Origin of the sequence: Pantoea sp. T14, from assembly GCF_036663535.1 — a bacterium.
Classification (GTDB): domain Bacteria; phylum Pseudomonadota; class Gammaproteobacteria; order Enterobacterales; family Enterobacteriaceae; genus Pantoea; species Pantoea phytostimulans.
This window is the reverse complement of sequence record NZ_JAWUEB010000025.1, coordinates 115343-230685: the sequence shown is the minus strand read 5'-3', so window position 1 is coordinate 230685 and position 115343 is coordinate 115343. Positions and strand designations below refer to the sequence as shown.

113 protein-coding genes, 2 pseudogenes and 1 riboswitch (2 of these 116 running past the window's edge) are annotated in these 115343 nt (G+C 49.2%); of the genes and pseudogenes, 53 read left to right on the top strand and 62 right to left on the bottom strand.

Annotated features, from left to right (window positions below):
• Nucleotides 1-193, bottom strand: the 5' portion of a protein-coding gene (locus tag SC127_RS13905) for a hypothetical protein (RefSeq protein WP_332626941.1). 77 nt of this gene lie to the left of the window's left edge; 193 of the gene's 270 nt are visible here — the first part of the coding sequence; the start codon lies at nucleotides 191-193; the stop codon falls past the left edge of the window.
• A gap of 324 nt (nucleotides 194-517) precedes the next feature.
• Between SC127_RS13905 and SC127_RS13900 the strand changes: the two genes are divergently transcribed.
• Complete coding sequence (locus SC127_RS13900; RefSeq protein ID WP_215848546.1) at nucleotides 518-1072, top strand: DsbA family protein; 555 nt, start codon at nucleotides 518-520, stop codon at nucleotides 1070-1072.
• Between the two features lie 75 nt (nucleotides 1073-1147).
• Complete coding sequence (locus SC127_RS13895) at nucleotides 1148-1561, top strand: ASCH domain-containing protein (protein WP_215848545.1); 414 nt, start codon at nucleotides 1148-1150, stop codon at nucleotides 1559-1561.
• Nucleotides 1562-1980: 419 nt separating this feature from the next.
• Here the strand turns inward: SC127_RS13895 and SC127_RS13890 are convergent, their stop codons facing one another.
• The 17 genes from SC127_RS13890 to SC127_RS13810 form a co-directional block, all read right to left on the bottom strand.
• Nucleotides 1981-2949, bottom strand: coding sequence for a HesA/MoeB/ThiF family protein (locus tag SC127_RS13890; RefSeq protein ID WP_332626940.1), 969 nt, complete (start codon nucleotides 2947-2949; stop codon nucleotides 1981-1983).
• Between the two features lie 9 nt (nucleotides 2950-2958).
• On the bottom strand, nucleotides 2959-3717 hold the full coding sequence (locus tag SC127_RS13885) for a thiazole synthase (protein ID WP_332626939.1): 759 nt from the start codon (nucleotides 3715-3717) through the stop codon (nucleotides 2959-2961).
• Between the two features lie 2 nt (nucleotides 3718-3719).
• Nucleotides 3720-3917 (bottom strand): sulfur carrier protein ThiS, encoded by a 198-nt coding sequence (gene thiS, locus SC127_RS13880; RefSeq protein ID WP_215848542.1) that lies wholly within the window; start codon nucleotides 3915-3917, stop codon nucleotides 3720-3722.
• Complete coding sequence (locus SC127_RS13875; RefSeq protein ID WP_332626938.1) at nucleotides 3917-4846, bottom strand: FAD-dependent oxidoreductase; 930 nt, start codon at nucleotides 4844-4846, stop codon at nucleotides 3917-3919. The genes thiS and SC127_RS13875 overlap by 1 nt, the downstream gene beginning before the upstream one ends.
• A 141-nt stretch (nucleotides 4847-4987) precedes the next feature.
• Nucleotides 4988-5107, bottom strand: a riboswitch (TPP riboswitch).
• A gap of 100 nt (nucleotides 5108-5207) precedes the next feature.
• Complete coding sequence (locus SC127_RS13870) at nucleotides 5208-5987, bottom strand: ABC transporter ATP-binding protein (protein WP_243079274.1); 780 nt, start codon at nucleotides 5985-5987, stop codon at nucleotides 5208-5210.
• Complete coding sequence (locus SC127_RS13865; RefSeq protein WP_243079275.1) at nucleotides 5984-6670, bottom strand: ABC transporter permease; 687 nt, start codon at nucleotides 6668-6670, stop codon at nucleotides 5984-5986. The genes SC127_RS13870 and SC127_RS13865 overlap by 4 nt, the downstream gene beginning before the upstream one ends.
• 9 nt (nucleotides 6671-6679) lie before the next feature.
• A complete protein-coding gene (locus SC127_RS13860) occupies nucleotides 6680-7405 on the bottom strand; it encodes an ABC transporter permease (RefSeq protein WP_332626937.1) in 726 nt (241 codons plus the stop codon).
• Between the two features lie 6 nt (nucleotides 7406-7411).
• Nucleotides 7412-8260 (bottom strand): transporter substrate-binding domain-containing protein, encoded by an 849-nt coding sequence (locus tag SC127_RS13855; protein ID WP_243079277.1) that lies wholly within the window; start codon nucleotides 8258-8260, stop codon nucleotides 7412-7414.
• A gap of 20 nt (nucleotides 8261-8280) precedes the next feature.
• Nucleotides 8281-9468, bottom strand: a complete 1188-nt coding sequence (locus SC127_RS13850; protein ID WP_243079278.1) for a M20 metallopeptidase family protein — start codon at nucleotides 9466-9468, stop codon at nucleotides 8281-8283.
• 340 nt (nucleotides 9469-9808) lie between these two features.
• Nucleotides 9809-10768: a fimbrial protein gene (locus SC127_RS13845; RefSeq protein WP_332626936.1), complete on the bottom strand. Its 960-nt coding sequence runs from the start codon at nucleotides 10766-10768 to the stop codon at nucleotides 9809-9811.
• Nucleotides 10769-10778: 10 nt separating this feature from the next.
• Nucleotides 10779-13325, bottom strand: coding sequence for a fimbria/pilus outer membrane usher protein (locus SC127_RS13840; protein ID WP_332626935.1), 2547 nt, complete (start codon nucleotides 13323-13325; stop codon nucleotides 10779-10781).
• A gap of 137 nt (nucleotides 13326-13462) precedes the next feature.
• Nucleotides 13463-14149, bottom strand: a complete 687-nt coding sequence (locus tag SC127_RS13835) for a fimbrial biogenesis chaperone (protein ID WP_332626934.1) — start codon at nucleotides 14147-14149, stop codon at nucleotides 13463-13465.
• 86 nt (nucleotides 14150-14235) lie between these two features.
• Nucleotides 14236-14757: a fimbrial protein gene (locus SC127_RS13830; RefSeq protein WP_332626933.1), complete on the bottom strand. Its 522-nt coding sequence runs from the start codon at nucleotides 14755-14757 to the stop codon at nucleotides 14236-14238.
• A 352-nt stretch (nucleotides 14758-15109) separates the two neighbouring features.
• The gene (locus tag SC127_RS13825; RefSeq protein WP_243079281.1) at nucleotides 15110-15715 is read right to left on the bottom strand and encodes a TetR/AcrR family transcriptional regulator; all 606 of its coding nucleotides are present in this window, start codon (nucleotides 15713-15715) and stop codon (nucleotides 15110-15112) included.
• A 99-nt stretch (nucleotides 15716-15814) separates the two neighbouring features.
• A complete protein-coding gene (locus tag SC127_RS13820) occupies nucleotides 15815-16723 on the bottom strand; it encodes an alpha/beta hydrolase (protein ID WP_332626932.1) in 909 nt (302 codons plus the stop codon).
• A gap of 94 nt (nucleotides 16724-16817) precedes the next feature.
• Entirely contained in the window at nucleotides 16818-17141 is a 324-nt protein-coding gene (locus tag SC127_RS13815) for an AzlD domain-containing protein (protein ID WP_215848530.1), read from the bottom strand.
• A complete protein-coding gene (locus tag SC127_RS13810) occupies nucleotides 17138-17803 on the bottom strand; it encodes an AzlC family ABC transporter permease (RefSeq protein ID WP_332626931.1) in 666 nt (221 codons plus the stop codon). The genes SC127_RS13815 and SC127_RS13810 overlap by 4 nt, the downstream gene beginning before the upstream one ends.
• 102 nt (nucleotides 17804-17905) lie before the next feature.
• Here SC127_RS13810 and SC127_RS13805 point away from each other — a divergent pair, with 102 nt between their 5' ends.
• Nucleotides 17906-18454, top strand: a complete 549-nt coding sequence (locus SC127_RS13805) for a helix-turn-helix domain-containing protein (protein WP_215848528.1) — start codon at nucleotides 17906-17908, stop codon at nucleotides 18452-18454.
• A gap of 276 nt (nucleotides 18455-18730) precedes the next feature.
• The gene (locus tag SC127_RS13800) at nucleotides 18731-19912 is read left to right on the top strand and encodes an NAD(P)/FAD-dependent oxidoreductase (RefSeq protein WP_332626930.1); all 1182 of its coding nucleotides are present in this window, start codon (nucleotides 18731-18733) and stop codon (nucleotides 19910-19912) included.
• 4 nt (nucleotides 19913-19916) lie between these two features.
• Here SC127_RS13800 and SC127_RS13795 read toward each other — a convergent pair whose 3' ends face one another.
• Nucleotides 19917-21287 (bottom strand): aldehyde dehydrogenase family protein, encoded by a 1371-nt coding sequence (locus tag SC127_RS13795; protein WP_332626929.1) that lies wholly within the window; start codon nucleotides 21285-21287, stop codon nucleotides 19917-19919.
• Between the two features lie 450 nt (nucleotides 21288-21737).
• Between SC127_RS13795 and SC127_RS13790 the strand changes: the two genes are divergently transcribed.
• The 4 genes from SC127_RS13790 to SC127_RS13775 all read left to right on the top strand — a co-directional run bounded on the left by SC127_RS13790 (nucleotide 21738) and on the right by SC127_RS13775 (nucleotide 29345).
• On the top strand, nucleotides 21738-22667 hold the full coding sequence (locus tag SC127_RS13790) for a RepB family plasmid replication initiator protein (RefSeq protein WP_215848526.1): 930 nt from the start codon (nucleotides 21738-21740) through the stop codon (nucleotides 22665-22667).
• 1781 nt (nucleotides 22668-24448) lie between these two features.
• On the top strand, nucleotides 24449-25648 hold the full coding sequence (locus tag SC127_RS13785) for an AAA family ATPase (RefSeq protein ID WP_215848524.1): 1200 nt from the start codon (nucleotides 24449-24451) through the stop codon (nucleotides 25646-25648).
• Nucleotides 25649-25655: 7 nt separating this feature from the next.
• Nucleotides 25656-26627, top strand: a complete 972-nt coding sequence (locus tag SC127_RS13780; protein WP_332626928.1) for a ParB family protein — start codon at nucleotides 25656-25658, stop codon at nucleotides 26625-26627.
• 669 nt (nucleotides 26628-27296) lie between these two features.
• Entirely contained in the window at nucleotides 27297-29345 is a 2049-nt protein-coding gene (locus tag SC127_RS13775) for an FUSC family protein (RefSeq protein ID WP_332626927.1), read from the top strand.
• A gap of 103 nt (nucleotides 29346-29448) precedes the next feature.
• On the opposite strand, the gene SC127_RS13770 is transcribed toward SC127_RS13775, so the two are convergent.
• Nucleotides 29449-29757, bottom strand: a complete 309-nt coding sequence (locus SC127_RS13770) for a hypothetical protein (RefSeq protein WP_332626926.1) — start codon at nucleotides 29755-29757, stop codon at nucleotides 29449-29451.
• Nucleotides 29754-30029: a hypothetical protein gene (locus tag SC127_RS13765; protein WP_332626925.1), complete on the bottom strand. Its 276-nt coding sequence runs from the start codon at nucleotides 30027-30029 to the stop codon at nucleotides 29754-29756. Before SC127_RS13765 ends, SC127_RS13770 begins: the two co-directional genes overlap by 4 nt.
• 470 nt (nucleotides 30030-30499) lie before the next feature.
• Between SC127_RS13765 and SC127_RS13760 the strand changes: the two genes are divergently transcribed.
• From SC127_RS13760 to SC127_RS13750, 3 genes are all read left to right on the top strand, one after another.
• Nucleotides 30500-31951 (top strand): sugar porter family MFS transporter, encoded by a 1452-nt coding sequence (locus tag SC127_RS13760; RefSeq protein ID WP_332626924.1) that lies wholly within the window; start codon nucleotides 30500-30502, stop codon nucleotides 31949-31951.
• Nucleotides 31952-32114: 163 nt separating this feature from the next.
• Nucleotides 32115-32282 carry a hypothetical protein gene (locus tag SC127_RS13755; protein WP_215848520.1) on the top strand — a complete coding sequence of 56 codons (168 nt, stop codon included), beginning with the start codon at nucleotides 32115-32117 and terminating at the stop codon, nucleotides 32280-32282.
• Between the two features lie 46 nt (nucleotides 32283-32328).
• Entirely contained in the window at nucleotides 32329-32676 is a 348-nt protein-coding gene (locus SC127_RS13750) for a hypothetical protein (RefSeq protein ID WP_215848519.1), read from the top strand.
• A 157-nt stretch (nucleotides 32677-32833) separates the two neighbouring features.
• Here SC127_RS13750 and SC127_RS13745 read toward each other — a convergent pair whose 3' ends face one another.
• The gene (locus SC127_RS13745) at nucleotides 32834-33697 is read right to left on the bottom strand and encodes an oxidoreductase (protein ID WP_332626923.1); all 864 of its coding nucleotides are present in this window, start codon (nucleotides 33695-33697) and stop codon (nucleotides 32834-32836) included.
• A gap of 95 nt (nucleotides 33698-33792) precedes the next feature.
• Here SC127_RS13745 and SC127_RS13740 point away from each other — a divergent pair, with 95 nt between their 5' ends.
• Nucleotides 33793-34707 carry a LysR family transcriptional regulator gene (locus SC127_RS13740; RefSeq protein ID WP_243079291.1) on the top strand — a complete coding sequence of 305 codons (915 nt, stop codon included), beginning with the start codon at nucleotides 33793-33795 and terminating at the stop codon, nucleotides 34705-34707.
• Here SC127_RS13740 and SC127_RS13735 read toward each other — a convergent pair.
• Both SC127_RS13735 and SC127_RS13730 read right to left on the bottom strand, forming a co-directional pair.
• On the bottom strand, nucleotides 34691-39316 hold the full coding sequence (locus tag SC127_RS13735; protein ID WP_332626922.1) for an ATP-dependent helicase: 4626 nt from the start codon (nucleotides 39314-39316) through the stop codon (nucleotides 34691-34693). The two genes, SC127_RS13740 and SC127_RS13735, sit on opposite strands and share 17 nt — an antisense overlap.
• Nucleotides 39317-39474: 158 nt before the next feature.
• Nucleotides 39475-40422 (bottom strand): LysR substrate-binding domain-containing protein, encoded by a 948-nt coding sequence (locus SC127_RS13730; protein WP_332626921.1) that lies wholly within the window; start codon nucleotides 40420-40422, stop codon nucleotides 39475-39477.
• Nucleotides 40423-40522: 100 nt separating this feature from the next.
• Here SC127_RS13730 and SC127_RS13725 point away from each other — a divergent pair, with 100 nt between their 5' ends.
• Genes SC127_RS13725 through SC127_RS13715 form a run of 3 tightly spaced genes read left to right on the top strand, consistent with a single transcriptional unit; the run spans nucleotide 40523 to nucleotide 41729 of the window.
• Nucleotides 40523-40828: a carboxymuconolactone decarboxylase family protein gene (locus SC127_RS13725; protein ID WP_215848516.1), complete on the top strand. Its 306-nt coding sequence runs from the start codon at nucleotides 40523-40525 to the stop codon at nucleotides 40826-40828.
• Nucleotides 40828-41217 carry a tautomerase family protein gene (locus SC127_RS13720; RefSeq protein ID WP_332626920.1) on the top strand — a complete coding sequence of 130 codons (390 nt, stop codon included), beginning with the start codon at nucleotides 40828-40830 and terminating at the stop codon, nucleotides 41215-41217. Before SC127_RS13725 ends, SC127_RS13720 begins: the two co-directional genes overlap by 1 nt.
• Entirely contained in the window at nucleotides 41214-41729 is a 516-nt protein-coding gene (locus tag SC127_RS13715; RefSeq protein ID WP_332626919.1) for a DUF4865 family protein, read from the top strand. The genes SC127_RS13720 and SC127_RS13715 overlap by 4 nt, the downstream gene beginning before the upstream one ends.
• 69 nt (nucleotides 41730-41798) lie before the next feature.
• Here the strand turns inward: SC127_RS13715 and SC127_RS13710 are convergent, their stop codons facing one another.
• From SC127_RS13710 to SC127_RS13700, 3 genes are all read right to left on the bottom strand, one after another.
• Nucleotides 41799-42125, bottom strand: a complete 327-nt coding sequence (locus tag SC127_RS13710; protein ID WP_243079295.1) for a hypothetical protein — start codon at nucleotides 42123-42125, stop codon at nucleotides 41799-41801.
• A gap of 126 nt (nucleotides 42126-42251) precedes the next feature.
• Nucleotides 42252-43142: a dihydrodipicolinate synthase family protein gene (locus SC127_RS13705; protein ID WP_332626918.1), complete on the bottom strand. Its 891-nt coding sequence runs from the start codon at nucleotides 43140-43142 to the stop codon at nucleotides 42252-42254.
• A gap of 13 nt (nucleotides 43143-43155) precedes the next feature.
• Nucleotides 43156-43851, bottom strand: a complete 696-nt coding sequence (locus SC127_RS13700; RefSeq protein ID WP_332626917.1) for a B3/B4 domain-containing protein — start codon at nucleotides 43849-43851, stop codon at nucleotides 43156-43158.
• A gap of 43 nt (nucleotides 43852-43894) precedes the next feature.
• Between SC127_RS13700 and SC127_RS13695 the strand changes: the two genes are divergently transcribed.
• The 8 genes and pseudogenes from SC127_RS13695 to SC127_RS13660 all read left to right on the top strand — a co-directional run bounded on the left by SC127_RS13695 (nucleotide 43895) and on the right by SC127_RS13660 (nucleotide 51177).
• Nucleotides 43895-44497, top strand: coding sequence for a helix-turn-helix domain-containing protein (locus tag SC127_RS13695; protein ID WP_332626916.1), 603 nt, complete (start codon nucleotides 43895-43897; stop codon nucleotides 44495-44497).
• Nucleotides 44498-44688: 191 nt separating this feature from the next.
• A complete protein-coding gene (locus tag SC127_RS13690) occupies nucleotides 44689-46806 on the top strand; it encodes a TonB-dependent receptor (RefSeq protein WP_243079299.1) in 2118 nt (705 codons plus the stop codon).
• Nucleotides 46807-46816: 10 nt separating this feature from the next.
• The gene (locus SC127_RS13685) at nucleotides 46817-47836 is read left to right on the top strand and encodes an ABC transporter substrate-binding protein (protein ID WP_243079300.1); all 1020 of its coding nucleotides are present in this window, start codon (nucleotides 46817-46819) and stop codon (nucleotides 47834-47836) included.
• Between the two features lie 34 nt (nucleotides 47837-47870).
• Nucleotides 47871-48101 (top strand): annotated as a pseudogene (locus tag SC127_RS13680) (aspartate/glutamate racemase family protein); the annotation flags it as partial.
• Between the two features lie 495 nt (nucleotides 48102-48596).
• Entirely contained in the window at nucleotides 48597-49070 is a 474-nt protein-coding gene (locus tag SC127_RS13675) for a MarR family winged helix-turn-helix transcriptional regulator (RefSeq protein WP_243079301.1), read from the top strand.
• A 370-nt stretch (nucleotides 49071-49440) separates the two neighbouring features.
• On the top strand, nucleotides 49441-49770 hold the full coding sequence (locus tag SC127_RS13670) for a DHCW motif cupin fold protein (protein WP_243079302.1): 330 nt from the start codon (nucleotides 49441-49443) through the stop codon (nucleotides 49768-49770).
• Between the two features lie 24 nt (nucleotides 49771-49794).
• Nucleotides 49795-50160: a LysR substrate-binding domain-containing protein gene (locus tag SC127_RS13665; protein WP_332626915.1), complete on the top strand. Its 366-nt coding sequence runs from the start codon at nucleotides 49795-49797 to the stop codon at nucleotides 50158-50160.
• A gap of 286 nt (nucleotides 50161-50446) precedes the next feature.
• Nucleotides 50447-51177: pseudogene (locus SC127_RS13660) on the top strand (YoaK family protein).
• Between the two features lie 711 nt (nucleotides 51178-51888).
• Here the strand turns inward: SC127_RS13660 and SC127_RS13655 are convergent.
• The 3 genes from SC127_RS13655 to SC127_RS13645 form a co-directional block, all read right to left on the bottom strand.
• On the bottom strand, nucleotides 51889-52053 hold the full coding sequence (locus tag SC127_RS13655) for a general stress protein (protein WP_215848509.1): 165 nt from the start codon (nucleotides 52051-52053) through the stop codon (nucleotides 51889-51891).
• Nucleotides 52054-52397: 344 nt separating this feature from the next.
• Entirely contained in the window at nucleotides 52398-52949 is a 552-nt protein-coding gene (locus SC127_RS13650) for a GNAT family N-acetyltransferase (protein ID WP_332626914.1), read from the bottom strand.
• A 56-nt stretch (nucleotides 52950-53005) separates the two neighbouring features.
• A complete protein-coding gene (locus SC127_RS13645) occupies nucleotides 53006-53797 on the bottom strand; it encodes an MBL fold metallo-hydrolase (protein WP_332626913.1) in 792 nt (263 codons plus the stop codon).
• 177 nt (nucleotides 53798-53974) lie between these two features.
• On the opposite strand from SC127_RS13645, the gene SC127_RS13640 reads away from it, so the two are divergent.
• On the top strand, nucleotides 53975-54451 hold the full coding sequence (locus tag SC127_RS13640; protein ID WP_215848506.1) for a GNAT family N-acetyltransferase: 477 nt from the start codon (nucleotides 53975-53977) through the stop codon (nucleotides 54449-54451).
• Between the two features lie 71 nt (nucleotides 54452-54522).
• On the opposite strand, the gene SC127_RS13635 is transcribed toward SC127_RS13640, so the two are convergent.
• From SC127_RS13635 to SC127_RS13625, 3 genes are all read right to left on the bottom strand, one after another.
• Entirely contained in the window at nucleotides 54523-55209 is a 687-nt protein-coding gene (locus tag SC127_RS13635) for a DJ-1/PfpI family protein (RefSeq protein ID WP_332626912.1), read from the bottom strand.
• 191 nt (nucleotides 55210-55400) lie between these two features.
• Nucleotides 55401-56141, bottom strand: a complete 741-nt coding sequence (locus tag SC127_RS13630; RefSeq protein ID WP_215848504.1) for a nitroreductase family protein — start codon at nucleotides 56139-56141, stop codon at nucleotides 55401-55403.
• A 112-nt stretch (nucleotides 56142-56253) separates the two neighbouring features.
• The gene (locus SC127_RS13625; protein ID WP_332626911.1) at nucleotides 56254-57471 is read right to left on the bottom strand and encodes a diguanylate phosphodiesterase; all 1218 of its coding nucleotides are present in this window, start codon (nucleotides 57469-57471) and stop codon (nucleotides 56254-56256) included.
• Between the two features lie 344 nt (nucleotides 57472-57815).
• On the opposite strand from SC127_RS13625, the gene SC127_RS13620 reads away from it, so the two are divergent.
• The gene (locus SC127_RS13620) at nucleotides 57816-58211 is read left to right on the top strand and encodes a VOC family protein (protein ID WP_215848503.1); all 396 of its coding nucleotides are present in this window, start codon (nucleotides 57816-57818) and stop codon (nucleotides 58209-58211) included.
• A 78-nt stretch (nucleotides 58212-58289) separates the two neighbouring features.
• On the opposite strand, the gene SC127_RS13615 is transcribed toward SC127_RS13620, so the two are convergent.
• Entirely contained in the window at nucleotides 58290-59015 is a 726-nt protein-coding gene (locus tag SC127_RS13615) for an SDR family oxidoreductase (RefSeq protein WP_215848502.1), read from the bottom strand.
• A gap of 96 nt (nucleotides 59016-59111) precedes the next feature.
• Here SC127_RS13615 and SC127_RS13610 point away from each other — a divergent pair, with 96 nt between their 5' ends.
• A complete protein-coding gene (locus tag SC127_RS13610) occupies nucleotides 59112-59996 on the top strand; it encodes a LysR family transcriptional regulator (RefSeq protein WP_332626910.1) in 885 nt (294 codons plus the stop codon).
• 97 nt (nucleotides 59997-60093) lie between these two features.
• On the opposite strand, the gene SC127_RS13605 is transcribed toward SC127_RS13610, so the two are convergent.
• The 5 genes from SC127_RS13605 to SC127_RS13585 all read right to left on the bottom strand — a co-directional run bounded on the left by SC127_RS13605 (nucleotide 60094) and on the right by SC127_RS13585 (nucleotide 65893).
• A complete protein-coding gene (locus SC127_RS13605) occupies nucleotides 60094-60489 on the bottom strand; it encodes a (R)-mandelonitrile lyase (protein WP_215848501.1) in 396 nt (131 codons plus the stop codon).
• 287 nt (nucleotides 60490-60776) lie between these two features.
• Nucleotides 60777-63908 carry an efflux RND transporter permease subunit gene (locus tag SC127_RS13600; protein WP_332626909.1) on the bottom strand — a complete coding sequence of 1044 codons (3132 nt, stop codon included), beginning with the start codon at nucleotides 63906-63908 and terminating at the stop codon, nucleotides 60777-60779.
• 23 nt (nucleotides 63909-63931) lie between these two features.
• The gene (locus tag SC127_RS13595) at nucleotides 63932-65092 is read right to left on the bottom strand and encodes an efflux RND transporter periplasmic adaptor subunit (protein ID WP_243079311.1); all 1161 of its coding nucleotides are present in this window, start codon (nucleotides 65090-65092) and stop codon (nucleotides 63932-63934) included.
• Between the two features lie 34 nt (nucleotides 65093-65126).
• Nucleotides 65127-65483 (bottom strand): helix-turn-helix domain-containing protein, encoded by a 357-nt coding sequence (locus tag SC127_RS13590; RefSeq protein WP_243079312.1) that lies wholly within the window; start codon nucleotides 65481-65483, stop codon nucleotides 65127-65129.
• 155 nt (nucleotides 65484-65638) lie between these two features.
• The gene (locus SC127_RS13585) at nucleotides 65639-65893 is read right to left on the bottom strand and encodes a YdgH/BhsA/McbA-like domain containing protein (RefSeq protein WP_215848499.1); all 255 of its coding nucleotides are present in this window, start codon (nucleotides 65891-65893) and stop codon (nucleotides 65639-65641) included.
• A gap of 276 nt (nucleotides 65894-66169) precedes the next feature.
• Here SC127_RS13585 and SC127_RS13580 point away from each other — a divergent pair, with 276 nt between their 5' ends.
• From SC127_RS13580 to SC127_RS13560, 5 genes are all read left to right on the top strand, one after another.
• On the top strand, nucleotides 66170-67063 hold the full coding sequence (locus SC127_RS13580) for a LysR family transcriptional regulator (protein ID WP_332626908.1): 894 nt from the start codon (nucleotides 66170-66172) through the stop codon (nucleotides 67061-67063).
• 266 nt (nucleotides 67064-67329) lie between these two features.
• The gene (locus SC127_RS13575; RefSeq protein WP_215848498.1) at nucleotides 67330-68559 is read left to right on the top strand and encodes an MFS transporter; all 1230 of its coding nucleotides are present in this window, start codon (nucleotides 67330-67332) and stop codon (nucleotides 68557-68559) included.
• Between the two features lie 23 nt (nucleotides 68560-68582).
• Nucleotides 68583-69647 (top strand): sugar phosphate isomerase/epimerase family protein, encoded by a 1065-nt coding sequence (locus tag SC127_RS13570; RefSeq protein ID WP_332626907.1) that lies wholly within the window; start codon nucleotides 68583-68585, stop codon nucleotides 69645-69647.
• Between the two features lies 1 nt (nucleotide 69648).
• Entirely contained in the window at nucleotides 69649-70794 is a 1146-nt protein-coding gene (locus SC127_RS13565) for a Gfo/Idh/MocA family protein (RefSeq protein ID WP_332626906.1), read from the top strand.
• A 90-nt stretch (nucleotides 70795-70884) separates the two neighbouring features.
• Nucleotides 70885-71865: a LacI family DNA-binding transcriptional regulator gene (locus SC127_RS13560; protein ID WP_215848495.1), complete on the top strand. Its 981-nt coding sequence runs from the start codon at nucleotides 70885-70887 to the stop codon at nucleotides 71863-71865.
• Between the two features lie 22 nt (nucleotides 71866-71887).
• Here SC127_RS13560 and SC127_RS13555 read toward each other — a convergent pair whose 3' ends face one another.
• A complete protein-coding gene (locus tag SC127_RS13555) occupies nucleotides 71888-72562 on the bottom strand; it encodes a TetR/AcrR family transcriptional regulator (RefSeq protein WP_332626905.1) in 675 nt (224 codons plus the stop codon).
• Nucleotides 72563-72651: 89 nt separating this feature from the next.
• Here SC127_RS13555 and SC127_RS13550 point away from each other — a divergent pair, with 89 nt between their 5' ends.
• Nucleotides 72652-74151: an MDR family MFS transporter gene (locus tag SC127_RS13550; RefSeq protein WP_332626904.1), complete on the top strand. Its 1500-nt coding sequence runs from the start codon at nucleotides 72652-72654 to the stop codon at nucleotides 74149-74151.
• Between the two features lie 59 nt (nucleotides 74152-74210).
• Here the strand turns inward: SC127_RS13550 and SC127_RS13545 are convergent, their stop codons facing one another.
• Entirely contained in the window at nucleotides 74211-75227 is a 1017-nt protein-coding gene (locus SC127_RS13545; RefSeq protein ID WP_332626903.1) for a LacI family DNA-binding transcriptional regulator, read from the bottom strand.
• A gap of 305 nt (nucleotides 75228-75532) precedes the next feature.
• Here SC127_RS13545 and SC127_RS13540 point away from each other — a divergent pair, with 305 nt between their 5' ends.
• Together SC127_RS13540 and SC127_RS13535 are read left to right on the top strand one after the other, a co-directional pair.
• The gene (locus tag SC127_RS13540; RefSeq protein ID WP_332626902.1) at nucleotides 75533-77686 is read left to right on the top strand and encodes a beta-glucosidase; all 2154 of its coding nucleotides are present in this window, start codon (nucleotides 75533-75535) and stop codon (nucleotides 77684-77686) included.
• Nucleotides 77687-77847: 161 nt separating this feature from the next.
• Nucleotides 77848-78051: a hypothetical protein gene (locus SC127_RS13535; protein ID WP_243079317.1), complete on the top strand. Its 204-nt coding sequence runs from the start codon at nucleotides 77848-77850 to the stop codon at nucleotides 78049-78051.
• A 350-nt stretch (nucleotides 78052-78401) separates the two neighbouring features.
• Here the strand turns inward: SC127_RS13535 and SC127_RS13530 are convergent, their stop codons facing one another.
• From SC127_RS13530 to SC127_RS13515, 4 genes are all read right to left on the bottom strand, one after another.
• Nucleotides 78402-78656 (bottom strand): biofilm/acid-resistance regulator YmgB/AriR, encoded by a 255-nt coding sequence (locus SC127_RS13530; protein ID WP_215848487.1) that lies wholly within the window; start codon nucleotides 78654-78656, stop codon nucleotides 78402-78404.
• Between the two features lie 163 nt (nucleotides 78657-78819).
• Complete coding sequence (locus SC127_RS13525) at nucleotides 78820-79113, bottom strand: hypothetical protein (protein ID WP_243079318.1); 294 nt, start codon at nucleotides 79111-79113, stop codon at nucleotides 78820-78822.
• 188 nt (nucleotides 79114-79301) lie between these two features.
• Nucleotides 79302-79547 carry a regulatory protein YcgZ gene (gene ycgZ / locus SC127_RS13520; protein WP_215848486.1) on the bottom strand — a complete coding sequence of 82 codons (246 nt, stop codon included), beginning with the start codon at nucleotides 79545-79547 and terminating at the stop codon, nucleotides 79302-79304.
• A gap of 263 nt (nucleotides 79548-79810) precedes the next feature.
• Nucleotides 79811-80119 (bottom strand): hypothetical protein, encoded by a 309-nt coding sequence (locus SC127_RS13515; RefSeq protein ID WP_332626901.1) that lies wholly within the window; start codon nucleotides 80117-80119, stop codon nucleotides 79811-79813.
• A gap of 526 nt (nucleotides 80120-80645) precedes the next feature.
• Here SC127_RS13515 and SC127_RS13510 point away from each other — a divergent pair.
• The 3 genes from SC127_RS13510 to SC127_RS13500 all read left to right on the top strand — a co-directional run bounded on the left by SC127_RS13510 (nucleotide 80646) and on the right by SC127_RS13500 (nucleotide 83542).
• Nucleotides 80646-81065 (top strand): translesion error-prone DNA polymerase V autoproteolytic subunit, encoded by a 420-nt coding sequence (locus SC127_RS13510; RefSeq protein WP_215848484.1) that lies wholly within the window; start codon nucleotides 80646-80648, stop codon nucleotides 81063-81065.
• 303 nt (nucleotides 81066-81368) lie between these two features.
• Nucleotides 81369-82628, top strand: coding sequence for a Gfo/Idh/MocA family protein (locus SC127_RS13505; protein WP_332626900.1), 1260 nt, complete (start codon nucleotides 81369-81371; stop codon nucleotides 82626-82628).
• A 335-nt stretch (nucleotides 82629-82963) separates the two neighbouring features.
• Nucleotides 82964-83542 (top strand): C40 family peptidase, encoded by a 579-nt coding sequence (locus tag SC127_RS13500; RefSeq protein ID WP_332626899.1) that lies wholly within the window; start codon nucleotides 82964-82966, stop codon nucleotides 83540-83542.
• Nucleotides 83543-83624: 82 nt separating this feature from the next.
• On the opposite strand, the gene SC127_RS13495 is transcribed toward SC127_RS13500, so the two are convergent.
• Nucleotides 83625-85055 carry a 6-phospho-beta-glucosidase gene (locus SC127_RS13495; protein WP_332626898.1) on the bottom strand — a complete coding sequence of 477 codons (1431 nt, stop codon included), beginning with the start codon at nucleotides 85053-85055 and terminating at the stop codon, nucleotides 83625-83627.
• A gap of 32 nt (nucleotides 85056-85087) precedes the next feature.
• The gene (gene ascF / locus SC127_RS13490; RefSeq protein WP_243079323.1) at nucleotides 85088-86536 is read right to left on the bottom strand and encodes a PTS cellobiose/arbutin/salicin transporter subunit IIBC; all 1449 of its coding nucleotides are present in this window, start codon (nucleotides 86534-86536) and stop codon (nucleotides 85088-85090) included.
• 314 nt (nucleotides 86537-86850) lie between these two features.
• Here ascF and SC127_RS13485 point away from each other — a divergent pair, with 314 nt between their 5' ends.
• Together SC127_RS13485 and umuC are read left to right on the top strand one after the other, a co-directional pair.
• A complete protein-coding gene (locus tag SC127_RS13485) occupies nucleotides 86851-87870 on the top strand; it encodes a LacI family DNA-binding transcriptional regulator (RefSeq protein WP_332627046.1) in 1020 nt (339 codons plus the stop codon).
• 465 nt (nucleotides 87871-88335) lie between these two features.
• On the top strand, nucleotides 88336-89598 hold the full coding sequence (umuC, locus tag SC127_RS13480) for a translesion error-prone DNA polymerase V subunit UmuC (protein ID WP_332626897.1): 1263 nt from the start codon (nucleotides 88336-88338) through the stop codon (nucleotides 89596-89598).
• An 89-nt stretch (nucleotides 89599-89687) separates the two neighbouring features.
• On the opposite strand, the gene SC127_RS13475 is transcribed toward umuC, so the two are convergent.
• From SC127_RS13475 to SC127_RS13455, 5 genes are all read right to left on the bottom strand, one after another.
• The gene (locus SC127_RS13475) at nucleotides 89688-90599 is read right to left on the bottom strand and encodes a LysR family transcriptional regulator (RefSeq protein ID WP_332626896.1); all 912 of its coding nucleotides are present in this window, start codon (nucleotides 90597-90599) and stop codon (nucleotides 89688-89690) included.
• A 226-nt stretch (nucleotides 90600-90825) separates the two neighbouring features.
• Nucleotides 90826-92097 (bottom strand): OprD family outer membrane porin, encoded by a 1272-nt coding sequence (locus SC127_RS13470; protein ID WP_332626895.1) that lies wholly within the window; start codon nucleotides 92095-92097, stop codon nucleotides 90826-90828.
• 242 nt (nucleotides 92098-92339) lie between these two features.
• On the bottom strand, nucleotides 92340-93059 hold the full coding sequence (locus tag SC127_RS13465) for a dienelactone hydrolase family protein (protein ID WP_332626894.1): 720 nt from the start codon (nucleotides 93057-93059) through the stop codon (nucleotides 92340-92342).
• 434 nt (nucleotides 93060-93493) lie between these two features.
• The gene (locus tag SC127_RS13460) at nucleotides 93494-93799 is read right to left on the bottom strand and encodes a DUF1471 domain-containing protein (protein WP_243079328.1); all 306 of its coding nucleotides are present in this window, start codon (nucleotides 93797-93799) and stop codon (nucleotides 93494-93496) included.
• 389 nt (nucleotides 93800-94188) lie between these two features.
• Entirely contained in the window at nucleotides 94189-94521 is a 333-nt protein-coding gene (locus SC127_RS13455) for a gamma-glutamylcyclotransferase family protein (RefSeq protein WP_243079329.1), read from the bottom strand.
• Between the two features lie 323 nt (nucleotides 94522-94844).
• Here SC127_RS13455 and SC127_RS13450 point away from each other — a divergent pair, with 323 nt between their 5' ends.
• From SC127_RS13450 to SC127_RS13440, 3 genes are all read left to right on the top strand, one after another.
• A complete protein-coding gene (locus SC127_RS13450; protein WP_332626893.1) occupies nucleotides 94845-95189 on the top strand; it encodes a beta-galactosidase in 345 nt (114 codons plus the stop codon).
• Between the two features lie 119 nt (nucleotides 95190-95308).
• Nucleotides 95309-95599: a helix-turn-helix domain-containing protein gene (locus tag SC127_RS13445; protein ID WP_332626892.1), complete on the top strand. Its 291-nt coding sequence runs from the start codon at nucleotides 95309-95311 to the stop codon at nucleotides 95597-95599.
• Nucleotides 95600-95887: 288 nt separating this feature from the next.
• On the top strand, nucleotides 95888-97093 hold the full coding sequence (locus SC127_RS13440; RefSeq protein ID WP_332626891.1) for a sugar transporter: 1206 nt from the start codon (nucleotides 95888-95890) through the stop codon (nucleotides 97091-97093).
• A gap of 337 nt (nucleotides 97094-97430) precedes the next feature.
• On the opposite strand, the gene SC127_RS13435 is transcribed toward SC127_RS13440, so the two are convergent.
• Complete coding sequence (locus SC127_RS13435) at nucleotides 97431-98186, bottom strand: DeoR/GlpR family DNA-binding transcription regulator (protein WP_243079333.1); 756 nt, start codon at nucleotides 98184-98186, stop codon at nucleotides 97431-97433.
• Between the two features lie 73 nt (nucleotides 98187-98259).
• A complete protein-coding gene (locus SC127_RS13430) occupies nucleotides 98260-99522 on the bottom strand; it encodes a DUF1479 domain-containing protein (RefSeq protein ID WP_243079334.1) in 1263 nt (420 codons plus the stop codon).
• A 255-nt stretch (nucleotides 99523-99777) separates the two neighbouring features.
• On the opposite strand from SC127_RS13430, the gene SC127_RS13425 reads away from it, so the two are divergent.
• Nucleotides 99778-100599: a Cof-type HAD-IIB family hydrolase gene (locus SC127_RS13425; RefSeq protein WP_215848476.1), complete on the top strand. Its 822-nt coding sequence runs from the start codon at nucleotides 99778-99780 to the stop codon at nucleotides 100597-100599.
• An 80-nt stretch (nucleotides 100600-100679) separates the two neighbouring features.
• On the opposite strand, the gene SC127_RS13420 is transcribed toward SC127_RS13425, so the two are convergent.
• The gene (locus SC127_RS13420) at nucleotides 100680-101564 is read right to left on the bottom strand and encodes an SDR family oxidoreductase (RefSeq protein WP_243079335.1); all 885 of its coding nucleotides are present in this window, start codon (nucleotides 101562-101564) and stop codon (nucleotides 100680-100682) included.
• A 100-nt stretch (nucleotides 101565-101664) separates the two neighbouring features.
• Here SC127_RS13420 and SC127_RS13415 point away from each other — a divergent pair, with 100 nt between their 5' ends.
• Nucleotides 101665-102492: a helix-turn-helix transcriptional regulator gene (locus SC127_RS13415; RefSeq protein ID WP_332626890.1), complete on the top strand. Its 828-nt coding sequence runs from the start codon at nucleotides 101665-101667 to the stop codon at nucleotides 102490-102492.
• On the opposite strand, the gene SC127_RS13410 is transcribed toward SC127_RS13415, so the two are convergent.
• A complete protein-coding gene (locus SC127_RS13410) occupies nucleotides 102489-102872 on the bottom strand; it encodes a winged helix-turn-helix transcriptional regulator (RefSeq protein ID WP_215848473.1) in 384 nt (127 codons plus the stop codon). The two genes, SC127_RS13415 and SC127_RS13410, sit on opposite strands and share 4 nt — an antisense overlap.
• Before the next feature lie 114 nt (nucleotides 102873-102986).
• On the opposite strand from SC127_RS13410, the gene SC127_RS13405 reads away from it, so the two are divergent.
• Nucleotides 102987-104036, top strand: a complete 1050-nt coding sequence (locus SC127_RS13405) for an NAD(P)-dependent alcohol dehydrogenase (protein WP_215848472.1) — start codon at nucleotides 102987-102989, stop codon at nucleotides 104034-104036.
• Between the two features lie 143 nt (nucleotides 104037-104179).
• Here SC127_RS13405 and SC127_RS13400 read toward each other — a convergent pair whose 3' ends face one another.
• The gene (locus SC127_RS13400) at nucleotides 104180-104935 is read right to left on the bottom strand and encodes an IclR family transcriptional regulator (protein WP_243079338.1); all 756 of its coding nucleotides are present in this window, start codon (nucleotides 104933-104935) and stop codon (nucleotides 104180-104182) included.
• Between the two features lie 142 nt (nucleotides 104936-105077).
• On the opposite strand from SC127_RS13400, the gene SC127_RS13395 reads away from it, so the two are divergent.
• Nucleotides 105078-106220 (top strand): MFS transporter, encoded by a 1143-nt coding sequence (locus tag SC127_RS13395; protein ID WP_332626889.1) that lies wholly within the window; start codon nucleotides 105078-105080, stop codon nucleotides 106218-106220.
• Between the two features lie 148 nt (nucleotides 106221-106368).
• On the opposite strand, the gene SC127_RS13390 is transcribed toward SC127_RS13395, so the two are convergent.
• Together SC127_RS13390 and SC127_RS13385 are read right to left on the bottom strand one after the other, a co-directional pair.
• Nucleotides 106369-106557: a hypothetical protein gene (locus SC127_RS13390; protein WP_243079340.1), complete on the bottom strand. Its 189-nt coding sequence runs from the start codon at nucleotides 106555-106557 to the stop codon at nucleotides 106369-106371.
• A gap of 86 nt (nucleotides 106558-106643) precedes the next feature.
• Entirely contained in the window at nucleotides 106644-106877 is a 234-nt protein-coding gene (locus SC127_RS13385; protein ID WP_243079341.1) for a DUF4060 family protein, read from the bottom strand.
• A 367-nt stretch (nucleotides 106878-107244) separates the two neighbouring features.
• On the opposite strand from SC127_RS13385, the gene SC127_RS13380 reads away from it, so the two are divergent.
• From SC127_RS13380 to SC127_RS13370, 3 genes are all read left to right on the top strand, one after another.
• The gene (locus SC127_RS13380; protein WP_215848469.1) at nucleotides 107245-107382 is read left to right on the top strand and encodes a hypothetical protein; all 138 of its coding nucleotides are present in this window, start codon (nucleotides 107245-107247) and stop codon (nucleotides 107380-107382) included.
• Between the two features lie 656 nt (nucleotides 107383-108038).
• Nucleotides 108039-108263, top strand: coding sequence for a hypothetical protein (locus SC127_RS13375; protein WP_215848468.1), 225 nt, complete (start codon nucleotides 108039-108041; stop codon nucleotides 108261-108263).
• A gap of 70 nt (nucleotides 108264-108333) precedes the next feature.
• Nucleotides 108334-108630, top strand: coding sequence for a hypothetical protein (locus SC127_RS13370; RefSeq protein ID WP_243079342.1), 297 nt, complete (start codon nucleotides 108334-108336; stop codon nucleotides 108628-108630).
• An 81-nt stretch (nucleotides 108631-108711) separates the two neighbouring features.
• Here SC127_RS13370 and SC127_RS13365 read toward each other — a convergent pair whose 3' ends face one another.
• The gene (locus tag SC127_RS13365) at nucleotides 108712-108915 is read right to left on the bottom strand and encodes a hypothetical protein (protein ID WP_215848466.1); all 204 of its coding nucleotides are present in this window, start codon (nucleotides 108913-108915) and stop codon (nucleotides 108712-108714) included.
• A 356-nt stretch (nucleotides 108916-109271) separates the two neighbouring features.
• Between SC127_RS13365 and SC127_RS13360 the strand changes: the two genes are divergently transcribed.
• On the top strand, nucleotides 109272-109901 hold the full coding sequence (locus SC127_RS13360; protein WP_332626888.1) for an aspartate/glutamate racemase family protein: 630 nt from the start codon (nucleotides 109272-109274) through the stop codon (nucleotides 109899-109901).
• Nucleotides 109902-109959: 58 nt separating this feature from the next.
• Here SC127_RS13360 and SC127_RS13355 read toward each other — a convergent pair whose 3' ends face one another.
• Nucleotides 109960-110649 (bottom strand): RipA family octameric membrane protein, encoded by a 690-nt coding sequence (locus SC127_RS13355; RefSeq protein ID WP_442955753.1) that lies wholly within the window; start codon nucleotides 110647-110649, stop codon nucleotides 109960-109962.
• A gap of 176 nt (nucleotides 110650-110825) precedes the next feature.
• Complete coding sequence (locus SC127_RS13350) at nucleotides 110826-111713, bottom strand: siderophore-interacting protein (RefSeq protein ID WP_243079344.1); 888 nt, start codon at nucleotides 111711-111713, stop codon at nucleotides 110826-110828.
• A 327-nt stretch (nucleotides 111714-112040) separates the two neighbouring features.
• On the opposite strand from SC127_RS13350, the gene SC127_RS13345 reads away from it, so the two are divergent.
• The 3 genes in view from SC127_RS13345 to SC127_RS13335 are tightly spaced (at most 33 nt apart) and all read left to right on the top strand, a layout consistent with a single transcriptional unit that may run on beyond the window.
• A complete protein-coding gene (locus tag SC127_RS13345; RefSeq protein ID WP_243079345.1) occupies nucleotides 112041-112607 on the top strand; it encodes a sorbitol dehydrogenase family protein in 567 nt (188 codons plus the stop codon).
• A 33-nt stretch (nucleotides 112608-112640) separates the two neighbouring features.
• On the top strand, nucleotides 112641-114299 hold the full coding sequence (locus SC127_RS13340; RefSeq protein WP_243079346.1) for a GMC family oxidoreductase: 1659 nt from the start codon (nucleotides 112641-112643) through the stop codon (nucleotides 114297-114299).
• A protein-coding gene (locus tag SC127_RS13335; RefSeq protein WP_332626887.1) for a cytochrome c crosses the window boundary here: on the top strand, nucleotides 114296-115343 show its 5' portion. 350 nt of this gene lie beyond the right edge of the window; 1048 of the gene's 1398 nt are visible here — the first part of the coding sequence; the start codon lies at nucleotides 114296-114298; its stop codon lies beyond the right edge, outside the window. Before SC127_RS13340 ends, SC127_RS13335 begins: the two co-directional genes overlap by 4 nt.

Below are 115343 nucleotides of genomic sequence, written 5' to 3'. Positions count from 1 at the left end.
CGGGTAATCGCATCAATATTTTGCTCGCCTGCCAGTAACACAGCACCATTGTTTCATCATCTTCGATCTCTGCCAGTTCACGCAGCTTGGCGCGCAATGACAACACGTTCAATGTTTGATGTTCATCTAGCATGTCAGCGATGGTCTGATTAATGATGTGATGGAGGGTTTTCCAGGACAGATCTGTGTGCAAAATTAACCTCTTTTAAGGCTTATTGGCTCCGGGCAAATGAACATAAAAATTCGCTGCAGAAAACCTGCAACGCAAAAGCAGAGAAGTATGGCAATAACTATAGACGCTTCTGGCTGCTGTCGCCGGGATGCAAAGGCATAAATTTAAAGCCGCTGAGTTTACCGATTTTTAACGCCTTTTGTCCTGTTTTAAACCTGACTTTTAGTCACGATAAAGCGAGCGCTAAAATTCTTGTAACAGATCTGCAGTAAACTTAACGGGCTGATACGACTAAGATTTGTTGATACGTCTGCTTTTCATCCTCCCTTAAATAAAGGAAAAATCATGAGCCAGAATGCCACACTCTCTGCCGATCCGCTGGTTTGGGGCCACGGCCCCCACATTTTTGAAGTGTTTCTGGAACCTACCTGCCCTTTCTCGGTCCGCGCTTTTAACAAATTTGACGCGCTGCTGAGCGAAGTGGGTGAGGAGAAAATGACACTGAAAATTCGCTTACAGTCACAGCCCTGGCATCTCTTTTCAGGCGTGATTGTGCGCTACATTCTGGCGGCCTCTTTTCAGGGTAAAGAAGCAGCAAAAGCAGTGATGAAAGCCGTTGCCGATCATCGGGAAGAATTTGAATTTACCGATCATTGTAGCGGTCCTAACATGGATGCTACGCCTCATCAGATTCTTGCTCGCCTGAAAGATTACAGCGGAATTGATGCGTATGAGGTATTCGCGCGCGCCGATCTGCAAACCGAGATCAAATGGCATTGCAAATATGCACGACAGAACGGCATCCATGTTTCACCCACTTTTATGATCAACGGCTTGGTGCAGCCCGATATCGGCAGCGGTGATGATATTACTGACTGGGCTAAACGCATCCTGGCTTAATCAATGCTGCCCATTATCACCAAGATTGTTGATAATGGGCGCATAATTCAACGCCCTAAACTTAAGGATTCAGCGATGGCATTGACGCTCGAACAATTAAAAATCAAATATCCCAACGCCCTTGCCTGGCCGTTTGGCGATTCAGCCGAATTGGCTAATCAGCTTGCTACATTAGTGATCGCCGGTAAAAAGGTCGCCAGCTGCGGCTCTTTGCAATCCTGGAACGCAGATGACCACAAACCGCAGCCTGGCAGCTACAGTATTATCCTCAACGGCAATAATCAGCCGGTCTGTGTTATTCGCACTACCGGCTTGTTCCTGACACGTTTTGATCGCGTAACGCCTGAAATGGCGATGCTGGAAGGCGAAGGCGATCTCAGCCTTGATCACTGGAAGCAAGAGCATCAGCGCTTTTTCCAAAACGAAGGCAGTTTTCATCCTGAGATGGAACTGGTATTTGAGACCTTTCAATTAACTGAAGTGGTATAAATTCACCGATCAGGATTGATAAAAGTACACGATGAGGTTTAGAAAATAAGTGTGATGTTATGCAAACTTTCACGTTACGCTAAACCTCATTAATTGACCCTTTTTATGTGTGATTCTGAGGCTTAGGCTAATGCCCTCCCTGAAAGCGGGTAGCAGCGCAGATTGAGCGCCATTCCAATAACCGTTAAGCGCCATGTTGGCTTGGTGAACAGCATCAATTTCAATGCACGATCTTCATTATCTGGCAGCCCGCTATTAGAACTCATCCGCGACCAACAGAACATCGCTACTCTTCGTATTGACAATGAACGGCAACAAAGCGGAGGGAGAGCTTTCCCTATTGGGAAAATAACATTCACGGCTAAATGCGTCTCTACTGATAAATGCAGGTCTTAATGCACGCATTACTCACGCAATGTTTAACATTGATTCGCTGCAATTATTGCTAATCGGCAATGCCCACGTTGCTCCAGTGCCTGCGCAGCCTTAGCCGCACGCATTCCGCTGGCACACACCAGTACAATGCGCTGTTCTTCAGGTGCCTGCCAGGCTGCAAGCTCATCAGGCAACAGACGCAGAACGTCGTCAGCGATGCTGGTTGGCGCTTCCATAACACTGCGCAGATCAATAATACAATCTTCAGGCGTAAGCAGTTGTAGGTCGATAAACGGCACGCCGGGATGCGCCGGCTCCTCCGCATCATCAAAGCGGAACTGCCTCACGTGCCACTCGACAAAATCGCACTTGATCATACAACCGAGGGGCGACGGCTTGAGTTGCAGCAAGATGCTGAGCGCCATTTGTGCCTGTAATGCACCAAGCGTTGCCACGGCTGGCCCCATTACGCCCGCGGTATTGCAGTTGGCGGATGCAGTAGGCAATTGAGGGAAAAGTGCCCGATAGCTCGGTGCATCTGCACAGAAGCTTCCGACATAACCTGTTCGGCCCAGTACCGAGGCGCAGACCAGCGGAATATGGCGCGGATAGCAGACGTCAGAGAGTTGATAGGTAATAGCGAAATTATCAGCCGCGTCGATCACAATATCGATGCCATCAAGCGCATGACTTATCATGCTGGCGCGCAGTGTGTGTGGATGTGCTTCTACAATCGATTCGGGATTGCGCTGCGCTAGCGCCCGCTGGGCGCATACTGCTTTTGAGTGACCCACATCTGCCATGCCAAACAGCGTTTGCCGGTGAAGATTATGCAGTTCAACCACGTCACCGTCGTAAAGCTTTATAAATCCTACGCCAGCGCCCACCAGCAGCGGCAGTAGCGTTGATCCCAAGCCACCCGCACCAACCACCAGCACGCGTGCGCTTGCCAGACGCTGCTGCCCGGCATCGCCTATTTCCGGCAGCATTGATTGCCGCTGATAACGACTCATCTTTTATCCTCAACTGAACTCGGCCAAACCGAAAATGGGTGTAGAAGCGGCTGCCATGTCGCGGCGTTCCATCATCCCTGCCTGCTGCGCTTCCAGGCCAGCATGGATTGCTGAGGCAAACGCACCCGCCATACGCACCGGATCGCGTGCTTTTGCCACAGCCGTATTGAGCAGGATCCCGTCAAAACCCATTTCCATCGCCTGTGCCGCCTGGCTCGGCGCGCCAATGCCGGCATCAATGATCAACGGAATGCCCTTGAACCAGTCACGCATAGAACGCAATCCTTCGATATTGCGTAATCCCTGACCGGAACCGATAGGCGCGCCCCAAGGCATCAATAATTCACAGCCCGCTTCCAGTAATTTTTCGCCAACAATAAGATCTTCCGTGGTGTAAGGGAAAACGTTGAAACCGTCGGCGCAAAGAATGCGTGCGGCTTCGACCAAAGCAAAAGGATCGGGTTGCAGCGTGTCGGCATGCCCAATGACCTCCAGTTTTATCCAGGATGTATTGAAGAGTTCGCGTGCCATTTGCGCGGTGGTTACCGCCTCTTTGACTGTGTGACAACCGGCAGTGTTAGGCAGAATTCGCGTGTTCAGCGACTTCAACAGTTCACGGAATGCACCACCTGCACTGCCCTCGCGGCGCAGGCTAACCGTAATAATTTCTGTGCCCGATGCGCTAATCGCTTGCGCTAGCACATCAGGCGACGGATAACCGGCGGTTCCCAGTAAAAATCGCGACTGGGGTTGGAAATCGTAAAACATACTTAACCTCCCTGCATCGGTGACAAAATTTCTAGCTGACAACCTGCGGTGATGTGCTGAGCGTCGTAGCGAGATCGCGGTACAAATTCACCGTCCACGGCGCTGGCGACGCAGCTGGCATCTATCTGCTGTTCTTGAAGCAGTTCTGCCAAGGTGTTGGCTTCCGTTTCGATCGGACGACCATTAAGTTGAATACGCATTACAAAACCTCCTGGGCCAGTTGCTGCATCAGTTTTTCAGCCATAATGGGTGCCAGCAAAAAACCATGCCGATACATACCGTTTAAGGAAAATATGCCGTGTTGGTAGCGAACCTCAGGCAGGTTATCGCGATAGGCGGGACGCAGACCGGTGCCGCTTTCAACAATGCGAGCTTCAGCCAGTGCCGGATGAAGGGTGTACGCCGCGCTAAGCAATTCCATCATGGCGCGCGCGCTGATTGGGCTGTCGTCATGACTTTCCACCATGGTGGCACCAAGCATAAAACGTCCTGCTGCTCGCGGCACCAGATAGCAAGGGAATCGAGGGTGTAACAGGCGAACCGGGCGCGAGAACTGAACTTCATCAGTTTGCAGGATCAGCATTTCACCGCGCACAGCGCGCAGTGCAGGCTGGTCTTCGGCAGCGTGGATGCCGCGACAATCAATGATTTTTCCGCTGGGTTCGCCGTTATGAAAAGAGACATTGGCCTGCAGCAATTTTGTGCACAGTTGCTGCATAGCATCACGTGGATTTAGGTGCGCTTCGCCTGAAAAGAACAAGCCGCGTGCGAAGCGATTTTCCAACGCAGGTTCGATTTCGCCCGGTGCAACCCATTGATGCTCCGACGTCATTTTTGCGAAGCGCGTCAGTTCCAGGCTATCACGCGGCGGCGCAATAACTAACGTGCCGTTATGTTCAACGCCATCAACACGTTTTGACCACCACGCAGCGGAATGCTGTCCCCAATCGATAACCGCTTGAGGTGCGCTTTCAGCTTCGCACCAAGGTGCCAGCATGCCGCCAGCCCAATGCGAAGCCGGAAGACAATCCTCTTTGCTGATCACTTCGACGGATTCACCCTGTTCGACCAGCAGCGTGGCGACACATAAACCTGACACACCGCTGCCTAAAACCGACCAGCGGCTCATGATGCGGAGGCTGCGAGTAAAGCAGTTACATTGGGAGAGTTCATCACATTGGCCTCGTCGTTTAACAGCGAAGACCCGTGATACATGAAAGGAAAAAAGGCGAGAGCAGTGCGGATCGGCCCTTGCGGCAAGGAGCTCAACGCACTGAGATCCAGGTCTTCCTACGCCAGTATCAACTGGGTCAGGTTCTAAGGGTCGCTAAGCCGCGCATTGCGCTATTAGCCTCTCAGTCTCTTCGGCGAGACTCCCCTGACGGGTTCTAGTTTTATTTTAAGGACGGGGATTCGTCAAGGGCACGTGAAGGAAATCCTGATTAAAAACGTCACTCATCCTTGAATGAACGTAATCAAATAAAAGAACGTTATCCCGCGTTGCGCTGGAAATGGCTGTTTACAAAGGCGCGACAACGTGGCGATACAGGGTCGAGGAATACCTGCTCCGGTGCGCCAGATTCCTCAACGATTCCTTGATGCAGAAACACCGCTTTGTTCGATACTTCGCGGGCGAAACCCATTTCATGGGTCACGATGATCATGGTGCGCCCCTCTTCCGCCAGGCTGCGGATTACGCGCAACACCTCTCCTACCAGTTCTGGATCGAGTGCTGAAGTCGGTTCATCAAACAGGATTGCTTTTGGTTGCTGCGCCAGCGCACGCGCAATCGCAACGCGCTGTTGTTGCCCACCCGAAAGTTGTGAAGGCCAGGCATCGCGCTTTGCATACAAGCCCACTTTGTGCAGCAACGCTTCGGCTTCTTCAATTGCCTCTTTGTGACTGCGCTTTTGCACATGCACCGGCGCTTCAATAATATTTTGCATCACGGTTTTATGCGGCCACAGATTAAAACTTTGAAACACAAAGCCAAGCTGCATACGCATCAGCTTGATGCGACGACGCTGCTCACGGCTGAGCTTTTCCTCCGTGTTATCGATAGAGACGATTTCATCGCCCACCGAAATCTCACCAGCCTGAGGCACTTCCAGGAAAGGAATGCAACGCAGCAAGGTACTTTTACCGGAGCCACTGGCGCCAATCAGCGAAATAACATCACCGTCGTGTGCCGTCAGGCTGATATCGTGCAGCACTTCATGGCCCGCGTAACTCTTTCTGAGATGACTCAGCATAATCGTGGGTTTGGTCATGACCGCGCTCCAAAATAGTAAGGTGATAAACGTCGTTCCAGCATTGAGACGCCTTTGCTAACCAGCATGGTGAGTAGCAGATAAATCACGGCGGCGCTCAGGAACACTTCCAGTGCGCGGAAAGTGGACGAAACAATGGAATCCGCAATACCGGTCATCTCCATCAGGCTGATAGTGCTGACCAGCGAAGTGGCTTTGATCATTGAGATGATCTCATTGCTGTAGGCCGGTAATGCCTGGCGAATGGCAATGGGTAGCGTGATGCGGGTGAAGATTTTATGCGACGACATGCCAGAAACTTTTGCCGCTTCCAGTGACTGAATGCTGACGGCACGCAAGCCGCCACGCAAGATTTCTGAGGTATACGCCGCATCGTTGAGGATCAGCGCCAGTAATCCGCACCAGTAAGGATCGCGCAGCAACGGCCAAAAAATACTTTCACGAATAGCGGGTAAGCTGCCCAAGCCGTAATAAACCATAAAGATTTGGATCAGCAGCGGTGTGCCGCGAAACAGCCAAACGTAGAAGCGGCAAACGTAACTGCCGATGTGCGTTTGACGCAGCAGATTAAGCAGCAGCGCCAGGATAGCGCCGCCGAGCAAGGATAGAACCGCCAAATTAATGGTCAGCGGCAATCCTTTGAGCAACGCCAGTAGCGTTTCCTGCAAGAAAGTGAAATCCACGTGGGCTCCTTAAAGATTCGCGCGCTGTTGGCCGCGCAGGGCAAATTTTTCCACGTAGCGGAAAACCAAGTCTGAACAGGTGGTGATTATCAGGTAAATCACGGCCCCTACGCTGTAGAAGAAGAAGGACATCTGCGTTGAGTTAGCGGCGGTGGAAACCTGATTCATGGTTTCGACCAAACCGGTTACCGACACCAATGCCGACTCTTTAATCACCGATTGCCACTGATTTCCCATGCCGGGAAGCGCGGTGCGCAGCGCCTGTGGCACGATCATTCTACGGAACATCATCAGGCGTCCCATGCCCGTCACTGTTGCGGCTTCCAGCGTGCCTTTTGGAATAGCGTAAAAGGCACCACGAAATACGCTGCTCTGATAAGCCCCGGAAATCAGTCCAATTGCAATTGCGCCTGCGATAAAACCATTAACGTCGAACGGCCCCTGAAAACCCAGCGCGGTGCCAACAGAAGAAACCACCTGACGTCCACCAAAGTAGAACAGGTAGATCACCAGCAACTCAGGTACACCACGAAATACTGTGATGTAGCCCGCTGCCAGCCGCTGTTGCCAGCGCGAACCGGCGATCTGCATCCAGCACAGTAAACTGCCTAAAATAGCGCCCAGAAACCAGGCGCACAGAGAAACAGTGACAGTAACCGTGGCGGCGTTAAGCAACACGCCGCCCCAACCTTCATCACCGAAGCCAAGTATTTGCCAATCAATATTCATAAACATAGGCAATTAGGCTTTTGGTGCGACGTCTTCGCCAAACCATTTAATGGAGAGTTTGCTCAGCGTGCCGTCTTTAATCATGGATAACAGCGCCTCATCCAATGCCGCTTTCAGCTCGGCATTGCCTTTACGCAAACCAATTGCTGAACCCGCTCCCAGCACGCCACCCGTAAAACCGTAGCCGCTGCTGCTGATAGCGTCGGTGTGTTTTTTCACAAACGCATTAAGATTGGTACGCGAGGCCATAACCGCATCAACACGGCCATTCATCAGGTCGGCGAAAGTTTCCGGGCCAGCTTGATAGGTACGAATTGTCGCAACGTCGCCCAGATACTTTTGTAAGAAATCAGCCTGAATTGTGGCGACCTGCACGGCAATGGTTTTGCCTTTGAAGGTGGCTTTCAAATCATCAATAGACTTTTTCATGCCAGCTTCATCGTCAGCGGCAACCACAGTACCGGTGCCCGGCAACGAAGCTAAAGGTGAGGTTTTTGCTGTGACAAAGCTGGAAATGCTAACGGTATATTCGTGGGTGAAATCGATCGCTTCGGCACGTTTAGGCGTAACAGTGACCGCATCAATGACGGCATCATATTTACCGTCAATCAGGCCGGGAATCATACCTGACCATTTTTGCGCAATAATTTCATATTTGAAACCCGCACGTTTTGCCAGCTCCGCCACCATATCGGGCTCATAACCAACAATTTTGCCGCTTGGCGTAGTTTGGTTAAACGGCGGATACGCGGCTTCAGTTGCAAATTTCAACGTGCCAAAATCTTTAGCATAAGTAAGCGCTGACGTACTCAGCAGAACCATTCCCAGGGAGACAGCAAACAAGCCTTTACGCATCATCATCTAAACCTCAATTTTTTATATTAGGAGAGCAAGTCAATCGCGAGGCGTGTTAACGCCTGCGTCCCGGCGGCAATACTGCGTTCGTCCGGTTGATAATCGGAGTTATGCAGATGATCGTCGCGTCCAGGCGTAGCAGAACCAATATGAATCTGGCATCCCGGAACGCGTTCAGTAAACAGTGAAAAATCTTCCGCGCCAAAGCTGGCGCTGGGTTTTGCGATGATCGGCTTATCAAATTGATGCGAGAGAATGGTTTCCAGCGTATCGATCAATGTGTCATCGTTCATTAATGGCGGAACGCCGCGCTGATAGTTGACCTCAATCCGCACGTTTTGCGCCAAAGCGACACCTTCGCACATCCGCTTGAACGATGCTTCCATATCAGCACGCACTTGTGGCGATTTGGTGCGGATGGTGCCCTGAAACAGGCAGCTGTCGGGAATAATATTATGCGTGGCGCCGCCCTGAATATGACCAATCGTCAGTACTGCGGAGTGCGCGGGGTCACGCTCGCGTGAAATGATGGTCTGCAGTTGGCTGATCAAATGCACGGTGGCGATGATGGGATCGCTGCCCATGTGTGGACGTGCCGCATGGGTGGAAACGCCATGAACCGTCACGTCAAACTCATCGCTGGATGCGGTGCTCGCACCGCGCGTTAACGCGATTTCACCGGCTGCCAGCTCTGGTTTATTGTGCAGCGTAATTGCCCAGTCAATGCCTTCGGCAGCACCATCGGCAATCATCGCTTCTGCACCGCTGTCAGGCGTCTCTTCTGCTGGCTGAAAAATCAGGCGTACCGTGCCTTTTAGCTGTTGACGATAGTGCGGCAAAATAGCGGCTACGCCGAGCAGCGTCGCGGTATGAATATCGTGACCACAGGCGTGCATTTTTCCGGGATAGGTGCTGCTGAACGGCAAACCCGTTTGTTCTTGAATCGGTAATGCGTCCATGTCGGCACGCAGCAGCACGACTTTGCCCGGCTCAGCGCCATGAATATCTACCATCACGCCGGTTCTGCCTACGCCGGTTTTGGGCTGCAAACCCAAAGCCAGTAATTGTTGCGTGACCAAATTGGCCGTGCGAACCGTATCAAAACCTAATTCGGGATGTGCATGAATATCACGACGAATCGCCACTAAATGGGATTCAAGTTCTTTTACTCTGGCGTTGATTTCCTCGGCCAGCAGCTTTTTATCTTCATTCATAGCAGGCTCGATAATAAGGTGTCAGCGTTGTTTTCCGCGGACAGGATAATATTTAAGGCGGTTATAAGCCGTTTTGTGAAATTTGCGACCGTTTATTTATTCACAGCACGTCAGATAAAGCAATGCAGAATCGAGCCGATTACAAGCTTAAAAATCAATGAGATAGGGTAAATGAATGGGGAATCGAAGAATAATGCGGCGGATAAACAATATTATTAATAATTAATCTCGCCGCATAAATTTAACTACTTATGTTACTGAACAATTAGGCTGGCTCAGGTTGTGAAAAAGTCGCCAGCAACGGGTTTGGATACGCGAGGTGGCGATACGTTGCGTGCCGTTAATTATATGTCATGGTAAACGTGGCAGAGGCGTTTGTCTTTCCGCCAGCGATGGAAGCAGCCGTCTGATAATAACGCGCGGTTAACGGTAGCAGTAAATTCCCTGTCATTGTCGCGGTGCCAAAGTTCAGCTCGGTACCGAGATCCACCGGCGTGCCGTCTTTAAGCAGCTGAATCCCTATGCCTGACGCCTGGTCCGTACCGGCGTTGAGAGCCAGTACGCCTGTCGGACCCGCGAGTTTTCCATCCAAAGTCATTTTTACCTGCGTGCCCGAAGCGCAGTTTACCCCGACAGTAAAGTCTTTGGGTTTCGCAACCGAGCCTACGCCGCTGAAATCCGCTTCCACAGCGTTATCCAACCTAACGTTAATGACCGTGTTATTAATGGAGCAGGCAACGGGAATGATATAGGTGTCGCTCCCCAGATAGGCCGTAGCATGAAACTCCGGGTAGGAAACAATTTCGTACTTTATGAGCGTTCCCGCTATCACCCGCCCGGCCCCGACGCTACCCGGCACAGTTTTGACCAGCTGTGCCACTACACCTTCTCCATCTAAATAAAAATTCTCGTTAGGGGACATATCATCCAAAGTAGGGAATTTTGTAGAAGGCTCCCCTATACGGAGGCCCACGCCCCGGATATTCGTGTTATAGACATTATTCCCGTAAGCACTGAGTGTGGGAAAGCTTAAGAGCGTCCCCTGTATGGCGTAGGCGCTATCGCATACAAACAAAGCCTGCGACCCGTGATAACCGTCCGTTCTGGCAACGGCAAGAACGGTACCCACCGGAGCGTCCGCCCGCACCATCACGCTGCCAAAGGTGAGCGGTTTGTTCTCAGGTGCGGATATCCCGGCTCCCCAATGACAGGCTGCCATTGCCGACTCAGACAGAATAAATAATGGGGATAGGATCAGACTGAGCAACAATGCTTTCGCTTTTTTATCAGATTTGGTCATGGGTAACTCCTTATTCGCAGAGCGCAGTGACGATTTTCACAGCGACGGTTTGTTTTGTTTGCGCAGGCAGGGTGAAGGCGGCCTGGCACTGCTGCGTTGCGCCACTGCCCCATGACACGTTTAACCTGCCGCTTAGCGGCACGCCGCTCAGATATACCTGGCCGCCATCTCCCACGATCCCACTGTTGCCAGCGTCGCCGTCAAGGGTCGCCATGGCGCCAAACGGGACCGGTCCTGCGCTGCGGTTAAGGTTGACCAGCACGCGGCTGCCGGTGCGGGTTTTAAAATCGGCCAGCACCAGCGCGCCCTTCGTCGGCACCACCGACGACGTGGCGGTATCGATGTCCATGTCTTCGCCGTACGTACCGGTATCAAGCGCAATGCGGTTATGGCGGTAGGTTGAGGCGTAAGGCACCACACTGTAGCCACGCCAGTCGGTTTTCACTCCGGTGTGGTTTTCAACCCTGACGCCGTCTGCGCCCGGCGCGCGGACCAGCACGGCCGTCTCACCGGTGGCCTGACCAAACGTGACGCCATACGGGTGCACCACCACCGAGCCCTGTGCACCATAGTTCACCTGACGGGCATTGCTGGCGTAGTTATAACCGGCGCTGACTTCGCCGTAGGTACCTTTATAGGTGCCGCTCAGGTCGCCACCATAGCCCTGACCGCGACGGTCATAGCGCTGCTGAACCCTATAGTTCAAGTTGTTATCTTCAAGCGCCGTGCCACTCAAGCCGGCATTGTGCGTGGTGCCGCCGCTCTTACTGCGGGTCAGGCCATAGCGTGCCCAGCTGCCCGCCATAAACCGGTCAAGCGGGATCTGCACGCTGAACGCCAGCTGGCGGTCTTCGCTGCCCAAGCCCGGCGTTCGAGACAGGGTATAGTTCAAGCCGTAGTTAACACCGCCATGGGTCAGATAATAGCCGGCTGAAATATTGCGCTCACTGCCGGTTTGCTGCCAGTAGTCCTGCTGCGAGGCAGAGATATAAACGCTGCCGTACTCTCTAAGCGACTGGTTAAGGTTGAGCATCGCCTGGCTGCGTTTGTTGTACCGTAAACGCCATACCTCATCCTGGCGGACGTCCACTTCGTTCGCTTCCTGCATGCTGAAGAAGCCTGACGTGGAGTAGCGATAACCTGCCAGCGTGAAGGTGGTGCCTGTCGCGGCAATATCTTTGGCGTATTGAAAGCGGAAAGACTGGCCGCGGTGCGTGGAGTCATCGCGTAATGTGGCCTGTGCCTGCGTTGCATCCATGGAGACAGAGCCCCAGTGACCAAAGCTGTGCCCCAGTCCCAGCGCTGCTGACTGATAGTTGCCAGACGCCTGCACCCCGCCGTACACCGTGCTGGACAGGGGCAGGCCATAAATTGCCGTTCCCTGTACAAAATTCGGCGTATTGCCGCTCAGGTAAGCGGTACGGTAGCGCCCCGCCGTCGCGGCATATTTCAACTGCCCTTCGCGCTGCATGATAGGCACCGCGGAGAAGGGCTGCAGAGAGATCCGCTCTGAACCGTCAGCTTCGCGGATAACCACTTCCAGATCCCCACTCGAAGCGGTCGGATACAGGTCAGTAATGGTGAACGCACCCGGCGCCACGTAAGTCTGATAAATCACGTAACCGTTCTGGCGCACTGTCACCTGCGCGTTAGACTGCGCAATGCCACGGATAACCGGAGCAAAACCGCGCAGGCTGTCGGGCAGCATATTGTTGTCAGACACCAGCTGCACGCCCCTAAACGGCACGCTGTCAAACACCTCGCCAGGCGTGGCGCTGTCGCCGAGGGTCAGCTGGCCTTTTAAGGGCTGCACGTCACGCTGTGCGTACGTACTGATACTCTGCCAGCTGGCTCTCTTCTGCCCGCTGCCTGCATAGGTGGAATAGTTACGCAGGCGCCAGGCACCGGCGTTAAAGCCGCTGCGCAAATTGAAGAAGTTACTGCGGCTGCGGCCCGTGCCGTAGTCAGTGTTGGCCCCGCTATAGCTGTAGTTCAGCCGGGCCGAGGTCAGCCCCTGATCCCACAACGCAGGGTTAACAGCGTTACGGGCCTCAATGTTAAGCGCCGCCTGCGGAATGCTCACGTCAAGGCGCTGCTGGCTGAAATCAAAGCGGCTGTCGGCGTCAGGGATAAGCTCACCCAGGTTGCTCAGCGCCTGGTCCTGACGCATCAGATTCAGCAACGGGAAGGCTTCATTTTTCACCCCCATCGCGCTTAATTCGGCGGGCGTGAATTCGGGCAGCAGCCTGCCCCCGTCGTCGACAAACGTGACGTCGCGGGTGCCGACCTGGTTGCCGTTGAGATAAACATCAACGAGATAGATTCCGGGCAACTGCCCGCCAGCGGTGGAAAACTGCCTGAGGTCACTTTCGGCCGCGCTGCTCTCTTTTAATTCCAGCGCAGCAGGGTCGAAATAGTCTGCAGCGGCAGCGGGTGAAGCCGCCAGACAGAGGCCGGATAAAATACCGGCAGCCACAAAACAGGCTACTGTCGAATAAGGCAACCCGCTGACCGCCTGAATTTCGTCCTGAAACGTATTGTTAATAGGGTGACGCATTGATTTTATTATTGATTTTTTTATCGTTGAGGTCATCTTTCATATTCCCGCTTGGTGATTTTCAGGCGCAGCCGCTCAGGCCCGGCAGAAAAATCAGCCGGGCGGAGTAAGGATTAGCTAAAAGGAGGGGTGGTTAATTACAGCTGACGCGTCTCGGCGCCGGTCACACCACCAAAGTCATTTATGGCTGTCCAGCTGACTGAACCGCCTCTGGCCTTCATTAACGGCAGTTCCAGGACGGATTTCGGGGCGATCATGCCCGGCGCTTTCAGTGGCGTGCCGCCCACGGTGATGCTGTTAAACGAGACGTAATAGGGCGTGGGATTCGTGATAACCAGCCTGTCACCGCGAACGGCAAACGCCAGCTTCTTATAGGCACTGCCGGCATTCTCTTTCAGCGCGGACGGACGGTAGAACAGTTTGATTTTGGTCTTGACGGAGATGAGTAAGCGGTTTGTGTCGGTGCTTTCAGACGCCGGAATAGACTTGATGTTTGCCCAGAACACTGACTCCCGGTCTTCCGGTAAGCTTCCGCCCGTGCGCACAATGCGGACAATGTTTTCTTTGCCCGCATCGAGGCGAAACAGCGGGGGCGTAATAATAAATGGGGGCTTGTCTGCCGTGGCTTCCGGATAGGTTTCCACCCATGACTGAATCAGGAAGGGTGCTGTTTTTTCAGGGTTCTTTACCGAAATGGAGGTCTCTTTTTTATCCGCATGATAAATAATGCGCGTCCCACCGATAATCACGCCCGCCTGGGCGGACTGCAGCGCGGCTAAACCAAGAAGACTCAAAAAACACAGGCCCGTTAATAAGCGAGACATCTTTTTTCCTTCACTTTTTTATCGTTAATCCGGCAAAAAATAACCCGCCACGAGCGGCAGGTTATTTACATCCGTGTTCCGGGGTATCAGTTATACAGCACGGTGAAGTCAGCAGCGGCGTTCGCCGAGCCTTCCGTCACGGTGGCAGCCGTTGACTGATACTTGGCGAAATAGGTCAGGGTGGTGTCGGCTGCGGTGCTCAGCGGATAGGTTTTAGACTTGGACGCCAGCGGAATAGCCGTGGTGCTGTCATCTTCGAACAGGGCAATGGCCACGTTTTTAGCGGTAGAGGCCGGGCTCAGCGCCAGCAGGTTGCTGTTTACAGGATCAGCCGGGCCGCCGAAGCTTACTGCGGCGGTGGTTGCCGCGGCCGGACAGGCGCTCAGCACCACGGTGATTTTGCCGCTACCTGAGGTAGAGCCGGCCGCGCCGAAGTCGCTGGTACCGACGTTACCGAGGGCAACGGTCTGGGCTTGAGACGCGGCGTCGATGGTACAGGAAGCCGACGTCACGCTGCCGGTGAAGTCGATAGTGCCGCTTGCTGCGTTTGCCGCAGAAGCGAAAGCGGCACCTGCCAGGATGGCCAGTGCGATAATGTTCTTGTTCATGGTGTTGCTCTCCATGCCCGACTGTGAGGAGTCCAGGCTGTTTAATGAGGTGTGCTAAGTGAATCAATCGCCGGCAGTGAAATGTCCGTTCGCTCAGCTGCCGGGCTGAAAACATGATGCAGGGTTTACCGGGAAACATTAATCAGCCCGGTCTTCTTGTCGCGTAGGAAACGGATGATACGTGGCAGGGATAATTTGCCGGGGGCCAGCGTGGTGAGTTCAGAAACGGCTCTCGTGAAGGGCCGGAAGGCCCGTCGGGCATGATGACTTACGTCGTCGTACTATGAAACACGCTATCGATTTTCTCCTGAATCGTTTTTAGGAGATGATCACGCCTTAATCAGCTAAAATTTTAGTTAAGGATCTTTAACGCCAACGGCACAATGCTTTCGTCAGGACGCGTTTGGGGAATTTTTCCGGCTACGCGCATGCCCAGCACAATGCACAGCATCAATGAAGCTGTGGCATCTGCATTCAACTCCGCGTTGATTGATCCATCCTGCTGACCTTGCTGAATTAAAAGCTGGATATTCTTTAAATTACGCATCAGTGCTTCGCTGACTGCGTCCGCGAGATCGTGATCAAGTGTTTGCAGTTCAACAGCACTACCTGCAACCAGACAACCGCGCTGCCCTTCTATATCTCGCACCGATTCAACATAAAAAACCAATAGCGCTTCCAGACGTGATAAACCTGTTTCGCACGTTGCCAGTCGGCTACGTAGATCGCTGTTGCGCAGCGACAGATAGCGGGAAAAGACTTGTGTAAACAGCTGATTTTTATCGCTGAAAGCTTTGTAGATGCTTCCAGTGGTAAGCTGCATCGCTTTACTGAGATCGCTCATGGATGTGGCATGAAAGCCTTTCTCACGGAACACCAGCATGGCGCTATCCAGCACCGCTTCCAACTGGAATTCACGAGGTCGCCCCCGATCTTTGAGAGTCGTTGGGTCACGCATCAATTTACCTTATTTAGGAAACAATCATTTCCCATAAGCTAATGGAAAACCATGATGATGTGAAGCCTGAGAGTAGCGACAATAAAGATCCTGCTCATCTCAATTTTGATTATTCGACATGATGCGCAGCGTATCGGTGAGGGAAGACGGTAATATTTGCCCGTGCGTTTGGCCCGGATAACGTGACAGATGCAAATCTCCACCTTTGTGTTCAAGTATCTGCATTAATTGGCCCTCTTCGTGCTTGAGATCACTCGAGTGGCCTTTACGTTGTTCGGTCACGCCATCACCTTCCATCAAATAAAGCGATTTGTGCTGCAAGCGCGCCGGATCACTCTCTTCAGCCAACGCGATAATGCGTTGGTTTGCCCAACCTAATGATGGCGCAGCAGCAAAGTAGTTGTGAAACCATGTTGTGTTGTAATAGGAATCAAGCACAAACAGGCCACCGAAGGAGTGTCCCCAAATGCCGCGTTTAAGAGGATTGCTGGGGGCTTGCTTTTCGACATACGGCACCATTTCATTTAAAAGAAGCTGACGAAACTCAGCGCTTCCGCCGCCCTTTCTGCCTCGCATCCGCTGATCTTGTTCAAGATTTTCGCCTGCCGGTGTATAGTCAAAACTGCGCGCGGCCACGTCAAAAGGGAGATTGGTGTCGTAGCCTACCGCTACCAGCACGGGCGGCGCTTCGCTGCTCATCTGTTTTAACATCGACTCCGTTAAGCGCGCCATTGCCGCGTTGCCATCTAGCATATACAGAACCGGATAACCTGCTGCGGGAGCGGCTTTTTTAGGAATGCCAATCCAGACTTTATAGCGACGCTCGCCATCAGCAGAGGTGAAGAAATGCGTCTGAAATTGATAATAAGTTGAACCCATGTCAGCGATGTTTTCGCCCAGCGGCTTGAGTTCAGGCCGGGCTAACAAAGATGTCGAAGGAAGTAATACCACCAGCGCTAACAGCAGAGTTGAGTAGATTGAGCGCAGAGAAAAGAATGCGTTAAACATGAGATCGAATGCCTGAAATTATTAACTATTATTTAACTTTCATGCATCCTGGCATAATTTTCCCCGCGACAAAATCCCGAGTTCAGTGTGGGAATTAGGGTACGCCAAAGTAACGTAATAGAGCCGTCATCACTGCAGCGCTGATAATAATCGTAATCAGCGGGGCTTTGCGCCAGGCGAGAAAAACGGCAAACAGAACGCCAAGTACGCGCGCCATTCCGGCAAAATGTTGTCCTTCGAATAGCGTGCTAGTGGCTGCAACGGCTAACAATAATACCGTTGCAGCATCAGCCAGCAGGCTTTGAGTACGCTCGGTTATGGCTAAGCGATTGCCCAACTTCACGCCCGCAAAACGGATTAAATACGTCCCAACCGCCAGCAATGCAATTCCGGCGATGATCAAGCCGTGCTGATTCATTTGTGTGATCTCCAGGCGAGCAAGCCCAATAACGAAAACAGTACCGGCATGCCTGCGGGAACAAATGGCGTGGCGGCAAGCGATAACACTGCCCCTACTGAAGCCGGAAGCCGGGTACGGCGTTGACGCAATGCCGGAAAGATCAACGCAATCAGAATGGTGGGAAATACGGCATCCAGGCCGATGGTGGAGATGTCAGGAATGAACTGACCAATGGCGGCTCCGGTCATTACGCTGATCGGCCAGATTAACCCAATACCTATGCCGCAGATCCAAAATGCTGCTCGCCGCTGTTCAGGCTGAGGCTGAGAAATACCAAATACTACGCTTTCATCATTCATAATATGGCAGCCGAGCAGACCACGAGAACCGCGTCCTACCAAATCTTTAACCGCGATGCCAAACGGTAAATGGCGTGCATTAACCAGAAGTCCTGCCGCTGCCGCCGTAAGAGGACTCCCGCCGCTTGCGACGATACCGATAAACAAAAACTCTGACGCTCCCGCCAGTACCAAGGTAGAGAGCGCAAGGGGAACCCAAAGCGGAAACCCATCGGCAGTTGCCAACGAGCCATAACTCAAGCCAACAATCCCATCAGCAATACAGACCAGGAAAATAGCTTTTACGACGCCTTTTCCCACTATCTCTTTTTGCGGCAACATAATAATTTCATCTCATAACGAACGATTTATCCATTATAATGAACCCGTGTAAATAGCATTACAAGACGAACGTTACGTTCGATTTATCAAACAGGAGTAAACGTGACGACGCCCATTAGCATCATTGCCAACGGTTTAATCCGCGAGCGTCAGCGTGCAGGCTTATCGCTGGCAGAAGTCGCTCGTCGAGCCGGAATTGCGAAATCTACACTTTCTCAACTGGAAGCAGGCAATGGTAATCCCAGCATTGAAACGTTATGGTCGCTTTGCGTAGCGTTGAATATTCCCTTCGCCCGCTTGATGGAACCTGAAGCGAATCGGATGCAGGTGATTCGCCGTGGCGAAGGGCCGACCGTGACGGCTGAACATGCAGATTATCAGGCCGTTTTATTAGCAACCTGCCCACCCGGTGCGCGACGCGATATCTATCTGCTGCATATCCAACCTGGTTCTGAACGCCAGTCTCAGCCACATCCACCGAATACGGTTGAGCATTTAATTCTGACGCAAGGGCGAGCTTTAGTCGGCCCCATTGATTCGCCGGTTGAACTGGAAGTGGGTGATTACATCAGCTATCCGGGTGATGAGGCACATATCTTCCGCGCGCTGGAGCCCGATACCTTAGCGGTACTGGTGATGGAACACATTTAAAACACAGAGCCACCTTGCGATGGCCTTTCAAATGCCGACGTCCTGACGTTTATTCACTCTTCAGGAATGGCGACGGCCGGATCGGCTTTCCGCCTGGTTTGACAAGACCAATGCCTGAAAGATCCAAGCGTTCGTGATTGAGCTGTGTGATCTTTGTTAGAGAGTTGGGTTGACGTGAATCCCGGCATCGTTGATCTTAATTTTCTCATTTCAGGGCTGCTGGCTTACATGCAGATGAGCCAGCCTTACTGTTTTCTTCTCGGGAGGTGTTCAACGATGCCACAGCGTATTGCTGTTATTGGTGCAGGCGTACTGGGATTATCCGTGGCGCGTTCACTGGCTATTCAAGGTGCTCAGGTTACGGTATTTGATAAAAGCTTACCCGGCAGTGGAACCAGCCAGATTAGCTATGCATGGGTAAACGCTAACGGCAAAAGTCCGCAAACCTATCACCATCTCAATGCCAGCGCGATTGACGAACACAAACGGCTACAACATGAAAGCGGCTTAAACGCGCCGTGGCTTCTCGAAACCGGAACCTGGGAGTGGGCAGCTGATGCTTTCACCCTTAAACAATTAGAATTGCGGGCAGAAAAGCTTGCCGCGCTGAAGTACCCTTTTCGCGTAGTGGATCGTCATAGCCTGTTGCAAGCTTTACCTGAAATACAACTCGATCCGCGCATTCAACAAGCCTGGCATTTCTCGTCTGAATGTTTGATCTATCCCAGTTTGTTCGTTGCACGGTTATTGGCTGATTTGCGCGAAAAAAACGTAGAGGTATGCGTCAACCGCGAAGTTATCACCCTGGATGAAACCGAAGAAAATGTAACGTTGACGCTGTCTGACGGCCAAGAATGGCAAGGTGATCACCTTGTTTTAGCTACCGGACGATGGTCATCGGAATTAATTGGGCAACTGGGACTTGAACTGGATATGACGGATGCGAATCGTGCGGATAAAACCGCCTGCAGCTTTCTCGCATACACTAATCCGCTCCCCATCCAACTCAATAGCAATATCATCACCCCAGAACTTAACGTGCGACCCGATGGGGGCGGCCGATTGATGCTTCAGGCTCTGGATTTGGACCACCACGCCGATCCTGCCCGGCCGGCTGATGTGAATGGCATGATTGGCGTTGAAATGTTGCGGCGTTTACGTCGTCTGTTTACCAATGCGCAAGGTGCCCGAATAGAGCGAATTGAAGTGGGTCAGCGCTCACGTCCTGCGGATGGCTTGCCTGCTCTGGGTTTTGTCACGTCAGCTCAACGTGTTTATCTGATGGCGACCCACAGCGGTATGACACTTGCACCGCTTTTAGGTCGTTTAGTGGCTGAAGAAATAATCGCCGGCGCTCGTTCAGATATGCTTACTGATTTCGCGCCGGACAGATTATTGCGTCCACGCAGTGAAAAAAAGGGATCGGCTGCGCCAGCTTATTTACCCGCAGCGCAGTAATCCGTTAGCGGCGATTTTTCCATACAGTCTGGATGTTGCAGAACTCATGCACGCCGAAATGCGACAGTTCACGACCGTATCCACTTTTCTTCACGCCACCAATTGTTACGCGAGGATCAGAGGCACCGTTGCCATTGATAAATACCGCGCCAACTTCCAAATGCTGCGTCATGTGATCGGCAATGTCATCATTGCTGGTCCAAACTGTTGCACTCAATCCAAACTCGCTGTCGTTAGCGATTTGTAAGGCATGCTCTGGATCGCGAGCCACCGCAATCGCAGCGACTGGCCCGAATAACTCCTGCTTGAAGGCTGTCATTTCCGTGGTGACGTCAGACAAGATGGTTGGCGCGTAATAGTTTCCCTGCCCTTCCAGCTTTGATCCCCCTAACACCAGACGAGCACCCTCACGGATCGTTGCCTGCACTTGCTCATTCAGTTCGTCACGTAAATCAGCACGCGCCATAGGACCCAAGAAAGTTTTTTCATCCAAAGGGTCGCCCAACGTTAATGCTTTTACGGCAGCGGTAAAGCGTGATTCAAATGCTTCAGCAATGGATGCTTCGACAATAAACCGTTTAGCCGCCATACAGACTTGTCCGGTATTCTGATATCGACCAATGACCGCCGATTTCACCGCTTCATCTAAGTCAGCATCCGCTAATACGATAAAAGGATCTGATCCACCCAGCTCAAGCACTGTTTTCTTTAATGCCGCGCCAGCTTGCGATGCAATTGCTGCACCTGCACGTACGCTGCCTGTTACAGCAACAGCGGCAATACGGTCGTCTTTAATTGCAGCCGATACGCCGTCGTTATCGACATTGATGAGATTGAAAGCGCCTTTTGGAAGATCGGTCGCATCAAACAGCTCAGACATCAACGTAGCGCTTCCCATGACGTTAGGTGCATGTTTTAGCATGTAGGTATTACCCGCTAACAACATGCTCACAGCGCCGCGTAGAACCTGCCAGAATGGGAAGTTCCATGGCATGACGGCAAGGATGACGCCGATTGGGCGAAATGTCTGCCACGCATCAGGAACCTGAGTAGGTTGATCGGCCAACATTGCTGGCCCATGTTCTGCATACCAGTCGCACAAATTGGCGCACTTAAGCACTTCTGCGCGCGCTTGTGTGATGGGTTTCCCCATTTCTAACGTTACGCTGCGTGCAAGCTCATTTTCACGTTGGCGAATTTGCTGACCCAATTGACGTAACACAGCAACGCGGGTTTCCATGCTGCTGTGTCGCCATTGAGAATAAGCCTGAGCGCTGGTATTTAATGCTTGCTCTAATTCAGCCGCATTTTGCATAGGGTAACGTGCAAGGATCTCACCGGTGGTGGGATTACGAGAGATAGCAAAATCAGTCATGGTGCCTCGTTATTTGTTTAATAGTGCATGACGATAACCATACGCCGCAGATGTGCTGATGAAAAATGAATAATAGAGAGCAAGTTGTTTATAAATCGTGAACCGAGGGAAATTTCTTTACGCTGATATTGGTCTGGAAAAGATCTTTATTTATCTGAGATAAAGCGGGATGAAAGGTTAGCATTTCCAACGTTATCCACTTATACAGTGAGTAGATCCTAAATAACGATCATAAAGAGATCCTATATAGATCCTAAGAGATCCCCGATCGTCGCAGGCCGCATGGGACAAGGGCTGAGAAGGTGATCGCGTTCACTGTAATCAGTAAAGTGTTCACTATAATCAGTACTTTATTCACTGTGCACAGTAGAATGTTCACTGTAAACAGTGCTAATGTTCACTGTAATCAGAAAGCGATCCCTTTCATCCACAGAATGAAGATCTCAGGCTATGGCAGATAAAGAGAGTGAAAACAAAGCGTTACTAGAACCTTTTCTGTCGGTAACCAAAAACAGTGGTGAAGTTATTCAACTTCATCCCAACAAGAATAATACCGTCCAACCCGTTGCTTTAATGCGACTTGGTTTGTTTGTTCCGACGCTGAAATCCACAGCGCGCGGCAAATCTGGTGCAATGGCCTCCACCGACGCGACTAAAGAGTTAAAAAATCTGTCATTGGTGAAAGCTGAAGGGTATGAAAAGATTACCATTACCGGCGCTCGACTGGATATGGATAACGATTTTAAAACCTGGGCCGGCATCATTCAGTCATTTTCACGCTATCCCACTAAAGGCGATACCGTAACGCTGCCATTTATTGATTTTGTTAAGATGTGTGGTATCCCCTCGGCTAACTCTTCAGCGGCTTTACGTAAGCGTCTTGATGCTTCTCTGCGTCGTATTGCGACCAATACTTTATCTTTCGAAGGTAACGGCAAGGCGTATCATACGCACCTTGTTCAATCAGCTTATTACGATCGTGAAAAAGATATCGTGAGGATTCAAGCGGATCCCAAGCTATTTGAGCTCTATAACTTCGACCACAAGGTTTTACTGCAACTTAGGGCAATCTCACGTCTTAAGCGTAAAGAGTCCGCCCAGGCGCTCTATACGTTTCTGGAGAGCCTGCCAACGAACCCGGCTCCCATTTCGCTTGCACGTTTGCGTATGCGCCTTAATTTAGGCTCAAAAACCACAACGCAAAATCATGTAGTACGTCGTGCAATGGAGCAGCTCAAAGAGATTGGCTACCTCGATTATTCTGAGGTTAAGCGTGGTCGTTCTGTGTTTTTTATTATCCATAGCAGAACACCAAAGCTTGATGGCATTAGCAATTTAGAAAGCATAGATGCACTTGATGACATCGAGTTCGAAGAGTAACCCTGCCCTTCACTGTAATCAGTAAAACCCGCGTGGCACTGTCACTTTTGTGCAAAAAGTGACAGTGCATCTTTCCGGTTCGTTTACTGTAATCAGTGATTCTCAATGTTCACTGTAATCAGTTACGTTCACTGTATTCAGTATTTTCATGATGCCTGCTTTTTTTACGTGCTCCTTCCTAAAGAATATTAACACTGTTAATTCAATGAATTACGAGTTAGCAAGTACCAGCATTGTTTATGATGAGATTCATGATGAGCACTGCAACCCGTTTACTACTGATTACAGTGAACAGCCGACGTGTTTAAAGGCACAGACTTACTCTTTCTGATTACAGTGAATGTTTCCTTGCAGACATTGCGCTGATTATAGTGAATGCAATCTACTTAACTTATTGAATATTAACTGTATTTAATAAAAATAAAGAAGCGAATTGGTATTTTAGCTGAATTAAGCTCGAGTGTTCACTGTATTCAGTGACAAAAGTGACAGGGTGAGCCGTTAACTGCTTATAGTGAATGTTTTAAGCGTTTTTTACTGATTACAGTGAACGTTGCCCCGATTTTTACTGATTACAGTGAATGTCTTGCCTAGCGTCTGTAAGTCAGCCATTCAGCTTTAATCACTCAACGCCTCAAAATAGAGGACGACAACAGCTGATTACAGTGAATCTTTGATGTGAGGTTTGATGCAGTATGTTGGCTGCTGAAAACGTAAAAGCGGACTTCTCGCGTTAACCGCCCTGTTATTCATACCCTGCGTTTTACTGAATACAGTGAATGTTAAACGGTGCCTGGTTCGAGAGCGCACGCAAAACCTGAAGATCTTTCTGTCACGCTTGTATCGACGATTCTGAATACAGTGAATATGTGGCGAAGAAATATCCTTCTGATCCTGTTTGACCCTATTCTACTGATTACAGTGAATGTTGAGATCGGTAAACCCGGTTTGGATCCTACTGATTATAGTGAATGCTTCAGGCTTTTACGGGCAGTTTTGCTGATTACAGTGAACGTTCATAGCTGTCCTCCAACAAAATTTACTGATTACAGTGAATGTTTATAACAAGCATGAGCGCTGTTTTTGCTGATTACAGTGAATGTTGGGCGGATTTTTGGTGGCTGTATGAGATTGGATGTTTCAATCAAAGCGTTGCTACTGATTATAGTGAATGTTTACTTCCCTCTCTTTTCTGCTTACGCGGGGTGATTCTTTACTGACGTTACGTCGCAAGCTCATGCTGTTAGTTCGTTAGTTCGTTAGTTCGTTAGTTCGTTAGTTCGTTAGTTCGTTAGTTCGTTAGTTCGTTAGTTCGTTAGTTCGGTGGTTTACTGACTACAGTGAACGATCCAATGTCTTTGCCCTCCCCTTTTGTTTAAAAATTCCTGGCGTGCTGATTACAGTGAACGTTTTAACTGATTACAGTGAATGTTTAGCTTTTACTCATTACAGTGAACACCTCAACTATCTTGTCGCGTACTTTTACTGAATACAGTGAATCTTTGTCTGTAAATGTCATCGAAACTTGCCTGGCGACGCTTAGTAGTCACATTTCAAACGCGTTTAAACCCACTAGTTAACTTCCACTGAATACAGTGGATGAGCATAACACGCTGTTTAAAAAGCGTTCAGGCCCATACTTTGGCAGTCATCGTATGACGTAAAACCACTATTTTACGTTAAAAGTGTCACCACTTAACATTTCTTCTTTTGTGATTATTAATTGCCTCATGAGCAGGATTTCGGTATAAAGTCACAAATCCTACATGTGTGGAACAAGTATGGCTAACGATGATAAGCAGGTCATGAAGGTCGCTCAGCGTTCAGAACGGATGCTGTTAAGCCTTACGGAACAAATTCAGGCACAAAAACAAGAGTTACACGAAAATACCTATTATCAGGTTTATGCAAAAGCGGCTCTTGCCAAGCTCCCTAAATTAACGCGTGCAAGTGTGGATTACGCGGTTAACGAAATGGAAGAGAGTGGTTATCAATTCGACAAACGTGCCGCCGGCTCCTCGGTAAAATATGCGATGTCGATTCAAAATATTATCGACATTTATCACCATCGTGGCGTTGCAAAGTATCGCGATCGTCATTCTGATGCTTACACTTTGTTTGTCGGTAATCTCAAAGGTGGCGTATCAAAAACAGTTTCTACTGTCTCTTTGGCACATGCTCTGCGCGCCCATCCTCATCTTCTGTTTGAAGACTTACGTATTCTTGTCATTGACCTCGATCCACAATCCTCGGCCACTATGTTTTTGAATCATGAACGTTCAGTAGGCTTGGTAGAAGCCACTGCTGCTCAGGCCATGCTGCAAAACGTAAGTCGAGATGAACTGGTTAATGAATTTATTGTTCCTTCAATAATTCCTGGCGTGCATGTATTGCCTGCGTCGATTGATGATGCATTCATCGCTTCTCGCTGGGATGAACTGTGTTCCGAACATTTGCCGGGACAGAACATCCATTCTGTTTTATACGATAACGTTATTGCTAAATTGACCAAGGATTACGACTTCATCTTTATAGACAGTGGTCCTCATCTGGATGCATTTCTTAAAAATGCCATTGCAGCCTCTGATTTGTTGATGACGCCGGTACCTCCTGCACAAGTTGATTTTCATTCGACACTTAAATACCTCACGCGTCTGCCGGAGCTGATTGGCATTATTGAAGAATCGGGTGCAACTTGTCGTCTCCAGGGAAACATCGGGTTTATGTCCAAGCTTTCTAACAAAGCTGACCACAAGCTTTGTCACAGCCTGGCAAAAGAGATTTTCGGCGGTGATATGTTAGATGCTGCCCTTCCCCGCCTCGATGGATTTGAGCGTTGTGGAGAATCTTTTGACACTGTTATCTCTGCTAATCCTTCAACGTATGTTGGAAGCAGTGAAGCATTAAAAAATGCCCGATCTGCGGCAGAGGATTTTGCTAAAGCCGTGTTTGACCGTATTGAATTTATCCGCCTGAACTGAGGTTTCTATGAGCGCAAAAAGAATCACTATTGGCCGAACCTTCAGCCAGACTCCTTTGGAAACAGAGGACACGTCAGAGACACATGCACAAACGTTTGTTCTTTCGACAGGAAAACGCGCATTGTTTCGTTCAGAGCGCATTCCTGCTAACGAAGTTGAAGATAAAACGTTTGTGGTAATGGAAACCAATGGGCGTGATCAGGCGGGATTAACACCTGACTCTTTGCGAGACATTATTCGCACAATTAAACTTCAGCAGTTCTTTCCTGCTATTGGCGTGATGCAAGGCGGGAAGATTGAGATCCTTGATGGATCTCGCCGTCGTGCAGCTGCAATACATTGCAGAACCGGTCTTGAGGTTTTAGTTACCGACGCCGAAATCACTGCTGATGAAGCCCGTAAGCTGGCACAGGATATTCAAACGGCTCGTGAACACAACCTGCGTGAAGTCGGTATGCGCTTATTGGCGTTAAAGGATGGCGGTCTTTCTCAAAAGGAAATTGCAGAAAATCAGGGTTTATCCCAGGCAAAAGTCACGCGTGCATTGCAGGCTGCCAGTGTGCCCTCCGATTTAATAGCACTTTTCCCAAACCATTCAGAACTGACTTATCCCGACTACAAAGCGTTGCTTCAAGCCGCAGATAAGTTGAATGAAACGGGTCAGTCTGTTGAGACGTTAATTGATAATATCTCAATGGAGATTGATGTTGTCTGTTCTCGTGAAGGCCTGGCAGAAGATGAAGTGAAAAATAATATCTTGCGATTGATTCGGAATGCCAGCCAGACATTAGTTAAAGAACCTGAAAAAGATAAAACGACATCAACAAGCTTGTGGCCATTTGCTGACAAAGATCGGTTCGCACGAAAAAAAACGCGTGGTCGAATGTTTAGCTACGAGTTTAACCGGCAGTCAAAAGATTTGCAGGAAGAGCTGGACAAAGTTATCTCTGAAACATTGAAAAAGTATTTAGCGAATTAAAAGGTGATTTTAAGTGAAAAGGCCTGAAGGGATTTCCTTCAGGCCTTTTCTGTATTAAGCGTTTAAGTTTATTTTCTTTATATCCCATTCAAAGGCAGTCCTTCACGTTAGCCCCAATTTCATCAGGAATTTCAGGCTGAAATCGCCAGTTTTATTGTCATTATTTCACTGTTATTAATAATAAATTCAATATCTTGCATAAGTTACCACAGTGAAATTTCGTCAACATTCTTTGGGGTGGTTTTTCATTGCAAAGCATAATGTCTACTAGTGCAATGTGGTAAACACGGCATAGGTTTAATCATGACCATCCGACTATTTTTGGCGATTTCAGCCTGAAATCGCCAAAAGTTTCGATAACTGGGCTACAGAGAAAAGAATTAAATGCACGATAGAATGAACCATTGAGACATCAATCCACCCTATCGCAATGATGTTTAACTGACAGAGAAACGTTAAGGCGAGCCCGGGCACTAAATTTGACTAATACGCTAGCCAGTAGGAATAAGTCTGCATCTAACCTACGAAAAACAGGCAGCAGGCAGGATAATCAATGAATATCCAACATACTTAGCACGGTAACGATTTGTATTAATAATTGAAATGAAACCTCAAGTTGCTTCTGTCAGGATACGGCGAAAAGATGCCTTGCAGAGGTGACAATCCCTTATGAAGTGGTTTTCGAAAAGTGCGGTTTTATTCTCAAGTAAAACCTGTCTGGCCGCATTTTTAGCGTTTTATGTCGCATTGGAATTGAATCTGGACAAACCGGCCTGGTCCTTAACAACCGTCTATGTTGCCTCACAACTCTATTCAGCCTCTACCGTATCGAAATCGATTTTTCGATTTTTGGGTACGTTGCTGGGTGGTCTCTTTATTCTGCTTATCTATCCTGCAACCGTGCTGGATCCCATGTTGTTTAGCTTCTGTATTTCTTTATGGGTGGCAACCTGTTTGTATCTTTCGCTGCATGATCGTACGCCGAAAAGTTACGTTTTCATGCTGGCCGGTTATAGTGCCGCCATCATGGGCTTCCCGGATGTTACGTCACCAGATGCTATTACCTACACAGTGATATCACGCATTGAAGAAATTACTGTCGCCATTGTCTGCAGCAGTTTGGTCCATCGACTCATTTTCCCTGTTTCAATGGGTAGCGTGCTTGAGCGAAGCGTAAAGGATTGGTATCAGAACGCCAAAAAGCTTTGTATCCAGATGGTCGTTACACAGCCACAAGAAAAATCGGTTGAGCGCGAAGCGATCCTGATTCAAATGGCTAACTATCCGCTTAATGTCGAAACCTTGATCACGCACTGTGTTTATGAAGGTAACGCAGCGCGTCGTTTAATTCGTTTGGTCAGCGTACAGTATCAACATTTGACCTATATGATCCCAACGCTGACCGCCATTGAAGCTCGCCTCAGTCAGCTTTCTGAACTGAATATTGCTTTTCCTGATTATATTGCTGACGCGTTTAGCCATTTTTTGATGTGGCTAAATGAAGAAGAAAACCCTGAAAAGACACATCTTTTAAAAGATGAATTTGAAACTGTTCAACGAAAGCTGAAAAGCGATTGGCAATATCAAAAATTAAGTAGTGAGGAGAGTATCTTACTCAATGGTTTGATTGAAAGGCTGGGTAACTTTGTCCGTATCGCTAATGCTTATCAGACTGTAGACGAGCGTGTAAACGAACTCACACCCGACGCCAAAGCAGGTAAAGTTGCTCGTAAACACAAACATGTCGACAAAGGTATGTTGCTGCTCTCTTCCTTTACCGCCTTTTTTGCGACTTTCGCTTCATGCCTGTTTTGGATTGGCAGCGGTTGGGTTGATGGCGCTACCGCACCTATGATGGCAGCGGTGCTTTGTTCATTTTTTGCTGCTATGGATAGCCCAATAGCGCCAATGAGGTTGTTTTTAAAAGGCGTTGTTTTCGCAATCGTCATCAGCATCCTTTACTGTTGTGTACTGATCCCAGAAGCGCTGACCTTTGAAGCCTTAGTCATTTGTCTCGCGCCGGGGTTAATCGCGCTTGGATTAGTGATTGCTAATCCTGCTACCAATCTGATTGGCTTAATCATCGCTACGCAAATTCCTGGATTTATTGGTATGAGCCACCACTTCAAGCCGGATTTACTCCTTGTAGTGAATGCCGCGCTTTCAACACTGGTAGGAATTGCATTTGCAGTGGTGATTACAGCAATAATTCGTAACAAACGGCCTTCGTGGACAGCAAAGCGTGCGGTGAGAAAAGGGGTGCTTGAGCTTTTACAATTTATATCGGCCATGAAGTTAGGTCACGCAACGATGCTAATGCGTCAGCAATTTGTAGCGCGCATGCTGGATAAGGTAAATATTATTCTGCCGCGTAAACGCCTTGATCCCGATCCACTATTAACTTCAGGCAGCAATTTGATCACTGAGGCTTGGCTCGGCGCTAACTGCTATGACTTCTTTGTAAAATATCGGGAAGTGATAAATGAGCAGAACATCACCCTTGACCCTTTTTTCCATGAACTTAGTCTGTTCCTAAAGCAGCGACTCAAATCTCTACAAATCCAACCACACGGTGAATTACTGCAAGAACTCAACCGTATGTTGCTAACATTAGAGAGGGCGTCGCACGCTGCGCCTCAGCTTTATCAACCCTTGTTTCATTTATTCAATGTACGACTGGCATTGTTTCCACAAGAACGGTGGCCAGTAGCGGCTTAGGTCACAACGGATAAAAATCAGTAATAAAAGAGCCCATCACGCGCGTAATGGGCTCTTTTTTTAATGCCCGTCTTTAACCGGGCAACAATATACGCTTTAGAAACTAGACGTAGCCCAGTAATAAAAACCACAAATAATTCAGTGGTAATAAAATTAGCGCACTGACGATTGCCACTAGCAGACATAACTTCACACCATCACGTACGGACACTTTTCTCAAAGCAATCGCGACAACAATCGGTGATGCCTGATAAGGCAATAATGGCGTGGCATAAGCAAAGACCTGGATCATGACCACTGTAGTCAGCGAAAAGCCGGAAGCATCAGCGAATTGTTGCGCTATCGGGGTAAACATCGCCGCAACGCCCTTGGCTGTGACGACAAAGTTCAGTGCGTTAGTCAGCACATTCAACGATATACCGATGGCAAGGGGGTAATAGCAAGTAAACCATGAGCAATGCTCTCACCTAAACCAGAGTCAACCACAACAGTGGTAACACCGAGAATGGCGGCGACATAAAGGAAGGTGCGAAAATTAACGCCGTTGGCAAACTCATTGCCATCAATGAAGCCCACTTTCGGCAGCAGACACATACAGGCAGCCGCTACGCCAATCCAGGCTGGCGAAATACCATGCCAGCCATCGGTGATCCAGAATAATAAAGTCAGAGCGGTGATAAACATTAAGCGCCATTCTGCTACCGTAAATGCAGACGTATCGGGGCGTGTGATCCGGTGAACAGGCTTCGCGGGAAACAGGTAAATAATAGCTGTTGTCAGCAATATGATAGTGACTGCGACAACGAAGGTCGTAAGTCACGTGCATCATTCCCATTACTTGAAAAGCAAGCCAAAGAGTAAGTGATAATGATTATCACTAACAAGTTAAGTGAGTAAGTGTTTTATCTTCTGCTATTTGCAATAACTTAAATGACTCAACGTAGTGATGAATAAACCACTTACTCTGACGCATTTTCAATAACTCTTATCTCTGTTTAGCTGGGAAAAAATAAACTTTCAGCAGACGTTCTGTCGAGCCACCGATTCGTTAAATACCGTCTACACTCTTTGACCTTAATGGTAAAAATGTTCCATTTTCATTCCGTATGAAATTTAACCATATGGATATTTAACTTTTTGATTACAGGGATTATATGAGTACGAAAACGCCGGTTTCTTCCGAAACGGATGAAACTACAACTGCTGATACCGTCCGTCAGCGCATTTTTTTAGTGGTACTTGTTGCTACTATGGGCGCGCTGGCTTTTGGCTATGACACGGGAATTATTTCAGGCGCACTGCCTTACATGACTTCACCTCCCGATCAAGGAGGATTAGGTCTCAACTCGTTCACTGAAGGTTTAGTGGCTTCGTCGCTGGTATTTGGCGCAGCCATTGGTTCTTTTCTGAGTGGTTTTTTCTCCGACCGCTTCGGGCGTCGTATTACGCTGCGCAGCCTCGCTGTTTTGTTCGTGCTGGGTTCACTGGGCACCGCGTTGGCTCCTAGCGTTCCAGTCATGGTCACGATGCGATTCTTGCTGGGTATTGCAGTCGGCGGTGGTTCATCAACGGTGCCGGTGTTTATTGCTGAGATTGCAGGGCCGAGATTACGCGCACCGCTGGTGAGTCGTAATGAGTTGATGATTGTGACGGGCCAGCTTATTGCTTACGTTGCCAGCACATTGCTCAGCTATTTACTGCACGATGAACACCTTTGGCGCTACATGCTAGCCATTGCGATGGTGCCAGGATTGCTGCTGTTTATCGGGACCTTCTTTGTTCCCGCTTCGCCACACTGGTTGGTAGCAGAAGGACGGCTGAAAGAAGCGAAAAAGATATTGAAGTATCTGCGTGAAACGCCGCGTGAAGTTCGCCACGAAATGGCGGAGATGAAGAGGCAAGCCAAAGCTGCGGAACATGGCCCAAGTGCGATGACACTCATTCGTGAGAAGTGGGTGATCAGATTAATGATTATTGGCGCGGGGCTAGGTTTCGTCATTCAGTTTACTGGCGTTAACGGCTTCATGTATTACACACCGATTATTTTGAAATCAACCGGCATGGGCACCAGTGCCTCTATTGCAGCTACTATCGGTAATGGTGTGGTCTCAGTGATAGCGTCGATTGCGGGTATCTGGGCAGTCAGCCGTTTTGCTCGTCGTAAAATGCTGATTACCGGCCTGAGTTTTGTTATTACTGCTCAGATCTTGTTAGGCGCTGTGTTGACATTTTTACCGTCGAATCTCACGCAAAGCTATCTCGCATTAGCCTGCATTTTAATGTTTCTATTCTTTATGCAGATGTTCGTTGCGCCGGTTTATTGGCTGCTCATGTCGGAATTATTCCCGATGCAGCTTCGCGGCGTATTAACGGGTGCAGCCGTATCACTTCAGTGGATCTTTAATGCTGTGGTTGCGTTTGGTTTCCCACCCGTAATGGAATACGCGGGCAGCACGACCTTCTTTATTTTTGCCGTGATCAATGTCGGCTCACTCTTCTTTGTCGTGTCGATGCTGCCAGAGACGCGCGGTAAAAGTCTGGAAGAGATCGAGGCACACATGAAAGAGAAGTTTGGCGAAAACAGTCAAACTGCTGACGCAAACTAACCCCCCTCTGGCAGGCTGTAATTCACGCAGCCTGCCTGCTCTTATCAAATAAAGTCCTGCAAATTTAAAGCGTAACGGAAGCCATCGATTATTCATCTACGCATGCGAGAGTTCAAAATGCTGTCTATGCTGATAAGCGTTAAGGATTTTTCAGGAGAAATCGATGAAGTTTTTCTATTTTATTTCGCTTATCGCTTCTGCCGGTTATCTATTGGCTTTCCTGCCTAAGTTAAGAACACAGCGTGAACCCGTAGCGTATTGGGGATGCTGGACATATCTTGCCGCAAACGCCATTTTTTGGGCGATATATGGCATACGCTACTATTTATAAGGTGAGGATGAGCAAATGCCTCCCCAGACCCCACTGGAGATAAAATATGTCAGAGAACAAACGCGATCTAATGCCCTATATGCTGATTTATTGCGAGCCGCGTCTGCTCATGCAGAATATTGATGGGCACGTAATAGATATCGGCAGTGCAAGCAAAGAGACGGGGGTGTTTCACTGGCAGCTTGATGGTAATGATGAAAAGGGTGATCAAGCTGAATCAGTTGAAGCGATGCTAAAAGATATTGAGCAGCATCTAAGCTTCTTGTTCGTTGATGGACAGTTTACAAGCTTACCGGACGTGAGTGCTGATTACAGTGAACAGCTTGAATCCGCGCCTTCGCGCCAAATACAGCTTCACGAGCTAAACGATAGCGATGAAGATTCAGTGCGTTAAAGCCGAACTCAATACAGCTTCAAGCCCAGCGCATACTGATAACCTCTTCATCACGCGTTTATCGCTCGCAAAGAGGTTCACCACAGAGAAAGAGCACTCGTCAGTCGTCCATTCCCGTTCTACCGAAGCCCGCAACCTGCGGGTTTCGCTGTTTTGGTCAACCTTTCCCCATTTCGTTTAGCTTTTCCATCGCCTCTGCGGGGAGTTCAAGGTGTCTGCTCGCCAGATTTTCCTGCAAATGCTGTGGCGATGACGTACCCGGTATCAATAAAATATTGGGCGATCGACGCAGCAACCACGCCAGCGCGATCTGCATCGTGGTGGCATTTAAATAGGCAGCAACCTGTTCCAGCTGTGATGATTGCAATGGTGAGAAGCCGCCTAATGGGAAAAACGGAACATAGGCGATACCTTGCTCAGCCAGACTATCGATCAGCGCATCGTCCTGACGATTCGCCAGGTTATACATATTTTGTACGCAGACAATCGGCGTCATTTTTTGCGCATCGGCAACCTGTTTTGCTGTGACGTTGCTCAGACCAATATGACGAATAAGCCCACGCGATTTCAGCGCCATCAATGCCTCCAGCTGGGGTTCAAGCGATCCCTCTTTAGGCTGGTGAACATCCAGCATACTTCGCAGATTAACCACCTCCATCGTCTCTAAGCCAAGGTGGCGTAAGTTATCTTCCACTGCACGCGTTAATGCATCAGGTGTGAATGCCGGCAGCCAACCGCCTTTGTTATCGCGTAGCGCGCCAACTTTAGTAACGATGCAAAGATCGTCAGGATAAGGATATAACGCCTTTTTGATCAGCTTATTGGTTTCATGCGGACCGTAAAAATCGCTGGTATCGATATGGTTCACACCGGCTGCAATTGCGTTTTGCAGTACTTCCGTGGCGCGCGCTTCATCTTTAACCGGGCCAAACACGCCGGGGCCAGCTAATTGCATTGCGCCATAACCTAAGCGATTAACGTCGCGGTCGCCTAGGCGATAAGTCAGTTTGGGTTGGGACATGGAAACCTCCTGATGGAATGTCGTTTAATTGTATCGGGAGAATGGCTGTGCAACTATTCGGGTAAATCAAGACATACTGTACGGAGTTACGCACAATGCCACTCGATATTGCACTGCTTCACGCTGTAGTTGAAGTCGCTAAGGCTGGTGGTTTTCGGGAAGCAGCACGTGTTACGGGCAGTAATGCGTCAAGACTTAGCGATGCAGTAAGACGTGCCGAACAGCAACTTGGCATTCGTTTGTTTCACCGCACAACACGCACAGTGGTGTTAACGGAAGCGGGCAGGGCGTTGATGGTGCGTTTATTGCCAGCAATGAGTGAAGTCGACGCGGCGCTTGATGCGCTCAATGATTACCGTAATACACCGGGCGGCACGCTACGGCTCAATGTCCCGGTAAGCGCTTCGCGTTTAGTTTTACCGGCTCTTGTGCCGGAATTCCTGCAACGCTTCCCGGATATCCAGCTTGAAATCATCGCTGAAAGTAACGTTCAGGATGTTTTCCGTGATGGTTGTGATGCCGGTATTCGTTATGAAGAACGGCTGGAACAGGATGTGGTGATAGTACCAATTGGCGCGCGTCGACAACGTTTTGCCGCCGCGGCTTCACCTGATTATCTGAATCGGCATGGGCGACCTCAGCATCCACGAGATTTAATACAGCATCGCTGCCTGCGCGGACGTTACGCCAGCGGTGTTATGCCAGACTGGGAATTTGAGCGTGATGGCGAAAGCCTTCGCGTTAAGGTCAGTGGCCCGCTGGTAGTCAGCGTGGGGGGTGCGGTGGATTTAGCGGTTGAAACAGCGATAGCAGGCGGTGGCATTCTCTATCTGTTTGAAGACTGGCTTAAGCCCGCATTGGAAAGCAATCAGCTGGAAGCCATTTTACAACCCTGGTGGTTGGAATTTTCAGGCCCTTATCTTTACTACAATGACCGTCGATTGATCCCGGCGCCACTGCAAGCTTTTATCAATTTTGTGCGCGAGAAGAACCTTAACCTTCCCAGCTGAACCCGTTTGGTACGCGGGAAAATCCTGCCGCACGCAATGCGGCTAATTGCGGGGAAAGGCCCGCGGGTTCGCCATCGACAGTTTCCAGCGTAAAACGAAGCTGTTTATCGCGTTTTAATGCGATTCCTAGCGCACTGATCGCGAGCGAAAGAGGCTGACTCTCTTTTGCAAAAGTTAACAGATCTTTCCCACCTTGCGGCAGGTAAAGCTGCAGTTCGCCACCCGCAATAACCACAAATGCACCGTTGCGCCGGGTGGGGCGTGTTCCGCTAGCGTGCATTGGCCAGTTTAGCGTTGCGCCAAAAGGATTCGCGGGATCCATTGCAGCCAGCGCGGCAGTAGCACGCTCGTTAGACGGCGTTTTCGCCAGCTCACGTAATCGCTCAATCGTGAGGTTGTCAGCAAATTGCGCGCCGCCTAAGCCCTCTACAAAGCGCCCCCGCAACAGTCGTCCGGCATCTTCAAATCCGCGTAAAACAGGCTGTAAGGCCGGGAATCCGCCGGGAATCTGTTCCGAAATCGCGCTACCACGTGTAATGACGCCATAGCGATCAAGCATATTTTCAACTAATGCCAGCGCCAGTGTCGTGGGTTGCAGCGTTTCTCTTTTTATCAATGACCAGCGCCCTGCGATTGTATTCGCGGGAGGGCTTCTTCGTTCTGGCGATTTCAGGCTGAAATTGTGCATACGCCGACTACGTAATGCGCGCGCAGGACGTGAACGCGACACAGAAGGTGAGCTGATAAGCGCGCGTACGGGAATCCAGGTATCGGTAGTGATATAGCCCATCCATGCCAGTTCCCACAGCGCTGCGTAAATCTGCTCTGGACCGACATGTTCATTCGTTTCCATCCGCAACAATATTTCGCGGCCAAACCATGCTCCCCCTTCAGACAGCATATGAACAATACTTTGTTGTAGCGGCGCGAGTTCTGGCTGCTGAACGGAAGCAGGCAGTGTTTCGGCAGCATACTCAGCCAGGTGCAGGGAAATCAGGCCATCGTTGTAACTCAGCGATTTATGGCCACACCAAATGACTTCCCCGTTAGCGAGCAGCTCGTCGAGCATTGCAGGCTGATAATCGCGAACGCGTGCACGCAGGATTTGCGATTCCCATAATGAAGCGGGTAGCGCAACGCCCGCAAGTTGCTCAATCACACGCGCGACACCGTTAACCCCTTCGTAAGCACCGTGAGAAAAAGCAGCGTGATCGGCACCAAACTGAGCGGCTGCTTGATTGATCAATCCATGACGTTCAAGCAGCATTGTGACCCAAGCTGAATGTGCGACCGGTTGCGTCGCTTCTCGGGCCGATCGCAACGATCGCAGACGCAGCCGTTTAAAAATCTCTTCTGCGACCCATTGCTGTGAGTCATCACGCTGCAGGCCAAAGTCACCTTTTCGTACTTTCGCCTGTTCAGACAAGCGCTCCAGTTCTTCGCCTACTACCGCAACACCCAAGCCAAAACGTTCTGCAATTTCGCGGGTGGTAAAGAGGGCGTGCGTTCGCGCATAGCGATTAATCAGATCGCGAAGTGGCTTTCGGAGCGGCTGGAGAAAAGCCACAGGAATGCCCGCAGGTAATGCCGTGCCGATTGCATCACGTAAGCGAGCGGCATCTTCTATCGCTGCCCAACGTGATCGATCAGCGATTATTACGTTGATAACACGCTGCGCCTCTTCGAGACTTTTAAGGGAGGCAGCGGCTTCATCAATATCTTCAGAGGCGAAGCGCGCCTCAATTTCAGCCAGTGATAACGGCCCCAATTCGCGTAACAGATCGGCGATACCTTCTTTTCCGCTGACTTTATATGCCTTAGCGGTACGTTGTAGTTCCTGTTCAACGCGTTCAATAACCGAAGAGGCAAGCAGTTCGCGCATATCTGCCTTGCCTAATAATTCTCCGAGCAAGTTACTGTCAAGCGAGAGTAATGAAGCATGACGTTCAGCTAAAGGCGCATCGCCTGCATACATGAACTCTGCAACATAACCAAACAGCAGCGGTGCGGCAAAAGGTGAGGGCGTGTCAGTGGTTACATCGACAAACCTGATCTTCCCGCGCTGCACTTTTTCCATGAGCTGATGCAGTGCGGCAAGATCATAAACGTCTTGTAAGCATTCCCGCGCAGTCTCGATAAGAATGGGAAAGTCATCGTGTTCACGAGCCACCTGCAGCAATTGACCTGCGCGCAGCCGTTGCTGCCAGAGTGGAGAACGTTTACCAGGATTACGTCTGGGCAATAGCAACGCGCGGGAAGCACATTCGCGAAAACGTGCCGCAAACAGTGCCGAACTGCCGACGCTTGTTGTGACTATGCGCTGCAAGAGGTCAGGTTCAAATACGAACAGCTCGACGCCAGGTACACGGCCTTCGCTGTCCGGGAAGCAGGCAATGATGCCGTCATCACTGGCAACCACAGAAGGATCAATGCCCATTTGACGCCGAATCCGTTCTGCAATCGCCAGCGCCCAAGGCGCATGTACGCGTTGTCCCCATGGCGAATGTAAAATAACGCGCCAGTCACCGCTTTCATCGCGGCAACGTTCAATAATTAATGTTTGATCAGTAGGCAATACGCCAGTGCTCTCGCGCTGTTCAGCGAGTAATGAAAGCGTATTGCGCACCGCATTTTCATTTAAACCCACAGCGCTGAGCGCCTTTTCAGCCTCCGCTGGGTGATGTAAAAGGGCGTTTTCCATCTGGCGTAAAAAAGTGCCAATCCTCTCCCCTAATACGGCGGAACGCCTCAAACCTTCCCCATGCCAGAACGGCAACCGTGCAGAGCGGCCCGGCGCGGGAACCACGACGACCTGATCGTGGGTGATCTGTTGAATACGCCACGACGTTGCCCCTAACGTGATGATGTCGTTAACCCGCGACTCGTAAACCATCTCTTCATCCAACTCACCCACGCGGCGTGATCCTGACTGCTCTTCGCCTTCGGGTAACACCACGCTGAACATACCGCGATCGGGAATGGTGCCGCCACTGGTGACCGCTAAGTGTTGCGCACCGGGTCGAGGAGATAATATGCCGCTTTCACGATCCCACACTAAGCGTGGGCGGAACTGCGCAAATTCGTCAGAAGGATATTTACCGGCCAACATATCAAGCGTGGCATCAAACACATTGCGTGGCAGAGTACGAAAAGGATCGGCTCTGCGCACCAAAGCAAACCACGCATCTATGTGAAGTGAATCCATTGCCACAGCTGCCAGCGTTTGTTGCGCCAGAATATCCAAAGGATTATTGGGCGGTTCGATAGGATCCAGCTGGCCTTCAAGCATCGCTTTTACGGTAACGGCGGCATCCACTACATCACGTCGGGTACGCGGAAAGATAATGCCAGAAGAGATTCCCCCAACTTGATGTCCGGCACGGCCAACGCGTTGTAGCGCACTAGCCACCGAGAAAGGCGCACCGACCTGAATCACTAAATCAACCGGTCCCATATCGATGCCAAGCTCAAGACTTGATGTTGCTACTACGCAGCGCAATTCTCCGGCCTTTAGCGCAGCTTCAATTTCGCTGCGCTGTTCTTTGGAAACTGAACCATGATGCGAACGGGCGATTAATGCCGTTGCGCCATCAGCACGCTTTTCTGTTCCACCCGCAAAGGAGTCGTAATGCTGAGGCGCTTGCAAAGGCGGCGGACTGTTAAGCTGAGAGGCATAGCGTTCATTCAGTCGTGCCGTTAACTTTTCAGCCAGACCGCGTGAATTAGCGAAAATCAGCGTCGACCGATGAGACATTACCTGTTCTAAAATTTGTGTTTCGATGTGTGGCCAAATGGATCGTGACGTTGACGTGGTTTCTGAAGGTTGCTCGGATCTGCCAGCGATATCTGTCATATCTTCAACGGGTACGACAATTTTCATCTCTAAGGTGCGTTCGGAAGCAGGATTAACGATGAGTGTCTCTTGTGCGCCACCAAGAAAGTGGGCTACGCGATCCTCCGGCTTAACCGTTGCCGACAATCCGATGCGTTGTGCCGGTGAGGGCAGCAATTGATCGAGGCGTTCCAGACTCAGCGCTAGCTGAGAACCGCGTTTCGAACCGGCTACCGCGTGCACTTCATCAATGATGACTGTGGTTACGCCGCGCAACGTGTTTCTGGCTTGCGAAGTCAGCATTAAAAACAGCGATTCCGGTGTCGTGATCAAAATGTCGGGCGGGCGACGCAGCAACTTTGCGCGATCGCCTGCTGGCGTATCGCCGGAACGCATACCGACATTAAGCAAGGTTTCGGGATCACCTAAAGCGCGACGTTCCGCATAAACGCCCTCCAGCGGCAAGCTTAAATTACGTCGTACATCTGCCGCCAACGCTTTAACAGGAGAAATGTACAAAATGCGCGTCGTTGTTTCCCGCACGCGCTTATCTTGCCCGGCACGCTCTTGAAACAATAGATCAATCGCTTTCATGAACGCTGCAAGTGTCTTGCCAGAACCGGTGGGCGCAATCACCAGACAATGTTTACCGGTTGCGATCGCCTTCCATGCTGCCTGTTGTACGGGCGTGGGTGCGGTAAAAGCGGCGGCGAACCATCTTTGTGTGGCGGGTGTAAAAGCATGAAGCGCATCGCTGGAAATGACAGATTTTGGCATGACATACACACATTTTGCGGCTGGTGGCTTTGAACCCCGAGTGCTTCATGAAAGTATCGAGGTCAGGTTAAGACGTTTAATTGTATGCATAAATGAGAAAAATGGAGCGGGATCGCGGTTGCGGCTTAATTCTTACGTGGCTCCGATTTTATTGTGCATCAACGTCGTTGCGCTTCGCCCGACCAGATTTGCATTCGGGCGAACGGATTACGCGAAAGTTCGTCCAACGTGGTAAACCGTTGTGCGGCATCCACCATCAGCTGTTGAAGCAACGTGAGCGCTTCATCATGGCGGTTTTCTGCGCGTAAAACCGTTATGCCCAATGAACCCGGCGCAGGCAAAAGATCAGTACCGATTGCTAAATTGGCCGGCAAACCGGCACGAGTACGCACTGTGATGCCTAAGCCCGCCTGTACAGCAGCCCATATTCCGCTCAGACTGTGGCTGGTAAAAACGATACGCCACGGAATACCCGCCCGATCAAGGCAGGAAGTGGCTCGCGAACGCATAACGCAGGGTGATTCAAATGCCACCAGCGGTAAAGGTTTGCCCCTTTTGAGCCACCCGGCAACATCTGCATCGGGATGGTGGATCCATTCGAGCGGACATTGCCCAATCAGCATGTTGTCATTTGTGAGTTCAGGCGGCTGCCAAATAAGTGCCATATCCAGACTTTTAGCGGTGAACGCATTGATTAGCATTTGATTTCTGTCGATTCGCGCCGTGATTTTCACGCCTGAATGCTGGCGACTGAAATGGCCCAATACACCAGGCATCACCGATTCACCAAAATCCTCCTGCATGCCAATGCGAATTTCGCCCTGCAGCAATTCACCTTTGACCGCACGAAGCGCTTCATCATTGAGCGTTAAAAGGCGGCGTGCATAGCCCAACAGTATTTCCCCGCTGGCGGTTAATTCGAGATGGCGACCTTTCTTTATTGTTAATGCGGTTCCGCATTGTTGCTCTAGCTTCTTTAATTGCGCGCTGACTGCTGAAGTTGAACGGCACAAGCGTTGAGCGGCAAGTGCAAAACTTCCTGCGTCGATGCCCGCAACAAAACTGCGCAGCGCCTCGGTATCAAGGCTGGAGGGAACTTTTTCCACAATTGTCCTTATAAGCGGGATCGTATGTGCTGATTAATTTGATATTCAGGATTATAGCCTTTCTCCACACTGGTTCCATCAATCATAAGGAGAAGAAAGAATGGCAATTTCATTAACCCGCGAAACGCTGGCGCAGGCGGCACCGAAACTCGCTGAACTGACTCAACACATACTGTTTGAGGATATCTGGACGCGCCCTGAACTTTCACCCCGTGAGCGTAGCTTGATTACCCTGGCGGCGCTGACCGTGCAGGGCCGAGATAAGCAGCTGAGTTGGCATATCGACTTTGCACGTCAAAACGGGTTATCAGAAGAAGAGATAACCGAGGTGTTTACCCATCTGGCTTTTTATGCGGGCTGGCCCGCAGCGGTTTCTGCCTTAAACACTTTTATGGAGAAAAGCTAATGCCATTTACCCGTATTACCGTGCGTGAAGGCATGAGTGAAGCCACTTTACAGCAGATATCAGACATTCTTCACCGCGCATTAACGCAGGAATTTTCGGTACCCGAGAAGGATCGATTTCAGGTGATTGAAGTGTTGGCGGCGCAACGGCGAATCTACGATGCGCATTATCTCAGCGGAACGCGAAATGATGATTTTATTCTTTTTCACATCGTCGCGGGTAAACCGCGCACCCGCGAACAAAAGCAGCGTTTTTATGCATTCCTCAGCGAGCAGCTGAAAGTCAGCCTTAAGATTCATCCTGACAACGTGATGGTGATTATCCAGTTTAATCGCGCCGAAGAGTGGAGTTTCAGCGGTGGAATAATGTATTGCCCGGAGGCGTTATGATCATCATGCACTATTGCTTCAGCTTACCCGCTGATTATGACATGACAATCATTGAGCAACGTATTGCGCTAAATGGCGCTCGGCTAATGGGCTTTCGAGGGCTTATTTTCAAAGCCTATTTGTTTGCGCGAAAACAAGACGCTGAGTTAGCCGTCTCTGAAAATCGTTACGCACCGCTTTACCTCTGGCAAGATGCCGAATCGATGCATCGCTTTATACAAAGTCCCGGATTTGCTGCGTTGGCCCGCGATTTTGGTTGGCCAAAGATTGAGACCTGGACAGCGCTGGAGGCACCGAAAGATCTCGCACTCATCAGCGCTTCGTCATTCGTCGCGATAAGCAAACAGGCTGTGCTTCCTCACAGCGATCTTTCGGTCATTAAACCGGCGGGGACAGTTTCAGGCTGGGATGTGAGCCGCTGGCAATTACTGAACGTTGATTTTTCATCCACTGCACCGTTAGCGGGTGAGGACAACTATCGCATCGGTTATGTGGCGGGTGAAAATATTTAAACGCCGCTGTCGCTGCGATAACCGATCCGATACAGCGTCTACGGGTATGGCCCGTTTCTCAGGGGCGAATTACTCATTGAGCAGACGCTGGCAGGTGATGTTGTCCTGTGCCGCGCGGGCTTGGTCTTGCGGAGATAAGGTCTGCCAGATTTTCACCACTTTTTTGCCTAAATCAGCATTGAAATGGATTTTTTGCAGTGCGTAATCTGAATTACTGCCTTCAATCACGCCAGACATATCGCTGAGGAACACTGTTTCATCCTCATGATTAATCGCGCAAAAAACAGAGACGTAATAGGCTTTATCTTCTGCGCTGTAATGCGGCATGAACCACCAGCCAATAAGCGCAATAACCAGCAAAGCGGGAACGATAATTTTTAATTTTGAGACGACCATGTATAACTGCACTCTCTAACGCGCATCCACTTGGAAAGGAGCAGGATGCTTCAAAAAGAGGGCATATCCTGCCACAAGCAACTCTGTTGGATAAGCCTTTTTTCGTTACGTTAGGGCGTCATTTAATTAAGACAACTGCACACTTTCAATCACATCGCTGATTTCCTTGCAGACATCGCCATGCAGTGTTTTGAGTGGTAAAGGTAAGCAGCCGTTTTCGGCAAGACCCAACATAGCCGCAGCGGAAGCCACAACGCGTAAACTGCCGTATTGGCGAAACAGCGCCCAAAGTGGCGCAAGTTTCGCACTTTGCTGCGCGGCTTCATCACCCTTACCTGTTATCGCCAAATGGGCAATTTTCATCGCAACGCGTGGAAAAAGCCCGCCAATAACCGAATACCAGATCTGGCAGCCTGCGCTGAGGCTTGGGGCGGCAAAAACATCACCGCTGATGCCGAGAGAAACATGCGTGGGTAACGCGTTTTTTAAATTCGTAATGCGATTGAGGTAATTTTCACTCTCGGGATAACCGCCCAATAATTTAATGGAAGCCACATTGGGAAGCCGTGCAAGATCGAGCAGGAGAGAGGGGCTGAAATCAAAATGGGTGGTGCCGGGACTTTCATAAATACACAACGGCACTGAAATCTCTCCTGCAACCGTTTCGTACAGGGAAAAGACTTCATCCAGCGTGAGTTTTTGGTAAGAAACAGGCGCTAAAAGCAGCGCAGAAGCCCCCATTTTTTGCGCATTTTCTGCAGCGATTAAAACGTCGCGCGTGCGCAACGCGCCAATGCTGGTCATTACCGGTATCCCGTTAGCCTCCTCAACGGCAAGCCTGAGCAAATGTGCTCGCTCTTTCAGCGTAAGATAGGCATAACTTCCCGTCGATCCTTGCACGCAAATAGAATCAACTTTTGCATCGACTAAACGCGTAATTATTTTAAGGTAAGCGTGCTCATCAATCTTTGATTCATTGAGAGGCGTGAGAGGAAACGCGCTCATACCGGTAAACATAGGTTGCTCCTGATTAGACGATATCGAATCCAATCAACTGTTTATTGATCAGCACACCGGGCATCATCTGTTCCAGTCCATGGATCAATTCATCGCCTGCGCGATGCAGGGCTTCAAGCGGCATGGCAGGCAAACTTTCTAAAATAAACCACATCTGCTGCGCATGTGCATCAAGCCGGGTTCTCACACCCTGACGCCAGTTCCAACGGCGACACGTTACACCTTTATCATCACACCAGATAACTTCACCCGCTTCAGGCGATTCAAATATGATCTCTCCTTCCTTTACGGTATCAAAACGTTCTGTTCCATCAGCTACCTTTAAGCGCGGTTGGCTCGTATAAGCAGTGAAATTTTCGCCGCCGACCGGTAGCGCGTATTTAATGCTGATCGCGTTGTAGAGATCCACAACCGGATCGAGAGCAGGCAGATTCCCATCGCGTGATACGCGTTTACGTAGCGCTTCGGCAGAGCAAGGTGTGCGCTTGGGTTTTGCACCAAACCGTTTAAACGCGTCTGCCCAGGCGGAAAGGTGGGCGTCTGCCCAAGGGAAATCATCGTTATTGGCTGCAAGACAAGCCTGCCGCAGCGCTTTTTCCGCCACCTCGGGATGGATGAGTGGGGCCGCTTGCACCACCACACTAAGCGCCCTAAAACCGGGTGCGATCTCAGAAATAGCCGGGTCGATTGACGGGGAAACGCTAAACATTGGATAATCTCTCAGTGACTAATTTATCTCATAGTAGTGACCAATGACCAAAAAAGTCAATATAACGACCGATGCGGGTTCGGATATGAACAGCGTTAATCAGGCTGTCTCCCTCAGCATCAAGAACTTTCGTAAAGGCCAAAAACTCTCGCTGGATGAGCTGTCGCGCCGTGCAGGCGTCAGCAAAGGTATGTTAGTTGAAATAGAAAAAGGCGCGGCAAATCCCAGTATCGCGATTCTCTGCAAAGTTGCGGCTGCCTTGGGTTTATCAGTGGCAGATCTGGTCAATGTAACGTATGCGCCCAATGCCTATTTAATTGAGAAAGAAGATATTCCAACCTTATGGTCTGGTGAAAAAGGTGGCTCCGCGCAGTTGCTGGCAGGCACAAGCGGGCCCGATATGATTGAGTTGTGGCGCTGGGAAATGTTCCCCGGCGAACGGTTTAGTTCAGCCGGTCATCCACCTGGCACGCTCGAATTGCTGCACGTTAAAGCGGGCATTTTACAGCTTGATTTAGGTGATGATGTGCTGAACATTCAGCATGGATGTTCTGCTGTTGCAAAAACAGACCAACCCCACGCCTATTCAAGTGCGAACCAGCAGCCGGTAACATTTTTTATGACAGTGGCTGAACTGCATAAGTAACGTCATCTCTCCTGCTATTCCTCATTTGAATGTATAGCGCGCTCACTAAGGCGCATTATTCGTTATGTATTTTTAAATATAGCGGTGCATGAAACCCTTTTAGCGTTATATAATAAATTTAATAACGAAATTAGTTACTTACCGTAATTACTTGATCGCTCTTTTTTTATCACCATTTGCATAAATACATAATGAAACCGCTAACTTTTTATACTTTGAGCACGCTCAGCCTGACAATATTCACCGCTCTGCATCATGCGCACGCCGAACAATCCGCTCCCGATGAGACGCTTGTTGTGAGCGCTGCCGCAGACAACACGCATTCCCCGATCAATAAAAAGGCGACATTAGGCAATCTTGGTCAACAAGAGGTACGTAATACGCCTTGGTCGGTTCAAACCGTGGCACCTGCATTAATGAAGCAACAACAGCTCAAAAGTGTCAGCGATCTCTATCGCTATATGCCATCCGTTCAGGGTGACGGCGCACGACCGCAAACACGGGGTATGCAGGGAAGTGTGGTGCAAAATAGTATGATCGATGGGCTGAATGTGGTTTCCACCACTGATTACGCCGCAGAGCAATTTGATCATCTTGAAGTGTTGAATGGGTTGGCCGGATCGCTTTATGGCCCGTCAAATCCTGCGGGATTATTTAATTTTGTTGCGAAACGCGGCACACATTTACCGCAACATTCGGTCACTGTTGGCGCAGGAACCGGCACCAGTCGGCTGCTTTCAGGGGATTTTAGCGGACCGTTGGATGATAACGATCGTCTGCGGTATCGTCTTAATATGCTGGATGATGAAGGCAACGGCTATGTAAGCGGAAGCAAAAAGCGGCGTCAGCTTTTTAGCCTGGCTGTTGACGCTAATCTTTCCGATCAAACCGTCTTAGAAACTAACTTCAGCTATTACCATTTTTATGACAAAGGCTTACCGGGAAAATTTGCTTTGGGTAACGGACTTTCGTTTCCTGCTGCGCCGGATCCAAAGCGCGCCGGTCTTGGGCAATACTATGCTGGCGATAATAATCATACGCTGACTGCCAGCGCACATCTGAAGCATGATTTTGATGGTAACTGGCAGGGCGAAATTGGCGTATTACGTCAAATCGCCGATCGCGAATCTACTGGGGTAACAAACACCTTTACCGATAACGCAGGTCATTACACCACCACAACCTCGTCGGCGACCGCCAGTCGTTTCACCATTAATAGCTATATGGCTAACCTTAATGGCGAAGTTGATACCGGCTGGCTGCACCATCAAATCTCAACAGGATTACGGGGATTCGTCTGGAAGAATATGAATCCCCTGAATGGCGCAACGCAGACGTTGGGAAGTGCTTCACTGGCTAATCCTGCCACCTTTGGCGAACCAGATTATCCCGACTTTACTCAGCGCTATCACTCTGCGACGGCAACGCAGCATGCTTTTTTGCTCAGTGATAACCTCGCTTTTAATCCTCAATGGAGCCTGTTGCTGGCGGGAAGTGAAAGCCTGTTGAGTTCTGCTAACTACGCTAAAACGGGTGCTCGCACCAGCGAGTCATCTGATAACGGATTCAGCGGTTCCGCCAGTGTGATGTTTAAACCTGTCGATCCGCTCACCTTGTATGTTTCTTATGCAGATAGCCTGCAGCAGGGCGATACCGCACCAAGTGGTGCCAACAATGCCGGTAACATTCTTGCGCCTTATCGCAGCAAGCAAATCGAAGCAGGCAGCAAATTGGCGCTGGGTGACGTGCTGTTAACGGCGGCGGTATTCCAAATCAAACGGCCTTTTGCTTATACCGGGCAAGACGGCAATTACGCTCAGGCGGGTGAACAGCGCAACCGCGGCATTGAGCTCATGGCCGATGGCGATGTGACGCAGAATGTTCATCTTTATGGCGGCATGACCTGGCTGGATCCTCGTTTGCTCAGTACTGCCAGCGAGGCGACGCAAAACAAGCAGATTGTCGGGCTGCCAAGGTATGCCGCAAGCGTGTTTGCAGCGTGGGATCTGCCGGTGCTTGTGGGTTCAGATATTCATGGCGGCATTCACTACGTAGGGCGACGCGCTACAGATAACGCGAATGAGAGTTGGGTGGGCAGTTACACCACGCTCGATGCAGGTGCGGCCTACCACACTCAACTCTTTAATACGGCCACCACTTTCCGTTTTGACATCACCAACCTGACCAATCGGCATTACTGGACCAATATTGTCCCGGGCGGTTTAAACGGTTATAGCGGAGCAGGTTACGCAAGTGCCCAGCTTGGAGAACCGCGCATGATGCAGGTTTCAATGCAGTTGGATTTTTGACAGGAAAATTATGTTTCACAAGACGTTGTTAACACTTGGCCTCACGCTATCCATGACGTTAGTAAGCACTAACGTTTTGAGTAAAACATTGAGCGATGATGCTGGAAATAAAGTTGAAGTAATGAAACCGGCCCAACGGATCGCCGATGCCTGGTATGCGCATCATTCACTGTTAATGACATTAGGTGCAGGCGATCGCATTGTCGCGACCGTGAATCATCCCAACGATCGTCCCTGGATGTTTACTGTTCAACCTTCGCTCAACCAGGCTCTTCAGGTGCATGGCAAAGATTTCTCTAGCGAAGCGCTGGTAGCCCGTCAAGTTGATGCGATTTTTGTTCCTGCTAATGATCCCCAGGCGGAGGGGTATCGGCAGGCTGGCATTGCCACGCTGATGATGAATTTCGATGATTTTGCGAGCATGAAGCGTTCTTTACTGACCACTGCTGAAGTGGTGGGCACTCAGCAAGCTATGCAGCGTGCGCAAGATTACAATCGTTATCTGGACCAGCAAATTGCGTTCATTAGTAAAAAGACGGCGGGGCTTAATGCTCATCAACGCCCGCGCGTGCTGCATATCCAATCCTTACATCCGTTAAAAGTGGATGGCCGTGATACGTTGATCGACACCTGGATAACACTCGCGGGTGGACAAAATGTCGCAGAGCAGATTAAAGGAAACATGAAAGAGGTGTCGCCAGAGGAGGTCATTCACTGGGATCCTGATGTGATCATCATTGGTCAGGGCGCAGGAAATTGGGCGAAGTCCGACTACGCATCGCTGTTTGCGAGTTTAAAAGCCGTGAAACAGCATCAGGTCTTGCAAAATCCAGCCGGTGTTTTTCCGTGGGATCGTTATGGCACCGAAGCGGCGCTGCAAATTCAGTGGGCAGCGAAGATACTGCATCCTGAGCTCTTTTCTGGCCTCAATCTTGTTCAAGCCACACAAACTTTCTATCAGCGATTCTATGATTACCCGCTGGATGAAAAAGGCGCCAAAAGGATCCTTGCTGCGCTGCCGCCAGAATAAGAACCGGCGCGGATTTCATTGTGCTAGTGCCGCTGACCGCACTTTGCTGCATGAGGTAATTTATCAGGAACTGTTCCTGGGCGTGATTGAACCAGGATCGCGCAGCCGACATCGCCAGATCATGCAACAGCTGGTGGAGCAGGGCGCATAAGCGATCATTCTGGGATGTACTGAAATCACCTTTTTGGTGGATGCAACCGACGCCAGCGTGCCACTTTTTGATACCACACGTGTTCATGCGCAGGATGCGGTGATTCAGGCTTTGATCTCAGCGGCCAAAAGCCACCCTATCCGGGCGGGCATTTCATTCCTTACTCATCCGTTTGTAACCGCTTCAGCTCTTGATGAGCCGGTGCAGCGCGAGCAACTGTTTTGCGGTTGTGGTCGCCCCCCACATACGATATCCCGCACGTTTTGAAACGGCTCACGTATCGCGCTGCGCTCATCGACGCAGGCAATGCTGCCTGGATCACATATGGAATTTACATGCGTGCCGCCGCAGGCATTCTTAGAGGCGAGGGCGGCAACGTCTTGTACACTTTAGGTGTTCCCTATAAATCGTTGCGTGTGCCCATTTTGAGATGATCAGATGCATTTGAACATCCACATGTTTCAGCGCGAAGCGAACCTGAACGCCAATTGCAGCGCCTGAGATGCTTATCCATGCGCATTATTTTGGAAACACGCTCCACCCTATAGTTTCGGTAAAAACTGTATAAGTTCGAACTGTAATTTACTGCTTTTGGAGTCACGTTAGTCAATGCCTAATAATCCTGACTTAATCCTCGCTGCTCCGCGATGGCCACACGGCGATACCTCATTAATGCATCTGGTGCGTCGCGCAGGGCAACACTCTTCGACGTGCTGGAACCAAAGCGTCGATACCGGCTTGTCAGCCTTGCAGTACGCTATCCTGGTTGTGCTGGCAGAAGAGACAACCTGCGATCAGCAGACGTTGGGACACCGCGCCGGTTTCGGTAAAGCGACCGGGACATATGTGATTGAACGCATGTCTAAAGGCGGGCTATTGAGCGTGGTGATTGATCCTGCTAATCGTCGTCGAAAGCTGGTTACAATGACTGAAGAGGGCAAAATGATGATGGAGCGGATGATCGAGCAGGCAAAAAATGCCGAGAAGTTGATGACCGCAGGGCTGGACGTGCAGGATATTGCTGACTTGAAACGCCTGCTGATTAAGTTAGGCGGGTTACAGGAGCCTGCTGAAAAGCAATAAAGATACCAAGGCCAGGTTAGTAAACGTCAGATTGACGTGGGATGTGTTCATTATTCATTGCAAGTAAGCACGCTATCACCCTCATTTGCCGGGCAGTTGCTCGCTTTTTAGAATGCAAAAAAAAGAGATTTAGAAGGTGCATATTGCTGGCACATTATAAGTCTGACCCTTCTCCAGCTGGAGATATCGATTTCAAACTGCTGCTTAACGCGCGCCTTGGTTAGGGAAAATTTAAGGGGCTTTTCTGTAAAGTCGATTCAGAACCTTTTTCTTAATAACTCGTGTAGTCTGAGGTGCTGATCGGATGAACGTTCATGCACGCCGTTCAAAAATCGATAAGCAGGTGCAGCTAACCAAATAAGGAACACGGATGAAAATTGAGAACCTGCCGTTTGGGACCACAAACTGGAATGAAATTGAAGCTGAGGTGCATCCGGGTGAAAAGGGCAGCGCCTTATGGCGAACCCAACGTTTTAATGATATTCGCGTGCGCATCGTGGAGTATTCGCCGGGTTATCTGGCCGATCACTGGTGTGTAAAAGGTCATATTCTTTTTTGCCTTGAGGGCGAACTACACACTGAACTGGAAGATGGCCGCACGTTTGTATTGACGCCAGGAACCAGTTATCAGGTTGCTGATAATGCTGAGGCGCACCGTTCATCTACGTCTGTTGGTGCCAGGCTGTTTATCGTGGATTAGCCGGTAAGTCGCGTACAGAAAAATTTGAGGGCACGTACAGCGCCTCTTTCACTGCAAGCCTTTACTGACCATGAACACCTGTGGGTTTCGTATCGTGGCGCAAGCCACAGCGCCATTGATCAACAACTGGCGCTGAAAGGCTTACAGCGGCGGGTGCGTTATGTCTCATCACACTTTTCTGCGCTACCGTTAATTCTTACACAGATGCCTGCCTTGGCCACCGTTCCTGATGGATTAGCGGCGGAATGGATACCCTTCGGTTTAGTGGGCAGTGACGTCGCGGTACAAAGCCCAGATATTCCGCTTTCTTTGCTATGGCACAAACGGCGCGACAACGATCCTGCCCTTCAGTGGCTTCTTGCACGACTCAGAGCGTTGATGGTGAATTAATGGCTAAGTGGGAAGCTGTTATTTGACACTTTATTTAGTTTCTAAACTTAGCCGCTACTTAAATAACTTTCTACACATAAACGCACGCGGATGAGAAAAGGGCGTAGAATATTTACACTTCTACAAGTAAGCTGAATGAAATTTAAAATAACTACTAAATCAAATAGTTAAAGAGTAAGAGTATTCTGTAATAGCAAGCACATTGCGCATAAGGTTGTATTCTTTATTATGCTTACAACACATTAGTTGTTTCCTTTTCATCGCAAAAATCTTATCGGGGAATAATGTGCTAATAAAAAAGAAGCGCGTAAGATCGCACACTGAAGATCGCTATTTGGCTTTGGTGCTGGCGACGACGGCGGGAATATTAAATGCAATGGCGCTCGGTGCCTTTGGTTTTTTTCCTTCACACATGACGGGGAACGCTTCACAAATTTCGTCTGAGGTCTCTACTTCAGATCTTCATAGCCTGCTTTTTTTAGCGGTACTGATAACTGCGTTTGTCATTGGTTGTACAACGGCACGCTTCGCTGTGTTTGCTGGGCAGCAGCGAAAAATGCGGACCATTTATTGCCTGATTATTCTTTTTGAAGGAATGGCATTAACTGCTGCCTCGGTTTTTGAAACCGTATTCTACTCGCCGAGTTATAACGGCGAAGTACTGGTGCTATTGGGGTTCTTGATGGGGTGCACAACTCAACCTCAACCCAACTTTCAAATGGCCGTGTACGTTCAACGCACGTTACCGGAACCTTAACCGATGCCGGGATTGCTTTTGGTTCCTATTTGACTTCATTTATTTCGCGAGAAGATGCCAGCAATCGTCGTTTTTATCAGAAGCAATTGCACACGCATTTGACGACGATATTTTCATTTTTGTCAGGTTGTATTGTCGGGCTGCTTTTATTCAAGTCGTTTGGCTTCAATGCCATGATTGTATTGGGTGTTTCTCTGATGATCATTGCTTCCAGCGCTATCGCAATAACGTTGCAAACGGCCGGCAAAAAGTTGTATTGATGTTGTATTGATAAAAAGGCTTTCTGACTATTTCAGAAAGCCTTTTTTGTTGAATGACTCAACGTAGATCAGGATCGCTTGCCAGCTCGAATTTGTTCCATCCAGAGTAATCCACGTTCAGTACCTCAAAATTAATCACTGTTTGCCAAAAAGGCGTCACCCACGCTCAGCTTCCATTGATTGGGTTAATATCAACACGGAGCATATCTTTTTTAATTAATAACGAAATGTAGCTGTCCGGTTTTCCTGCCTCAGCACTCTGGTTGCCGCCAAAGTGTGATCGATAAATATGACTTCACCATGACAGGGTGTAACTGCTCTTTAAACCATCTTTATTGATTGCTGCTAAAATTAATCGGAAATAGAGGAGAAGGAAATATTTTCTGGCGGAGGCGTAGCGTGCAGGGAAGAGAAAATCACAGACCAGAAGAGCCATTTTTAATAGAGAGATATTTAAGGTATTTGTGTAACAGGAGGTAATTGTGGACGATCAGAATGCGTGAATTTCTTTCAATAATGAATCATTCGTAGACAGGTTAGGCGCTGTACTCTCGTGAGAGGCGGCGATATTGATTATGTAAGTAGTCATGAGTATTCAATCAGTTAGCGGAGGGATTTATCTATTCAATAAAAAGTCATCTATTCTGTAAAACAAACAAAGAGTGAGGCAATCCTTTGCCTCTAATAATAAGCGAGATGATTCATGGCTTATTAACTGCGGCGGCTGGTTTGCCCGCCTTTCTTCCCTGCGTCGGACGCTTTTTCACGGTCATTTTTAAAATTGCCGCCGCTATGCTGTCCGCCTTTCTTACCGGCTGAGCTTGCTTTTTCACGGTCGTCTGCAAAGTTACCTGATCCGCCTCTGTGCTGAGTCATATTATGTTCTCCTCAAGAGTTTATATTGCATAACCGTATTAACTCGGTCATGCGCGTCGTACAGACTTAATAATAGACAAGCTTTAAAAGCCTGCAAGCGTAGCGCGAAAATTAATTTAAACTCTGCGTAACGATCGCATTTTTATACAGAGAGTTATTTTCATTGTGTTATTACTTTTTGTTTCTTTAAATGAAATTTTATATATTTCGTGAATGTTATCGTTTATTCCGTTCTACATTATTCAGCGTCTGCCTCACTGTTTTTCTTCAAAACAGTGAGGTGATGGTGTTGGTTGGTGCATATGCAATAAATCATTTTAAATCAACAATGTACACGCTTCAGATTACTTTTCGTGTTCAGCCAAATACTCTTCCCTTAGCAGCCCAAATATCCAGTCATCCTGCCACTTTCCGTCAAGATAATAGTTGCGCCGCAAAGTGCCTTCTTGGAGAAATCCTGCCTTTATTAAGGTTCTTTTTGATGCTTCATTGCCTGCCGTTACGGTGGCAACCAGCTTTCTGAAATCATGCTGCTTGAAAGAAAATTCAATCAGGGCCTGTAGAGATTCAATGCCATAGCCTTTTCCCTGAAACGCGGCGGAAAGGACAAAACCGACTTCAGCAATGCCTTCACCACGATCAATAAAACCTGTTGCGCCAACGGGCAAACCTGACGCTTTTTCATGCATCAACAGGCAAAGCCAATGATCACACCCTTTTTGCCACTCCGCTATTCGGCAATCAAAGGCATGTTTTCTAATCTCATCTTCACTGCGCGGGTCTGAAATATATTTCATCACCGACCTGTCCTGATTCAGCGCTAAAAAGAACGGCCAGTCATCAAGAGTAAGGCGGCGATAGAGCAATCTGTTTGAGCTGATGTCATCAGGGTGCATGCATTTTCCTTATGCCAGATATTTACGTGCTGCGTTAACGCTATCTTAAAGGCAGGTTACTGAAGACAGGCAATATATTTTTCACCTGAGCGCAGCACAATATCCTGTGCACTGTCGTGAATGTCTTGCCCTTCAAATGCTCCATAAAGTTGGTTGAAGTGGATGCCAGAAAGGCGGCGTGTCATTTCACTCACCACCGCTGCGGGCAGCGGAAGCATATTGGGGTAGCTCCACATAAACGAGACGGCATCTGCGCCGGGCGTGACCTGAACAATGTCGCCCGCAAGCAGAATACCATCGCCGCTGTTCCAGTGAAGCACGCAGCCGCCGGCAAAGTGTCCTCCCAGACGTAGGAGTTTTACAGAGGGCATCAGTTCCAGTTCATTGCCTTGCCAAAGACGTATGAAAGCACTGTTACGCATGATCCATTCACTGTCATTGGCGTGGAGGTAGATGGGGGCATTAAACGCCTCTGCCCACTCTTGCATGGTGGTGTAGTAATGAGGATGGGAAATGGCAATGGCGCTGATTCCGCCCAGCGAATCCACCAACGTTTTAGTGGCCTGATCAAGGTTCGCGATGCAATCCCACAACACATTTCCCTCTGGTGCTCTCAGTAAAAAAGCTCGCTGATTAATAGCGAAATTGGGCACAGTTTTAATACTCAATAAATTCTCTGCATGTGACTGCCATTTATTCGAATGACTCTCTTGCAGGGCTGATAACGGTACCCATTTTTGTCCGGTAGCGGGCACATACTGACGCTCATCATCACATATTTTGCAGCGTTCTATTTTCACTGCTTGCTCTTCATAAGATGTACCGCATGTCGCGCATACTTTGATCATTGAGACGCCCTCATCTATTTGCTGAGATTGATTATAGAAGTCAGAAACAGGTTGAGTGAATGTCGGAGAAAGAGGCGGTAATCCAGCGGCTCTTTCTCTGCGGTGGCATTTTGATTCGCTTTAATGGTTTACTGAGCCAACAGAATTCATGCGTAAACATCTTGAAAGGAAAGTGCTGTGAAAGTGAGGCGGGCATCCCCTAATGAAGCAGAAATTCTCTGGAAGATCAGAAATCTGGCCATTCGCCGTGGCTGCGCAGAAGTTTATGACGCTGCCATTGTAACGGCCTGGACGCCAGACGCTATGCCTGCCAGCTTCAGATCGGTGATTTCAGCCAATCCGTTTTTTGTGATAGATGGCGTCGAAGGTTCACCTGTGGCTACGGGTTTTCTTGACCTTGCGAGCAATAGCGTTGAGGCAATATTCACGCTTCCGCACTACGCCGGCAAAGGTCTGGCTAGCCTGATCATCAATGCGATCAAAGTTGAGGCGAGGAAGCGTCAAATATCGCATCTCACTCTTTCATCCACCCCCAATGCGGTCTCTTTTTATGAGCAGCACGGATTCGTTGCTGTGCAGGAAGGCCATTATTATTCCAGGCTGGCGCAAGCCCACTTAAAATGCACTGACATGGTCATCAATTTGTCGCGATGAAAAGCGCTGTTCTTTAAGATAACAACGCTTTAGCCGGGGGCTCCACAGCGGCAGCGCCTTAACCCTTTCGCTTAGCGGCCTAATAAGCGATCGCGCAGCGCTGCAGGTAATCGGGGATCGGAACAGCGCTCAAGGTTCGATTCTGTCATCCGTTGTTGCATAGAAGCCGCAACTTCAGCAGGCGCTGTTTCTGGTCGTCCCGCATTAAAGGGCGGTGCTGGCGCATATTCCAGACCCAACTGAATTCGTTGTGCCGTTTCCTCACCATAAATCTCAGCGATAACCACCAGCGCAAAATCAATTCCCGCTGTTACGCCGCCGCCAGTAATAACATTGCCATCCTTAACCACCCGCGCATCATCAGGAATTGCACCAAAACAGGCTAACTTTTCACGCCAGGCCCAATGGGTGGCAGCCCGCTTATTTTCCAGCAAACCCGCCGCGCCGAGAATCAATGCGCCGGTGCAGACCGAGGTAATATAGCGAGCCTGTTGAGCGAGACGCTGTATATGCGACATATAGTCGCTGTTCGCTATCGCCAGCAAACAGCCGCCGCCGCCGGGTACACACAGCAAATCGCAGGATTCAATCTGGCTCAGATCCTGCAGTTCACTGAACACCAGGTTATCAGCCTTAATCGGCTCGCCTCCCAGCGAGGCAGCAATGACTTCTGTCTCGGGTAGACGGCTAAAAAATTGATGAGGTCCGGTAAAGTCGAGTTGCGTGACGCCTTGATAGAGTGGAATAACAATTTTCATTATTTATGATCCCTTAATGGCTGAGTCGGCAGTAAAGCGCAATCCTGAATGCCATTAATACAACAATGTCGCTCAGCTGATAAAGGGGTGGCGTGATGCAAATTCGTGTTATGACGTTGAAAGAGGCAGGAAACGAGAGGGGGAAGGGCAATTCCCACCACGACAAAGCCGCGTAGTGGGAAAAGTGACGATTATTTATCGTTGCCAAAACCTTGTTTCAGCAGCGCGGATAAGACTTTCGGGAAGTAAATGTTCTGGTAGTAACCGCTGACGCTCTCGCTCCAGCTTTCGCCGTCGTTGCGTCCAATGTTCTGCCAGTGTGCAACCATTTCCTGATTGTAGTCTGAGATGTGCTGTTCTAAATCAGCAGATTGGTACGTTTCTTCATGACGGAAAGTGGCAACAGGCAGGCGCGGTTTCTGATGCGCTGGAACATCAACATGCCCAATCACGACACCCACCACCGGGAAAGTATGAGCCGGGAGTTTAAGCAGATCGATCATCGCTTCTGGATCACGGCGAATGCCGCCGATGGGCACAATGCCTAATCCTTCCGCGCGAGCCGCTGCCATAACCGCCCCTAACGCGATGCCGACGTCAGTGGCGCCTGAAACGATGCTTTCGATACTTTGCTGAGCAATTTGCTGTTTATCGATGGCGGCCATCGCCTGGCCAGACTTGTGCATATCTAACACAAAAGTAATAAAGACCGGCGCCTTGGCAATCCAGGGTTGGCCGCCTGCGATAGCGGCGATTTTTTCACGGGATTCCGCCTTGCGAGAGATAACCAGTGAAACCTGCTGTGAATTGACGGAAGTTGGCGCACGATAGGCAGATGCGACGATACGGTCCAGTGCAGCTTCATCAATGGATTGTTCGGTGAAGCTGCGTTCACTTTTATGGCTGGTAAAAATATCAAAAACGGGATTCATTTTTTTCTCCGGTTATAAACGGCGACAACTATACAATGTTGAAAGTTTGGCGTTTAACACCTTTTGCTTGATGTGCGTGTCCACTTATCACATGGCAGGGTAAACAGGTTGTTTATTCATCTTTGATTATCGGCCAGTTCACCGGCGAAACGCCATTAAGCTGTGGGCGAGCAAATAAAAAACCTTGGTAATAACGAATACCCGCTGCTTCAAGCCATAACCACTCTTCTAATTTCTCAATACCTTCCGCAATAACCGTAATTTCCAGTAACGTACAGCAGGTTATTATTGCCTGAACAATCGCTTGTTTCGGCCCGCTTTTATGAACATCACAGATAATATTGCGATCGATCTTAACTTTTTCAGGTTGAAATTTCGCCAGCAATGAAAGGCCGGCAAAACCCGCGCCGAAGTCATCAATGGCTAAGCCAATGCCAGCCGATCGTAATTGTTTGATAGCAAAATCAAATTCGTCAAAACGAGAGATGACCTCATCCTCCGTCACCTCTACTACGACTTGCTCAGGAACCAGTCCGCTGGCCTTGATCTCGCTGAGTAAAATATCTACCGCATTTTTTGTTGTCACTAAAGACATCGGTAAGAGATTCACTGAAATTGTCTGATCAACCATGCCTATTTTATTTGCCAGCGCAAAAGCAAAGCGTTTTGAGTCGAGATCAGCTTTATAAAGCGCATCTTTAGGCAGTGTAGAAAAATACTCAACCGGTGAACCGCCATCTGGACTGCGAATAAGCGCTTCGAAAGAAATAACTTTTTTATTAGCGACATCAACAATGGGTTGTAAGGCAAACTGGCAGTTCTGACCCGGCTGGAAATTGTCATATTCTCTGCGTGGCGTGACCGGAAGCTGAATAAGATCCCAGTTTTCTAGATGAGCCGTATTTATAAAGGGTTTTTTATTATCATCTTCAACAAAAGTGCGAATGAATTTCAGCACTCTGTCATCATACGTCAAATTAAAGCGGGACGTTCCTTTAGCGAGCACGGCTTGCAGTACCCGTTTTTTTTCATAATGGCGCAGGTCAAAAAGCTCCATGCCGAGGTGGCCAAAACGCCGGGCGGGTGCGTAGTCGCGCATCAACTCAACCAAATTGTTGTGCCGCTTGTCATGGCAGATACGTTCATAAACAGCGCTTACACTCGCATCAGGCCCTTCCAAAACCTGAAAAAAATGCGCGCCGTCAAACAGCAAAATGCCGGTAACGTGGATCTTCTCATTGTTGATTCTGGACTTTTCTATGGTGTGCGCTAACGCACCCAACGATACGCCTGCAGACAGATGGCTTCTGTAGATAAGTGTCGACAGCATAGTCGTTCTCGAGATCTCTATTTTTAGCTGGCATGAATAAGCAGGTGCACTTTAGAACGTGTCTGACGCATTTTCCATCCGGCGGTTTACTCTTTTTAAGCCAGGGTCATCTTTATTCCGTTTCGTTTAAAGCCTGCCTACGCAATACCCGCAGGATAAAAGCAAATTTTAAAGAAAGCGTAGCGTTAAAACCTGTTAGTAATTATTGGGTTAATTTTATACCGATCCAAAATGGCAACTCGACGAACGTTGGACCAGGATTTTAATTATCGACACAATTTTTTTAACCTTGATGGTTTATTGCGTAAAAATGATTTTCTAAACGGTGAAAAACAGGAGCCACAATGCTTAGCTATCTTTTTATCGGTGCCAATGATGTTGAACTTTCCGGGCAATTTTACGCCGCTGTTTTACTGCCACTGGGTTATGAAAAAGAGGTAGATGGTGAGCAGCTCATCTTTTCGCTGCCCGATATACCGGATCGACACAATGGTCCCGGCGCGGTGTTTATCAGCAAACCCTACAACGGCGGCAAAGCAGAACCCGGCAACGGCATGATGCCCGGGTTTCGTGTTAAAACGCGTCAGTTAGTTGATGAGATCTATGCAGCGGGTTTAATGGCAGGCGGAACGGATGAGGGTGATCCGGGCATTCGTGAGCGCTATAGCAGCAATTTCTATGTTGCCTATTTGCGCGATCCCGCCGGAAATAAACTGGCGATGTTCTGTAACGCCGAATAATGCGGGTAAAATCTTGGTGTATTTTTGCAGGCGTCAGGAAGAGAGCCACGCCCCGATGCCGCAACATCGGGGCGTGGATTAGTGTGGCGCGCGAGTAGGGCGAACGACGATCTCATTCACATCAACATCATCCGGTTGTTCAATCGCGTAACGCACCGCACGACCAATCGCATCGGGCTGCAGTGCTATTGCGCGGTAGCTTTTCATCACATCGGCGGCTGACGGGTCGGTGATGGTATTCGCCAATTCACTTTCTACCACGCCTGGATGAACGCAGGTCACACGTAGCTGGCTGTTTTCCTGGCGTAATCCATCGGAGAGGGCGCGCACTGCAAACTTTGTCGCACAATAGACGGCCGCCGTGGGCGACACCGCTAATGCACCAATGGAGGCAATATTAACGATATGCCCGCGTTGGTGCGTCAGCATTGTCGGCAATACCGCAGCAATTCCGTGCAGCACACCTTTAATGTTCACATCGATCATCTGGTCCCACTCGTCGACGTGAAGTGATGCCATCGGCGACAACGGCATGATGCCTGCGTTATTGATCATCACATCAATGCGTCCCCATTTTTCCAGCGCGACTTGAGCAAATTGTTGTACAGATTCACGTTGCGTGACGTCAAGCGACTGAACGGCAACGTCTGCGCCATTAAAACGCAGTTCTTCGGCCAATGTTTGCAGACGATCTACACGACGCGCGCCCAATAAGAGTGTTGCGCCAGCAGCAGCCAGTTCGCGGGCAATGCCTGCACCAATTCCACTTGATGCACCGGTTATTAAGATCACTTTGTTCATCATTCATCTCCTGTTTAGATATCGCTAGTGATCGTAAAGGCTCTCAGCTATAAAGATAAGCCACCTATTCCTTCATAGACTGGTAACAGGAACTAACCAATGCAGCTAGATAAAAATGCGCTGGATGTGTTTGTTACGGTAGCCGAAACGCGCAATTTCCGCGTTGCTGCTGAGCGGCTTGGCGTAACGCGCCCGGCAATCAGTCAGGCATTACGTCGACTGGAAGATCGGCTAAACATCTCATTGATGCGACGTACAACGCGCAGTATTAGCCTCACAGAAGCGGGCGAACGACTCTATGCCGACGTTGCACCCGCCATGCTGCAACTGAATCGCGCCGTTTCTGACATTACCGAGCTGGCGGGTGAACCGCGTGGACAGCTGCGTCTGGCGATCTCTTCCATTGCTGAGCGGATAATAGGCGGAGAATTACTGGCATCGTTTATTGAACGTTATCCGCAGGTTGAACTGGATATCACTGTCACTGACGACGAATTCGACATTGTGGCGCAAGGCTATGACGCTGGCGTGCGGCTGGGGGAAATCATTGCGCAGGATATGATCGCCGTGCCGGTTTCTTCCCGGCAACGGCAGGTTACTGTCGCGGCACCCTGTTATCTGGCGCGCTATGGCACGCCACAACATCCTAATGAATTGATTCAACATCGCTGTATTGGCTGGCGTAAAGGGCCGGGATTATCGCCTTATCGCTGGGAATTTGCTGAGAACGGGCGTGAATTTGACGTGGCGGTTAATCCGCAGCTCACCACCAATGATATGGGCGTCATGATTCGCACCGCCTGCGCGGGCGGCGGTATCACGTTTGGTATGGAAGAGACGTTCAGGTCTTATATCGATCGGGGCGAGCTGGTGACGTTACTGGATGCCTGGTTACCCACCTTTGCTGGTTTTTATCTTTATTTTCCCAGCAGAAAGAATCTGGCAGCCAAACTTCGCGCACTCATTGATCACGTGAAGATGTGAATGAGCGAAGGGGGCAAAGGTTTGATGAAAGTAAGTACACGCTAACTAAAAAAACTGCATTACACAGGCTTTTTTATTGCTGTCTAACAACAGCCGCTTATTTACGGTATTGCTCGTCGCTGACTTTTTCCATCCAGTCAACCGGGCTGCCGTTTACTGACTCAGCGATGGCAATGTGCGTCATTGCTGTTTCCGGCGTCGCACCGTGCCAGTGCTTAACATCTTCTGGAATCCAGACAATGTCGCCCTGATTCATGACGCGAATCTCTTCGCCTTCACATTGAATCCAGCCTTGGCCATGGATCACAATCAACGTTTGTCCAAGTGGATGTGTATGCCATGCAGTGCGCGCACCCGGCTCGAAAGTCACGGTAGCGCCGCCGACACGTGCGGGTTCGGTAGCCTGAAAAGGCGAATCAATGCGCACGGTACCGGTAAAATAGTCTTCAGGGCCTTTGCGTGATGGTTGGGATCCGTTGGCGATAATTTTCATCTGTTTCTCCTTAAAGCGGGAAATGTGGCGATGACGTTAACTGTAGCAAAATCGTTTTATGAAGATTAGAGGAGAAAACGAGAATGCATCTATGACTTATTTTCATTAATTTTCTAAGCGTATTGAGAATGAAAAGAGAGTTAAGAGCATTTTACAGAAGCCTCAGAAGAGTTAAGCAGAATAATCTCTATGGGAACACCTGCGCTTTAACGCGGGCTCATACACATCAAGCCGAAAAATAAGCCAGCCATCATCATGACTGGCTTTGATTACGCAAAACTCAGCGCTTATTCATCATCGTCGTCGTCATGTTGATTGCTGCCGAAGCGATTACGTACGACCACAAAGAATACCGGCACGAAATAGATCGCCAGCAGCGTAGCGGCTACCATGCCGCCAATTACGCCGGTGCCCACCGCATTTTGCGCACCCGATCCTGCACCTGAACTCAAGGCCAGCGGCAGCACCCCAAGAATAAAGGCCAGAGAGGTCATCAGAATGGGGCGTAAACGCATCCGCACCGCATCCAGCGTGGCTTCAATAATCGCTTTTCCCTCTTTCTCCATCTGATCTTTAGCAAATTCCACAATCAGAATGGCATTCTTGGCGGAAAGCCCAATGGTTGTCAGCAAGCCAACCACGAAGTAAACATCGTTGCTTAAGCCGCGCAGCAGCGTGGCGACTAAAGCACCCAAAACGCCCAATGGCACCACCAGCATCACCGAGAAAGGTATCGACCAACTTTCATAAAGCGCAGCAAGACAAAGGAAAACCACGATCAACGATAGCGCGTAGAGTGCGGGCGCTTGCTGACCGCTCATCCTTTCCTGATACGACATCCCGGTCCAGTCGTAACCGATGCCGGTTGGCAGTTGTTGCGCCAGCTGTTCCATCAGCGCCATCGCTTCACCAGAACTTTTGCCTGGCGCAGGTTGGCCTAGAATTTCCACAGCAGGCAAGCCGTTAAAGCGTTCCAGGCGCGGTGAGCCGTAGACCCAATTTGCCGTCGAGAAGCTGGCAAACGGGACCATCTTGCCGTTGCTGGCACGCACATACCAGTCGTTGAGGTCTTTTGGCATCATGCGATAAGGCGCGTCACTCATGACATAGACTTTTTTCACGCGTCCATTATCGACAAAGTCGTTAACGTAGCTGCCGCCCCATGCGCTGCTCAATGTCGTGTTGATGTCGGAAAGCGAAACGCCCAGCGCGGCGGCTTTTTCCTGATCAATGTCGATCTTATACTGCGGGTTGTCTTCCATACCGTTTGGGCGAACCGCGGTCAAGAGGTCAGGATGCTGACGCGCCAGCTCCAGCAACTTATTACGCGCTTCAGTGAGTTTTGCATGACCCAATCCCGCCTGATCGATCAGTTCGAAATCAAAGCCGGTGGCGTTACCCAACGCGATAATAGGCGGCAGATTAAACGCAACCACCTGACCATCAATGATTTTGCTGAATGCCTGTGCCGCACGGCTGACAATGCCATCAACTTTGTTTTCATCGCTGGGACGATCGGCCCAATCTTTTAAGCCGATAAAGGCAATACCGACGTTTTGCCCACGACCGGCAAAGCCAAAACCGTTCACAGTTAACACATTTTCGACATTGTTCTTTTCATTGTTGAGGTAGTAATCATTGACTTGATCCAGCACCGCCTGAGTTCGCTCCTGCGTCGCGCCAGCAGGCAAAATGGCCTGAGTCGCCAACACACCTTGGTCTTCAGAAGGTAAAAACGAAGTAGGTAAACGCATAAACAACATCGCCATACCCACCACTAACACGCCATAAATCAGTAAGTATCGACCTGTTCCCTGCAACATCCGCGCGACAGAATGAGTGTAATGATGTGCACTTTGATCGAACGTGTGGTTAAACCAACCGAAGAAGCCGCCATGCTGCCCGTGTGTTCCCGCTTTGATCGGTTTCAATAGGGTGACGCACAGCGCTGGCGTCAGGATCAGGGCAACCAGCACCGATAAAACCATGGCAGAAACGATGGTGATGGAGAACTGGCGATAAATCACGCCGGTGCTGCCACCAAAGAAAGCCATCGGCACAAATACGGCGGAAAGCACCATGGCAATGCCCACCAGTGCACCCTGAATTTGCCCCATCGATTTACGCGTGGCCGCTTTGGGTTTTAACCCTTCCTCGGCCATGACGCGTTCGACGTTCTCAACCACCACAATGGCATCGTCTACCAGTAAGCCGATAGCCAGCACCATGCCGAACATGGTTAAGGTATTAATCGAATAGCCAAAGGCGTTAAGGATGGCGAAAGTGCCCAGCAGCACCACCGGCACCGCAATGGTAGGAATCAGCGTGGCGCGGAAGTTTTGTAAAAACAGGTACATCACCAAAAACACCAGCACAATGGCTTCAATCAGGGTTTTCACCACTTCATGAATGGAAATGCTAATAAATGGCGTGGTGTCGTAGGGATAAACCACTTTCAAACCTTGCGGGAAGAAGGGTTTCAGCTCTTCAATTTTGGCGCGTATCGCATTAGCAGTATCCAGCGCATTAGCACCGCTGGCCAGCTGTATTCCCAATGCAGACGCGGGCTTGCCGTTGATTTTAACCACAAACTGGTAGTTTTCGCCGCCACGTTCAATACGCGCCACATCATGCAAACGCACCTGCGAACCATCGCTGTTCACTTTCAATAAAATATTGCCGAACTCTTCCGGTGACGTCAGACGCGTCTGCGCAATGATCGAGGCATTAAGCTGCTGGCCTTTTACGGGTGGCGCGCCGCCTAACTGGCCAGCTGCAACCTGCGCGTTTTGTGTCTCGATCATGTTAATGACATCAACCGGCGTCAGCTGGAAGTTGTTCAGCTTGTTGGGATCGAGCCAGATGCGCATCGCATATTGCGAACCGAACAGCGTGGTATCACCTACGCCGTTAATACGACTGAGCGGATCCTTTAAATTAGCCGCGACGTAGTCAGCAATATCTTCCATGCTCATGCGGCCGCTTTCATCGACAAATCCCGGCACAAGGAAGAATACGCTGGATGATTTACGCACCGTTATCCCTTGTTGCTGTACTTCCTGCGGCAACAGCGGCGTAGCGAGCTGTAATTTGTTCTGAACCTGCACCTGGGCAATATCCGCATCAGTGCCATTTTCAAAAGAGAGCGTCAATTGCAACGTCCCGGATGAATCGCTGGTGGAGGACATATACATCAAGCCATCCAGCCCGCTCATGTTTTGCTCTATCACCTGCGTCACGCTGTTTTGCAACGTGGTGGCATCTGCGCCAGGATAGGTGGCACGGATCTGCACCGCCGTTGGCGCAACATCAGGATATTGCTCAATCGGTAGCTTGAGGATCGAAATTGCCCCGGCCAGCATGACGATAATTGCCAGTACCCAGGCAAATATTGGCCGGTTAATAAAGAAATTAGACATCAATCAATGTTCTCAGTAGGCGTTTAAGAAGCAGGTTGTGAAGAGGGCGCCGTATCAACAGGTTTTACCTGCATGCCGGGTTGGGCACGCTGTACACCAGAAGTAATTACGCGTTCGCCGGGCGCTATTCCTCCGGCCACCAGCCAGTTATCACCCACCGTTTGCGACAGGTTCAATGTACGAACTTCCACTTTGTTATCAGACGTCACCACCATCGCTGTGGGATCACCATGTGGCGTGCGCGTCACGGCGCGCTGAGGGATCAATAACGCGTGTGGATTCACGCCTTCCTCCAGTCGCACACGCACAAACATGCCGGGAAGCAAATTGTGATGAGGGTTAGGCACAATCGCGCGTAGGGTAATGGAACCGGTGGTTTGATCGACCGTGACATCCGAGAAGGCCAGCGTGCCCGATTCAGGGTAGGTGCTGCCATCGGCCAGCAAGACGGTAACTCTGGCTTTGCCTGCTTGCTGTTGAAGCCTGCCGGAGGCCAACTCTTGTTGCAGCCGCAAAAAATCCTGGCTTGATTGCGTGACATCGACATAAAGCGGATCCAGTTGCTGCACGGTGGCGAGCGCATCGGCTTGACTTGCCTGCACTAACGCGCCTTCGGTTACTGACGAACGTCCTACGCGGCCGCTGATTGGCGAAGTGAGTGTGCTCCACGATAAGTTTATGCGGGCACTTTCAAGTGCAGCCTGCGCTGCTTCTACCGCGGCGCGGGTTTGCGCTGCCGTTGCCGCGGCCTGGTCGTAATCCTGGCGGCTGATATAGTGCGTTCCCAATAAAGGGCGATACCGATCCAGCGTCGCTTGCGCAATGCGGGCATTGGCTTTTGCTTCCGCTACCGCGGCTTTAGCATTGTTAAACGTGGCTTTGAAGGGGGCCGGATCAATTTGATACAGCACATCACCGGCATTAACGTCGCTGCCTTCAACAAAGGTGCGTTTGAGAATAATCCCAGCAACCTGCGGGCGCACTTCAGAGACGCGATACGCTGAGGTTCTGCCCGGTAAATCGGTGCTCATGGGTAAAGATTGAGGTTGTAACGTCATCACCTGAACTTCTGGAGCCTCAGACGATGAAGCCTTATTGTTCGCTGAATCATCACACCCTGTTAAATTTAAAATAAAAAGCGCACATAAAATCGCCAGAGGCTTTAACGCCACTTTATCAGGCATTTATTATCTCCCGGAGAGAGGATTGGTTTGATTATTAAACCCACACGTTCGCGTCAAAGTTGTGGGCGTTTAAACGGCGGAAGGTTGCAGGTGGGACATGATATTTTTTGGCAAACGTCCGCGTGAAAGATTGTTGTGAGTCGTAGCCATATTTGACTGATATATCGATAACGCTTTCGGAACCATCAATGAGATCATGAGCAGCCAGTTCCATTTTTTTATCGCGAATATAATGTCCGAGACTTTTATGGGTAATACGATGAAACATTCGCTGTAGATGCCATTTTGAATAACCTGCTCGTGCAGCCACGTCATCAATTTTCAAAGGCTGTTTTATGTTGTCATCAATCCATGTCACCAGGTCTTGAATGATAATGTCATGTCTGTCCATTTTCTTACTCTCAAGGAATTTTAAAGAAGCAGGGAAAAGGGCGAAATGGCGCAACAAGCCGATGACAACGTGCCATAAACAAGGGAAGTTAATAAATCAGACAATATTGTTATTTGAAGCGCTGGCTTGTTTTGACGTACTTTCGTCCTTGCGGATTAACGGTATATTTCAGCAACGCCATAAAGTTTATTTTCACCGCCTGCGGAGATGATCTTCATTGAAGAAGCCCCTTCAGCGGCGGCTTTATCGGAGAGTTTTTCAGTTAAGCGGTCGAGAGAATAAGCGCCTTGCGCGGAGACCACGCCAATTTTCTCTTTACCCGTAACGTCGTTGGTCACATTTACCGCCAGGGCGCTGTTGATTGTTAGCAGCGTGGCAAGCAAAAGCAACGTAGTTTTAATGGTGTTCATAATGACCTCGATGTATCAGGATGAATGAAAAGATATCGATAAAGCCAACTTCAACGAAATCGTATCATTAACAATCACACTAAATTAGAGCACTAAACACGATAGGCGTTATGAATGATGATCATCAATACTGCTCCAAAAAGTGAAGCGCCAAGGCGTCAAGCCCGCTATAACTCTGTCTACATCACATTGTGGCAAAGCAAAATTTAAAAATTATTGAGATTTGCGCATATATTCAGCTTATTCAGTGCATTTCCCCACCGACGAGAACCGACCATGTTAAAAGAAAATTTCAATGACCTTATTTACCTGGTCATGGTGGCGAAAGAGCGCAGTTTTACCCGCGCAGCAGCAAAGTTAGGGGTGTCGCAATCGGCGCTTAGCCACGCCATTCGCGCGTTAGAAGAGAGATTGAATACGCGGTTATTGACGCGCACTACACGCAGTGTTGCGCCGACTGAAGCGGGCGAACGGTTAATCGAAAACGTTGCTCCGCTGTTTGCTGACATCGAAAAAGAGCTGGTGAGTTTGTCGGATAATTTAGGCAAAACTTCCAGGAATATCCGTATTACGGCGGGTGAACATGCATTATCATCCACCTTGTGGCCGTTGCTTAAACCGTTTTTACAAACCTATCCTGACGTGAATATTGAATTTTCTGTAGATAATACCTTGACTGATATTGTCAGCGGACGATTCGATGCGGGCGTGAGATTAGGCGAGCAAGTTGAAAAAGATATGGTAGCGGTACGTATTGGTCCCGACTGGCGTATGTCGGTGGTGGCATCGCCCGCTTATTTTGCGCAATTTGGTAAACCCGAAACGCCTTATGAATTGCAAAATCACAACTGTATTAATATGCGTCTACCAACGCGCGGTGGAATTTACAGCTGGGAATTTAATAAGCAGGGCAAAGAAATTCGCGTAAAAGTAGAAGGTCAGCTCATTTTTAATAATCTGGCTTCCCGGATTGACGCGGCATTATCAGGAATGGGTGTGGCCTATGTGCCGGAAGACACTATTACCCATTTAGTCGATCGAGGGGATTTAGTGCGTGTGTTAGATGACTGGTGCGACCCTTTTACAGGTTATTACCTTTATTACCCCAGCCGGAAACAACATACCGCCGCGTTTGCCAAATTGATTGAAGCGGTACGTTATCAGGGATAACTGCCTCAGCATGTAAATACGTTTTGGCGTAATCCCAATGGATGACAGCGTGATGAGATTGCGCCAGGTTTACGCTGAACTGAACCCGCTGCGCATGTCTCTTTTCCTGCGGTTTTTTCGCTCTCTTCAGTAAGCGATAGCCGCCAACCAGAGCGAGAATTTCTGTGTGTATAAAATGTGATCAGCTCGTGAGAACCTTATTTTGTAATCGATTACTTTTTACGGGTCAGGAATGTAATCGATTACTTTAACCGCCGAGGTTCATCATGATCTCCACCACGCAAAACACTGAAAACATAGCTGTGCACCAGCGGATGCTGATTCCGCGTCTGTCGCTAATGATGTTTATGCAATTTTTTATCTGGGGAAGCTGGTCCGTTACGCTCGGGTTGGTGATGACGCAGCACAACATGTCATTGCTGATTGGGGATGCATTTTCGGCCGGGCCAATTGCGTCGATTCTGTCGCCGTTCGTGCTGGGCATGTTAGTTGATCGCTTCTTTCCGTCGCAAAAGGTGCTCGCCGTTATGCATCTGGCAGGTGCGGTGATCTTATGGTTTGTGCCTCAAGCGCTGATCGCTGAAAACGGCTCACTGCTGATCGCCTTACTCTTTGGTTATACGCTGTGCTACATGCCCACGCTGGCATTGACCAACAACATTGCGTTTCACAGCCTGGCAAACAGCGATAAAAGTTTTCCGGTTGTACGCGTTTTTGGCACCATTGGCTGGATCGTGGCGGGCATTTTTATCGGTGTCACGGGCATTTCAGCCAGCGTATCCATCTTCTCGGTGGCTGCGATTTGCTCGGTGATTCTGGCGGTTTACAGCCTGACATTGCCGCACACACCCGCGCCCGCCAAAGGCTTGCCGCTTAAGGTGCGCGACCTGTTTTGCGCCGATGCCTTCGCGCTGTTGAAAACCCGCCACTTCTTTGTGTTTGCGCTGTGCGCCACCTTGATCTCAATTCCTCTCGGCACCTATTACGCCTTTACCGCTTCATGGCTGGCAGATGCAGGTGTTGAAAACGTCAGCACCCTGATGTCGTTTGGTCAGATGTCTGAAATCTTCTTTATGCTGGTGATCCCGCTGCTGTTCCGCCGCCTTGGCGTCAAATACATGTTGCTGATTGGGATGTTTGCCTGGTTCGTGCGTTATGCGCTGTTTGCCATGGGCATGGGCGAAGAAGGTCGTCTGCTGATTTATCTTGGCATCCTGCTGCATGGCGTCTGCTACGACTTCTTCTTTGTGGTGGGCTTCATTTATACCGACCGCATCGCGGGTGACAAAGTGAAAGGTCAGGCTCAAAGCATGGTGGTGATGTTCACCTACGGTATTGGTATGTTGCTCGGTTCACAAATTTCCGGCGCGCTCTATAACAATTTGGTTGCGGGGCAAGTCTCTGCGCAAAACTGGGCACTGTTTTGGTGGATCCCTGCCGTTGCGGCAGCGGTAATCACCGTTATTTTCTTCTTCTCTTTTAAATATCGGGATTAAGAATTTTCAAACTGGAGGTGTACGTGAAAACGTTAAAAGGACCCGCTATTTTCTTATCACAATTTATTGGCCAGCAGGCGCCTTACAATTCACTGGACGGGTTGGCGCAGTGGGCTGCAGCGCTGGGTTATAAGGCGCTGCAAATTCCCTGCAATCACCCCTCTATTTTTGACCTGGAAAAAGCGGCGTCGAGCCAAACCTATTGTGATGAAGTCAGCGGATTGCTGGCACAGCACGGTTTGGTGATCAGCGAATTATCCACGCATCTGGAAGGGCAGTTGATTGCGGTTCATCCGGCTCACGATATTGCGTTTGACGGGTTCGCCCCGGCGGAAGTGCGCGGCAACAATGCGCGGCGCACCGAATGGGCCATTAAAACGGTAAAGCTGGCGGCAGCAGCGTCAGCTAATTTGGGCTTGCAGTCGCATGCGACCTTTTCTGGATCGCTGGCGTGGCCCTATTTATATCCCTGGCCACCGCATAATCCACAGTTACTCAGTGAAGCTTTCGCAGAGCTGGCGCGCCGCTGGGAACCAGTTTTAGACGAGTACGATCGTCACGGCGTAGATGTTTGTTATGAAATTCATCCCGGCGAAGATTTACATGACGGCGTGACGTTTGAACGCTTTCTGGCGCTGCTGAAGAATCATCCGCGCTGTAATATCCTGTTTGATCCCAGCCATTTGCATCTTCAACATATTGATTATTTACAGTTTATTGATATTTATCATTCGCGTATTAAAGCTTTTCACGTGAAGGACGCTGAATATGTGACTAATGGGCGCAGCGGTGTATATGGCGGTTATCAGCGCTGGATTGATCGTGCAGGGCGCTTTCGTTCACCGGGCGACGGACAGATTAATTTCAACGCCATTTTTAGCAAACTGGCGCAATACGACTACGACGGTTGGGCCGTGCTTGAATGGGAATGCTGCCTGAAAGATGCCGACACTGGCGCACGTGAAGGCGCTGAGTTTATCCGAAAACACATTATTCCCGTTGCCGGGCGCGCCTTTGATGATTTTGCCGCACAGGGCGATCAGCGCGAGAGTGTGCGTGCGCAACTGGGTTTGGATAAAGGGGCCTGAAATGATCAAAGTAGGCATTATTGGCACCGGTTTTATTGGCCCGGCGCACATTGAAGCGTTACGTCGCTTAGGAAACGTCGAGGTTGTGGCGATTTGTGATTCCAGTCAGCCTGCTGCGCTGAAGCACGCGGAGCAATTGAATGTGCCGCATGCGTACAGCGAGGTAAGCGCATTTCTCAATCATGCGGGATTAGAGGCGGTGCATAACTGCACGCCGAATCATTTGCATGCTGCAATTAATCGCCAGGTATTACGCGCCGGTAAGCATCTCTTCTCCGAAAAACCGTTGTGCATGACGGTGGATGAAGCGCATGAGCTGATTGACCTTGCAGAGCAAGCGGGCGTGGTGCATGGCGTCAGTTTTGTGTATCGCCAGTTTGCGCTGGTGCAACAGGCTGCCAGCATGATGCGCCACGGCGAGCTGGGCCGGCTATTTTCAGCGCAAGGCAGCTACTTGCAAGATTGGATGCTGGAGGAAACGGACTTCAACTGGCGTGTTGATGCAGCAAAGGGCGGCGCGTCACGTGCCGTAGCAGATATCGGTTCACACTGGTGCGACACGGTTCAGTTTGTCACGGGCAAAAAAATTGTCGAAGTGATGGCCGATCTCGCTATTGTCTGGCCGAAGCGCAAGGCCAGCGTCAATAGCGCATCAACCTTCAGCGGCAAGCAGGACGATGTGCAGTATCACACTCACGACGTCACCACCGAAGATATGGGGTTTGTGCTGTTTCGCTTTGAAGATGGCAGCAAAGGCAGCTTTAACGTGTCGCAGGTTTCGGCGGGACGAAAAAATCGTCTCAGTTTTGAGGTAAACGGCAGCGCGGCATCGCTGGCGTGGGACCAAGAAACGCCTCAGCAATTGTGGATCGGTCATCGTCATCAGGCTAATCAGCTTTTATCTGACGATCCTTCACTACTGAACGCTGATATTGCTGCACGTGCGCGTTTCCCCGGCGGGCACATTGAAGGTTGGCCTGATGCCTTCCGCAATATGATGCAGCAGTTTTATCTGGCCGTGGCGCAGAGCACACCACCCACGCGTGACAAGGCGACGTTCGCGACTTTTTATGATGGCGCGCAGGTGATGTCCGTGGTTGACGCCATTGTCAAAAGTCATCAACAGCAGCGCTGGGTTAAGGTTTAAGCCTTCAGGCATGGCGGTGCTAACTTATTGCTTAGCGGTAATTTATGGTAGCCTGCATGCCATCAATGTTGTTGCGGGATCTGTTGCTTCATGTCGATTCAAAAAATCGCCCAGCTGGCGGGCGTGTCAGTTGCCACCGTCTCTCGGGTGCTTAATAACAGTGATAGCGTGAAGGAAGCAAACCGCGCCAAAGTTTTACGGGCCATTAAAGAAAGCAACTACCAGCCTAATCTGCTGGCACGCCAACTGCGCACCGCGCGTAGCTCAATGATTTTGGTGATGGTGTCTGATATTTCTAATCCATTTTGCGCTGAAGTGGTGAAAGGGATCGAAGCCCAGGCCGAGAAAAAGGGTTATCGCATTCTGCTGTGTAATTCCGGCTCGGATATCGAACGTTCGCGATCCAGTTTGCAACTGCTGGCCGGCAAAATCGTTGATGGCATTATCACTATGGATGCGTTTAGCAAATTGCCGGAATTAGCGCATCTGATCGGCACTACACCCTGGGTTCAGTGCGCTGAATATGCTGACGCGGGCGCTATCTCCTGTGTCGGTATCAATGACAGAGAAGCGTCACAACAGGTTGTACGCTACCTGGCTCAGAACCGTCGTCAGCGCATCGCATTGATCAATCACGATCTCAGCTATAAATATGCTCAGCTGCGTCAGCAGGGTTATCAAACTGAACTCCAGCAGCATCAGCTCGAATGGCAGGCGATTGCCTATGCCAGCGCGTTGAGTTTTAGCGCCGGTAAACACGCCATGGAAACATTACTGGCGGCTGAGAAGCGGCCCGATGCGGTATTCGCGGTGTCGGATACGCTCGCGGCGGGTGCGATATCCGCCATTCAACAGGCCGGTTTACGCGTGCCGCAAGACATTGCCGTCGCCGGATTTGACGGCACCGAATTGGCAGAAATGGTTTCGCCACCGCTAACCACCATCGCACAACCTTCGCGTGATATTGGCCGTAAAGCGTTTTCACTGTTACTGCAAAAAATCGACGATCCTGAATCGCCCGCCGAGCGAGTGTTAATGGATTGGCAATTGATCGTGCGTGCCAGTACCTGATGCACGGCCTGATTTAAGCCGTTTATCGACCATTCAGAAAACCGTTTGAGATCATTGCGGTGGCATGTCGCAAAACATCTGCGCCGCTAAAACCGGTATGTGCGCCGGTTGTTCTGAGTTGCACCAACGGTACCAAAATCAGGCTTATCAGCGAACTCATTAACAGTGCCGGTTCAAGATCGGCATTGAGTTTGCCCTCTTGTTGCCATTTCTGAATGATAGCGACCGCTTTTTGCCGTTCGTTATCGCCATGTTTCGCCTTTAGTCGCTGACGAAAAACCGATTCTCCCGAGGCCATTTCTTGCATCCACAACGGTGCGAACCAGACATGCTTCTCTGCAGTTTCAATCATCTTCTCTAAAATCAACGTCAGGGCGGTGCGAGGATCGTCGGCATGTTGATCGAATATGGCAGCAATATCATGGCGAAGCGGCAAAAATCGCTCGGCAATAATGATATCCAGCAACGATTCTCGTGACTGAAAGTAGTAAGTCAGCATCGCGGCGCTGACTTCTGCTTTACGGGCAATGGCATTCAGCGACGTCTCGGCAATGCCTTTTTCTGCAAATAATGTCAGCGCGATAGTCAGTAAATGTTCGCGCTGCTCGGCATTGATGGCGCCACCGCGCGGACGTCCGGGACGACGCTCTTTCGCTTGCGCTGCCGTAGAGAGTGAACCTGTGTTTTTTGCGGACATTATTCGTGAACCATTGACGGGAGAAACATTATGGTCGATATTAAACGTGCATTTAATTAATTACAAGCGGTGAAGTTATGGAGTCAAAAATGCTGATTCATCAATCGGTTAAGCAGCAACCTCAAACACAGTCGGTCGGCTTGCTGATTGCGGCCCTGATGCTGGTGATGTTGCTGTCGGCGCTGGATCAAACCATTGTTTCAACAGCATTGCCCACCATTGTGGGTGAATTTGGCGGCCTCGATAAGCTGACATGGATCGTGACGGCTTATACGTTATCTTCAACCATTGCGGTGCCGCTTTACGGCAAGTTCGGCGATCTGTTTGGTCGCAAAAAGATGCTGCAAATCTCAATCGTGCTGTTTTTGATTGGCTCAATGTTGTGTGGGTTAGCGCAAAATATGACGCAGCTGATCTGGACGCGTGCATTACAAGGTTTGGGTGGTGGCGGATTAATGGTTGTCACTATGGCCGCAGTTGCCGACATCATTTCGCCCGCCGAGCGCGGACGTTATCAAGGCCTGTTTGGTGGTGTGTTCGGGTTAGCCACCATTTTGGGGCCGCTGATCGGCGGTTTTATGGTTGAGCATATGTCGTGGCGCTGGATTTTTTATATCAATCTCCCGCTCGGCCTGCTCTCTTTGATCATTATTGGCGTGGTGTTTAAATCGGCTAATAAACGCAATGAACATGAAATCGACATTCTCGGCGCGGTGTACCTGACCATGGCGCTGGTGGGCATTACGCTGTTTACCAGTGAGGGCGGCAGCGTTCATGCGTGGTCCGATCCTCAACTCTGGTGCATCCTGGCTTTTGGTCTCGTGGGCTTGATTGGCTTTATTTATGAAGAAAGGTTAGCCATTGAACCGATCTTGCCTCTCTCGCTGTTCCGCAACCGCAGCTTTTCACTGTGCAGCTTAATGGGATTTATCGTTGGCATGTCGCTGTTTGGCAGCGTCACCTTTTTGCCGCTCTATTTGCAAGTGGTGAAGGAGGCAACACCGACGCAGGCAGGATTGCAGTTGATTCCGTTGATGGGCGGATTATTGCTGACCTCAATTTTCAGCGGTCGTGTTATCAGTAAAACCGGGCGCTATCGCCTTTTCCCCATCATGGGCACCTTGTTGGCTTCCATCGGTTTAGGGCTGTTAACCACGATTACGCTGACCTCGCCGATTTGGCATCTCTATCTTTTCACTGGGCTGCTGGGAATGGGATTGGGAATGGTGATGCAGGTTTTGGTGCTGGTCGTGCAGAACACCGTGGAAGTCCGCATGTTGGGCGTGGCCACATCGGCGATAACGCTGTTTAGATCGATTGGTGGCTCGATTGGCGTGGCGCTATTTGGCGCAATCTTTACCCAGGTTTTGCAGTCGTCATTGATGCAACGCATCGCTGAAGGAACCGAACTGCCGCATGGGATGAACCCGGTTGCGATACATCATTTGCCTTCGGAAATTAAAGAAGCCTATCTGCAATCTTTTGGTCAAGGCATTCATGCTGCGTTCCTGTTGGGCGGTTGCATGATGTTATCCGCTTTTGCGTTATCGTGGTTTTTGAAAGAAGTACCGCTGAAAAAATCCGTCTAAACATTCTCCTTTTCTTACCGCACGACATCAGGCCACTAAGCCTGATGTCGTCTTCGCGATCAGGTCGTCATGTTGTAGCGCGTAATAATATTAATTTTAGAGTAGGGTGCTGCGCTTTCCGTTTTGGGGATAAAGCCGTGAAATTCCAGTAATGCCTTGAAAGCGTGTTGCGCATCCAGCTGCAAATTATGTTCAATCAACGCATCTATTTTGCCCGCCTGCATTAAGGCACGGTTTTCACGATCGAGGTCGTGACCAATAAAGGTGTTAATTAAAATCCGTTGCTCGTCAAACGCGCGCAGAATACCCGCATTGCCGCCGCCAACGGTATAAACTGCATCGGTTTCAGGATGAGATGTAAGAAAATCGGTTACTGATTGATAAGTTAAATGATCAAGCCCAAAACCGGCGGCGACAACGCTGACACGATGTTGTGGGGCAAATTGCTGCATGGCGGCAACAAATCCTTCTATACGCTCTTGTTCGCCAATAAATTCCTTACTGCCAGTGATCGCCATAATGTGTGACTTCTCAACCCGCAGCCATTTTGCCATCAGGAACGCAGCGGCCTTGCCCGCATCCACATTTTCCATGCCGATGTAGCGCAATCGTGCGCTGGACGGAATATCGGACATCACTGTTACCAGCGGGACTCGCTGTTTCATCAGGGCATCAATAGTTGGAATGAGTTGTTCTGAATTGGTGGCTTTTAAAATTACGCCGTGGCTGTGGACCGCGCATTTCTTCAATACTGTGTTGATCTCATCAATCGTCATGTTTTCGCTGCAATGAAAGCGCAGCTGAATTTTGAAAGATGAAAAACCGGCAATTTGGCTGCTAAAGGCTTCTCGCACCAGTTCGCGAAAGCGATCAGGCGTATGCATGATCACATCAAAATAAAGCGTTCTGCCTTTCGCGAGTCCCGCTTTTTGCAGCAGTTCTAAATCAGCAATAGCTTGCTGGATGCGATGTTGAGTTTGTGGATGCACTTTGCCGCGATTATGCAATGCGCGATCAATGGTGGCGAGACTCAGACCAGACTGCGCGGCGATCTGTTTCAGGGTAAATTTAGGCATAAATTGCAGGGCTTTTTTGAGGTTTATTTGAGGTTAGAGAATCGCAATGTAGCCTGTGCTTTCGTCAGGTGCAATCACTGTTCACGTCGCACAATTTATCTTGATCGATCCCAAAGCGGCATGTGACTTTAACGCTGCGTATTAACGCGTTTGTCTCCTTTTTCAACGAATTTTGACGCTGCGTACGTTGACCATTAATGCGCATCTGTTTGATTAAATTCCCTTTTTGAACCATGTTTTTAGGCAGCTGCCCATTTTTTACGGGTGATTTCTTAACGCTCAGGGGATCGCAGCAAGGAGAGACAATGAGATTCGATTGGCAAGAAGCTGGACTGACGGCGGACGAAAAAGCTGACAAAGTACTGAAAGCCATGACGGAAGAGGAGAAGTTCGCCTGGCTTTCGGGACCTATGGCGATCCCCTTAGATGATGAGACGCTACCAGACGGTGCGATTGGTTCAGCGGCTTACTACCCCGGCATTCCCCGCTTGGGCATTCCGGCCATGCAGCAAAGTGACGCCAGCCTTGGCATCACGGCGTTAGGCGACGTGCGACCGGGTGATAACGCGACCGCGCTGGCGTCGGGCTTGTTGCTCGCCGCTACGTTTAACCCTGAAATGGCGGAACGCACTGGCGAAATGGTGGGGCGTGAAGCTTTTGCTAAGGGTTTCAATGTGCAGTTGGCGGGTGGCGCCAATCTAATTCGCGAGCCGCGCGGCGGGCGCAACTTCGAATATCTTTCTGAAGATCCCGTGCTTACCGGTGTCATGGCTGGTCATTCGGTGCGCGGCATTCAGTCGCAGCATGTGGTTTCTACCGTCAAACATTTTGCTGTTAATCCTCAGGAAACCGGGCGCGTGGTGGTCAGCTCTAATCTGAGTGAATCCGCAATGCGTGAATCAGATTTGCTGGCTTTCGAGATTGCCAATGAGATCGGTCAACCCGGATCGGTGATGCCAGGTTACAACCTGGTGAATGGCGAATGGGCCACAGAGAACACCTTTTTGCTGAATGACGTGCTGAAAGGGGATTGGCATTATCCCGGCTGGGTGATGTCAGATTGGGGCGCCACGCATTCAGCCGCTAAAGCTGCGCTTGCTGGTCTGGATGTACAATCGGGTGCCAATCTCGATCAGCAGGTTTGGTTTGATCAGCCGCTTAAGGATGCTGTGACGGCAGGTGAGGTACCACAAAGCCGTATTGATGACATGGTGCGGGGCATCTTACGCAGCTTGTTTACCGTGGGTGCCATCGAACATCCGGCACAACCGCACGGCGATATTGATTATATGGCCCATCGTCTTATCGCCCAGCGCGAAGCTGAGCAGGGCATTGTGCTATTAAAAAATAGTCATCAAACGCTGCCGTTAAAACGGGGCGCGGCCAAACTGTTGGTGGTGGGGGCCCATGCCGATCATGGCGTATTGTCCGGAGGCGGTTCATCTGCGGTCACGCCGGTGGGCAGCTTGCGCTTACCGGGTGTGGATTTTATGGGCATCGAGACCGAGAAAGTGTTTCATCCCTCTTCGCCGTTTTGGGGGATTCGTGCAGAATCAGGCGCGGCAGAAGTCACTTATCTCAGCGGTGAAAATATTGCAGAAGCCACTGAACAGGCGCGCACAGCTGACGCAGTGATTGTCTTTGCGGAAGAGTGGCGATCGGAAGCGCTGGATGCGCAGGGCCTTTCGCTTAGCGATGAGCAGAACCTGTTGATTCAGGCGATTGCGGCGCAAAACCAGCAAACCATCGTGGTGCTGGAAACGGGCGGTCCAGTGACGATGCCGTGGTTAGATGCGGTAGCGGCGGTCGTTGCAGCCTGGTATCCCGGCTCGGGCGGGGGCGAAGCTATCGCCGGCGTTCTGTTTGGGCGGGTTAATCCATCAGGACGTTTACCGATTACGTTCCCAGCCTCAGAAGCACAACTGCCACATCCTGAGCAAATTGATCCTGAAAGCACCACTTCGCTGCCGGGGATGCCCGTTAAAGGCGGGATTATTCCTGTGGATTACGATGTAGAAGGTTCAGACGTCGGCTATCGCTGGTTTATGCGCACACAGCAAACACCGCTATTTCCCTTTGGTTACGGCCTTTCTTATACATCCTTTGATTATTCTGATCTCAGCGTCACGGCTGAAGGCTCAGACATTAACGTGACGCTGACTGTAACCAATAGCGGTCAGCGAACGGGTGCTGACGTGCTGCAAATCTATCTTCATCCAGTAGATCAACGTTATGTATCACGCCTGGCGGCCTTCCGGCGTGTGGAGCTACAGCCTGCGGAAAGCCGTCAGGTTCGCTTAACGCTTGAGCCGCGGGTGATCGCTTGCTGGGATGAAGATCAATCGCAATGGCTGATTGAGCAAGGACGTTATCAGGTTTTGTTGGGCAAAAACGCCTCAGAAACCGTTTTGAGTACGCATGTCGATTTGCCGGGCCGCACATTCGGTTATCAGGCGTAAAGGTTAGCAAGGCGGATGGGAAATCAACCTCTTAGTGAGGAGGCAGACAGCGATAATTTACGATGCGACGTAAGCACTGCTCATCTGATCAGTGCTTGCCGATTTTGTTTTTCTCGCGCCAAATTGTTAGGCTGTATATGCATACATCGGTTGGAGGTTGTGTGAACAACGATGAAGAGTATATTTCTGTAGATATACGCGCCATTGTGGGCGCGGCGGTGACTAAATTGATTGAAACGGGCCGACCTGTCCATTTCCACGAAATCACAGATGCCCTGTTTCGCATGAGCGAAGAGAGCGGCGATTCCAAAGTACAGGAACTCTGTAAGCAAGCGATTGGTTTTTTCGCTCGTAAAATGCACTGATCCTCGAACGTTTCTGTTTAAGAAATTTCCTGAAAACCATTCAAATATCCCTCTGGCTTCTCGCCTGAGGCGATTATCTGCCAGGCTAATCTTTGTATGCTGTTGTGAACGCAAAAGCGGGCTTTAAAGGGAGAAAGGCGATGAAATTACAGATAACGCTGGCAGTACTTGCGGCGCTGTCCTGTTGAGTGGTGGCAGCAAAAGGTGGGTTCGAAACAGCAAGCCATCAAGGTGTAAAACCTGATACTCATGGTGCTATCGAAACGGTAGAAAAATAGGCGAACTGTTACTGAAGGGATTCAAAAAAGTGCAGCCTGCGTTATCAGCCAAACCTTAACGCAGGCGTGTTATCAGATACCGGCGTCGTCTGGCGTGCGGCCAACAACGATTTCCAGCGTCTTACGCAATACATCCAGTTTAACCACGTCTGAGGTGCTTTCCAGTTCGGCAATAAGATACAGGATGATGGCTTTGTTAGTCACATACCCCTGATCGGTGACGATGTTTTTGATCACCGTACCCAACAGCTCAGTTTCTGAAGCCAACTGATCGCCTGCGCTACGAAAATACTCGATAATTGCTGAGTTTGAAGTGTCTTGTTGCATGGTCATATTTCTCTGAGGAAAATTTAAATAAACGCATTCCGGTGTAAACAGAAAGGAGTGTAGTACATGTTTGTCTTTTGCCCGGAGTCAGCTACAAACATTTCTTAATCTCCTGCCGCACCTGATTTTTTTTCCAGCTTTACCATGATGGAGTCACAAGGGTTCAGTGCTTTTTTGAACCTTCTGGTGGGCCTTCACTGTTAAATCGATGCGTTATATTTTCTCGATCAGGGAAATCGAGTTTGCTTCGCTTGCTGGCAGCAGCCATTCCTTTACGCACTTCAGTTACCGCGCCTTTGATAGCACGCACCATTTTTGCGTCTTCTGCAGCCGCAGCCATGACTTCAAGCTGCGCGATAAGCGCAGTACTCGAAACAGGGCTGTCTGACTTTAGCAATGTCAGCACTGCTTCGCCGATCACCACATCCGTCAGTTTTTCTTCATCACTTCTGTACATACTGGCTTCTCTGATTACGATTTTATGACCACTTTCAGGGCGTGATTGCGTCAACAGATGCCATGCGCCTGACATCTGTTGACCTTATCGGGTAAAGCGGCCCTCAGTCTTCCGGATAAAGTCCGATCAGAATTTTGCTAAAATAAAGCAAGTTAACTCTTTGAAACCCGGATATTGCTGCGGAACGATTATCCTTCACGTCCGAATAGCATGCCGATCAGTTCCTGGTAATGGTTCTCTTCTTCAGTGCTGGTAGCTTGATCAAGACGACGAAGCAGCTTGCCGCAAATCGCTTTACGGCTAAGCGTGTTACCGGCACGAAGGATTTCAACCACGATTGCGCCTAACGTCTCTTGCTGCGAAGGCAAGTTGGCTTGGTTGAAGTAACGGGCAATGTCGCTGGTTGTATCAGGTGCATGACCGTTCTGGCGCATGTTCAAGTCCTCAGTGGTTAAAAATATACCCTGTTTATTGAGCGGAAGTTATACATCTTTCAAAAACTTGTACAGGATTTTGGTTTTTTACTGGCGGGATTTTTGTGCAAAAAATGCTAAGCGTTATAAAACAGAGGGTTAGAGAGAGGTCTAAAAGCGGTTTTTACTCACCTGTTGCGCTGATTCTTGTCCAGGATTTTGTATAAGGGAAGAATAGCGTCTTTACGAAGGTGCCACAAGACGGTGGCACGTTCACGATAAACTTAGGCATCTTTATCGTTCTTATTCAGTTGAATGTCATTGGACGAATGATCGGCTGACTCTTCAACATTACGTTGCCCTACAAGCCATTCAATTTGCGCGGGCTTACGATTGCTCACACTCCTGAAATCCGTTAGCCAGACCTTTGCGTTTTCTATTTTTAACAAGCGCGATTCGTCGGCTTCCGTTCCCGCCATAACTTTTAATTGCTGAATCAACGATTCAACACTGACTTCCTGGCGGGCAAGGATGAGAGCAAATGCAGCTTCGCCAATAATGACATTCGCTTTTTCTTTATCAGAAAAAAACATAATTACCTCCGAAGCTATTTATTATTCTTTACCGTAACATTTCATTTTAGCAGAGTACAAATGCATTTTTGTTAATCTGTTTTCAGGAGTGATTATTTAATTAATAGGTATTATTAATCAACGTTACCGGTAGTCTCATGCTATGCGTTTGCATGGGGTTAATACGATGAAGGGAATGGTAGCGCTATTATTATTCATAAAATGCCTTTTAATCACTCAACATTTTTTACTGCTTCAGATTAAAAAATCTGCTTGATCGCAAAAAAAAGCATCAGCATTTCACGCTTAATAATTCACTTAACTCAAATTGAATTCTGTCTAAAAAATCTGTGCGATTACCTGCTGATATTTCATCCTTTTTGCTGCGTAAATGACCGCGTTTCAATCTTCACGGACTGCGCCAAAAAATTAAATTCCTTTCTCTGTCAGTCCCTTTACAAAAAAGCCCATGACTTAACTTGCCTGAATCCCCCGTTACCCATTACTGTAAATATATACAGTTATTTGATTTGAGGAGGAAAATGTTATGGAGTTCATTAAACCTGCGGAGATCCGCGCCGTTATGCAATTGCCGCTTTATATTGAGCGTGTACCTTGTGGCTTTCCCTCGCCCGCTCAGGATTATGTCGAGCAGCGACTGGATCTTAATGAGCTGCTGGTTCAGCGGCCCAGCGCCACCTATTTTATTCGCGTGAGCGGTGACTCCATGATTGAAGCCGGTATCAGTGACGGCGATATGTTGGTCGTCGACAGCGCCATGAAAGCCGAGCACGGAAATATTGTCGTCGCTGCAATAGAAGGCGAATTCACCGTAAAACGCCTCCAGCTGCGCCCCTTTATTCAACTTATCCCCATGAACAGTGCTTACTCACCCATTAATATCAACAGCGAAGAAGGGCTGGAGATTTTTGGTGTAGTAACGTTTGTGATTAAATCGACACACTAAATTAAAAGATAACAGATGATCGAATTGAAGAGGTTTTACCGCGTAGAACGGCTTTATTCCTCTTTATCTGTTATTTGAGTTCAATCAGATATACCGCATGGGAAAAAACAAAGCGCGCGGCATAACCACCCGTTACGCTTTGTTTTTCTGCGCTTTTCCTACCTTTCTAAAGCCCTCTCGCTGGCGAGAAGTGAAATATTTTCCTATCTTTTATAATCCATGAAATAAATATTTCGCTCAGCGCATTACTCCGCAGCCTTATTTCTGACGCGGTATACATCGTGCTATGCAAACGGAGGAAGCATGACCCATAAGCGCAAAGCCTCATACGCCCAGACAGGGCCGGGGACGCCCACTGGACAACCTTTACCGGTTCCAGCCCACTTTGGACAACCCGCAAAGATAGATGTAGGTAGCGTGGAGCATGAAAAAGTAAGCTTCGAGAACTGGAAAGGGCAAGCCGATCGTCCCGAGCCTGAACCGCCAGTGGTGCTGCCGCCGGAAAAACGTCTTGGCATTGCTATCGTTGGGCTTGGGCGTTTAACGCTGAATCAAATTTTGCCTGCTCTTCGCCAAAGCCAATATGCCCGCCCGGTAGCGTTGGTTTCTGGTCGACGTGACAAAGCGCAAGTGGTTGCGGCGCAATACGGTATCGATGCAGATGCTATTTATAGCTACGACGAAATGGCGCGCATGGCGGAGAACAAAGCCATTGATGCGGTCTATATCGTGACGCCAAATGGCCTGCATCGCGATCATGCGGTAGCTGCGGCGAAAGCGGGCAAGCATGTGCTGTGTGAAAAGCCGATGGCAAACACGTCTGAGGAGGCGCGTGAAATGATCGCCGCCTGTAATGAGGCGGGTGTCAAACTGATGATCGCTTATCGTTGCCAATATGACGTGTTCAATCTCGAAGCGGCGCGGCTGACGCAATCCGGTGAGCTGGGCCGACCACGCTTTATTCAGGCTATTACCACTCAGGTGCAAGGCCCGGGCGAGCAATGGCGTATGCGTGCCGCATTAGCAGGTGGCGGGGCATTACCAGATATCGGTTTATATTGCCTGAACGGTGTTCGTACCATGCTGGCCGAGGATCCCATTGAGGTCTATGCGCAAATCATTAATCCAGAGCAGGATGTGCGCTACCAGGAAGTCGAAGAGTCGGTCACTTTTACGCTGCGTTTTCCGTCGGGCGTTATTGCTCACTGTATCACCAGCTACGGTGCGCATGAATGCAAGGATATGAACATCCGGTTAGAGAAAGGTTGGGTGTCGTTGGAAAATGCTTATGCTTATCAAGGCCAGCGCTTGTATGTCGCGCAGCGGCGCGGTGATGCTGAGCAGGTAAATGAAATCCGGCTTTCGCCCCAAGATCAGTTCACGCTTGAAATTGATCACTTCGCTTGCGGCATATTGCACAATCGGCCTTTCCATTCGCCGGGCGAAGAGGGGTTGCAGGATCACCTGCTGATGGAAGCAATTTATCGTTCTGCACGGGAAGGATTGCCAGTGAGGATAGATTATCCTTCTGAACATTCGCCACTGGCTGTAACGCAACGTTAAATCAGACAGAAAGCCGGGCATACCCCTTAGACGCGGGTTATGTCAGGTTTTACTCGCTCATCCGCGAAGGGGTTCACGGGCTAATTAACGCTTATAGATACATGTCATTATTAATCAAGAAAATAATAACGCGGTTAAATCTATTCCCCATGCTTATAAAATTTTTTATGTAAAGTGTTTAATAAAGAGAGGCGTTAATAGATTTTACAATTGTAAATTTGCGTCAATGAAGTTAAGTGTGTGTAATTCAAGTAGATAGGTCATTTTTTCAATTAAACCGGTGCTGTATAAATCCACGCACAGTTAATGTGCTAAAACACCCGGTATCCGCCATCATGACGTTATCTAAAAGAGTCAAATTCTTATTCTGTCTGTCGTTTGTTACTTTGGCGGGGTGCTCATCTCATTCTGCTACTGGCCATAAAAATCTGCCTGCGGATACAACTGATACCTATAGCCGTTCTGATCAGCAACCTGATCTGATTCCCGTCGTCGCAGCACTGCATGACCAAATGCATTCCTGGCAAGGCACACCTTATCATTGGGGTGGAACCACGTTAACCGGGGTTGATTGCTCAGGTTTTGTCTGGCGAACGCTGAAAGACCGTTTCAATCTTCCCATGGATCGCGTGACGACCACCCAGCTTATTCAAATGGGAAAACGTGTCGATGCCGAGCATCTTCAACCGGGGGATTTAGTCTTTTTCCGCATTAACCATGAAATGCATGTTGGCTTCTATGACACTGACCACCAATTCTTACACGCCTCTTCCAGTAAAGGCGTTATGCGCTCTTCGCTCCACAATCCTTACTGGAAACGCGTTTTTTATCAGGCAAGGCGTTTACCAAAAGAATATAACGCTGAAATAACCTTTAATGCTGAACCGAACGCAGTCACCTTGGCGAAAAACTAATTGTGCTGTTTATTCTGGCGCGAAGACGTGACCTGAGATGCGTAAAAATTAACGTTTCTCAGGCCATTGTCCGAGAAAGGACTCAGTCTAAATCTTTGCCGTTACTGGCAATCACTTTTTTATACCACCAAAATGATTTTTTACGGGTGCGCAGCAACGTTCCGTTTCCGTGATCATCGCGATCAACGTGGACAAATCCGTAGCGTTTACTCATCTCTCCGGTTGATGCTGCAACCAAATCGATGCAACCCCACGTGGTATAACCCATTACCGGAATACCGTCGGCAATCGCGTCTGCCATGGCGCGAATGTGCTCGCGTAAATAGCTGATGCGATAGTCGTCAACGATCTCGCCATCGGCATTAAATTCATCACGCGCGCCAAGACCATTCTCCACCAGAAACAGCGGTTTTTGATAACGGTCATACATCATGTTCATGGTAATACGCAGGCCCAACGGATCGATTCCCCAGCCCCAGTCGCTGCGCTTGATATGCGGGTTGGTTAATGACTTCACCACATTGGCGGCGCTGCTGTTGTTCTCATTCATATCTGCCGACGCGCAGCGTGACGCGTAGTAGCTGAATGAAACAAAATCGACGGTATTTTTCAGGATTTCAGCATCTTCATCCGCCATGACAATCTTGACATCTTTTTCGCGGAACACCCGTGCGGAATAAGAGGGGTAAGCACCTCGAGCCTGCACATCAATAAAGAACAGATTTTCACGATCTTTTTCTAATGCTGCCCACACGTCTTCGGGTTTGCTTGACCAAGGGTAGAAATTCCCGCCTGCTAGCATGCAGCCAACCTGATTTTCAGGATTGATTTCATGCGCAATACGGGTTACTTGTGCGCTGGCCACCAGTTCATGATGCGCCGCCTGATATTTCACCTGCTCTGGATTTTCACCCTCTTCAAAAACCAAGCCTGCACCAGAAAAGGGACTGTGCAGCAGAATGTTAATCTCATTAAAGGTTAACCAGTATTTCACCAGGCCATCAAATGCTTCAAAGCAGGTACGTGCATAGCGCGCAAAAAAGTCGATCATTTTGCGATTACGCCATGAACCATATTCGGTGACCAAATGCATGGGAACGTCAAAATGGCACAGCGTCACCAGCGGTTCGATGCCATATTGACGGCAGGTTTCAAACAGATCGCGATAAAACGCAATACCTTGCGGATTAGGCGTTGACTCATCCCCATTGGGGTAAATGCGGCTCCAGGCAATTGAGGTGCGAAAAACGGTGAATCCCATCTCAGCCATTAAGGCAATATCGTCGTGATAGCGATGATAAAAATCGATCGCCTCATGGCTTGGATAGAACTCATCCTGATGCAGGGTAAATCGCTTTTCCAGACCCAGCTTGACCTTCATGCGGTTGGATCCATGTGGGATCATGTCTACTGTAGTCAGTCCTTTACCACCTTCAAGATAACCGCCTTCTGACTGATTAGCGGCTAATGCGCCACCCCATAAAAAACCTTCAGGAAATGTCGATTCAGACATAAAAAACCTCAGTATCTGGCAACGATCGCCAGTCAATTAGCATTAACAGTTTTAACGGTGTCAGCGGAAAGAGGACTCGCTGATGTCGGCGCTGCTTCACTTTCCGGGATGTCTTCAAACCCTAAAATGAGCGTGAGAATAAAGGAGAGCACCACGGAAAGCACCATCACGGCAGCGACCCAGACGATGCTCATAGGGTTGGAGGGATCGAAAAATTGTACGCTGGTAAACAGGCCGGGAGAGGCCATCGAATGGCTGGCGAGCCCACCAATACCAGCAACCGCGCCGCAAATAAATCCACTGATTAAGCAGGCGATCAAAGGGCGCTTTAAGCGCACCGCCACGCCATACAGCGCTGGCTCAGAAATCCCGGCAATAATCGCCGAAGCCGCTGCGGCCAAGGCAGTTTGACGCAATTCACGATTTTTAGTCCTGAAAGCGACCGCCAAAGATGAGCCACCAAGTGACAAATTGGCACCAATTTCAGAAGGCATAACCATGCCTTCTTTACCGGTCTCTGCGATGGTTTGAATGATGGTTGGGGTAAAAACACGATGCATGCCGGTCATCACCAACAATGGCCATATTGCACCCATAATAGCGACAGAAAGCCAGCCCAGATAACCGTGAACGGTGTAGACGATTGCCGAAATGCCGCTACCAATCCAGATGCCCAGCGGCCCGATGAAGACAATCGCAATCGGGGCAGCGATCAACACAATCAGCATGGGTTTGAGGAAGTTTTTGGTTACCGCCGGCGTGATGTGATCAACGCCTCTTTCAATGTGAGACAAAATCCAGGTCATCACCAGCGCGGGGATCACGGTGTAAGTATATTTCACTGCTGTCACTGGAATAGCGGCAAATTCGACAACCTGTCCTTGTGCCGCTTTCGCCATCAGGTCAACAAAATTGGGATGAACCAGCACGCCAGCAATCGCAATGGCCAGCGACATGTTGGTTTTGAATTTAAGCGCAGCAGAAGCAGCCACCATCACCGGCAAGAAGAAAAATGCGCCATCGCCAATAACATTCAAAATGATCAGCGTTGAGGAGCCTTTTTCAAAAACACCGGCCATATCCAGGATCATGGCCAGCAGTTTTACCATGGAGCCGCCGATAATGGCGGGGATCAACGGTGACATTGTTCCGACGAGTGCATCAAGAATGCCTGCGCCTATCCCTTTCAAGGTTATTTTACGGGGTGCGGTTGAAGACGGTGCGGCATTCGGCGTCCCCAGTTTTAATACTTCCTGATAAGCCTTCGACACGTTGTTGCCAATGATAACCTGGCACTGCGTGTCGTTGTGAACCACGCCCATGACGCCATCAATAGATTTCAGTGTCGGGCTGTTGATCAACGAGGGGTCTTTCACCACAAATCTCAGGCGAGTCATACAGTGCGTGACCGCCTCAATATTATTCAGGCCACCTAGCGCATCAACGATAGCGTGTGAGACCTCAGCGTAGTTCTTCGGCATAGGTTTTATCTCTGTAGAGAAATCGGTAAGTGTTCTGACCGGTGTGTTACATCAACGATGCCAATGTCATTTGAATAATTCAGCGCTTTTTCAGCCTGGGCATCGCTTATGAAACCTCTGTAGGAAACCGGTTTCATAAAATCATGAAGATGTTTATCGATATGAACAAGAGATAAAATTTGTGAATTTTTCATTATGTGACGATGATCAACCTGAAGGATCACCGGGGCATGCAGTACAAATTGGAAAATATTTCAAAACAAAGAGTGACTTAGGTAGACTGCCAAAAAGAGGGCGATTCAGACGGCGCAATGATGGCAACAATACTTGAAGTGGCTAAAAAAGCCGGTGTTTCAAAAGCGACAGTTTCCCGCGTTCTGTCTGGAAACGGCTACGTCAGTCAGGAAAAGCGTGAGCACGTGCTGCAGGCCATTGCGGAAACAGGCTATCGTCCTAATTTACTGGCGCGTAATCTTGCGATAAAAAGCACGCAAACTATCGGGCTGGTGGTCACTAACACCTTGTATAGCGGCAATATCTTCAGCGAGTTGATGCTTCACTCAGCCCGCATGATGGAAGAACAAGGCCGTCAACTGATACTCGCCGATGGCAAACATACGGCTGAAGATGAAAGGGCAGCAATTCAGTTTTTACTGGATCTTCGCTGCGACGGCATCATTATCTATCCGCGTTTTCTCTCTATTGCTGAGATGGATGAGATCATTTCGCTCCACAAACAGCCCATCCTGGTCATCAACCGGCGATTGAGACGCAACGACAGTTACTGCATTTTTTCTGATCAAAAATTAACCAGCGCGGCGGCGGTAAAACATCTCATTAAATTAGGCCATCGCGATATCGCGTTTATTACCGGCTCACTCGATTCCCCAACTGGAATGGAACGCCTTTCAGGTTATAAATCTGCACTGGCTGAACAGGATATTGAGATAAATAACGCGCATATTGTGGAAGGAAAATGGACGGCGCAAAGCGGCGTGGATGCGGTTGATATATTGCTTAAGCGAGGCCAGACATTTAGCGCGCTTGTTGCCAGCAATGATGAGATGGCCGTCGGGGCTCTAAAGAGGCTGGCTGAATGCCATATTTCGGTGCCTTCTGCTGTGTCGGTGATTGGCTTTGATGACATTCCACTGGCGCCCTACACGATTCCTTCCCTCTCTAGCATGAAAATGCCCGTCACTGAAATGATCAAAGAGACAATCAATCGCCTGCTTTCCATGTTGGATGGTGGAGAATTTGAACAACAAAAAGTGTTTACGGCCAGCCTGATCGCGCGTGATTCTATTACGACGGGTCCTTATTTCCATCCTTAGAAAATTGTCGATCAAATAGCGTCTGGCGGTAATCCACCTTTATTACGCGGTTGTCTATCCATCAAAGAAATCCCCTTTTATTCTGTTTTAGTGAAAGAGATTTGTTCATTATCTCGCCAGGCTCAACTCCTTTTTAATTAAAAAAGCCTGTCACCAAGCGTTATGCCTCAGAGTGGGCCCGGATGATGCCGCTTCCGCATAAAAGCACCCGAGATGTCATGCCGTTTAGCATGGTTTTGAAAAATTAGTCGAAAAAAGCATGAATAATGAGCAAGTTGTTCATTAAGGCCAGATTAGACTTGATCAATTCTCTGCATCAGCAATACTGTATGGATATACAGTTTATCGGTAACGCTACGATGAAAAGCTTGCTGAGTCATCAATTAATTAAAAACAGTCCGCTTTTTATCACGTCAGGTGATGTGTTCACGCTGATTTGCCGATGCTTTCATTCCCTGGGCTACTATGTTTGCATTAGTCGACGTTAATAATTTTTATACCTCATGTGAAACCGTATTCAGGCCCGACCTGCGGGGAAAGCCGGTTGTCGTGGTTTCAAATAACGATGGCTGCATTATTTCGCGTTCAGCGGAAGCGAAAAAAATGGGCATAAAAATGGGTGCGCCGTATTTCAAAATCAGAGATGAATTACTTCATCATAAGGTAAAAGTATTTAGCTCAAATTATGCCTTGTATGCTGATATGTCTCATCGTGTAATGAGCACGCTGGAAGAGATGGCACCCGCAGTAGAGTTTTATTCAATTGATGAAGCTTTTATGAGTATGGCGGGCATCCGTAATTGTCGCGTGCTGGAGGAATTTGGCTACGAGATTCAGCAGCGTATCTGGCGAGAGACACATTTGCGCGTGGGCATCGGCATTGCACCAACCAAAACCCTGGCGAAGCTGGCAAATTACGCGGCAAAGAAATGGACTAAAACCCGCGGCGTGCTTGACCTCTCCAATAGTGAACGACAGAAAAAATTGATGGCGCTGGTGCCGGTTGAAGAGGTGTGGGGCGTCGGACGACGTATCAGCAAAAAGCTCAACGCTATGGGCATTATTACCGCCAAAGATCTTTCCGAACAAAGTACCTGGATCATCAGAAAACACTTCAACGTGGTATTGGAGCGCACCGTGCGCGAATTACGCGGCGAGCCCTGTCTGGAACTGGACGAATATTCCCCCAGCAAGCAACAAATCATGTGCAGCCGCTCTTTTGGTTATCGCATCACTGAATATGAAGAAATGCATCAGGCGATTTGCACCTATGCTGAACGTGCCGCAGAAAAGTTACGTCAGCAAAGGCAGCACTGTCGTTTGATCAGCGTGTTTATTCGCACCAGTCCCCATGCGGAAGGCGAAGTGTTCTATACAAATCAGGTAAGCGGTAACCTGCCAATTCCTTCAAATGATACGCGCGATATTATTCGCGTCGCCGTTCGTGCACTTGATGCGATGTGGAAAGAGGGTCATCGCTACATGAAAGCGGGGGTTATTCTCAGCGACTTTTTCAGTCAGGGCGTTGCCCAGCTTAACCTTTTTGATGAATTCCAGCCGCAGGCCAACAGCGCAGCGTTGATGCAGGTTATGGATCAGATCAATGAAAAAGAGCGCGGCCGTATTGGGTTTGCTGGACAGGGAACAGTGAAGTCATGGGCGATGAAACGCGAAATGCTTTCTCCGGCGTACACCACCCGTTTCTCAGATTTGCCGGTGGCAAAGTAGTCAACGGAAAACGGGATTGTTTAAACGTATCCGCTTTCTTACACACACATTAATCATCGAAAAGAGGGGGTGTTTCTCTTTTAATGATATTACAGCGATGTGTCCCATGTTGGTTTTCCAGAGAATGCGGCAGCCAAAAAGTCTATTAATACCCGGGATTTATGCGCCAGATATTTGGCTGGAGGATAGACGGCGTAAAGCCCCATTGGCGGCGCTTCAAAAGCGGTGAGGACAGACTGAATCTCGCCTCTTTTAAGGGCTTCGCTCACGACGAAAGTGGGGAGACGAGAGATTCCCAGCCCGGCAATAGCTGCATTCAGACACACTTCAGCATTGGATAATTTCATTCTACCTTGTACTGGCTGCGTAGAGATGCCCTGATTTTCATCCCTGAATGGCCACTGATACGGATCGCGAAAGTTAGTATCTACAATGCAGTCATGCTCAATAAGTTGTTGCCAATGCATCGGTACTCCCCTGCGTGAAAGGTATTCTTGAGAGGCAACCAGAACAATGCGGATATCGCTGAGCTTTCTGGCGATCAGATTACTGTCTTCCAGATTGCCAATGCGTAATGCCAGATCAAAACCTTCATCAACCACATTCACTGCGCGATCGGCAAAATGAACATCCAGCTCAATATCAGGATACTGACGCGCAAATTCGATCAAAAGATGCGGTAATTTCAATGTTCCAAAAGTGACGGGGGCAGAAATTCGCAATGTACCTGAGGGCGAATTTGACGTATTACGCACGGAATCATTGAGTGCATCATAGTCGGCGATAAGCTGCCTAATTTGTTCATAATAGGCACGGCCCACTTCGGTGGGCGTCAAAGAACGGGTGCTGCGTCGGAGTAAATTCACGCCAAGTTCACGCTCAAGACGAGAAATAAGTTTTGATGCCTGTCCGTGGCTGGTATTCAAACGCTGGGCAGCGGCGGTAAAACTCCCTGTTTCCATGACGGCAATGAACATGCGATCACACTCAATTCTTTCCATATATCCTCATTGAACACGTTAAATCTCACTAACCTCACGGCTAACCGAAGCTGTAGTAAAACCGATCCTACATGCAACAGCCTTTCGCTCTAATTTAATCGGAAGGTTGATGGCGAGCAGAACAAACAATAACGTTTTTTCTGTGAGCATATTTCACTTCGCATTGAAAGGAGCAGTGGCTGAGTGCGTTGCCACTGCTTTAATGAGAAATTTACATCAAATCGGATTACAACAGTGAGAAAGGATACTCAACAAAGACACGAACTTCATTACCGCCGATATTGTAATCGGCTGCATCTGACGAAACGCGTAGAATCGAATAACGCAATTTCAGTTTTAAATCTTTAGCGAATCCATCCTGAACTTTGTATTGGATCTGGTTAAAGAATTCATGCTCATGTCCATTGCTGGATGCCGAGGTTTTGATATTGTCACCGCGGACATACGCTGCATCATAGCTCAACCCAGAAACACCTAATCCCGCCAGATCAACCGAGTAAGCGACCTGCCAGGATCGTTCATCTTCACCATTGAAATCTGACCAATAGGAGTTCGCCAGCCAAATGGTATTGCCGCCATCGCCAGTGCCGCCCTGATTGCGATACCCACCATAATGGTATCCCGTGCTGCCACTGCTCTGCTGATAAGCCAGTTTAAACGTGTGAATATCCCACACGTAACTTGCCGCCAGGCTCCAGATGGAATTACTGCGCCCGGTATTTTGGCTGTCTGCATAAGAGTGATCGAGACGTGAGTTATAACCATTGAAATCGAATATTAGTGCCTGGTTAGCCACTAAAGGCTGGCGATAATTCAGATTCAGATATTGCTTGTTCAGAACATCCTGAACGTGCGAAGCGTAAAACCCACCGCTGAACTGATCGTTAAACTGATAGTGGGCGCCAGCAAAAGCCAGGCTACTGAGGCCGGTATCATGGCTGTCATCACTTTTCTGTTGTTCATCGGTAAAGTAACCCGCGCTGACATCCAGGCCTTCGATCTCCTGAGAGTCGAGCATAAAACCGGTATAGGTTTCGGCCAGCAGGCGGGAATCATCGCTGTTCAAAATGGGCAGAGCAGGGCGCTGTGTCCCGTAGCTCAGCACGGTATTTGAGAAGCGCATCTTCGCAGTAGCACCGAATTTAGCGAGGTCGGATTTTGCTTTTCCATCTTGGTCCTGAGCAAAAAAGTCGATGCCGCCAGCACCACTACGACCGCGTCCGCCATCCAAACGCACAGCATATTGAGCAATACCATCAACACCAAATCCTACCGGGCCTTGCGTAAAACCGGATGAATAGGTAGCAATAACGGCTTGGCCCCATTCCGCACGATCGCGTACGCCTTCATCTTTATAATCGCGCTTGATATAAGCGTTGCGAAGTAATACATCAAGATGGCTGTCTTCGATGAATCCATTATTTTGCTGCTCAGTACTGGCAAAGGCCGAATTCGCGCTGAGTGTCACGAATATGGCTAACGGCAAAGATTTGTTCACGTTCAATTACCCTGTCTATTTTATTTTATTCAGTAGATACCCTTTTCTCAGGCAGAGCAGACGCCTGAGGGCGAGCAATTTATCACTGTTTCAAAAAAGAGCAGGGAAAAGCTTTTATCGAATAGTGCGGATTCTGATTATAAATGTCAGGTGGGATAAATAATAAGCAATGACATAACTCACGCGCTGGTGGTAAGCGTGGTGCCTGAATATCCAGACACCACGGCAGTAAACTAAAAGGATTAAAGGACTTCGGTAAACAGTGCGAACATAGATTTAAATGCGCGACGTGAAACGTCAGCATTATATTGGGAAACGCCTTCAACATTCGCCGTTGGATCGGTGAACGAGTGCACCGCACCTGCATAACTGATTAATTGCCAGTCAATATTCTTAGTCGTCATTTCATGAGAAAACGCGGCAAGCTGCTCTCTCGGCACGAGTGGATCGGCAGCACCGTCCAGGACTAATACGGCGCTTTTGAGTTCTTTATCTTCATATAAGCCACTGGTATCCAGCGTACCGTGGAAAGAAACAGCAGCCTTAATATCAGCACCGCTACGCGCTAATTCAAGTGCACAATGGCCACCGAAGCAAAAACCGATAGCGGCAATTTTACTGGCTGAAACTGCCACTTCTTTTTGATTTACCAAGGCAACCAGCGCGGCATTCATGCGTTCAACTTCAGCGGGAGTATCTTTCACTTCCATCATATATTTACCTGCGTCATCACCTGATGCAGGTCGCTTCCCCTGACCATAGAGGTCAGCAATCAAAACCACATAGCCCTCGGCGGCTATTTTTTCTGCCTGCTCAATGGCAGTGGATGTCACACCCATCCAGTTTGGTGCCATGACCACACCGGGGCGCGGAGAGGAATTGTTATCGGTATAAACCAGTTTGCCTTCGAAACTGTCTTGGCCGACACGATAAACACAGCTGGAAGTAATCACAGTAGACATAAGTTCTCTTAAGTGAAAAGTAATGGGATGAGGGGACGAATGTTTTACATTGACTAAATAGACTCTGTTTATCAACCGAAGAAAAGTACCAGCGCAGGGAATGCTAAAAGATGGCGTTGTTCAGTTGAGTACGAATAATAAACAAAACGGGGATGCTACAGTAAACAGCTTGGTTTAATTGATGGTTGTGATAACAAAGTCAAAGCTGCCGGAGAAAACTCTGCACGTAACAGAAAGAAAAGAGTAGATTCCTTTATTAATGTAAGAGTATTGAAATTTCGTAACTGAAACTTATTAAAAAATAGGCTATGCAAATGAGGGGAGGTTTAAAGTGGTGTAAAAAAACACATTGTCTCGGCAATAAAAATAAGACAATGTGCTGTTGAGCAGTTAATGAATGCCTTTGATGTCGATGAATAATTAAACGTCACGGGTTAGCCATAAGCGACTTTTTCATTGAGGGTATACAGCGTCGCCGTCGCGGCTAGCAGATACTGCTCATCTTTACCTTGTTTGTGAGATTCGACTTCGGTGATGTGATATCCCACGGCACCCGCATCCAGGGCTTTATGTAACAAGGCGTCATTTAATTCCTCCATGGATGTCGCCCAACTTACCGATGTGACTCCCATAGGCTGAATGGAGTTTTTTTCACGAAAAGATAACCCTGAACGGATAAATACGGGTTTAACGGTCGGATGGGAAAATATAGATAAAACATCCTGAACTAATGCTTTCATTATCGAACTCCTCAGAAAACGGAAGGTAAAGCCGGCCATTAGGAAAGCGTAAACACGATTGATTGTTAGACGTTGTTGCACTGTTAGCGCTGATCAACTTCGACAACGTTGATAATCACGAACCTTGTTAACAAGTTGTGATGGATGTTATCAAATACCCTTTTGTGTTATCTGTTTTAGCTTTTGCTGCTAATTAATTGCTTATGAAAACTTCAGCCACATTTGAATTAATGTTTCAGGAGAATATTTTCATCTGTTTACAAGTCGGGGGTTTCAGAAACAGTTACAGAGAGGATTAAATACGCGGATGAGGTGATGAGTGGAACCAGCGAAACAACGAAAATGTCAGTGAGGCCGCGCTGGTTTGGAAGGGCCAGTTCAGTAGATTATCAGCTGATTTGTGGCTGAAGTTGATATACCCAAGCCGTAACCTGTTGATCTGCTGCTGTTGTGACACTCACTTCAACGCGATCATAACCCTCTTCGAATTCATCCAGCATCGGCCAATGCGGCTCAAGCTTGTCAGAGAAAAAAAGGTAACCATTGACGCGTTGGCCGTTCTTATCCAGCACAACGCCTGGGAAGTCTGCTGCTGCTCCCCAGCCCCGCTCATAAAAGGTCCCCGTTACATAACCTTGTTGCCATTCACCGCCAATATTTTCCAGAATATGTGCATTAGAGCGGCCCGGACATAATGTGCCGTAGACAAATAATTTCTTCATTTTCCTTCAAGCATTCCCTAAATAAAAAAATAAAACTCACGTTGGCGTTGTCCGGTAACGCTATCAGACTCATCACCGGGTCAAAAAATATGCCAAATTATTTTAATCAGTGCAAAGCGTTCCCGGCATAAATCGATACACAGCAAACCGAGATAAAAGGGGGATATAACCTGCGCGTTATCTCATTACAGCGCGCGCTAAAGGCGCCCAAGCGTGGGTCAATCGGCTTAACCGTGGTTATGAGTTTGAGTTTTCGTCGGTAATAACGCTTCTTGATCACATGCATGCAGACGACATTAGCGTGATTATCGGTACACCCACCTATGCCGTGCCTGCCTGGCTGGCTGGCAAAACGTTATCCAGAAGTGATGACGCCACCGCAGGGCCAGAATAAATATGGGCCAAGACAAAAAAGGGATATCGCTAGCCCGGTTTATCGCTATTACGCTGAACGTATTATTCGTCAGGTGTGGCAGGTCGAGTTGGTGAAACAGTATCGTTTAGTGTCGCAATTTATCACTCACAACTTCGATTTTGTCTGGCGCAACGGGTCATTTGGCCTGCGCGCTGAAGTTGACCACGTCACCACGTCACGCCTGCTGGATGTGACCGGTGTAAATGTCTATCAGCCCGGGCAATCACGCCTTACTGGCGCGGAAATCGCGTAGCGCTAGCAATGAACGCTGTCGAAAAGGTGATTCTGGAGTGCTTTCGCGCTCAGCCAGACTTTCGGCAACCCAGAATCGATCCGCGTATTAAAAAACTCTGTCAGTTTCTTAATGAGCACATGACGCAAGAAACCCATATCGACCAGTTGGCTCGACTCGCCTGCCTTTCACCTTCGCGTTTAGCGCACCTGTTTAAGAAAGAGACGGGCCAAACGATATCGGCCTGGCGCGAAAAACAGCGTGTCGCCCGTGCCTGCGAGCTGCTGCAAAAAACCAACTTTGCGATAACGCAGGTCGCCCTGACCGTGGGCTATAACGATCCGCTCTATTTCTCGCGCATATTCCGCCACCACATGGGCGTTAGCCCACGCGAGTATCGGAAAAAACAGGAGAAATGTAGCCGTGCTTAGGGGTTCTGTTAATGCGATGTGAAATGAGATGAAAGGAAGCTTATATTATTTAATAATCCCAATTAAAAATTATATCGATATCAAGAATAAAAAACGGCTCATTTATTTTTTATGATAAGACTTATTTTGATTCGGATAGAGAATACTAATCATATGGCTGAATATATCTAATCCCAACGCGCCAGATTTGCGAAAAATGCGACATTGATCACATTAAGCTTGAATGAAGGAAGCTCGCGCCATTACCATTGCGCGCTTTCTTATTTCAGGTTTCAGGGTTGATTAATTATGTCTGACTTGCAAACGGTGTCCCGTAAAGTTGCATGGCTGCGTGTTTTAACACTTGCCGTTGCAGCATTCATTTTTAACACCACAGAATATATTCCTGTTGGGCTTTTATCCGATATTGGATTGAGCTTTGGCATGGAGAGTGCGAAGGCAGGCGTCATGCTGACAATTTATGCCTGGATAGTGGCGCTTATGTCGCTGCCACTCATGTTGATGACCAGCAAAATTGATCGGCGCGTGCTGCTGCTGAGCCTGTTCAGTTTGTTTGCGGGCAGCCATCTGCTCTCATTTTTCGCCTGGAATTTTGACGTTTTGCTGGTGAGCCGCGCTGGCGTGGCGCTTGCACATGCGCTGTTCTGGTCCATTACAGCTTCGCTGGCTATTCGCCTTGCTCCTGCAGGGAAGCGCGCTCAGGCGTTGGGTTTATTGGCAACGGCAACGGCGTTGGCATCCGTGCTGGGCTTGCCACTTGGCCGTATCATTGGGCAAAGTTTTGGCTGGCGCGTCACCTTTTTAGTTATTGGTGTTGCCGCCATGATTCTGTTGGCGATGATTATCAAAATTATGCCGCGTGTCACCTCTGAACAGAGTGGATCACTGAAAAGCCTGCCGGGATTACTGACGAATCCAGCGCTGTTAAGCCTGTATGCGTTGGCGGTCATCGTTGTGACGGCGCATTTCAGCGCGTTTACCTATATCGAGCCGTTTGTGCAACAAGTGGCAGGAATGAGCCATAACTTCGCCACTCTGCTGCTGCTTATCTTCGGTGTGGCTGGGATCAGTGGCAGCATTATTTTCAGCAAATATGGTGAAAAACATCTGTCGAACCTGCTGATTGGCGCGATAGCTCTACTCACCCTGTGTTTGATGACAATGGTAAGCGTTGCCCACAGCATGAGCGGTTTGATCGCTATCTGTGCGCTTTGGGGCATTGCATTCATGATCATCGGTATGGGAATGCAGATGAAAGTATTGACGCTGGCCCCAGAAGCCACCGACATCGGTATGGCAATGTTCTCAGGTATTTTCAACATTGGTATTGGCTTAGGTGCGCTGGTTGGTCAAACCGTCAGCATTGATCTTTCACTCTCCTCAGTGGGTTATGTTGGGGCGCTGTTTGGCTTGTCAGCGATGTTGATTGCAATAGTCGCATTCAAAAAATGGCCTGGCAGGGCGCGTCAGCAAGAACAAGATTTGGTCGCGTAATCGTGTTGAAGAGAGCCGGTAATTCTGCAAAGAATACCGGCTTATTTAATTAAAATAACCTTCGCGGCCTGTAATATACGTTAGTTACTTTTTAGCTTTTATTAGTTATAAAACTTTCCTGCTTTACGCGTTTAATTCCCAAATTAAATCCCTTTCAGCGCTGTTATTATTGACTAAATACACGATTTAATTTGTCCCAGAATGGCAAGGGGCGGCCTTGTTTTTAGCACGCAGGGTTTATGTATTAAAAAACGTGTTGATGAGGGCGAACGGAATCTTCTCTCTGTTCACCCATACATTACACCTAAAACAGGGGCAAGGTTACAGCACCCACATTTCAGACGACCTTCTCATTAACCTGAATAACCGCCACGTTCTGTTCCTGAAGTTGTGTCAGGAGGGTGGGATGAAGGGCGCTGTCGGTTATCACCCGACGAACCTGAAAACCCGGCGACAGTGGGTAAGGATGGATTTGCCCAAACTTGGAAGAGTCGGTCAGAACGAACGTTTCAACACCCTTCGCCAGCACGGCATCAACGACGTCGCAGCGCAGCATATTACGGCCTGTGAAGCCGGTTTCAGCATGCCAGCCATCAACACCGACAAAGGCTTTATGGAAATGAACCTGCTGTACGCAGTAACGCGTCAGCGGGCCGACCATCGATTCACTGCTTTTCTGCAACATGCCACCCAATACAATCACTTCACAAGCCGCCTCTTTGAGTAAGTGAGCAATGTAGTGGCTGACAGTAATAACGGTAACATCGCGACGATCGGATAATGTGCGTGCCAGCAAAGCATTGGTGCTGCCACCTTCGATAAAAACCGATTCACCTTCGTTGATCAGGCTGGCGGCGTGGCTGGCAATCGCCTGCTTGATGCCGTAACGCGTATTCATGCGCATGCCTACGTCATCGCTGTCCAGCGCAAGGGCCGACCCGTGAACGCGACGAAGAAACTGGTCGCGCTCCAGCATGTTGAGATCCTGACGTACCGTGACTTCAGAAACACCGGTGATCTGCGCCAGCTCACTGACGGCGATACTGCCTCGCGTGTTAACCAATTGAATAATCTGTTGATGACGTGCGTTCATGTCGGCTATTCGCTAGAAAATAAGGGGCACAGTTTAACAGAGAATCCGCGCCGCCTGGCGACGCGGATCGTCATCAGGCTAAGCCCAGCGCACGTTTGCCGTTGAGGTTTAAATCTGCCAGCGTGAAACGATCTTTCCATTCAGCTTCATAATTCTCTGGCGGGAAGTCTCCCGGTGAGCGGCCTTGCTCCAGCGCTTTCGCCACCAAATGTGCATAAGCCAGATTCTTTTCACACAGCGGCGCAGCGGGTATATACATCACATTGCCCCAACCTTGCTGATTTTCCACCGGTGCCACTGAGTGAATGACATCGCAATGCCACCATACGGAATCACCCGCTTCAAGCGCTGGAATGGAACTCAATCCTTTTATCAGATGTGGATGCCATTTCTCACTGATGGGCAGGACTTTGCCCGGCGCAACGCCGCACAGTTCATCATCAGGAACATCAGACAGAAGTGGCCGCAGCAGCACGTATGCCATAGCTTCTGGCACGGGAACCACATGCAGCAAGCCTTGACCTGGAATCATATCGGATAACGCTGTCCAACCCTGGAAAGTACGGAACACCGAGCATTTCGTGGTATCCGGCACATCGTACTCGTTCACTTCGGTACGATAAGCCGCATTCCAGGGATCGTAAGCATCAATATCGCCACTGAAAACAGAGGCAAAAACTTTTTGATAGGCGGGAAGCAACCAGCGTTCCAGCGCACCGGAATCGGTGTGCGCACCTAATCCTTTGGAGGTGGTGCCAGGCAAACGTCGGCGAATGCGATCGGGATAAATAACGCTCACATCGGGATCAAACCATTGTTTGCCCTCGGATTCGAATCTCCATAAGCGATTAAGAAACGACTGAACCTGATTCATCGCATCGCTTTGTCGCGCCTGCATCTGCGCCTGAGACCAGTAAATCGGGTAGATTTCTGGACGTGAAGCATCAAGGCTCCCGAAAAAGTTATCGCCGGGGCCACGATACTGTTTGTCAAAATCATTGGCGTCCAGATAGTCGAGCATCGACTTGTCCCAGGCGAGCGCCTGCTCACGAGAAAACTGCTGTTTCACCACTAAACAGCCGCGCTGTTTGATATGATCGCGGGTTTCATTCGAAACCGTATTGTTTGCGATTTGCTGCAACGTGATGCTCGGCCAGGCACTACCGGTTTTTAATTCATCCGCTTTTGCGTCTTCAATCGACTTTTCAATACGGCTGCAAATCTTGGCAAACAGCGCATCAACGTCGCCAATTTGCTGGCGGAGCTGCTGCTTCAGTTGTCGAATGGCCATTTTGATATCTTGAGGTAAAGGTGTTGCCTGTGATTTTACTGTCATATATCGCTCCGCCAGATACAGGGTTGAGTTTCGAACGTAAGTTTTGTAGTCTTCGTTCGTAATAATAGAGGCGAGATTAACATTAATGCAACGACAAAAAGCGTGAGCGATAACACAGGATTCATTAAGGAACGCTCCTAAACCGCTTCACAAACTCATTATTTGAATTCTCATTAATCCACACAGCGATTAAGCTTTAGGCATCACGTTAACAAGCCGAAAGGACAACACGGCGTCAGCAAAGGGGTGGGCGAAATGGCAGTAAAAATGATTGCAGTTGATATGGATGGTACGTTTTTGGATGAAAACAAGCAGTACAACGTCCAACGGTTTTCGCGCCAATATGCGTTATTGAAAGAGAAGGGCATCCGTTTTGTTGTAGCCAGTGGTAATCAATATTATCAATTGCAGCGCTATTTTCCCGAACTCAAAGATGAAATCGCCTTTGTTGCTGAAAATGGCGCGTGGGTTTCTGACAGCAATGAAGAGATCTTTTGCGGTGAGTTAGCCAAAGAAAAAGTGCATCAGGTGTTAGATATTTTGGCGAAAGAGCCTGAAATCAGCACCGTCGTATGCGGTAAAAAAGGAGCCTATGTGCATTCATCGATATCGGATGACGTCGTTGCCATGTTGACGAATCACTACTATCGACTGGAAAAGCGCGACGATCTTTACGACATTGATGACACCATTTTTAAATTCTCGCTCAATCTTGCCCACGAAGGCGTTGATGCACTGCTGGAACGCCTACATACGCAACTCGGCGAAGTTGAAAACATCATGCATCCCGTTTCCAGCGGCTTTGGTTTTATCGATTTAATTATTCCGGGTTGCCATAAAGCGCACGGTATCGCCTTGCTGCAAGAAAAATGGGGCATCAGCGATTGCGAAGTTCTGGCTATTGGCGATAGCGCGAATGACATCGAGATGTTGCGTCAGGCTTATTTTAGCTTTGCGATGGCAAATGCGGTGGACTCGGTCAGCGCTGTGGCCCGTTACAAAACGGAAAACAATAATGATGAAGGTGCATTGAACGTTATTTCTCGCGTTTTGGCGCGTGAATTCCCATTTGATTAACGGCGTTAACCACACAGCAAAAAGGCCGCAGATGCGGCCCTTTTGCTGTTTAACACTGACAATACATGCCTTTATAACAATCAAAAATAATCTGTGTTGCGTAAGTCGCTGAGCAGATCCGGTCCTGAAGGTAGCCAACCCAACGTTTCTTGCGTCCAGCGACTTGAGGTGGGGTTATTGGCCGCCACAAAGTGTGTCATCCAACTAAGATAATGCGGTGCTTCCTCCAGCGTCACTGACTTTACGGGCAGGTTAAGTCCGGTTCCAATCACTTCTGCTATCTGTTTGAAAGAAATGCCCTGTTCCTGAACAGCATGCAGTGATGTGCCCGCCGCCGCGTGCTCCACCGCCAAACAAAACAGTTTTGCCGCATCGTAGCGGTGAACCGCCGGCCAAAGGTTCTCGCCCTCGTCGATATAGACAACAACACCGTTTTGCTTCGCCAGCGCAATTAGCATCGGGATGAAACCATGATCGCCCGCGCCATGAACGGTTGGCGGTAGCCGCACCAATGCGCTGCGGATCCCGCGTCCGACCAATGCCAGCGCGGCCATATCGGACATCGCGCGCGGGTTGCGTCCCATTTCAGTAGGGCTCTGTTCAGTCGCCAGATGGTTAAGCGGCAATAACATGGTGCCGGATGTCACAATCAAGGGTTTGTTGCTGCCTGCCAGCGCATCGCCTAATCCATTGATCGCCCGTTGATCGACCTCAACAGAATGCTGAAAGCGGCTGAAATCATGTATGAATGCTGTATGGATAACGCCATCAGCCTGTTCAGCGGCTGACTGCAAACTCGCGATATCTTCTAGCGAGCCACGCGTCACTTCGGCACCCAGCGCGTTGAGTTGCTCAGCGGCCGCATCACTGCGGGCTAAACCCACGACGTGATGGCCGCGTTTTAATAACGTGTCGACTACGGCTGAACCGATAAAACCGCTCGCGCCCGTCACAAAAATTCGCATAATCCTGCTCCTCAGGGTTTGGTGTTAACCTATGATAGAGCGTCAATAAAATGCGAAAAGTCGTGACGTTATACCGGTATTGAAACTAACAGGATGCGTGATGAGCGAAGATAACCGATTTGGGAATTTCCTACGTGACCGACGAACTCGTCTGGATGCCGCACAACTGGGTTATTCAATGCAACGTCGTCGCACGCCAGGCTTGCGGCGAGAAGAGGTTGCGATGCGGGCCTGCGTAAGCGCAACCTGGTATACCTGGCTGGAGCAAGGCCGTGGTGGCGCACCCTCGACAGAGGTTTTAGAGCGTCTGGCTCAGGCGCTGGATCTGTCAGCCGCCGAACGCGAACATCTGTTTTTGCTGGCGCAAAATAGATTGCCTGGCGTCGAATATCAGAGTGGTATCTGCGTTTCCCCACAACTTCAACGCGTTTTGGACAGCATGACGATGACGCCGGCATTGGTTAAAACCGCCGAATGGCAGGTCGTTGCCTGGAACCGATCTGCTGCAACACTCTTTGTCGATTACGCCGCATTGCCACCGGAACAGCGCAACGTAATGAAAATGTTGTTTAAAGATGAGGCAAAGAAACGTCTTGCACTGCCTAACTGGGAAGCGGCGGCCCGTCGTTTAGTGGCAAACTTTCGTGCCGATATCACTCGCACCGGTGCCAGTTCGCATGCTCAGGCGCTCATCGAAGAACTCTCATCGCTCAGCCCCACCTTCTCTGAAATGTGGCAATCGCAAGATGTCAGTCATTACGGCGAAGGCTTTAAACAACTTTTCATCGCTGAGGAGGGCTTGATTGATCTTGAATACAGTACTTTTACCGTTGAGGGTAAACCCGGCTTGAGTCTGGTGGTATTCAATCCTGCCAGTGACGTCGATCGTGACAAGCTTGCGCGCCTGATGGCCCGTAAATCAGCTTAATGCTTCGCGGTGCGAGCATTCGCTTCCATTTCATCCAGCGCCGCCTGATTATCAAGCCCCCATTGATACATCACCTCAATGGGCTCGGCGAACGTTTTTCCTAACGGCGTCAAACTGTATTCCACTTTGGGTGGAACCACTTCATACACATAACGCGAAACTAATCCGCGCTGCTCAAGCTCACGTAAGGTTTGAATCAGCATCTTTTTTGAAATGCCCTGCAGGCTTCGCTCAAGCTCGCCGGTACGCGCGCAATTTTTCGGCCAGTGATAGAGCGCATGCAACACCATGGTGCTCCATTTCACTGCGAACAGTTCAAGCAATCTACGCGGTGGCGAATCGGCAAAAAAGCATAATTTCCCTTCGATCCAGGCAGGCATATCCTCTCCTTAATAGACGGTAACTAAAAGGTAACTACTATCAACTTGGGAGCCACATGTCTATAGTGTGTCGCTTTCTTTTCTGCCAAAACGGCAGAGATTCAGGAGGCCACAATGAAAATTAATGCACTGATTGCCGATGATGCATCACAGCCACTAAAAGCGGGTCAAGTTGAACTGCGCGACATGCAAGCTGATGACGTTAAGATTGAAATTCTCTATTGCGGCGTGTGTCATTCTGACTTGCATATGGCCCGTAACGAGTGGGGCGTAAGCCGCTATCCGTTGGTTCCGGGACATGAAATCGTGGGACGCATCGTGGAAACGGGTGAGAGCGTCGCTAACTTCAACACGGGTGACATTGTCGGCGTTGGCGTCATGGTCGATTCTTGCGGCAACTGCCATTTCTGTCAGCAGCAGGAAGAGCAATACTGTGCTGAAGGCTTCACACCAACCTATAACGGTACCGATAAATATACTGGCGGCACGACATTTGGCGGTTATGCACAGCATGTGGTGGCCGATCATCGTTTCGTCGTTTCTATTCCAGATAACTTGCCATTAAACGCGGTTGCGCCGCTGTTGTGCGCGGGCGTTACCGTTTGGTCGCCGCTGCGCCACTTCAATGTAAAAGCCGGTGATCGCGTGGGTGTGATTGGTTTAGGCGGCTTGGGTCATATGGCGGTTAAGCTGGCTAGCGCATTGGGCGCGGAAGTTACCTTGTTCACCACTTCGCCGAACAAAGGTGAAGATGCTCTGCGCTTGGGCGCAAAACGCGTTGTGGTTTCACGTGATGCTGAACAAATGGCAGCGTGCCAAACTTCGCTGGATATCATTTTGGATTGTGTCGCAGCGCCTCACGACCTCGATCCTTATCTCGCCACGCTAAAAACCAATGGTCATCTGGTGTTGGTAGGGATTCCCGATCAGCCGCATCCATCACCCAACGTGACGCCGATGGTCTTTCGTCGCTTAAGCATTACCGGCACCTCGATCGGCAGCATTCGTGAGACGCAGGAGATGTTGGATTTCTGTGGGCAACACAACATTACCGCCGATGTCGAAATGATTAAGGGTGATGAAACTGAAGCTGCGTTTGCACGCATGTTAAAGAGTGATGTGAAATATCGCTTCGTTATTGATATGCAAAAAACCCGCTGGTGATAATTAAAGGCCTGCTGTTATGGCAGGTCATTACCAGACAGTGACATCATCAAATCTTTTTAGTCCATAGTTACAACATCCTTTTACGCGTCCTCGTAACAGGTGAAAACATTGATTTCGGCATACTGTTCCGTCTGGCAGGCTCAATTTGCGGCATCAAGCAAAGTTTCAATCTCTGCTTTGCACTGCATCAACATCGATAAAAGAGAATCATATTTCTCTTCAAAGCGCAGGGCTGGGACAGCAATAGAAAGTGCATATTGTTCGCTGAGATGCGTATTCAATACCACGCCAATGGCGCATACCCCGCGTGCGTGCTCTTCGCGATCGATGGCAAACCCTGCATTGCGTACTGTTTCCAGTTCCGTTAGTAACGCCTGTTTGTGAGTGATTGTACTTTTAGTTCGTGCGTCCAGACCTGATTTAAGGAATGTATCGATATTGGCTGGTGGTTGAGAAGCCCAAAGTGCCTTGCCATGGGCAGAGGAATGGCAAGGAAACGCTGTTCCCAATGGAGAGATCACCCGTAGCTCTTGATCCGAAGCATACTGACTGACCAACACGACATGCATGCCGCGATAAACACTGAGATTAACTGTTTCATGGGTACGCCGGCTTAACATTTCCATAGCGGGGCGAGAGAGGGTCACGAGATCGGTATGGGCAGAAGCCGCGAGGCGAGCTAAAGCCGGGCCCAGCTGCACACCGTTAACGCCGTTGATCAGAAGTTGTTGAGATTCCAGCGACATCACCAAGCGATGCACTGTCGTGCGTGGCAATCCCGTCTCTTTTGCTAACGCAGTAATCGATAACCCTAGCGGTTGGTTTTCAAGCGCACGCAGAATCTGAGCCGCACGTATAATCACCTGTGAACCCTGATTTTCGTTTGCTTCACGCATTCCGCTCTCCTTACCGTTTCGCCTACAGCAGGCGGAGAATATACCATGAATGTTTTATTCAGCGGCAACACTCGTCATTGTGCACGCTATCCGTATAATGGATAAACAAACCAATATGCGGATAAATGGCAAGGGTGATTCTGTGGTTGAACTTCGAAATGCAGGGGCGTTTACGTTACTCGGCGTGGCATGCCTTACTATTATGGTGGGTTGCGTCATTGTCCCTGGATTAAGTGAAATCGCGCCCGCATTAGGCGTAAGTCATGCCGCCAGTTGGTTAGTTACGGTACCTTCTCTTGGTGTTGTGGTATTTGGCCCCTTGGCTGGCCGCCTGATCGATCGCTTCGGCGCCTGGCACAGTTTAGCGTGGGGCCTATTTTTGTATGGTGTATTGGGCGCAGGTGGCGTTTTCCTTCATGGTTTTTATGCCATTATGCTTGATCGCTTGCTGCTTGGCGGCGCGACTGCCATTGTCATGTCGGCAGGTACGGGCTTAATTTCCAGCTTCTATCAAGACGATGCTCGCTTGAAAATGATTGCCCGTCAGGGCATGTCGATTGAACTCGGCGGAGTCATTTTTCTGTTTATCGGCGGCATTCTTGCAACACTGAGCTGGCGTTGGCCCTTTTTGCTCTATTTGATGGGCTGGGTATTGCTGCTGATGCAGCTGCGTTTCGTGCCGCATCCTGTTGCGCCTCAGAAAAGTGAGGTCGCCAAAACCCCCGTTTCAGGGGTGCTTAAACCGGTTTATATGGCTGCGCTGTTATCCATGGTGAGTTTTTTCACTGCGATCATTTTGATTCCAGAATATTTCCATCAACAGGGTATTGGCGCAGCTGAAACGGGCTATTTCCTCTCTTTCATTTCACTGATTGCGGTGATTGCCGCTGCGGTCATGCCTGAAGTTATGAAACAACTTGGTGGCCATCGTACGCTGATCATCGCTTTTGTTTGTTACCTTGCCGCACATTTGATGTTTTCATTCGCTGCGGCGTTGCCTATTTTCATGCTTGGGGGTGTTTTGCTCGGATGCGGATTCGGCTTGTCAATTCCCTTGGTAAACCATATGACGGTGGATCACAGCGAAGAAGCGGTGCGCGGACGAAACCTGGCTTATCTTGCCATGGCGATATTTTCTGGGCAGTTTTTGTCTTCATTCATGGTGTTCATTCCCGGCAATGTTTCATGGATATTCTCTGGCGCTGCGTTGCTAGCCGGGCTTTCATGCGCATTTATCTGGTTTACCCAACGTAAACAACGCAGCGAAAACATGCCATCCACCTGATGTTTAATCACTATGGGTAGATAGAATAAATCTGCGGATGACATTAAAAAGGCGACCCTGAGCAAAGGTCGCCTTTCTTCGCCAGGGAAGGTTTCGTTAGCCTGAATTGGCTGGCTGACAAAAACGTCCAACTGAACGGCTAATCACATTAAACCAAGCTAACAGAAATTACGGTGATTTCTTCTGTTTCCAGTTCCATCAACTCTTTGATTTCAAAGATGTGCTTTTCCAACTCTTCCTCAACATCCAGGCCCTCGATGAAGGTATGGAATGTTTTTGTTTCCTGCTCTTTGGGTTTTACCGCATAGGAAACGAACCATTTCTTTTTCTGCATCATGCTGTCCCTCTTTTAAAACCGATACGTCTATCTTTAGCGTTAAATCGGCGAGAGCTCAAGTTGAGCCAGCGCTCTTTAACACGATCTCAGGCAGCGCCAGAGAGATGTGTAAGCTTACGCACGCCCGTGATCACGGAAGCAACCATCGTTTCACGTCGGGTTATAACCTCTATCTGATAATATTTGGCCCGGTAGGCGATGGAATAGATGACAGGATGATACTTATTGCCTTCTCCGTAGCGGGAGTAGTGCGCTTCTAGCGCTCGAGTTGCTGCAAGAATATGGGAAGGTTCTTTATCACCGCGGATGATTTGCTTCATTCAGTTCCTCAAATGCTTTACCAGAATGCAAGCTGTACGGAGAGCTTGCTGCGACGGGGTTTATAAACACTGAACATCTGACTGCTAACAACAACATTATAATAGTGTAAAACGTTGCACGTGTTTTATGACAACGCAATGACGGCATAAAAAAGCGTGCCAGATTGAGCAAAATGTTAAGCCCTAAGGCGCGCGATCAGTACCTGAAATTAATGAGGCAGAGAACGTAAGATCGCTATAGAGCCAAGCGGATGCTGCTTAAAATTTTGCAGATTTACGCTTGAATCACAAGTCAGCAATTTCCTTAAATAGACCGTTTATCCTGAAGCTAAACTTCTTTTACCCACATGGGTAACAGGAGGAATATATGTCAGAAAGACCCGATGATATTGACCCGCTTCCTGGAGGTAATCAGGTTCCTGGCGACGACGACTATATACCCGGTGATGATGAAGAAGCGCCGGAAGACTCTGAGTTTCCTGAGGATGACCTTCCCGAACGTTAAGTTCAGCTGAGCCGTCTTCGGGCGGCTCTTTCACTTAAACAATGTTTCTTCAGCCATTTTTCAGCGTTTGATCGTCGATTAAGATCCCGCTTAGCGAGCGAAGTAAAGCGACGCTTGTAGTAAAGATTCCGCTTAGCTCACACTTCTGATAATTACTTAGCGTGATAAATGTAACCTGGCTAAACTACATGTTACCCACATCGGATGAAGGAGGTAATTGTGCTTACAGACCCTGAAGTCAGAAGGTGGGCATCTTTAATGCTCACGTCCGCATTGCGCGGTAATATGCCGAAAGAATCAGTTTTAAGACAGATGTGCATTTTGCGCGCCCATCATGGTACATCCGTCTTTGAAAATGTCCTTGAGCAAATGCTACTAGAAGCCGGTCGGGTTGGGCCTTTGCATTGCAACGGAAAACTGTATAACTATACAAAAACAGAACTGCCAGATTCAGTTAAATAACTGAATATAAAAAGCTTAATAATTTTCACCGCCTAAGGGCGGTTTTTTTATGGGTGAAGGTATGCACTGGTACAGAATACAGACGAAGCGCCTGAGAGATTTGTCTGATGTGCTAAACAAACGCAATAATTAGCTTCACGAAGCAGGGCTCAAAAGTTAAGGTGTAGCTTCAAAGGATTAAAAAGGGAAAGGCAATGGTTAACGATTATTTTGGACTGCCATCAGCAGGCGTTACGCAAGAGCAGCACAAGCGTACGGTCGCCGTAGCGGCTGCGTTAGCGGTAGCGGAAAAATCTGTCAGTGCAGCAACATCCGCTAACGGTTCTAAAGCAGCCTGGGATTTACAGGCTGTAGCGAATGAAATTGCAAACCTTGCGGATGCTATTCAGGATGCGCTTGAGCTAGAAGAAACAAAATAAAGAGAGCCGCCTACGGGCGGTTTTTTTATTCGTTAAGACCCGAGTCAGACTTTCTTACAGGAATCAGAGTGTGAACAAAGCCTTAGTCGTTGCTGGCATCATTCTGTTGCTCTGCGGTTGCTCTAACTCTGTTGGGCGAAATATTGATAACGCCGGCTTTCAGAAAATCCAAAAAGGGGTGACGACTAAACCAGAGTTGATTGCGTTGTTCGGCCAACCCAATGCAGAAACGCCTTATCCTGATGGACAACAACTTCTGAAATGGACTTACAGCGAAGCCAGAGCAATGGATACTACCGAAGGGAAAACGCTGACAGTGCAGATGAAAAACGGCAAAGTCTTCAGCTATTCTCTCAGTAAAAGTTAGTGTGAGATTAGCCGTGCATTAAGCGTTTCGCGTAACTGCACGACTCAATCATTACCTGAAACAAATAACAGGAACCAAGACCTAGAACAGCGTCTCTTCTTTGGCCTTTGCCGCTGTTTTTTCATCCGCTAATGCTTTTATCGGATCGGGCGACGTTAACCATCGATCAAATTTTTGGTAGGTTTCAACGAATGATTTGAAATAACCTGTGGCACTAGAAATGTTCTCTTTGCGGTTCATGAATGCCATCGTAAGTTCAAACGCATCTTGATTATCAAATTTCATGAGTTTCTCCTCTGTCTCGGTATCCATTGAGCGTAGCCTGGGTTTTCAGCACACGCATTCAGACAAAGACCAATGGCAGACATTTATCAGTGCAGGCTCAGCATCTCAAGTTTGCGCCAGAGAATAAAAGCGTGGTAACCACGCAAACCCGACGCGGTAATAAGGAAAACATCAACGGATTGGTCAAGGCCAAGATGGTAATCGGAATTTATCATTGAGTAACAACGCTTATTATTTCCCGTGCTTGACTGTCGGTAGACGGTATTTTTTTTACGCGTTATATCTTCTTGTTAAATATGTATCGCGGCAGTGTTCTGCTAACAACCTTCTCTCATTGGCTTTAACGGGATTGTAAAATGTTAGGAATTATTCGGGTACTTACCCACCAGGATCAGAATTTTGTTGAAGAGCATGGGCGGCTGATTCACCAGCAATATGGACTGGATTCGATAAGTCGTTGCATACCCGATCAGCCAAAAGGCATTTTTGACGACGCCAGTGAAGCGATTGCCGTGCCGAAAATCATTGCGCTAGGCCAGCAGTTTCAGGCGGAAGGATGTGATGCCATTTTCCTGAGCTGTGCTGCCGATCCGGGATTAGAGGCGCTGCGCAAAACAGTAACGATACCGGTTATTAGCGCCGGTAGCGCCTCCGCCAGTATTGCGGCGATGCTACAACGCCCCGTTGCAGTAATGGGAATTGGGGCGGAAGCACCGCGTCCGTTCAAAGCGCTGCTCGGCGAGTCGGTTATCTATGCACGGCCTGAAGGGGTGTTAAATACCACCGATCTCCTGTCATCTCAGGGACGACAGAGCGCGCTGGCCTGCGCGGATGAGCTTTACCGACAGGGCATTGAAGTCATTGCATTCTCTTGCACCGGTTTCTCAACTATTGGTCTTGCTGATGCGATTAATCAGCAACTTGGCCAGATTGCAGTGGATGCGGTACGCGCTGCCGGATTATTTGCCAGCCAGTTAGGGCGCTAATAGCGTGGCAGAATCGCCAGCATGATGCCTGACGATTCTGCAAGGTACTCAAATCTGATCAGCCCTGGTTTTCATCTTCTTTTTTGGCGTCAATCTGCGTCGTTTCTGCCACGTGCTTAAAAGGCTTCAGTAACTGAATATCCAAGATAACGTAGGTCATTGTGCTGATGAACAGAGATATTACGCTACCAAAGACGCCACTGGTGGTGAAAGTCAGGTAGTTATAAATGATCATCCAGGTTAAGCAGATAAATAACGCGAGCGAGATATAAATGGAAGGAAGGGAATAGTTGCTGGTTCCCGCACCCTGAGAATGGGTTAATTTGAACAAATTTCCCACAGAGTATTTTTCTAAGGTATGAATGGTTTTTTCCCAGTCAACCTGTTTACGGGCGCTGGCTCGACTAATAAACACGAAAAGAATAGAGATAAAGAAACCCGAAAAAGCAATCAATACGGGGATAGCCTGCAAAGCATATTCAATACTTTTATGACCCGCTTCGCTTGCAGATAAATCGAGGGTAAGTGAGGCGCCAAGTGCGGCATAAAGAAACAGGAAAAGAGCCAGAAAGGTGGTTGAACGCTTCCAGTCTGTCTCAATTTCAATATTCTTCTGCGCTATAGCGATGTGGAGAGATTGCTGAATTCTGTCGGCATGAATGGAGGATGATTCAATTTTCACCACGTCCTCATCCAGTAAATCACGCATAAATTGCGCATCGTCTTTGTGCACATCAATATTTGGCATTATGAATTTCTCAATAAAAAATTTCCCTTATTTTAATCGGCCCCAGAGGAATTAACAGGTAATTAATTGTATTAAAGAGAGCAGGGTTATTTGTTCCTGAATTTTTGTGGGACAACCGACAGTTCACCCGCTCTGGCTTAAAATCACGTGGCTTATAGCCCTATCAATAACGGCTATCACGCACGATATGACCAGTAAGCCATAAAGTTGAGGGTGCTGCGATCAAGACAGCACTCATCAAGAAGATAACGGCGCAGGCGCTTCACGGCTGAAGATTCAGCAGCAACCCAGGCGTAAAAAGGCTGATTACCTTCAGCTCGTTCCCACAATAACTCATCCTCGCCTGTTTCAGGCAACTCGCCATTCTGTGGTTTGCAGGCAAGCGCAGGAACCGGCACGTCTTGCCTGATCGCTGCCAGCAAGCGTTCTCCCCAAACGGTACTGCCGGTTTCCTCACGGGGTAACCACGTAATTTCCGCGAAGGGGAAATCGCCCTGCATCACGCAATCTGCCCTTAAAGGCACTTCAAAAAATGCCCGAACTGTCGGGGGGCTTGTTTGCTGTGCAAGCGCCTCCAGAATACTCATGGCTGCAGGCAGGGCCGTTTCATCGGCGATCAGTAAAGCTTGCTGAACCTGTTCATGAGGAAGCCATTCATAGCCGCCGCTGTCTGTTTCGGCCAACGCATTCGGTGCGACGATCTGCAATTCATCACCGGGCCGGGCATTATAAGCCCAGCGAGAAGCCGGACCCGTTTCACCATGCATAACAAAATCAACCACCGCCTGCTGCCTTTCGCGCGATACGGCGCGCAGGGTATAGGTGCGTAACAGAGGTCGGCAATGTCTCGGCAGCGCCAGATAATCTTCGTACCAGGTATCGCTCACAGACATGCGCGTCCATTCACCGTTCTCAGCGGCAAACAGCAACTTTATGCGTTGATCGGGGCCATCAAGTTTCATCTCACTGATTTCAGAACCGGCAAACACGCAGCGCAGCATTGAAGGTGAAAGCAGGGTTTTGCTTTCTAAGTGAACGTTAAACAGACGATACCCGGCTGCCATGCAGTGATTCTCCAAAACGTCAGATAAGGGCGGGCTAGCCTGATCCCGTCATAAACGAGAATTATTATCATCCATTACTTGCACTGTCCAATCGAATTTCAGGATGACGGCTTAGGCCAGCGTGTTATATCCGCAACAGAAAGTGAACAAGCTTCGATGCACATCCGCATAAGACGGTCGTTTAAGAAACAAAATTATCATTTAGAGCGAATTTATTAACATGGCGACATCTTTTCGCTATATCTCATTAACAAAAACAGGAACGAAGCGGTAATATCCGTGATCTGCATCACCTTTCAAAGCTTGTCCTTCTAACCAGGAAAACCCATGAAGCACGAATCAGCTACAAAAAGTGCAGCTTTAAATAAAAATGGAACCGGTTCCACTCGTCGAGAATTCCTCTGTGCGGTTGCTGGATTAACCCTTACCGGCGCTATTGCTGCGATACCGGGTATCTCTTTTGCCGCCACAATCGCCAGCGCCAGTGATCCGGTGAAAGCCTTCATTACCGTGTCACAAACGATTACTGAACATAAGCAAATCGATAGTGCATTGGCAGCACGTTTCCTTGAGGTATTTACTCAACGCGATCCGCAATTTGTCGCCCGTATTTCCCAACTAGAACGATTAGCGATAGCGGGAATCGATGCCAGGCAGTTCATGACTAAAGCCACGCAAGCAGGCTTAAACGAATTTCTCTATCAGATTGTTACAGCCTGGTATACCGGAACGGTAGGTGATGATTATCACGGCACATTGGTCGCCTATAGACAGGCCCTGATGTACCAAACCGTGCGCGATGGATTGGTTGTACCAACCTATTGTAGCAAGGGTCCGATGTGGTGGACTGCGCCTGTTCCCGTTGAAAATGACGGTTTGATCGCCAGCCTTTAACTCCCTTAGAAACATATTTAGAAAATATAAAAAATGAATAAACAACCGGTATTTACTGCTCAAGGCGACGCCTCAGCAGATATTGTTATTGTGGGCTCAGGTATCGTTGGCGGCATGATGGCTAATGAGTTAGTCAGTCAAGGATACTCTGTGCTGGTGCTGGAAGCCGGCTTGCGAATTGATCGTGCTCAAGCGGTAGAGAACTGGCGCAACATGCCCTTTGCAAATCGTGCAGGATCAGATTTTCAGGGGCTTTATCCGCAGTCAAAATTTGCCCCCGCGCCACTCTATTTTCCGCGTAACAACTACGTCAATGTCACAGGCCCAAATGCGTCGAGCTTCCAACAAGGCTATTTGCGCACCGTGGGTGGAACAACGTGGCACTGGGCCGCATCCTGCTGGCGCCATCACCCAAGTGACTTTGTCATGCAGTCAAAATATGGGGTGGGCCGCGACTGGCCTATCAGTTATGACGAACTGGAACCCTGGTATTGCAAAGCGGAAAATGAAATTGGGGTGGCTGGTCCGAATGATCCTGCCAAACAATCGCCGGTAGAACGTAGTCAGCCTTATCCGATGGATATGGTGCCCTTTGCTCATGGTGATAATTATTTCGCCAGCGTGGTCAATCCTCATGGGTACAATCTGGTGCCGATACCGCAAGGTCGCAGCACGCGCCCTTGGGAAGGGCGTCCCACCTGTTGCGGCAACAACAATTGCCAACCCATCTGCCCCATCGGAGCGATGTACAACGGTATTCACCATGTAGAACGTGCTGAGCGTGCAGGAGCGGTGGTGTTGGCAGAAGCGGTGGTCTACAAAATGGATACCGATAATAACAACCGTATCACTGCTGTTCACTGGCTGGATAACACCGGCGCCTCTCATAAAGTCACGGCTAACGCTTTTGCATTAGCCTGCAATGGCATTGAGACGCCGCGTTTACTGCTCATGGCGGCTAATGACGCTAATCCCAACGGGATTGCCAATGGTTCTGACATGGTTGGTCGAAACATGATGGATCACTCCGGCTTCCACTGCTCCTTCTTGACGAAAGAGCCAGTTTGGCTTGGCCGTGGACCCGCTCAAAGCAGCTGTATGGTGGGCTATCGCGATGGGGAATTCCGTCGTGACTATTCAGCCAATAAAGTCATTCTGAATAATATCTCGCGCGTCGTGACGGCAACACAGCAGGCTTTAGCGAAAGGTTTAGTGGGTAAAGAGCTGGACGAAGAGATACGTTACCGCGCGGTACACAGCGTTGATCTCTCCATTAGCCTTGAACCCCTGCCGGATCCTGAAAACCGTTTAACCCTGAGTAAAACCCGTAAAGACCCGCATGGATTGCCATGCCCCGATATCTATTACGATGTGGGCGACTATGTGCGTAAAGGTGCCGAAGCCTCACATGTGCAACTCGAAAAGATCGGGCAATTGTTTAATGGTAAGGAGTTCATGATCAGCCAAGGTCTGAACGCCAATAACCATATTATGGGCGGCGTGATCATGGGGAAAAGTGGTAAAGATGCCGTGGTAGATGGTAATTGTCGGGCCTTTGACCATGAAAACCTTTGGCTTCCTGGCGGCGGCGCGATTCCGTCTGCCAGCGTGGTCAACAGCACGCTGACGATGGCGGCATTAGGCTTAAAAGCGGCTCATGACATCAGCCTGCGCATGAAGGAGTTCGCATGAAACGCCTGCTGATCACCTCTTTCGCCGCCATGATGACATTAAGTGCGCAGGCTGAAACCCCCAATAGCGATCTCTTGTCCAGAGGCGAACAGGTCGCTATCGCATCCGACTGCCAGGCTTGTCATACCGCGCCCGGCAGCAAGAATGCATTTAGCGGCGGCTACGGCATCGCTTCGCCTATGGGAACGATCTACTCCACCAATATCACCCCCGGCACGCGCGGTATTGGACAGTATAGCGAGGCTGAATTTTCAAATGCTGTTCGCTTGGGCGAGCGCGCCGATGGCGCAAAACTCTATCCCGCTATGCCGTATACCTCTTACAGTAAAATGACGGATGAGGATCTCCATGCGCTCTATTACTATTTCATGCACGGGGTGAAACCGGTCGAGCAGGCTAACCAACAGACCGAATTACCTTTTCCCTTCAACTTGCGTTTCAGTATGACCTTTTGGAACCTGCTGTTTGCGGATAAAGAACCCTATCAAAACGATGCCAGCCAAAGCGCAGAATGGAATCGCGGTAATTACCTGGTAAACGGGCTTGCGCACTGCAATACATGCCATACGCCACGAGGCGTCTTGATGCAGGAAAAAAGCGATCAACCGCTGGCGGGTGGACCGCTTGGCAGTTGGTATGCGCCAAATATTACCTCTGACCCGATTAGCGGCATTGGCGGATGGTCGAATCAGGAGTTGGTCCAGTATCTAAAAACCGGCCGCGCAGAGGGCAAAAATCAGGCCGCAGGCGGCATGGCTGAAGCGGTAGAAAATAGCCTGCAATATCTTCCTGAAAGCGATCTCAATGCTATCGCTGTTTACCTGAAAAGCACGGCTCCCATTCGGGAAGAAGGGGAGACTCAACCCGCTTATCAATATGGTAAACCGATGGATGTTGAAAACAGCATTCGTGGGCGCAACCCGAGTAATGCTAATCACAGCTTAAGCAATGGAGATGTTTTATTTAGCGGCAATTGCGCCAGTTGCCACCAGCCAGATGGCGCAGGCAGTGTGAATCAGGCTTATCCTTCTCTGTTTCACAATA

Coding starts and splice junctions, on each gene's coding strand:
- SC127_RS13900 (WP_215848546.1), top strand. CDS start 518: ATGAGCCAGAATGCCACACTCTCTGCCGATCCGCTGGTTTGGGGCCAC.
- SC127_RS13895 (WP_215848545.1), top strand. CDS start 1,148: ATGGCATTGACGCTCGAACAATTAAAAATCAAATATCCCAACGCCCTT.
- SC127_RS13890 (WP_332626940.1), bottom strand. CDS start 2,949: ATGAGTCGTTATCAGCGGCAATCAATGCTGCCGGAAATAGGCGATGCC.
- SC127_RS13885 (WP_332626939.1), bottom strand. CDS start 3,717: ATGTTTTACGATTTCCAACCCCAGTCGCGATTTTTACTGGGAACCGCC.
- thiS (WP_215848542.1), bottom strand. CDS start 3,917: ATGCGTATTCAACTTAATGGTCGTCCGATCGAAACGGAAGCCAACACC.
- SC127_RS13875 (WP_332626938.1), bottom strand. CDS start 4,846: ATGAGCCGCTGGTCGGTTTTAGGCAGCGGTGTGTCAGGTTTATGTGTC.
- SC127_RS13870 (WP_243079274.1), bottom strand. CDS start 5,987: ATGACCAAACCCACGATTATGCTGAGTCATCTCAGAAAGAGTTACGCG.
- SC127_RS13860 (WP_332626937.1), bottom strand. CDS start 7,405: ATGTTTATGAATATTGATTGGCAAATACTTGGCTTCGGTGATGAAGGT.
- SC127_RS13855 (WP_243079277.1), bottom strand. CDS start 8,260: ATGATGATGCGTAAAGGCTTGTTTGCTGTCTCCCTGGGAATGGTTCTG.
- SC127_RS13850 (WP_243079278.1), bottom strand. CDS start 9,468: ATGAATGAAGATAAAAAGCTGCTGGCCGAGGAAATCAACGCCAGAGTA.
- SC127_RS13845 (WP_332626936.1), bottom strand. CDS start 10,768: ATGACCAAATCTGATAAAAAAGCGAAAGCATTGTTGCTCAGTCTGATC.
- SC127_RS13840 (WP_332626935.1), bottom strand. CDS start 13,325: ATGCGTCACCCTATTAACAATACGTTTCAGGACGAAATTCAGGCGGTC.
- SC127_RS13835 (WP_332626934.1), bottom strand. CDS start 14,149: ATGTCTCGCTTATTAACGGGCCTGTGTTTTTTGAGTCTTCTTGGTTTA.
- SC127_RS13830 (WP_332626933.1), bottom strand. CDS start 14,757: ATGAACAAGAACATTATCGCACTGGCCATCCTGGCAGGTGCCGCTTTC.
- SC127_RS13825 (WP_243079281.1), bottom strand. CDS start 15,715: ATGCGTGACCCAACGACTCTCAAAGATCGGGGGCGACCTCGTGAATTC.
- SC127_RS13820 (WP_332626932.1), bottom strand. CDS start 16,723: ATGTTTAACGCATTCTTTTCTCTGCGCTCAATCTACTCAACTCTGCTG.
- SC127_RS13815 (WP_215848530.1), bottom strand. CDS start 17,141: ATGAATCAGCACGGCTTGATCATCGCCGGAATTGCATTGCTGGCGGTT.
- SC127_RS13810 (WP_332626931.1), bottom strand. CDS start 17,803: ATGTTGCCGCAAAAAGAGATAGTGGGAAAAGGCGTCGTAAAAGCTATT.
- SC127_RS13800 (WP_332626930.1), top strand. CDS start 18,731: ATGCCACAGCGTATTGCTGTTATTGGTGCAGGCGTACTGGGATTATCC.
- SC127_RS13795 (WP_332626929.1), bottom strand. CDS start 21,287: ATGACTGATTTTGCTATCTCTCGTAATCCCACCACCGGTGAGATCCTT.
- SC127_RS13790 (WP_215848526.1), top strand. CDS start 21,738: ATGGCAGATAAAGAGAGTGAAAACAAAGCGTTACTAGAACCTTTTCTG.
- SC127_RS13785 (WP_215848524.1), top strand. CDS start 24,449: ATGGCTAACGATGATAAGCAGGTCATGAAGGTCGCTCAGCGTTCAGAA.
- SC127_RS13780 (WP_332626928.1), top strand. CDS start 25,656: ATGAGCGCAAAAAGAATCACTATTGGCCGAACCTTCAGCCAGACTCCT.
- SC127_RS13775 (WP_332626927.1), top strand. CDS start 27,297: ATGAAGTGGTTTTCGAAAAGTGCGGTTTTATTCTCAAGTAAAACCTGT.
- SC127_RS13765 (WP_332626925.1), bottom strand. CDS start 30,029: ATGTTTATCACCGCTCTGACTTTATTATTCTGGATCACCGATGGCTGG.
- SC127_RS13760 (WP_332626924.1), top strand. CDS start 30,500: ATGAGTACGAAAACGCCGGTTTCTTCCGAAACGGATGAAACTACAACT.
- SC127_RS13755 (WP_215848520.1), top strand. CDS start 32,115: ATGAAGTTTTTCTATTTTATTTCGCTTATCGCTTCTGCCGGTTATCTA.
- SC127_RS13750 (WP_215848519.1), top strand. CDS start 32,329: ATGTCAGAGAACAAACGCGATCTAATGCCCTATATGCTGATTTATTGC.
- SC127_RS13745 (WP_332626923.1), bottom strand. CDS start 33,697: ATGTCCCAACCCAAACTGACTTATCGCCTAGGCGACCGCGACGTTAAT.
- SC127_RS13740 (WP_243079291.1), top strand. CDS start 33,793: ATGCCACTCGATATTGCACTGCTTCACGCTGTAGTTGAAGTCGCTAAG.
- SC127_RS13735 (WP_332626922.1), bottom strand. CDS start 39,316: ATGCCAAAATCTGTCATTTCCAGCGATGCGCTTCATGCTTTTACACCC.
- SC127_RS13725 (WP_215848516.1), top strand. CDS start 40,523: ATGGCAATTTCATTAACCCGCGAAACGCTGGCGCAGGCGGCACCGAAA.
- SC127_RS13720 (WP_332626920.1), top strand. CDS start 40,828: ATGCCATTTACCCGTATTACCGTGCGTGAAGGCATGAGTGAAGCCACT.
- SC127_RS13715 (WP_332626919.1), top strand. CDS start 41,214: ATGATCATCATGCACTATTGCTTCAGCTTACCCGCTGATTATGACATG.
- SC127_RS13710 (WP_243079295.1), bottom strand. CDS start 42,125: ATGGTCGTCTCAAAATTAAAAATTATCGTTCCCGCTTTGCTGGTTATT.
- SC127_RS13705 (WP_332626918.1), bottom strand. CDS start 43,142: ATGTTTACCGGTATGAGCGCGTTTCCTCTCACGCCTCTCAATGAATCA.
- SC127_RS13700 (WP_332626917.1), bottom strand. CDS start 43,851: ATGTTTAGCGTTTCCCCGTCAATCGACCCGGCTATTTCTGAGATCGCA.
- SC127_RS13695 (WP_332626916.1), top strand. CDS start 43,895: ATGACCAAAAAAGTCAATATAACGACCGATGCGGGTTCGGATATGAAC.
- SC127_RS13690 (WP_243079299.1), top strand. CDS start 44,689: ATGAAACCGCTAACTTTTTATACTTTGAGCACGCTCAGCCTGACAATA.
- SC127_RS13685 (WP_243079300.1), top strand. CDS start 46,817: ATGTTTCACAAGACGTTGTTAACACTTGGCCTCACGCTATCCATGACG.
- SC127_RS13675 (WP_243079301.1), top strand. CDS start 48,597: ATGCCTAATAATCCTGACTTAATCCTCGCTGCTCCGCGATGGCCACAC.
- SC127_RS13670 (WP_243079302.1), top strand. CDS start 49,441: ATGAAAATTGAGAACCTGCCGTTTGGGACCACAAACTGGAATGAAATT.
- SC127_RS13655 (WP_215848509.1), bottom strand. CDS start 52,053: ATGACTCAGCACAGAGGCGGATCAGGTAACTTTGCAGACGACCGTGAA.
- SC127_RS13650 (WP_332626914.1), bottom strand. CDS start 52,949: ATGCACCCTGATGACATCAGCTCAAACAGATTGCTCTATCGCCGCCTT.
- SC127_RS13645 (WP_332626913.1), bottom strand. CDS start 53,797: ATGATCAAAGTATGCGCGACATGCGGTACATCTTATGAAGAGCAAGCA.
- SC127_RS13635 (WP_332626912.1), bottom strand. CDS start 55,209: ATGAAAATTGTTATTCCACTCTATCAAGGCGTCACGCAACTCGACTTT.
- SC127_RS13630 (WP_215848504.1), bottom strand. CDS start 56,141: ATGAATCCCGTTTTTGATATTTTTACCAGCCATAAAAGTGAACGCAGC.
- SC127_RS13625 (WP_332626911.1), bottom strand. CDS start 57,471: ATGCTGTCGACACTTATCTACAGAAGCCATCTGTCTGCAGGCGTATCG.
- SC127_RS13620 (WP_215848503.1), top strand. CDS start 57,816: ATGCTTAGCTATCTTTTTATCGGTGCCAATGATGTTGAACTTTCCGGG.
- SC127_RS13615 (WP_215848502.1), bottom strand. CDS start 59,015: ATGATGAACAAAGTGATCTTAATAACCGGTGCATCAAGTGGAATTGGT.
- SC127_RS13610 (WP_332626910.1), top strand. CDS start 59,112: ATGCAGCTAGATAAAAATGCGCTGGATGTGTTTGTTACGGTAGCCGAA.
- SC127_RS13605 (WP_215848501.1), bottom strand. CDS start 60,489: ATGAAAATTATCGCCAACGGATCCCAACCATCACGCAAAGGCCCTGAA.
- SC127_RS13600 (WP_332626909.1), bottom strand. CDS start 63,908: ATGTCTAATTTCTTTATTAACCGGCCAATATTTGCCTGGGTACTGGCA.
- SC127_RS13595 (WP_243079311.1), bottom strand. CDS start 65,092: ATGCCTGATAAAGTGGCGTTAAAGCCTCTGGCGATTTTATGTGCGCTT.
- SC127_RS13590 (WP_243079312.1), bottom strand. CDS start 65,483: ATGGACAGACATGACATTATCATTCAAGACCTGGTGACATGGATTGAT.
- SC127_RS13585 (WP_215848499.1), bottom strand. CDS start 65,893: ATGAACACCATTAAAACTACGTTGCTTTTGCTTGCCACGCTGCTAACA.
- SC127_RS13580 (WP_332626908.1), top strand. CDS start 66,170: ATGTTAAAAGAAAATTTCAATGACCTTATTTACCTGGTCATGGTGGCG.
- SC127_RS13575 (WP_215848498.1), top strand. CDS start 67,330: ATGATCTCCACCACGCAAAACACTGAAAACATAGCTGTGCACCAGCGG.
- SC127_RS13565 (WP_332626906.1), top strand. CDS start 69,649: ATGATCAAAGTAGGCATTATTGGCACCGGTTTTATTGGCCCGGCGCAC.
- SC127_RS13560 (WP_215848495.1), top strand. CDS start 70,885: ATGTCGATTCAAAAAATCGCCCAGCTGGCGGGCGTGTCAGTTGCCACC.
- SC127_RS13555 (WP_332626905.1), bottom strand. CDS start 72,562: ATGTCCGCAAAAAACACAGGTTCACTCTCTACGGCAGCGCAAGCGAAA.
- SC127_RS13550 (WP_332626904.1), top strand. CDS start 72,652: ATGCTGATTCATCAATCGGTTAAGCAGCAACCTCAAACACAGTCGGTC.
- SC127_RS13545 (WP_332626903.1), bottom strand. CDS start 75,227: ATGCCTAAATTTACCCTGAAACAGATCGCCGCGCAGTCTGGTCTGAGT.
- SC127_RS13540 (WP_332626902.1), top strand. CDS start 75,533: ATGAGATTCGATTGGCAAGAAGCTGGACTGACGGCGGACGAAAAAGCT.
- SC127_RS13530 (WP_215848487.1), bottom strand. CDS start 78,656: ATGCAACAAGACACTTCAAACTCAGCAATTATCGAGTATTTTCGTAGC.
- SC127_RS13525 (WP_243079318.1), bottom strand. CDS start 79,113: ATGTACAGAAGTGATGAAGAAAAACTGACGGATGTGGTGATCGGCGAA.
- ycgZ (WP_215848486.1), bottom strand. CDS start 79,547: ATGCGCCAGAACGGTCATGCACCTGATACAACCAGCGACATTGCCCGT.
- SC127_RS13515 (WP_332626901.1), bottom strand. CDS start 80,119: ATGTTTTTTTCTGATAAAGAAAAAGCGAATGTCATTATTGGCGAAGCT.
- SC127_RS13510 (WP_215848484.1), top strand. CDS start 80,646: ATGGAGTTCATTAAACCTGCGGAGATCCGCGCCGTTATGCAATTGCCG.
- SC127_RS13505 (WP_332626900.1), top strand. CDS start 81,369: ATGACCCATAAGCGCAAAGCCTCATACGCCCAGACAGGGCCGGGGACG.
- SC127_RS13500 (WP_332626899.1), top strand. CDS start 82,964: ATGACGTTATCTAAAAGAGTCAAATTCTTATTCTGTCTGTCGTTTGTT.
- SC127_RS13495 (WP_332626898.1), bottom strand. CDS start 85,055: ATGTCTGAATCGACATTTCCTGAAGGTTTTTTATGGGGTGGCGCATTA.
- ascF (WP_243079323.1), bottom strand. CDS start 86,536: ATGCCGAAGAACTACGCTGAGGTCTCACACGCTATCGTTGATGCGCTA.
- SC127_RS13485 (WP_332627046.1), top strand. CDS start 86,851: ATGGCAACAATACTTGAAGTGGCTAAAAAAGCCGGTGTTTCAAAAGCG.
- umuC (WP_332626897.1), top strand. CDS start 88,336: ATGTTTGCATTAGTCGACGTTAATAATTTTTATACCTCATGTGAAACC.
- SC127_RS13475 (WP_332626896.1), bottom strand. CDS start 90,599: ATGGAAAGAATTGAGTGTGATCGCATGTTCATTGCCGTCATGGAAACA.
- SC127_RS13465 (WP_332626894.1), bottom strand. CDS start 93,059: ATGTCTACTGTGATTACTTCCAGCTGTGTTTATCGTGTCGGCCAAGAC.
- SC127_RS13460 (WP_243079328.1), bottom strand. CDS start 93,799: ATGAAAGCATTAGTTCAGGATGTTTTATCTATATTTTCCCATCCGACC.
- SC127_RS13455 (WP_243079329.1), bottom strand. CDS start 94,521: ATGAAGAAATTATTTGTCTACGGCACATTATGTCCGGGCCGCTCTAAT.
- SC127_RS13450 (WP_332626893.1), top strand. CDS start 94,845: ATGCCGTGCCTGCCTGGCTGGCTGGCAAAACGTTATCCAGAAGTGATG.
- SC127_RS13445 (WP_332626892.1), top strand. CDS start 95,309: ATGACGCAAGAAACCCATATCGACCAGTTGGCTCGACTCGCCTGCCTT.
- SC127_RS13440 (WP_332626891.1), top strand. CDS start 95,888: ATGTCTGACTTGCAAACGGTGTCCCGTAAAGTTGCATGGCTGCGTGTT.
- SC127_RS13435 (WP_243079333.1), bottom strand. CDS start 98,186: ATGAACGCACGTCATCAACAGATTATTCAATTGGTTAACACGCGAGGC.
- SC127_RS13430 (WP_243079334.1), bottom strand. CDS start 99,522: ATGACAGTAAAATCACAGGCAACACCTTTACCTCAAGATATCAAAATG.
- SC127_RS13425 (WP_215848476.1), top strand. CDS start 99,778: ATGGCAGTAAAAATGATTGCAGTTGATATGGATGGTACGTTTTTGGAT.
- SC127_RS13420 (WP_243079335.1), bottom strand. CDS start 101,564: ATGCGAATTTTTGTGACGGGCGCGAGCGGTTTTATCGGTTCAGCCGTA.
- SC127_RS13415 (WP_332626890.1), top strand. CDS start 101,665: ATGAGCGAAGATAACCGATTTGGGAATTTCCTACGTGACCGACGAACT.
- SC127_RS13410 (WP_215848473.1), bottom strand. CDS start 102,872: ATGCCTGCCTGGATCGAAGGGAAATTATGCTTTTTTGCCGATTCGCCA.
- SC127_RS13405 (WP_215848472.1), top strand. CDS start 102,987: ATGAAAATTAATGCACTGATTGCCGATGATGCATCACAGCCACTAAAA.
- SC127_RS13400 (WP_243079338.1), bottom strand. CDS start 104,935: ATGCGTGAAGCAAACGAAAATCAGGGTTCACAGGTGATTATACGTGCG.
- SC127_RS13390 (WP_243079340.1), bottom strand. CDS start 106,557: ATGATGCAGAAAAAGAAATGGTTCGTTTCCTATGCGGTAAAACCCAAA.
- SC127_RS13385 (WP_243079341.1), bottom strand. CDS start 106,877: ATGAAGCAAATCATCCGCGGTGATAAAGAACCTTCCCATATTCTTGCA.
- SC127_RS13380 (WP_215848469.1), top strand. CDS start 107,245: ATGTCAGAAAGACCCGATGATATTGACCCGCTTCCTGGAGGTAATCAG.
- SC127_RS13375 (WP_215848468.1), top strand. CDS start 108,039: ATGGTTAACGATTATTTTGGACTGCCATCAGCAGGCGTTACGCAAGAG.
- SC127_RS13365 (WP_215848466.1), bottom strand. CDS start 108,915: ATGAAATTTGATAATCAAGATGCGTTTGAACTTACGATGGCATTCATG.
- SC127_RS13360 (WP_332626888.1), top strand. CDS start 109,272: ATGTTAGGAATTATTCGGGTACTTACCCACCAGGATCAGAATTTTGTT.
- SC127_RS13355 (WP_442955753.1), bottom strand. CDS start 110,649: ATGCCAAATATTGATGTGCACAAAGACGATGCGCAATTTATGCGTGAT.
- SC127_RS13350 (WP_243079344.1), bottom strand. CDS start 111,713: ATGGCAGCCGGGTATCGTCTGTTTAACGTTCACTTAGAAAGCAAAACC.
- SC127_RS13345 (WP_243079345.1), top strand. CDS start 112,041: ATGAAGCACGAATCAGCTACAAAAAGTGCAGCTTTAAATAAAAATGGA.
- SC127_RS13340 (WP_243079346.1), top strand. CDS start 112,641: ATGAATAAACAACCGGTATTTACTGCTCAAGGCGACGCCTCAGCAGAT.